Genomic DNA, 115343 nt, shown 5'->3' with positions numbered 1-115343 from the left:
TGCTGTTCCTGGCTGGAGAAACTGAAGCTATCGCCTTCGTTGAGCTGAAAATAGCGCTCGCCCACCCACAACTCGAAACTGCCCGACAACAGATAACCGGCTTCTTCGCCTTCGTGGCTGTAGCTTTGCTGGCTATACGTGCCCGGCGGGAAGCGCGAGTGGAGCATTTCCAGCTGACGGTTGGGCGGCGGGGTCAGCAACTGGTCGACGATACCGTCCTCGTAATGCACGCTCAGGCGACTGTTCTTGCGCACCACCACACCGTCGTCTTCGGGATTGGTGTTGGCTTCGCTGGCGAAGAACCACTGGATGGTCACCCCGAGGCTGCGGGCGATATTGAACAGCGCCGGGATCGACGGATAGGCGAGGTTGCGTTCCAGTTGGCTGATGTAGCCGGCGGTCAGCTCGCTCAAGTTAGCCAGTTCCGTCAGGGTCATGCCCCGACGTTTGCGCAGGCTGCGAATGCGTGTACCGAGAAAGTGTTGTTCGGCGGTACCGGTTGCGGACTGTGTCGTGCTGTTGTTGCTCATGGTGATTTCCGAACCGGGAAGGGGATTGAGCTAATTTGCACAAACCCTGTGGGAGCGAGGCCTGCTCGCGAAAGCGGTGTGTCAATCAACGTTGATGTTGAAGCTGCCGGCCCTTTCGCGAGCAGGCTCGCTCCCACAGGTTTGGTTTTAGCCGTCAAAGTCCCGGAGTATAAACAGCCTTAAAGCTCCCACGCGACTTTCAATCCTTCGTATATCGCTTCTTCAGCGGTGCGCGGTGCCAGGCAATCGCCGATGCGCCGAAACTCCACCAGCCCTTGCAACTCGGCGCCCAACGTGTCCACCGGCTGATGCCCCTGGCACAACACCAGCGTATCAATGTTTTCCAGGAGCATCGGCTCGCCACTGGCGCAGTGTTGCAGGTAGACGGTGTTGTCGTCGCAGCCGTACAAACGCGCATAAGGGGTGATGGGAATACCGAGTTTGTGCAATTCGCCGGCCAGTTGATCGCGCACGTACAGCGGCAGGTTTTCCCCGCAATGGGTGCCGTTGACCGCCAGTTGCACCTGATGCCCGGCGCGGGTCAGGCGCTCGGCTATACCGGGGCCGATCCAGTCGCATCGCCAGTCCACTACCACCACGGAGCGGCCGATTTGCACCTCGTCGCGCAGCACCTGCCAGGCATCCACCACCTGCAGTTCGCCGCCGCGTTCGAAGTGCGGCCAGTACGGCTCAGCACCGGTGGCGACAATCACCATGTCCGGTTTTTCCTGCTCCACCAAAGCGCGGTCGACCCGGGTGTTGCGCACCACGCGCACCCCGGCCAACTCCATTTCCCGCTGCAGGTTGGTGCTGGCACCGCCGAACTCGCTGCGCCGTGGCAGCAATTGCGCGAGCAATACCTGACCGCCGAGTTGCGAACTGGCTTCGTACAGCGTTACGTCATGGCCGCGTTGCGCCGCCACAGCAGCCGCTTTCATCCCGGCGGGACCACCGCCGGCAATCATGATGCGTTTGCGGTTTGTCGCCGGTTGCCGCTGGCCAAAGATCAGCTCACGACCGGTTTCCGGGTGCTGGATGCAGGAAATCGGCAAGCCCTTGTGGAAGTGCCCAATGCACGCCTGATTGCACGCAATGCACGCTCGCACGTCTTCGACGTGGCCGGTGTCGGTCTTGTTGGGCATTTGCGGATCGCAGATCAGCGCCCGGGTCATGCCACACACATCGGCTTGCCCACGGGCGATGATCAGCTCGGCTTCCTGGGGCTGGTTGATGCGACCGGTGACGAACAATGGAATGTTCAGGCTGGCCTTGAACGTCCCGGCCTCCTTGGCCAGGTAAGCCGCTTCAATCGCCATCGGCGGCACGATGTGCACCGCGCCACCCAGCGACGCCGAGGTGCCGGCGACGATGTGCACGTAATCCAGTTGCGCTTGCAGCGACTGCACGGCGGCGAGTGATTCGTCTTCAGTCAGGCCTTCAGGGTCACGTTCGTCTGCCGATATGCGCAGGCCGATGATGAACTGCTCATCGGTCGCGGCACGGATGGCGGCGATGATTTCACGTAAAAAGCGCAGGCGCTGTTCCAGTTCACCATTGTAGCCATCGGTACGGCGATTGACCCGCGGGTTGATGAATTGCGCCGGCAGATAGCCGTGGCTGGCAACCACCTCGACGCCATCGATCCCGGCCTGATGCAGGCGCCGGGCGGCAGCGGCATAGCCGGCGACAATCTCGTCGATCATCGTCTGATCCAGCTCTCGTGGCATCACCCTGAAACGCTCATTGGGCACCGCCGAGGCGGAGTAGGCCACGGCCAGCAAACCATCGCTGGACTCCATGATTTCCCGCCCCGGATGGAACACTTGCGACAGCACCAGGGTGCCGTGGGCATGGCAGGTTTGCGCCAGTTTGCGATAGCCCTCGATGCAGGCGTCGTCGGTGGCCATCAGTACATGAGAGGTGTACCGCGCGCTATCATGCACGCCTGCCACTTGCAACACGATCAGCCCGGCACCGCCTTCGGCACGCGCACGGTGATAGGCGATCAACTGCTCGTTGACCAGATTATCAGTGGGCATCGAGGTGTCGTGACCGCTGGACATAATGCGGTTTTTCAGGTGCTTGCCTCGTATCTGCAAGGGTTCGAACAGGTGGGCAAAGGCAGGTGTCGAGTTCGACATGGTGCAGGTACTCCAGGCAGGCTGACGCCGAAAGTTCGGGTCGTTGTTATTATTTCCTTATATAAATTTACCTTCAGTAAAAAAACAACTGATATTTTTACTACCGCGCGCACTAGTGACGGTTGACCATGACGAACATCTGGAAAAACGCTGACTGGAGACAGACCACACTCTTGCTGTACAGTCGTTCAGCTCGCAAGTACAACGCGGGCCCCTTGATTGAATCCAGGAGCGTGTCGTCATGAATCAGGAAGCCCGTTTTTCTCGCATGGAACCGGAGTTGCGCAAGGCCAATCTGATCGAGGCGACGTTGGTGTGTCTCAAGCGCCATGGCTTCCAGGGCGCTTCAATCCGCAAAATTTCCGCTGAGGCAGGTGTGTCGGTCGGCTTGATCAGCCATCACTATTCCGGCAAGGACGAACTGGTGGCCGAGGCCTACATGGCGATCACCGGGCGCGTCATGACCCTGCTGCGCGAGGCCATGGAACAGGCGGCGCCCAATGCCCGCGAACGGTTGTCGGCGTTCTTCCGTGGTTCGTTTTCCGCCGAATTGCTCGACCCGCAGTTGATCGATGCCTGGCTGGCATTCTGGGGCGCAGTGAAAACTGCCGAGGCGATCAACCAGGCTCACGATCAGTCCTATGGCGAGTACCGCGGCATCTTGCGCAAAGTGCTGATGGAACTGGCGCTGGAAGAGGGCTGGGAGAATTTCGACGCCGATCTCGCCGCCATCAGCCTGAGCGCCTTGCTTGACGGTTTGTGGCTGGAGTTGGGCCTCAACCCCGGCACCTTCACCCCGGAGCAGGGCATGCAGATCTGCGAGGCCTGGGTCGACGGTTTGCAGGCCGGCGGTCGGCAGCGTTTTTGTGTGCAGACGAGCAGCTGTTGATCACTCGTTCAACAGTGGATACTCTCTGGCGCAGATGCAACCAAACATTCTAATAAGAAACACGCCTTCGGGCCTGTGCAGGACACAAAGCAATGACTCCTCGGGTACTGATCGTCGACGACGATCCGCTGATTCGCGAACTCTTGCAGGCCTATCTTTCCCAGGAAGGCTACGAGGTACATTGCGCCGCCACGGCGGAACTGGCCGAAACCTTCCTCGCCAGTCAGACCGTGGACCTGGTCATGCTCGATATCCGTTTGCCCGGCAAGGATGGCTTGACCCTGACCCGGGAGCTGCGGGTGCGTTCAGAAGTGGGGATCATCCTGATCACCGGGCGCAATGACGAAATCGACCGCATCGTCGGTCTCGAATGCGGCGCCGATGACTACGTGATCAAACCCCTCAATCCACGGGAACTGGTGTCCCGGGCGAAAAACCTGATTCGCCGGGTTCGGCATGCGCAATCACCGCAGCCCGAGGCGGCTGTGTCCAAACCGGTCAAACAGTTCGCCGATTGGGCGCTGGATACCGATCGTCGGCGCCTGATCGATCCGGCCGGCAGTGAAACCCTGCTGACCCACGGCGAATACCAGTTACTCAGCGTGTTCCTGCGCAACAGCGGCCACACCCTGAGCCGCGACCAGTTGATGGATCAGATTCGCAACCGCGAATGGGTGCCTAACGACCGCTCCATCGATGTGCTGGTTGGCCGCTTGCGCCGCAAGTTGCACGACGATCCCGCCGAACCGCAGTTGATCATCACCATCCACGGCGCCGGTTACCTGTTCACTGCCAGCCTGGCGGCGTGACGGTTGTGAGGCGATTGCTTTGGCTGATGCTGGCGCTGGTGGCCAGCAGTACCCTGGCGACCGAAAAGGTCCGTTATTGCGATTACCCGGTATACCCGCCGATTTCCTGGAGCGACGGCAAACAGGTTCGGGGTCTGGCGCCGAGCGTGGTGAAAAAGCTGTTCAGTCAATTGGGCTACGAGGTCGAGATCGTGGTGCTGGGCAACTGGCAGCGCTGCCTGCTGGATGCCGCTGAAGGCAGGGTCGACGTGGTGCTGGCCTACAGCAACGCGCAACGGGAACAGAGCATGCTGTTTTCCACGGTGCCGGTGCTGCGCGAAGAAGTGGCCTTGTTCATCAATCGCCAGCACCCGGTGAAATTCGAACGGCTGCGAGATCTGGCCAAATACCGTGGCGGCTTGCTGTTCGGTGAAAGCTACGGCGTGGAGTTCGATAGCATGGTCGCGCAAAACAACAACATCGAATGGGTCTCCGACAACCGCCAGAACTTCGGCAAGCTGATTCGCGGGCGCATCGATTTCATTACCCAAGAGCGTCGCACCGGTCAGCTATATGTCGCCAACCTGCCCGGCGCTCAAGACATCGTTGCCTTGCCCGATGTATTGAGCGTGGACTACCTGCGGGTGGCCGTTTCGCGTCTTTCGCCGCTGGCAAGGCATATGCCGAAAATCAATGCGCAGCTGCAGCGCATGGTCGATGCCGGTGATATCGAGCGTCTGCTCAATGAAAGCGAAGTCACCTACCGCGACATGATTAACCTGCCGGCGAACACACAATGATCCGCGCCCGCACCGGTGGACTATTGCGGCGTCTGCTGCTGTTCATTCTGTTGTTCAGCCTGTGCTTCACCGTGCTGGCTAGCAGCGTGCAGCTGTACATCGAATACCGCCGGGAAATGCGCGAGATCGACTCGCGCATGGAGTTGATTCGCACCGGTTATCTGGCGAGCCTGGAGCGCAGTCTGTGGGATCTGAACCAGGAGCAGTTGAACGTGCAATTGCGCGGCCTGGTGGGTTTTTCCGACGTGGCGCGGGTGCACCTGACCAGCCCGGACTACGACTTGCTACAAGGCAACCCCAACCCGGTGGGGCCGTTGCGCATCGAGCGTTTTGCTCTGCGATATCTACCGCCATCCGGCCCGTTGCGCCAGCTCGGTGAACTGGAAGTCAGCACTGATCTGGGCGCGGTGTATGAGCGCCTGTACGCCACCGGGTTGACCAGTTTGTTGTGGATGGGCGTATTTCTCTGCGGTTTGGCGGTGGCGCTGTCCGGCTTGTTCTATCGATTGGTCACCCGCCACCTGCGAGTCATGGCCGAATTTGCCCGGCGCATCGCCGCCGGTAAATGGCATGAGCCGTTGCGCCTGGACAAGCGGCGAAACGCTCAAGAAGATGAAGTCGACACCGTGGCCAACGCCCTGGATGACATGCGCCGGGCGATCCTCATTGATATCGACCGCCGGGAAACCGACCGCCTGGCCTTGCAAGACAATCGCGATGAATTGCTGCGCAGGGTCGAGCGGCGCACCGCCAGCTTGATGCGCGCCAAGGACGAAGCCGAAGCGGCCAACCAGGCCAAGTCGCGGTTTCTGGCGACCATGAGTCACGAGCTGCGCACGCCGCTCAACGGCATTCTTGGCATGGCCGAGTTGCTGCGCGGCGCCAGCCTGAATCAGCAGGACAGCAAACGCCTGGATGCCTTGCACAAGGCCGGTGAGGGCTTGCTGGCCATCCTTAATGAAGTGTTGTATTTCGCCAAGTTGGAGGAGGGCGCGAGCCTGCCAGAGACGGTGGATTTCTCGATTCGCCAATTGCTCGACGAAGTGCTGACCTTGGTGGAACCCAAGGCGCTGGACAACGACACGATTCTCACTTGCCGGGTCGATCAGCGGGTGGCCGAACAACACCACGGCGCGGAACAATTTTTGCGGCAGGTCTTGAGCAACCTGTTGGCCAATGCGATCAAGTTCACCGAAGGCGGCAAGGTCGGCGTGGAAGTGGCGTTGCTCGCTCAGGCTGAAGGGCAGAGAGGGCAGCACTTGCGGGTGAGTGTCACCGATGACGGCATCGGCATTGCCCCGGCGATGCAGGCGAAGATTTTCGAGCGCTTCACCCAGGCCAGCGAGGAAGTGGCGCAGCGCTTTGGCGGCACCGGGTTGGGGTTGGCGATCTGTAAACATCTGGTGGAGCACATGGGCGGTTGCATCGGTGTCAGCAGCGAAGTCGGACGCGGTAGTTGTTTCTGGTTCGAACTGCCCCTGCAGCCGGCCAGCGATGTCATCAACGTAGCGCCGCTTCCCGAGGTGGGCCCGGCACTGGACATTTTGGTGGTCGAGGATGTGGCGCTTAACCGTGAAGTGGCCGAGGGGCTGCTGCTACGGGATGGACATCAGGTGTGGCTGGCCATCGATGCTCAACAGGCGTTGTTGCAGTGTGCGACGCGGACATTCGATCTGATTCTGCTGGATGTGCATCTGCCGGGGATGAGCGGCGTCGAGCTGTGCTCACAGATCCGTAGCACCGACGGGCCGAATTGCCAGACCCGCATTTTCGCCCTGACCGCCAGCGTACAACCGGCGTTGGTACGCGGTTACCTGGACGCCGGCATGGACGGCATTCTGGCCAAACCGCTGAAGCTGGACAGCCTGCGCCAGGTGCTGGCGGGGCAGACGATTGTCAAAAAACCCTTGGTGGCTGGCGGGACGATGGATTGGGCGTTGCTGCAAACCCATCGCACCTTGCTCGGTGAGCAAAAGGTGCAGGGCCTGCTGGCGTTGCTGCACGACTCGATCCTTCAGCACCGGGAAGCGCTGGACGAAGCAATCGAGGCCGACGATTGCACAGAGGTTGCGCAACTGGCGCATGGCCTGGCCGGCAGCAGCGATTCATTGGGTTTTCGTGGATTGGCCGAGGTATTGCGAAGGCTGGAAACAGCGGCGCTGGGCAACGACGAACCGGCGATCCGTGAGCTGGCGCCGACCGTTCAAGCGCAAATACAACGGGCGCAGCAAACCCTGGAAGATCTGTTGCAGCACAGATGAACAAGCCGCTCTTACAATATTGTTACGATTTTCTACAACTTAGATCGCTGCGTACAACGCGACCTTACATGGCGTTCCAATAATCGACGCAGCCGCTGCAGCGCGGCCTTCGAAGCTTATTGGAGATAATAATAATGAATTGCCGTAAAGCTGATCCTTCCCCGCGCCATGATCTCCTGTCATGCGCCGCACACCTCACTGACTGCTGAGGTGCCGACATGAACGAAAGCACTGATCGCAAAGGCATCCAACTGACCCGAGCCCTGAAAAGCCGGCACATTTTCATGCTGTCTCTGGGCGGCGTGATCGGCACCGGGCTGTTCATGGGCTCCGGGGTGATCATCAACCAGGGCGGTCCGGTGGGGGCGATTCTGGCGTACCTCGTCGCCGGTTTCCTGATGTACCTGGTGATGGTCTGCCTGGGCGAACTGTCGGTGCACATGCCGGTATCCGGTTCGTTCCAGACCCACGCCACCCAATACATCGGCCCGGCCACCGGGTTCATGATCGGCTGGGTGTACTGGATGAGCTGGGCCACCACGGTCGGCCTGGAATTCACCGCAGCCGGGATGCTGATGACCCGCTGGTTCCCGCAGGTGCCGATCTGGTATTGGTCGGCGCTGTTCGTGGTGGTGCTGTTCGGCCTCAACGCCCTGGCGACCCGCGCCTTCGGCGAGGCGGAATACTGGTTTTCCGGGATCAAGGTCGCGGCGATTCTCGGGTTCATCGTGGTCGGCGTGCTGGTGATCTTCGGCGCGATCCCGCTGAGCAGTGGCGCACCCGCGCCGATGATGAGCAACCTGATCGGCGACTCGTTGTTCCCTCACGGCCTGTCGGCGGTGTTCGCGGTGATGATGACCGTGGTCTACGCCTTCCAGGGCTGCGAGATCATGGGCGTGGCCGCTGGCGAAACTGACCAGCCGGAAAAAAGCATCCCGCGCGCCGTGCGCAACGTGGTGTTCCGGGTGCTGATTTTCTATGTGCTGGCGATTATCGTGCTGTCGGCCATCGTGCCGTGGCAGCAGGCGGGGCTGATGGAAAGTCCATTCGTGCAGGTGTTTGACATGGTCGGCATTCCGTACGCCGCTGACTTGATGAACTTTGTGATCCTCACGGCGATTTTGTCGGTGGGCAACTCCGGCCTTTATGCGTCGACCCGCATCCTCTGGGCCATGTCGAAAACCGGCATGGCGCCCAAAGGCCTGTCGGTGCTGAGCAAACGCGGCGTGCCGTTGCGCGCCCTGAGCATCACTTTGTGTTTTGCCCTGGTGTCGCTGATGACCAGTTTCGTAGCGGCGGACACGCTGTTCATGGTGCTGATGGCGGTGAGTGGCATGTCTGGCACCGTGACCTGGATTGTCATCGCCCTGGCGCAATACAAGTTCCGCAAAGCCTATTTGCGCGATGGCGGCAAACTCAGTGACCTGAAATACCGCGCCCCGTGGTTCCCGGTGCTGCCATTGATGTGCATCACGCTGTGCTGCTCGTTGTTCGTGTTCCTGGCACTGGACGAAACCCAGCGCCCGTCGCTGTATTGGGGCTTTGGTTTTATTGCGCTGTGTTATGGCGCGTATTTCGTGTTCCACCGCAAACGCGAGGCGGTGCTGGTGCCGAGCTTGCCGTAAGCCCCAGAAAAAAATCCAAACCCTGTGGGAGCGAGCTTGCTCGCGATAGCGGTAGATCAGTCAGCAGAGATGTTGATTGTGATGACGCCATCGCGAGCAAGCTCGCTCCCACAGTTGTTTTGCGGTGGAGCATTCGTCTATGCATACCGCAAATCCCGTAGTAGCGGGGCTTGCTCGCGAAGGCGTCCCCGAGATCACAGCGTTGTAGGCAGTTGTTCGAAGTTGTAACAGCGCCACCGCTCCATGATCGCTTGTCGAGAGATAACCAATATAAAACAACAACTTAACAATTTTTAAAGCCTGTTACAGCGCATTTCATCTCCGATTGCCGTCTTACTGAACACTCGTTTAGTATGGCCTCAAGTCGCATCACCTCACGCCAAACACAATAATTCGAGGACTCGCATGACTACTCATGATTCTCTGCTCAGTCAGGTCGAAGCAGGCGTTGCCTGGATCACCCTCAATCGCACTGCTCAGCGCAATGCGCTGGACATCCCGACGCTGAAAAGCCTGCATGCCTTGCTCGACACTTACAACGCCGATCCTGCGGTCCGCGTGGTGGTGCTGACCGGCAACGGGCGCAGTTTCTGTGCGGGGGCCGACCTCGATGAATGGGCCGCCGCCGAAGCCCGTGGCGCGCTGGAAAGCTACGGCTGGACCGAAACCGCCCATGCCTTGATGACCCGCCTGTACAGCCTGGAAAAACCGACAATCGCCGCCATCAACGGCACGGCCGTCGGCGCGGGGATGGACCTGACCCTGTGCTGCGACCTGCGCATCGCCGGGGAATCGGCGCGTTTCAAGGCCGGCTACACCAGCATGGCCTACTCGCCGGACGCCGGCGCCAGTTGGCACCTGCCGCGGCTGATCGGCGCCGAGCAGGCCAAGCGCCTGCTGTTCCTCGACGAATTGTGGGGGGCCGACCGCGCCTTCGCCGCCGGTCTGGTCAGCGAAATTTGCGCCGACGATCAACTGCAGACAGCTGCCAGTGAACTCGCCGCACGCTTGGCCGCAGGGCCGACCTTTGCCTTTGCCCAGACCAAAAAACTCATGCGCGAAGGCGCCGACCGTAGCTTGCCCGAGCAACTGCAAGCGGAACTGGCCGCCGGCCTGTTGTGCGGTCGCAGCGAAGACGGCAACGAAGCCCTGCGCGCGGCCATGGAAAAACGCCCGGCACGCTTTATCGGTCGTTGAGCCTCGGTACACCTCTATCAGCACACGAACAACAGGTAGCACCATGAACTTCCAACTGACCCAAGAACAAGAAATGTTGGTGGACGCGGTACGCAGTTTCGTCGCCAAGGAACTGCTGCCCTATGAAGATGAAGTCGATCGCGCCGACGAAGTCTCCCCGGAGTTGGCGGCGCAGATTCGCGGCAAGGCGATCGCCGCCGGTTTCTATGCCTTCAACATGCCGGAAGAGGTCGGCGGTGGCGGTTTGGATTACCTGTCCCAGGCGCTGATCGAGCGTGAACTTTCCAAGGTGTCCTGGGCGCTGCATGTCTTCGTTGCGCGGCCATCGAAAATTCTCATGGCCTGCACCGGCGATCAGATCGACGACTACCTGTTGCCGTGCATCCAGGGCGAGAAGATCGACTGCTTCGCTTTGACCGAACCGGGCGCCGGTTCCGATGCCAATGCGATCCAGACCCGTGCCGTGCGTGACGGTGACGACTTTGTTCTCAACGGCAGCAAACACTTCATCAGCCACGCCGGCCACGCTGACTTCGCCATTGTCTTCGCTGTCACCGACACCTACGAACACAACGGCCGCAAGCGCAACGCCGTGACCTCGTTTCTGGTCGACCGCGACACCCCGGGCATGACCATTCGCCGTGGCCCCAAGTGCGTGAGCAACCGTGGTTATCACACCTTCGAAATGTTCTTCGACGACTGCCGTGTCCCGGCCTCCAAAGTTTTGGGCGAAGTCGGCAAAGGCTGGGAAGTGGCCAACGCCTGGCTGACTGCCGGCCGGGTGATGGTCGCCGCCAACTGCGTCGGTCAGGCGCAACGAGCGCTGGACGTGTCGCTGCAATGGGCGGCGGATCGCAAGCAATTCGGCCAGCCGATCGGCACCTATCAAGGGGTGTCGTTCAAATTGGCGGATATGGCCACGCAGATCCGCGCAGCGGAACTGCTGACCCTGCATACCGCCTGGAAAATGGACCAGGGCACCATGACCGATGGCGACGCCGGCATGGCCAAGCTGTTTGCCAGCGAAGTGCTGGGGCGCGCAGCCGATGAGGCGGTGCAGATTTTTGGCGGCATGGGCCTGATGGACGAAGGTCCGGTGGAACGCATCTGGCGCAACGCGCGGATCGAACGGATCTGGGAAGGCACCTCGGAAATCCAGCGCCACATCATTTCCCGCGAGCTGCTGCGGCCACTGCTGCGCTGATCGCCCCGGAGAATTCCCATGTCGCAAACGATTCGTGACAACCTCAAACGCATGCTCGCCCCGCGGCACGTGGCGTTTGTCGGTGGCCGCAGCATGGCCCGCGCGCTCAAGCGCTGTGCCGACGGCGGTTACCCAGGGCAAATGTGGCTGGTCAATCCGCAGCACGACAGCCTCGAAGGCGTACCGTGCTTGCGCAACATTGCGGACTTGCCGTGCGGCCCGGACGCGGTGTTCATCGCGACCAACCGTGAGCTGACCCTGACCTGCGTCGCCGAACTCGCCGCCGTCGGTACGGGTGGCGCGATCTGCTACGCCTCGGGGTTTGCCGAGACCGGTGCCGAAGGCCAGGCCCTGCAACAGCAACTGCTCGAAGCCGCTGGCGACATGGCGTTGCTCGGCCCCAACTGCTACGGCCTGCTCGACTACCTGCACAGCTCCGCGCTGTGGCCGGTGGCCCACGGCGGCAAAGCGGTGGAGAAGGGCGTGGCCGTGCTGACCCAGAGCGGCAACTTCGCCTACAACCTGTCCATGAGTGACCGCTCGCTGCCGGTGGCCTACATGGCCTCGGTCGGCAATCAGGCGCAACTGGGCGTGGCCGAATTGATGGATGTGTTGCTTGATGAGCCACGGGTCACCGCCATCGGCCTGCATATGGAAGGCTTGAAAAACGTACCGGGTTTCGCCCGCGCCGCGCACAAGGCACTGGAGAAGGGCATTCCGATCATTGCTCTGAAAACCGGCGTGTCGCAGATCGGCGCCGAACTGGCCCTGAGTCACACCAGTTCGTTGTCCGGTTCCGATGCGCTGTACGACGCTTTGTTCGCAAGGCTCGGAGTGATTCGCGTCAGTGGTCCGGTGAGTTTTGTCGAAACCCTGAAAGCCGCGGCCTGCGGCAACCTGCCAGCGGGCAACAGCCTGATCGCGCTGGCCTGTTCCGGTGGCGACGCGGGGTTGATTGCCGATTACTCCGAACGCAATGAACTGAGCCTGCCAAAACTCGACGAAGGACAAGTCGGCGAGCTGGCCCAGGTACTGCCGAGCTACGCCAACCTGGTCAACCCGCTGGACTTCACCACAGCGATCTGGGGCGACGGCGAAGCCTTGAACCGCATGCTCGACAGCGCTCTGCGCACTGAAGCGGATGCGGCGATGCTGGTGCTCGATTACCCGGCGCAATTTACCGGCGAGCGCAAGGAATGTGACCTGTTGCTGGATCTGTACTGCGAGGCGCTGGTGCGTCACGGCAAGACCGGTTTTGTCACCTCGGCCTTCCCCGAGTTACTGCCAGCTCATGCCCGCGAGCGTTTGCACGGGCAAGGTGTGGCGGCGTTGCAGGGTGTCGAAGACGGTTTGGCGGCCTGGGGCCGTATCGCCGGTTATCAGCGCAATCGTCAGGCGTTGTTGGCATTGGGCGAATCGGCTCTGGTGCCACTCTGTCCGCAGGCGCTGGAAGGCGAAGGGCAGTTGCTCAATGAATGGGATTCCAAGCAGGCCCTGCGCGAGTTTGGCCTGCCGACGCCCAACGGTGTACTGAGTACGCCAGACAAAGCACTGAAGGACGCCGAAGCGTTGGGCTATCCATTGGTGCTCAAAGCGGTCAGCGCGCAGTTGCCGCACAAGACCGAGGCCGGTGCCGTGGCACTGAACCTCAAGCATGGCGCCGCGTTAAGCGTTGCCCTGGAAAAAATGCGCGCCAGCATCGCCGCTTACGCGCCTGGCGTGCCTTTCGATCAGGTGCTGCTGGAACCGATGGCCAAGCCGCCGCTGGCGGAGCTGATTGTCGGCATCAAGCGCGAAAACGATTTCGGCCTGGCTTTGGTGATTGGCGCCGGCGGCATTCTGGTGGAGTTGCTCAAGGACAGTCGCAGCCTGTTGCTGCCGACCACCGACGGGGCGATTCGCCAGGCCTTGCTGAGCCTGCGCAGCGCCGCATTGTTGCGAGGTTTTCGTGGTCGCGAAGCGGCGGATCTGGACACCTTGGTGGCGGCGATCGGTGCGGTAGCCGAATACGCCTGCGAGAACGCCGGACAATTGCTGGAACTTGATGTGAACCCATTGTTGGTCGGCGCCGATGGCACGACTGCGGTCGACGCGTTGATTCGCCTCGGCCATGCGTGAGGACCTGAACATGCAAAGCAAAACCTTGACGGGTGGCCAGGCGCTGGTGCGTCTGCTGGCCAACTACGGCGTCGACACCGTGTTCGGCATTCCCGGCGTACACACCCTGGAGCTGTATCGCGGCTTGCCCGGCAGCGGCATTCGCCACGTATTGACTCGCCATGAGCAGGGCGCCAGTTTCATGGCCGACGGCTATGCGCGGGTGAGCGGCAAACCCGGCGTGTGCTTCATCATTACCGGCCCCGGCGTGACCAACGCCGCCACCGGCATTGGCCAGGCCTACGCAGATTCGATTCCGATGCTGGTGATTTCCAGCGTCAACCACAGCGCCAGCCTCGGCAAGGGCTGGGGTTGCCTGCACGAAACGCAGGATCAGCGTGCGATGACCGCGCCAATCACCGCGTTCTCGGCGGTGGCGTTGACCGCCGAAGACTTGCCGGAACTGATCGCCCGCGCTTATGCAGTGTTCGACAGTGAGCGTCCGCGCCCGGTGCACATTTCGGTGCCGCTGGATGTGCTGTCGGCACCGGTTGCCCGCGACTGGAGCAACGACGTAGTGCGTCGTCCGGGTCGCGGCACGCCAGCCGCGACTGTGCTGGACGAAGCGGTAGCCAAGCTGCATGGCGCGAAACGGCCGATGATCATCGCGGGCGGCGGCGCATTGAATGCCGCATCGCAGTTGCAAGAACTCAGCATCCGCCTGGCCGCGCCGCTGTTCACCAGTGTCGCCGGTAAAGGCCTGCTGCCACCGGACGCACCGCTCAATGCCGGTTCGTCGCTGTGCGTGGAACCGGGCTGGAACCTGATCGCCGAGGCCGATGTCGTGCTGGCGGTCGGCACCGAAATGGCCGACACCGATTTCTGGCGCGAACGCCTGCCACTCAACGCCGAACTGCTGCGAGTGGACATCGATCCGCGCAAATTCAACGACTTCTATCCATGCGCGGTGGCGTTGCACGGTGATTCGCAACAGACGCTGGCGGCGCTGCTGGAACGCCTGTCGCCGGACGTGCGTGATGCCAGCGCGGCGATTGCCTCGGTAGCGGCGCTGCGTGAGGCTGTGAAAAACGGTCACGGGCCGTTGCAGTCGGTCCATCAGGCGATTCTGCAGCGCATTGCTGCCGAACTGCCGGCCAACGCTTTCATCAGCACCGACATGACCCAGCTGGCCTACACCGGCAACTACGCCTTCGATTCACTGGCGCCACGCAGTTGGTTGCACCCGACCGGTTACGGCACCTTGGGTTACGGCTTGCCCGCCGGCATCGGCGCCAAGTTTGGCGCGCCGCAACGTCCGGGGTTGGTGCTGGTGGGTGATGGCGGTTTCCTCTACACCGCGCAGGAACTGGCGACGGCGGTCGAGGAGCTGGACAGCCCGCTGGTAGTGTTGTTGTGGAATAACGACGCCTTGGGGCAGATCCGCGACGACATGCTCGGCCTGGACATCGAACCGATCGGCGTGCTGCCGCGCAACCCGGATTTCGCCGCTCTCGGTCGCGCTTTCGGTTGCACCGTGAACCAGCCGCAAAGCCTGGCCGAGTTGCAAACTGATCTGCGCCACGGTTTCAAACGCAACGGTGTGACCCTGATCGAATTCAAGCATGCCTGTGCGAACTGATTTTCACCTTTGTTTAGCGGGGCTTTTTTAAAGGGGCTTCTTTTAAGGGAACAGAACCATGCGCTTTTCCGATCTGACTCAACGTGTCGCCGGTGACGGCGCCGCCGCCTGGGATATTCATTACCGCGCACTGGCAATGCGCGAGCAGGGCGAAGACATCTTGCTGCTGTCGGTGGGCGACCCGGACTTCGATACGCCGCCGCCCATCGTGCAGGGTGCCATCGACAGTTTGTTGTCCGGCAATACTCACTACGCCGAGGTGCGCGGCAAGCGCGCCTTGCGTGAAGCCATCGCCAAACGCTACGGGCAACGCAGTGGGCAACAGGTGACGGCGGATGAGGTAACGGTGCTGGCCGGCGCGCAGTGCGCACTGTTCAGTGTGGCCCAGTGCGTGCTCAATCCGGGTGATGAAGTGATCGTCGCCGAACCGATGTACGTCACCTACGCAGCGGTGTTCGGTGCCTGCGGCGCCGTAGTGGTGCCAGTGCCGGTGCGTTCGGAAAACGGTTTTCGCGTGCTGCCCGAAGACGTCGCCAGCCGTATCACCCCGCGTACCCGCGCCCTGGCGCTGAACAGCCCGCACAACCCATCGGGGGCGAGCCTGCCGCGCAGCACCTGGCAGGCCGTGGCCGAATTGTGCATCGCCCACGACCTGTGGCTGATTTCCGATGAGGTTTACAGCGAGCTGCTGTTTGAAGGCGAACACGTCAGTCCGGCGAGTTTGCCGGGCATGGCCGAACGCACCGCGACGCTCAACAGCCTGTCGAAATCCCACGCCATGACCGGCTGGCGCGTCGGCTGGGTGATGGCGCCATCCTCGTTGTCCGCGCATCTGGAAAACCTGGCGCTGTGCATGCTCTACGGCTCGCCCGATTTCATCCAGGACGCCGCCGTGGTGGCGCTGGAAAGCCAGCTGCCGGAACTGGACGCCATGCGCGAAGCCTATCGCCAACGCCGCGATCTGGTCTGCGAAAGCCTGGGCGATTGCCCCGGCGTGCGCGCCTTGAAACCCGATGGCGGGATGTTCGTAATGGTCGATATCCGCGAAACCGGGCTCAGCGCCCAAGCGTTCGCTGATCGTTTGCTCGATCGCCATGGCGTCTCGGTCCTGGCCGGCGAAGCCTTTGGTCCGAGCGCGGCCGGTCACATCCGAATCGGGTTGGTGGTGGGGGCCGCGCCATTGCGTGATGCCTGCCAGCGCATCGCCCGTTGTGCTCACGAATTGATGGAGGTTCAGGTACATGCTTAATCACCAATCACTGTTCATTGATGGACGCTGGCAAACCCCGTCCGGGCAAGGCGTCGCCGAGGTGATCAACCCGGCCACCGAGGAAGTCGCCGGCAGCGTGCCGCTGGGCGATGAACGCGATGTCGACAATGCGGTGGCGGCGGCGCGCAAGGCCTTTGCATCGTGGTCGCGTACACCGTCCAGCGTGCGCGCCGGGTACATCCGTGCACTTGCCGAACAACTGCAAACCCGTGCCGACGAAATGGCGGCGGTGATCACCACCGAACTGGGCATGCCGGTGCAATGGAGCCGTTCGGTACAAGTGGACGGGCCGATCATCGGCCTGGAGCAGTACGTCGAACTCGCCGGTTTGATGGACGAAGTGCGCGAGGTCGGCAACTCGCTGGTGATCCGCGAAGCGGTAGGCGTCTGCGCGTTCATCAACCCGTGGAACTATCCGCTGCACCAACTGATCGGCAAGCTCGGCCCGGCGCTGGCCGCCGGTTGCACGGTGGTGGTCAAGCCAAGCCAGGACACCCCGCTGCATGCGTTTTTGCTGGCGCAGATGATCGAGGATATCGGCTTGCCGGCCGGTGTATTTAACCTAGTCAGCGGGCCGGGTACGAAGGTCGGCGAAGCGCTGGCCAAACACCCGGACGTGGACATGGTGTCGTTCACCGGTTCCACCGGCGCTGGTGTGCGCGTTGCGCAAGCGGCGGCGCCTTCGGTGAAACGGGTATGCCTGGAACTCGGTGGCAAGTCGGCGCTGCTGATCGCCGAGGATGCGGATCTGGACGCCGCCGTGCGCTACGGCGTGCAGGACGTGATGATCAACTCCGGGCAAACCTGCACCGCGTTGACCCGCATGCTGCTGCCCGCCAGCCGTTATGCCGAAGCGGTTGAAATTGCGTTGGAGGAAACCCTGAGCCTGCGCATGGGCGATCCGCTCGATCCGCAGAGCTTCCTTGGCCCGATGTGTTCGGCGGGGCAACGGCGCACCGTGCTCGATTACATCAAGGTCGGTCAGGAGGAAGGCGCGCGTCTGTTGTGCGGGGGCGATTCGACGCCGGGCCTGGAGCGTGGTTACTACGTCAGCCCGACGCTGTTCGCTGACGTCAATAACAGCATGCGCATCGCCCAGGAAGAGATCTTCGGCCCGGTGCTGTGCCTGATCCCCTATGCCGATGAGGCGCAGGCGATCCAGATCGCCAACGACTCGCCGTTCGGCCTATCCAGCGGCGTCTGGGCCGGCACCACCGAGCGTGCCTTGCAACTGGGGCGGCAATTGCGGGCGGGCCAGTGTTTTCTCAATGGTGCGGCGTTCAACTATCAGGCGCCGTTCGGGGGCTACAAACAATCCGGAAATGGACGTGAATGGGGGGAAGAGGGGCTCAACGAATTCGTCGAAGTGAAGGCGATCCAGGTGTGACGGTTGGCGATTTGAACGATTTACGCACCGGGCCATGGCCCGGTGCCTTGCGTGGTTTTGAAGGGTTATTTCATTAGCTTTCGATCAGGGGCAATGCAATGAGCGATAACAAAAACAAGATTACTCAAGCGAACCAAGAATCAAGTTTCCCGCGTCGAGATTTTCTTATAGGGAGCTTGAAGTACAGCGCAACCGCCGCAGCGGTGGCCGGGGCGTTCTCCATGGGCCTGCCATTGGGTGCCTTCGCCGAGGATGCAACACCAAAACCCGGTGGTGTGTTGCGCCTTGGCTTGGCCGGTGGAAGCACCACCGACTCGAAAGACCCCGGCTCCTGGGTCGATACCTTCACCTTTGTCGGTTTCTCGGCGATTTATAACACCCTGACCGAAATTGCTGTCGACGGCACGGCGATCCCCGAACTGGCCGAAAGCTGGACGTCGACCCCGGACGCACGAGTCTGGACCTTCAAATTGCGCCAGGGCGTGACCTTCCACAAAGGCAAGACCCTGACCGCCGACGACGTGGTCGCCTCGATCCAGCATCACCTCGGGGATAAATCCAGTTCGGCGGCCAAAACCGTGTTGGGCGATGTAGCCAAGGTCAGCGCCAACGGCAGCGACAGCGTGGTGTTCGAACTGCATTCGGGCAACGCTGACTTCACCTATGTGGTCGCTGATTACCATCTGGTGATCATGCCGAGCAAGGACGGGGTGCCAGACTGGCAGGCCGGTGTCGGCACCGGCGGTTATCGCCTCAAGGACTTCGAACCGGGCGTGCGCATGACCCTGGAGCGCAGCCCGGATTACTGGAAACCGGGCCGCGCGCACTTCGCCAGCGCCGAACTGATCGGGATCGCCGATGGCGCCGCGCGAATCAACGCGTTGGTCACCGGGCAAGTGGACGTGATCAACAAGGTCGACCTGAAAACCGTGGCGCTGCTCAAACGCAACCCGAACCTGGTCATCGAAGAAACCAAGGGCGCGCAGCACTACACCTTCCCGATGCTCACCGACAGCCAGGTGTTCCAGAACAACGACGTGCGCATGGCGATGAAGCACGCGATCAACCGCGAAACCCTGCTCGCTTCGGTACTGTACGGTTACGGTCTGGTGGGCAACGATCACCCGATCCAGCCGGGCAGCCGCTTCATCAACACTGCGCTGGAGCAACGCAGCTACGATCCGGACAAGTCGCGTTTCTACCTGAAAAAGGCCGGCCTGGATTCGCTCAAGGTACGCCTGCAAGCCTCCGATGCGGCGTATACCGGCGCGGTGGACGCCTCGGTGCTGTTCAAGGAGCAGGCACGTGCGGCGGGGATCGACATCGATGTGGTGCGCGAACCCTCCGATGGTTATTTCTCCAATGTCTGGATGAAACAACCCTTCACTACCTCGTTCTGGTACAGCAGCCTGACCGCGGACCGCATGTTCAGCATTGGTTACGCCAAGGGCGCGGCCTGGAACGAAACCCACTGGGACAACCCGCGTTTCAACCAATTGCTCAACGCCGCACGGGGCGAGATGAACGACCCGCTACGCCGCGAAATGTACAACGAAATGCAGGCGCTGTGCCGGGATGACGGCGGGGCGATCGTGCCACTGTTCGCCAGCTCCGTGGCGGCCCGTTCCAACCGCGTCAGCCACGGTGGGCAGACTGCGCCGTATGGTGAGCTGGATGGACTGCGCGTGATCGAGCGTTGGTGGCAGGCGTAAAGCCGGGATAGTCAGAACAGTAGAGATACGTGGTCTTCACTAACGTGCCCATTTCGAGGAGCTGTGCGGTGAATAGTATTTTAAAGCTGCTGTTGCAGCGTTTGGCATTGGGGCTGTTATCGCTCTTCGCGGTATCAGTGATCATTTTTCTCGCGGTCGGCATGCTGCCGGGCGACATCGCCCAGGCCATGCTCGGCCAGTCCGCCACTGCGGAAACCGTGGCGGCGTTCCGCGCGCAACTGGGCCTGGACCTGCCGCCGCTGACCCGTTTCGGGCACTGGATCTGGAACCTGCTGCAAGGTGACCTCGGCGCGTCGCTGGCCAACCAGCGACCAATCGCCGAACTGGTCGGCACACGCCTGGGCAACACTTTCAGCCTGGCGTTGCTGGCGGCGCTGGCGTCGGTGCCGCTGGCCTTGGTGCTGGGGATGCTCGCGGCGTTGTATCGCAACAGCTGGTTCGACCGTTTGCTCAATACCTCGGCCCTGAGTGCGGTGTCGTTCCCCGAGTTCTTTGTCGCCTACCTCCTGATCCTGGTGTTCGCGGTGAAGCTCAACTGGTTTCCGAGCATTTCCAACCTGTCGCCGGACGCCTCCCTTGGCACGGTACTGGAACGTTCAGTACTGCCGGTCGCCACCCTGAGCCTGGTGGTGATCGCGCAGATGATGCGTATGACTCGCGCCTCTCTGATCAACCTGCTGGCCAGCCCGTACATCGAAATGGCCCGGCTTAAGGGCATCAGCCAGTCGCGGATCATCTTCCGTCATGCCTTGCCCAATGCCCTGGCACCGATTGTCAATGTGGTGGCGCTGAACCTGGCGTACCTGGTGGTCGGTGTGGTGGTGGTCGAAGTGGTGTTTGTTTATCCCGGACTCGGCCAGTTGTTGGTGGACTCGGTGGCCAAGCGCGATATCCCGGTGGTGCAGGCCTGCAGCCTGATCTTCGCCGCGACGTACATCCTGCTCAATACCAGCGCCGATGTACTGTCCATCGCCAGCAATCCACGCCTGATGCATCCGAAGGGTAAGCCATGAGCCTGTTCAAACAATTAGTGCAAGCGCCGCTGAGCGCGAAATTCGGCCTGTTGGTAATCGTGGTCTACATCCTGGTGGCTTTGCTTGCGCCGGTATTGGCGCCGTTCGGCGAAACCCAGGTGGTGGGCGAGGGCTTCGCGCCGTGGGGCGGCCAGTTCCTGTTGGGCACCGATAACCTGGGACGAGACATGCTCAGTCGCCTGGTCTACGGCGCACGCAACACCTTGGGCATTGCCTTCCTGACCACGGTGCTGGCATTCCTGCTCGGCGGCCTGAGCGGGCTGATCGCGGCAATCAAGGGCGGGTGGGTCGATCAGGGTTTGTCGCGGGTGGTGGATATCCTGATGGCCATTCCGCAACTGATTTTTGCCTTGCTGATCCTCAGCGTGGTCGGCACCACGGCGACTTCGCTGGTGTTGGTGATTTCGCTGTTGGATGCGACCCGGGTGTTTCGTCTCTCGAGGGCGGTGGCGATGAACGTGGTGGTGCAGGACTTCGTCGAAGCCGCGCGCCTGCGGGGTGAAGGCCTGTGGTGGCTGGTCACCCGCGAAGTGCTGCCAAACGCAGCGGCGCCGTTGATTGCCGAATTCGGCCTGCGTTTCTGCTTCGTGTTCCTGTTCATCAGCGCGCTGTCGTTCCTCGGCCTGGGCATTCAACCGCCCACCGCTGACTGGGGCAGCATGGTGCGCGACAACGCCGTGTTGATCACCTTTGGCGACATCAGCCCGTTGCTGCCCGCCCTGGCCGTGGCGTTGATCACGGTGAGCGTCAATTGCGTCGTCGACTGGATGCTGCACAAATCCAGCGGCCTCAAGGTATGCTGAACATGACGACATCCAAACCCTTGCTGGAAATCCGCGACCTGCACATCGAAGGCCATTACGAAGACGCCTGGCATCCGCTGATCAAGGGCATCGACCTGACCCTGCAACGGGGCGAGGTGCTGGGGCTGATCGGTGAGTCAGGCGCGGGCAAATCGACCCTCGGCCTTTCAGCCTTGGGCTACACCCGCGACGGCTGCCGGATCACTGGCGGTTCGGTGCACTTCGACGGTATCGACCTGCTGAACGCCAAACCCGAAGCCCTGCGCAAATTACGCGGCTTGCGCATTGCCTACGTTGCGCAGAGCGCGGCGGCCTCGTTCAACCCGGCCCATCGGCTGATTGATCAGCACGTGGAAACCGCGGTGAAAAACGGCGGCATGAGCCGTGCCCGGGCCATGAGTGAAGCGGTGGAGCTGTATCGGGTGCTGTGCCTGCCCAATCCCGAGCAGATTGGCCAGCGTTACCCGCATCAGGTGTCGGGTGGCCAGTTGCAGCGGGTCATGACCGCGATGGCCATGGCCTGTCACCCGGACCTGATTATCTTCGACGAACCGACCACCGCGCTGGACGTCACTACCCAGATCGAAGTGCTGGCGGCGATCCGAGACGCGATCGCGACCTACGGCAGCGCGGCGATCTACATCAGCCACGACCTGGCCGTGGTGGCGCAGATGGCCGACCGCATCATGGTACTGCGCCACGGCAAACTGGTGGAGGAGGCCGAAACCCGCAAGATGCTCCGCGACCCGCAGGAGGACTACACCAAGTCATTGTGGGCGGTGCGCAGTTTTCGCACCGAACCCAAGGCTTGCCCGCAGCAGGAAAAACCCTTGCTGCAATTGCGCGCCTGTTCCGCAAGCTACGGTCATCAACCGGTGCTGCACGATGTTTCGTTGAAGCTCTACCGTGGCCAGACATTGGCGGTGATCGGTGAGTCCGGCAGCGGCAAAAGCTCCACGGCGCGCTTGATTACCGGCCTGCTAACGCCGACGGCCGGCCAGGTGCTGTATGACGGCGAGCCACTGCCGGCGGACTTTCGTCAGCGCAGCAAGGAGCAACTGCGGCGCATCCAGATGATCTACCAGATCCCCGATACGGCGCTCAATCCACGCCAGCGCATCGTCGACATCATCGGCCGCCCGCTGACGTTCTATCTGGGGCTCAAGGGCAAGGCCATGCGGGCACGTGTCGCCGAGCTGCTGGAGATGATCGAACTGGACCCGGCGACTTTCATGGAGCGTCAACCCCGTGAACTGTCCGGCGGCCAGAAACAACGGGTGTGCATCGCCCGGGCGCTCGCGGCCGATCCGCGCCTGATCATTTGCGACGAAGTCACTTCGGCACTGGATCAACTGGTGGCCGAAGGCGTGCTCAAGTTGCTCAACCGTATTCAGCAGCAACTGGGCGTCACCTACCTGTTCATCACCCACGATGTCGCCACCGTGCGCGCGATTGCCGATGAGGTGCTGGTGATGCAACGGGGCAGGGTGGTGGACCACGGTTCGCGCAGTGCGATCTTCACCCCGCCGCACCAGGACTACACCGGGCTGCTGTTCTCATCGGAACCGCAAATGGACCCCGACTGGCTCGACCGCTTGCTGGCCAGTCGCGCCGCCACGAATACAAACCCTACGCTGGAAAAAGTCTAAGGAATCGCCATGAAAGTACTGATCGTCCACGCTCATCCCGAGCCAAAATCCTTCACAGCGGCCCTGCGTGATCAGGCTGTCGCCACCCTTGAAGCCCAGGGCCATGAGGTGCAGGTCAGTGACCTGTACAAGATGAACTGGAACCCGGTGGCCAGCGCCGACGACTTCTCGTCGCGGGAAAATCCCGAGTACCTGGTGTATGCGCTTGAGCAACGTTTGGGCGTGAAAAGCCAATCGTTGGCGGCGGATATCCACGCTGAACTGGACAAACTGTTGTGGGCCGACCTGTTGATCCTCAACTTCCCGATTTTCTGGTTCTCCACCCCGGCCATGCTCAAGGGCTGGATCGACCGGGTGCTGGTGTCCGGCATCTGCTACGGCGGCAAGCGCTTCTACGATCAGGGTGGCCTGAGCGGCAAGAAGGCACTGGTCACCGTCACCTTGGGCGGTCGCGACCACATGTTCGGCGACGACGCGATTCACGGTCCGCTGGAGGACATGCTGCGGCCGATCCTGCGCGGCACCTTGGCGTACGTCGGGTTTGATGTGCTGGAACCTTTTGTCGCCTGGCATGTGCCGTACATCAGCGACGAGGCGCGCAAAGAGTTCCTGGTGGACTATGCCAAGCGCCTGGAGCATCTGAATGACGATCAACCCTTGGTGTTTCCGAAGTTGTCGCAGTTCGATGAAAAGCTCTATCCACTACAAAAAACGGCCGTTGACGATGCCTGATCAACACCACAACCCTTGTGGGAGCGGGCTTGCCTGCGAAAGCGTCGGCACTATCAGTCAACCCGATACGCAAAAACGCCACGACTGTCGTAAAAACGACCTGTTTACGCTGAACGCGAACCCTGAGAATTTTTCTGTTGAACGAGTGTTCAGCTTGGTCTATGTTCGTTTCACATCTCTCTCCCGGTTGGTTGCGGGCTTGCGTTTCTTCACTTCGAACGAGGCACTGGCATGCGGTTTTCACCCTTTGTTGAGCGAATCTCAGGGCAAGGAGTTGCTGCCTGGGATATTCATTACGCCGCGTTTGAAGCACGACGCCGTGGCGAGGATGTAATCATTCTTAGCGTCGGTGATCCGGATTTCCCCACGCCCGACTTCATCACCGATGCCGCCATCCAGGCCCTGCGTGAAGGTGACACTCACTACACCGAAATCGCCGGTCGCATGGCCTTGCGCGAAGCCATCGCCGCGCGCTACGGCAAGCTGTTCGATCGCGCGTTGCAAGCGTCAAACGTCATCGTCGTGGCCGGGGCGCAAAACGCGCTGTTTGCAGCTTCGATGTGCCTGCTCACTGCCGGCGACGAGGTCATCGCCCTCGATCCGATGTACGTGACCTACGAAGCAACGCTCAAGGCCTCCGGCGCCACGCTGGTGCGGGTGGCCTGCTCGGCGGATGATGATTTTCGCGTCGATGCCGCCATGCTGGCCAAGGCAATCACCCCGAAGACCAGGGCGATGTTCTTCTCCAACCCGAACAATCCCACTGGCGTGGTGATGAACCGCGAAGAGCTGCAAGCTATCGCCGACCTTGCCATAGCCAATGACCTGTGGGTCGTGGTCGACGAAGTCTATGAAAGCCTGACGTTCGAGCGTAACCATCTGAGCCTGGCGGCGTTGCCCGGCATGGCCGAGCGTTGCGTGGTGATTGGCAGTCTGTCGAAATCCCATGCCATGACCGGCTGGCGCATTGGCTGGATCGTTGCCGATCAGGCATTGGTCGCGCATGCCGAAACCCTGGTGTTGAGCATGTTGTACGGTTTGCCGGGGTTTGCCATGGAGGCCGCGCTCAAGGCCGTGCAGGCCCATGAAGAAGTGACTCACGGCATGCGCGATATCTATCGTCGTCGGCGTGATCTGGTGGTGGCAGGTCTTTCGGATTGCCCGGGGATTTCAGTGCTCAAACCCGATGCCGGCATGTTTGTGCTGGTGGATGTACGCGGCACCGGCCTGACCTCGCTGGAGTTCGCCTGGCGGCTGTTGCGCGAGGCGCGCGTCTCGGTGCTGGACGCGGCCGCCTTCGGCGAACCCGCACAAGGTTTTGTGCGTCTGTCGTTCACCCTCGGTGAAGAGCGGCTGGCCGAGGCCTGTCAGCGTATCCGCGATTTCGTCCTGGTGCTCAACGGCGAAGCGCCGCGGCCCGTCATTGCACGCGTGACCCGTGAAGCTGTGGCGGCGCCCGTTGCGGCCCGAACCATGATCGAGGTCGAGCAACTGCATAAACGCTTTGGCAATATCGAGGTGCTCAAGGGCGTGTCCCTGACCGCCCGCGAAGGGGAGGTGATCTCGCTGATCGGTGCCAGCGGCTCGGGTAAAAGTACCTTGCTGCGTTGCATCAACATGCTCGAAGTGCCGGATCAGGGCCGCATTCTAGTGGACGGCGAAAGCATCCACGTCAACCAGACCCGCCCCGGTCTACCGCTGGTATCTGACGCCAAGCAACTGGTTCGTATCCGTTCGAGCCTGGGCATGGTGTTCCAGAACTTCAACCTCTGGCCCCATCGCACGGTGCTGGAAAACCTTATCGAAGCGCCGACCCAGGTCCTGCGTGAAAGCCGTGCCGAAGCCACTGAACGGGCCGAAGCCTTGCTCGAACGTGTCGGGCTTGCAGCCAAGCGTAACGAGTACCCGGCGTTTCTTTCCGGGGGACAACAACAACGGGTGGCCATCGCCCGTGCCTTGGCCATGCGACCCAAAGTCATGCTGTTCGATGAACCCACCTCGGCACTCGACCCGGAACTGGTCGGCGAAGTGCTGCGGGTGATCCGCTCTCTCGCCGAAGAAGGCCGGACCATGATCCTGGTGACCCATGAAATGGCCTTCGCACGTGATGTCTCTTCCAAAGTCGCCTTTTTGCATCAAGGGCTAATCGAGGAAACCGGTTCGCCGGACGAAGTGTTCGTACACCCACGCAGCGAGCGTTGCCGACAATTCGTCAACGCTCATCAGACTCGCTAATAACAACAAAAGACGGGGAAAAATCATGGGAAATCGACGTTTGGCAAACTGGTTGACCGGCGTGGCGTGCGTAATGCTCGCTGGCATGAGCGCGGCGCAAGCCCAACCGATCCGCTTCGCGGTCGCGGCCGAGCCCTATCCGCCGTACACCGAGAAACAGGCCAACGGTGAGTGGAAGGGCTTTGAGGTCGACCTGATCCACAAGCTGTGCAGCGAAATGAAAGCCGAGTGCGAGATCAAGGAAGTGGCGTGGGACGGAATCATTCCGTCGCTGCTGGCGAAGAAGATCGACGTGATTTTCTCCTCGATGTCGGTGACCGAGGAGCGCGAAAAACAAATCGCGTTCAGCAAGGCGTATTACGACTCGGTGATTGCGATTGTCGGACCGAAGGATGTTTCGGTGAAAAAGTATCCGGATGATCTCAAGGGCAAGACCATCGGCGTGCAGAACTCGACAGTGAGCGCCAGCTTCCTGAAGACGTACTACGAGAAAATTGCCGACGTTAAGTATTACGACACGCAGGACTCGGCCAACGCCGACCTGATTGCCGGTCGAATCGACCTGATGATGGCGGATGGCACGGCCATGACGGCCTTCGTCAAGACTGCGGACGCAAAAGACCTGGCCTACCTCGGCGCGGTGCCTTATGACCCAATCTTCGGCAAAGGTGTGGGCGCCGGCCTGCGCAAAGATGACACCGAACTTAAGGCCAGACTCGACAAGGCCATCAAGACCTTGCTGGCGAGCAAGGACTATGACGACTTGTCCCAGAGCTACTTCGGTACCAGCGTGAAGCCGACGTTCTGACCTGGACACCGAACCTGTGGGAGCGGGTGTTGGACAGTGATTTCGCTAACTGGAGACTGAAATGCCAACGATGTTCGAGATGATCGGTTTCAGCGAACAAGGGTGGGGCGGGGCGCTGCTGAAGGGGCTCCTGATGACCCTGCAGATATCGGCCGGGGCCTTTGTGGTCGGGCTGATCGTCGGATTGGTAGTCGCCTGCCTCAAATTGGGTGCGCCCAAGCCGATTGCGGTACTGGCGCGTGGTTACACCACGTTGTTCCGCGCCGTACCAGAGTTGTTGATGATCCTGTTGCTGTTCTATGTCGGTTCCATGCTCCTCAATTCGTTGATGGAGTGGTTGGGTTACGGCGCAGTGAATGTCAGCGGGCCACTGGCGGCGATTGTGGTGCTGGGATTGGTGCAGGGCGCGTACGCGTCGGAAATTTTCCGGGCGGCGATACAGGCGATTCCTTATGGCCAGATCGAAGCCGGGAAGGCGTTCGGCCTGCACGGCTTTGGACTGTTTCGGCGTGTGACGTTGCCGATCATGGCGCCTTATGCAATGGCGGGGATGTCGAACCTGTGGATCAACCTGATCAAGGACAGTGCGTTGATCAGCGTGGTTGGCACCAACGAGTTGTTGTACACCGCCAAGCAAGCGGCGGGGTCGACACGCCAATATCTGTTGTTCTACCTCACGGCCGCGGCGCTGTACTACGCAGTGACTCTGGTGTCCAACTATCTGTCGGGACGGCTAGAGCGACGTATTCGTCGCTGGATGCCTTTGGCTGAGTGAATGAAATGATTCCAGCGTGGACAGTTGAATACGCATCGTTGTTGATTCGAGGGTTGCAGACAACCATCGAAATTCTGTTGATTTCCTCTGTGTTCGGTTTCGTGCTGGCGGTGCTTGTGGCGCTGGCGCGGATTTCGAAAAACAAAGTGATTGCCAAGGTCAGTCTGTTCTATACCAGCGTGACGCGCGGTACACCGTTGCTGATCCAGATCTACATTTTCTACTACGGCCTGGGCAGTCTGTTTGCGCAGTTTCCTCTGATACGGGGCAGTTTTTTCTGGTCTTATCTGCGTGACGGTTACTGGTACATCGTGTTCGCCCTGGTGATATCGGTGGGTGCGTACGTGGGCGAAGTGATTCGCGGTGGCCTGCTGGCGGTGCCCAAAGGCGAAATGGAAGCCGCTTCGGCGTTTGGCATGACTGCGCGTCAAGCTCTGTTGCGGGTGCGTTTGCCTCGGGCGCTGCGCTTGCTGTTGCCAACCTTGGCCGGGGAAACCGTGATGCTGCTCAAATCCACGGCACTGGCATCGACCATCGCAGTAATCGACTTGCTGGGCGCGGCCAACGTGGTGCGGGCCCAGACGCTGCAAGTGTATGAGCCGTTGCTGCTGGTGGCCGGCGTGTACGTCTGCCTGACATTCCTGATCGAGGCGTTGTTTGCGTTTGCCGAACGGCGGGGAACGCCAGTACGCAGGTCCGCATGATGAATAAGCCACTGGTTGACCGCTCGTTGCAAGGCATTGGCCTGTGCACTTTGGGCTACGCATTTCTGTCCTTGCAGGACGCGGGCATCAAGTGGCTGGTGGACGATTATTCGGTGTTCACGATCCTGTTCTGGCGCGCGGTTGTAGTAACGGTCGCTTGTTTGCTGGTGGGCCGCCTGCAATTGGTTCAACGGGCATGGTGCTCGCCCAGTCGGCGTTTGCTGGTGGTGCGCGGCTTGCTGTCGATCGCCGCATGGCTGATGTATTACACAGCGGCCAGGGACCTGACGCTGGCGGAAATGACCACCCTGTATTTCTCGGCACCGATCATGGTGACGGTGCTGGCGACGGTGATTCTCAAGGAGCGCGTCACCGGTTGGCAGTGGTTCACCCTGATTATCGGGTTTGTCGGCGTGGTGATTGCCTGTCGCCCCAATAACATGGCCGATCCGTTACCCATTGTTCTGACGCTGTTGGCGGCGATGTGCTGGGCGTTTACCTACATCCAGTTACGCCAGGTGGATGACCAGACCTCGGTGCTGGAACAGATGCTGATCACCAATGTGGTGTTTGTCATCTGCATGACGGTGGCGTTGCCCTGGACGTACACCCCGACACCAACTCCCGCCTGGTTAAGCATGATCGGCGCAGGGCTGATGGGCGGTATCGGGCAGTTCCTGTTGTTCGCCAGTTTCCAGCGCGCCACCGCGACCGTGCTGGCGCCGTTCGAGTACACCGGGCTGATCTGGGCGTTCCTGTTGTCGAGCCTGATCTGGGGCACGCTGATGGATGTGTCGCTGATGATCGGCGCCGGTCTGATCGCGGTCAGCGGCACCTTGGCGATGATCTTCGGTCGGCACCCGTCACAGGACGTCGTCGGCTCCGAATGCTCCGTGTCGCAGCCCCTTTATCCAGCAGCGGCAGATGTGGAGGCCGTTGGCGGGACTGAAGGTCTCGGGGTTCAGGCACCACTCGATCCAGAGGCCGTCAAGCATCGCCGATAAACCGATGGCGGCGAGGCGGGTGTCGAGGATCGTGAAACCTTCGCTGGCCGCCAGGTCATCGAGCAGCCGGCGCAGCAGGTCGAGGTAGGCACCGTAGCTTTTTTCGTGGGACTGGCTGACGTGGTCGGAGTGGCGGATCAGGCTCCAGAAAACCACCCAGGCACCCAGCAGTTTCGGGTCCATGACCCGCGGTGAAAAAGAACCGACCAGGAATGCATCCATCTTTTGTGCCGGTGTCCCGGCCTGGTGGATTTCGTGGAGCAGGGCAGTGGTGAGTTCACTGGCGAGCTTGTGGTAGGTGTCGGCGATCAGCGCATCGATGCTACCGAAATGGTGATTGAGCAGGCCAACGGACACTCCGGCCTCGGTAGCGATGCGCCGCACGGAAATCCCGGCGTGGCCATCGCGGACCAGACAGCGCAAGGTCGCGGCAACCAGCAGTTCGCGGCGTTCGTCGGGATCGGCGCGGCGGTTTTTCGGGGCGATGGTAGTCACAAAAAATTCCTTGAAGTAGCTGCTCGTTGGCGAGCTTAGTTGAACAGGCGTTCAATCTCCAGTATCGGCAGCGACGATGTTTAACAGTCATGACGGGAGGGCAAACACATGGTCCAGGATGTTTCGTTCGACGTACTCAACAATAACGGCGACGCGGTGCAGGTCGGTGCCTGGCGTTTCGTGGGCGACGGCCATGGGCCGACGGTGCATTTGCAGGCCGGGGTGCATGCTGACGAAATCGCCGGGATGCTGGTCTTGCATCTGTTGATGCAACGTCTTCACGCGGCTGAAGCACAGGGCCGGTTCAAGGGCAGTGTGACCGTGGTGCCACAGGCCAATCCCTTGGGCATCGGGCAGTTTTTCCAAGGGCGGATCCTCGGGCGATATCACGATGCGACCGGACAGAACTTCAATCGCGGATTCGACCGGTCGGCGGCGATGGAACGACCTTCAACCAACGTTCATCAGTGGCAAAAAAAACTGGTGCAACTGGCGGCGTCGGCGGACTTGATGCTCGACCTGCACACTGACGATGAAGCGCTGCCATACCTCTATGTACACCGCAGTTTCTGGCCCCGTGGCCGTGAACTTGCGGCGGCGATGAAGATGGACGTGGCGATCATCTGGGACGACGGTGGCGATGGCTCCTTCGAGGAGACCATCATTGCGCCGTGGCTGCGCGATGGCACCACCGATCAGCACATGGCCGCGACCCTTGAGCTGCGGGGGCAGGGCGACGTCAGTGATCGATTCGCCGAGCAGGATGCCGAGGGGCTGTATGCCTGGCTGTGCGCAAATGGGGTCATCGACGATGCGGTGTCACCGGCTGACTGGCCCGTTGAAGCCGTGGACATGGGACACATGGAGACCATTCTTGCACCGCAACCGGGGGTGCTGATCTTTGAAAAGGAACTGGGCGATGTCGTCGAAGAAGGACAGTGTTTTGCGCGAATCTTGCGTCGACCGGGTGATCCGAGCTCCGAAGTGGTGCTGTTCGCCGAGCAAACCGGGCGCCTGATCACATGCTATCGGGATCGTTTGATTTCCCAGGGCATGGGGGTGGCGAAGTTCACTGGCACTCGCTTGTCGCGGAACTGGAGCGGAGGGCTGCTGGACCCGAACTAGAGCCGGCAGTTGTGGGGCGACGTTCACTACGGTGAATCATACGCCCCGATTTTTGCTCCTTTTACTGTCCGATCGAGAGGTCAGAAGGCACAATCGCACCACCCTTCATCACCACGGGGAGGGTCTCAAGAATCGAAATATCAGCAATCGGATCGCCGTCGACCGCGATCATGTCGGCGTAGCGACCCGCGCTGACGGCGCCTACATCCTCCTGCCAATTGAGCAAGTCGGCAGCGACCACAGTGGCGGACTGGATCGCCTGCATTGACGTCATTCCGAACTTCACCATGTAGGTGAATTGTTTGGCATTCGTGCCAATTGGATAAACACCCGCGTCGGTGCCATAGGCAATCTTCACCCCAGCCTTGACCGCTTTGCGAAATGCCTGACGCTGTACGTCAGTGGTCTCGGTGTTCTTGCGCAAGTAATCCTCCGGCCAGTTTTCCTTGCGACCGACCTCATCGATGTAGTCACCGTTATAGATATCCATCACCAGGTAGGTGCCTTTTTCTTTCGCCATTTTGATGCCTTCGTCATCCAGCAGCGAGGCATGTTCAACAGATTTTACGCCGGCACGGATAGCGGCCTTGATTCCTTCCGCACCATGGGCATGCACGGTGGCATAGCTTTTGTGAATCTTGGCTTCCTCCACCACCGCGCGCATTTCTTCTTCGGTCATTTCCATTTGACCCGGTTCAGTCCCTTCGGCCAGTACCGAGCCGGTGGCCATCATCTTGATAGTGTCCACGCCGTGCTGGAACAGATAGCGGGTTTTCGCTTTCGCATCATTGGCATCACGATAAACCCCGACTCGCATATCCGCCGGAATCTCCACACCTGGCGCAAATCCCGTCACTTCCCCACCACCGCCCGCAACGGTGATGTACGCGCCGACCACGTTCATTCTTGGCCCCAGCACCCGGTTGGCGTTGATCGCATCACGAAGCGCGACATCGGTAAAAGCGCGGTAGGTGCCAAGGTCATGCACGGTTGTGAAACCCGCGCGCAACGTTTGATAGGCGTGTTTCGCGCCCATCAGCGCGACATCCTGAGGCGAATGCAGGAGCGGCTCTGCCACGTTGTTGGTCATGTCCCAATCGGAGATATGCGTGTGCATATCGATCAGACCTGGCAACACGGTTTTGGTCGACCAATCGATGACTTTGCTATTGGCCGCTGGTGCACTCCAGGGCTCCACGGCAACGATGCGCTCGCCCTCCACTTTGATGCGTTGATCGGTCAACACCTTGCCTCGCTCGACATCCACCAGGCGGCCGGCGTGAATGTAGACCGTGTCGGCTTGAGCAGTTAATGCCATCGACGAGAGTGTTACGGCCAACGCAATGCACTTTACTGAAAAGTTTTTCATGTAAGACCTCTTGTTTTGAACGCAGGGACATCTCTTCAAAATAGATCCAGCGGAAACTCTGTGATTATTCTTAGTTGTTTCACGCTGTCACCGGTAAATGCATGCTCGGCATAGCGTACTCGCACGGACAGATTCTTCAGTGCACCCGTTTCAACAACGGTTTTCAGGTCGATATCTCGCTCTATCTGTTTATCTGAATGAGCGAAATAGGCGTATAGGCCCTCCGGGTCGACTTTCTCATTATCGATATCAAACCCATAGACATAACGAAGCCCAAGTGTTGTGTGCAATCCGCCAGTACTTCCGAAGTCATAGGCATAACCGAGCCCTACCGACTTTTCTCCGGGGCCATTGAAGTCCCCATATTGCGAAGAGTTCGCCAGGTAGATGGAGTCCATGTAAGTCCCATCTGAACCCATCAAATAGTCGAACGGTTGACTGCCGTGTATTTTTTGTAAGGACAACGTGTAAGTGTGTGGGCCATTGCCATAAGCGGTCGCTAACGACCAGGTCGTGACATTTATTGCACCGGCCCGGGCCTGCCCTTCATCGAGTGAGCGATAGAGATTGAAATCAAAACTCAGTGTTTGTTCTGCTTTCAGGGGGAAGATGTAATTGGCATTGACGTAGAACTGACGCCACAGATCCTCTGCGCGAGACGCATAAAAGGCAACGCTACCCTCATCGACGGGCTGGTACGTCAACCCGGCGTAGTCCACGTCGCCGGCGTCCACCCCAGCGTACCCGGCCATGAACCCCTCGTTGTGATTTGTGGTTGTATAACCTCGGGAGGAATAAAAATGCCCGATATCGATACTGACCTTGTCGATATCATCACTTAATAATTGAAAGCCCCTTGTGGTCATCGGCATCAATCTTAAGTCGGGCGTTGCGAACACAGGATTATAAGGACGCAGATCGCCATACTTTATAATCGTGCTCGACCATTTCATTTTTACCGACGCATTCAGCGTAGAGGACTCGGTTCTTTCTCCCTCACCTTCGGCGGGGAACATCCCCGTGCCCACGGTGCCACGCCCACCATCCAACTTGTAAGCAGTGTAGGCACTTGCATCAACACCGAATCCGATATCGCCTGGGGTGAAACCGGATTGGTAGTCCAACTGGAAACCCTGTCCCCACCCTCGGGAATCGGGATAATCAGACAATGAGTTTCGATTGAAATACATATTGCGCGCAATCAACTTGGCGGCTCCGCCCTCGACAAAACCTTCTTGGGTTTCGTCAGCCTGTGCTTGCAAAGAACTTGCGGACATCGAAAATATAAACAGACCCAACAGTGGACGCTTCTTCATTGGAGGCCTCTGGGTTTTTATTCTTATTGTTCTATAGACGCGCCTGTACAGCTCAGTGGTAATCAGTCTCCTGAAATCAATCCATACCGAAATGTCTAGAGTCAGCGATCATTTCTGCGGTGAGCAATAGCGTGGGAATTTGGTGAAGCATCGAATTCCATGCCGCTAGCAAAAGCAAAAAAAGAGGGGTGAGGCCGGCCCGACAAAGGCTGGCCTCGTACCGGGCTTAAACGGGTTTGAAGCAATAGGCAGCCAGTTTGTTGCCGTCCAGATCACGGGCATACGCCGCGTAGGCATCCGGTGCCCAGCTACGTGGCCCAGGGAGGCCTTCACACGTACCGCCAGCGGCCAATGCTGCGGCATGAAACGCGTCGATTGCGGCACGCGTCGGTGCCTCGAAACTGACGGTCACACCATTGCCGACGCTGGCGGGTGCGCCGTCAGCCGGTTTTAAAACGAAAAAAGAAGGTGCGTTCTCGCCCCAGATAGAACCGTTGTCTGCGAGGTCTGCGATACGTTTATGGCCAAGTTTGCCCAGCACGTTGTCGTAGAAGCTGCGGGCTTTATTCAAATCATTGGTGCCGACTGTAACGTGAGTAAAGACACTCATTTTTTAGCTCTCTTTGGTAGAAACGAGGTGGGTCGATGTTGGCGCTAAGAATGTGCCCCGTTCATCCGTAATTACAGTGATGTATCTGCATTAATCCCATGTGAAGAGTGCATAGAAAACAGGAGCTGCCGACTGCTATCCATCGAGCCAAGGTTGGCACTATCAGAGGAGCCAGGCGCAGCGACTAGCTATGCGCGCCTCGGCAGATTTGAAGGACTGCTTATGGCTGTGGATTCAACCTGTCGCCTCATTCAGCTGTGGTTCGGCATCGGTGGCGGTATCGATACACAGCGAACCTGAATCCTCCATCCGCGGTTGCCAAGTAACTGGTGAACCAAGTACTGCTGGCCGATGCTGATAATCTTCAAACGGTATTCGATAAAGCCCAATCCAGCGGCACCCTCCAAGCCCTGCTGATGGCCACTGGAGCCTGTCTGCTGGGGTGCTTACTGATCTGGATGACCGCCTCAAGCGTGACCCAGCCGATCACTCGCGTAGCCGGTATGCTCAAGGCGATTGCCAGCGGCGATGGCGACCTGACCCAGCGTTTGCAGTACAGCAAGAAAGACGAGTTGGGCGAACTGGTCAACTGGTTCAACCGCTTTCTCGACAAGCTGCAACCGACCATCACCCGGATAAAGCAAAACACCCTCGATGCCCGCGGCACCGCCCCCGGGTTAATACAGCGGTGTTGACTCTGGGGTCTCTCAATCGAGCGGGTATCCATAAACATAAATGCTCTGAGGTGCCGCGCTTCTGCTGTTCGTTTTCCCCAGCTCATTTTTCCTCTGGTGTTCTGGAGTTTGCGGCACTCAATGAGAGAAACCAGTCGGCATAGGGAGTGTTGGCAACCTTGTGCCTATTGAAATCAGGACTGCCGTCGCCCCACCAAACCGGCCCGCGCTCCCCGAGCGCCACCTTCGCCGTTTGGACGCGCGCCCTGGCCAACTTCAGCTGCCTAGGATCGCCAGAAGCTTTCGCTGCCTTTACCTCACGTCTCCCTGTCATCAGGTCTTTGACCAATTGCTGCCGCACATCCTCAGTCAGCGATGGGTTGCAGCAACGCCACAGCTGCCCTTTGACCACAAAGTAGCGACCGTCAGGAGTCGTCGGATACATGTCGGGAAGTGCTCCGGGTACCGTGGTTTGGCTCGTACTGAAGCGCTATTGGCGCCACCAGAATGGTTTCAGCTGGCAGGCTATACAACACCGACAAATGATAGGATAACTAGGGCTATCACCACTGCCCCAACGATGTAGATGATATTGTTCATGAAAACCACCTCCTTATCTGAATGGGATTTCGACACCAAGGTGCCTAATACAAACGACACTTTCGCTGGCAATTCCGTTCCGTAAACCTAATTCAGATGCTGCGCATCACACCAATGTTCCGTTGCGATATTACAAACCTTTCCTGGTCGCCTAATGTCTATTAATGGACGTTTGCTCAAGTGCGAATCCTGCAACAGATACGACCTAATGAGCAAAATAAACGCACTTACTTCATGCAAATCGGTGTTTGTGGTGTAACGTTAGAATAACAATCACGGAGAGATCTCCCATGTCCAAGCTCGCAGAGTTCCGCCAGCTCGAAAAACACCTAGCTGAACAGCTTCAAGCACTCGAAGCCCTCAAAGGTGACGCGGGCTTGAAGGCTGAAATCGAATTCGAAACAAAACTCCGTGCCTTATTGGCGAAGTACGGCTTCAGCTTAAAAGACATCGTCAACCTACTTGATCCTAAGGCGGGTCGTCGCGCACCAGCTGCTGAGTCGAAGAGCAGCACTCGCAAGCCTCGCCAGGTGAAGGTTTACAAGAATCCTGAGTCCGGCGAAGTCGTAGAAACCAAAGGCGGCAATCACAAAACACTGAAGGAATGGAAAACTCAGTATGGCTCCGACACCGTAGAGTCTTGGCTGGCCAAGTAAGTTGATTTGAGTACAAAAGGGCCCTACGAGGGCCCTTTTTGTTCGCGGGAAGAAGATGCCTTGCCTCGCAGACTGCGATCAAAATGCAGCTGATGATGAGCGGTACTCCATCGGCCATCGTGAGTTGATCGCGCAGCTGGGCTTAATCGAAGAAGCATTTTTGACGTATTGCGTATCAAAAAACCGACTTCTTTCCAACGGCACTCAATTGCCGTTTAAAAGGATGTAAACAGGTAGCTTGCGATCAAACGTGTCTCGTCAATATCTCTGGCGTCATCACTACGATAGGTCGCGTTCCTCAAACGCACAGAAAAGCCTTTAAGCCTCCCCTGAAAGGCGTAGCTCACATCCACATCGCGCTCCCATTCCTTGTCGGTGCCGACTTTCTTCAATCCATCTCCATGGATGTACGCCGTAAAAAAGCTCAAGCCGGGAATGCCCATGGCTGCGAAGTCGTAACCATATCGCAGCTGCCAGCTACGTTCGCCTGCGCTTCCGAAGTCGTGGTATTGAACGTAGTTGGGTAGGTAGGGGTTATTGATGTAAGGAAAGCCCGTAGCCCCGCCCATGACCTGATAGGTCGCCATGACGCTATGCCCATTATCCAGGGCGTAGCCGAGCGCGGCAGCGTATGCGCGGTTATCAACCTCTCCCGCTTTAGCTGCGCCAACATCACGACTTGAGAAGGCACGCAGGTCAGTGGTCAACATGCCTTTCCCGAGGCGCGTGTTGTGTATCAATCCAGCGAACTGCTGACGGTATACGTCATCAAGCTCGCCATAGAAGTACGTTGCACTCAGCTCTGGCGTCAGTTTGTATGTCCCGCCGCCATATCGATAGTTGTCGCCGATACCCGTTGCACGATAGCGACCATCCTTCACAGCAAGGGTGATGTTCTGAAGATCGGTAGAGTCGGGTGTGATCGTCTTATCGAATTGAGCCAGGTTTATGGTCAGGCGATCTATGTCGGTAGAGTTAATCTGCCAGCCTTGGAACGTCTGAGGAAGCAGTCGGCTGTTGTTGTACTGAAGCACTGGAACCTTTGGCAATGACATTCCGTAGCGCAGTGATGTCTGAGATATCTTGAGTTTGGCGCCATATCCTGCTTTTGAGTATTCATCAGCGGCCTCACCGGAAGCTCGTTTGGGGAGGAGGCCGCTACCGGAACGATCTGGACTCGAATCTAGTTTGTAACCTGCGAAGACCAATGCGTCGGCGCCAAAGCCGATGATTCCCGGTGTGTATCCCGATTCATAATTGAGCAAAAAGCCTTGAGCCCATTCTTCTTTTTTAGATACACCAGTTCCTTGACGGTAATCCCCGTTGTAGTAGAAGTTTCGAGCTTCCAAGCGAATCTTGCTGTCAGCAATAAAGCCATCGGCCATTGAGGTGTCGATGGAGAAAAATACAGGTGTGAGCAAAGCAACGTATAAGGCGCGGTTCATTTTTATTATTTTCCTGACGCAGGGAGTCGCTGCTCGGTACTAGACCGAACAGGGACTTTTTTAGAGATGTTGTGATCGATAGAGCTGAGGTTTACGGCTTGGTGGCAAGTTCCTGGGCGAGTTTGTCGCGATCCAGTTCTTTTTCCCACGCGGAGACAACCAGCGCGGCGACACCGTTACCCACCAGGTTAGTCATGGCAAGTCCGGTGCCCATGAAGCGGTGGATACCCAGAATCAATACCATGCCCGCCACCGGCACAAGCGGCACCACCATCAAGGTGCTGGTCAACATGACGAAGGCTGCACCTGACACACCGCTGGCACCCTTAGAGGTGAGCATGGCCACGATGACTAAAGTGAGTTGCTGCGAAAGTGACAGGTCGATGTTCAGCGCTTGAGCGATGAAGAGCACCGACATCGTCAGATAGATGTTGGTACCGTCGAGGTTGAAGGAATAGCCCGTGGGAATAACCAGCCCAACGACGGGTTTGGAGCAGCCCAGACGTTCCATTTTTTCCATGATCTGAGGCAGTACCACTTCCGACGAACTGGTACCTAGTACGACCAACAACTCCTCTTTGATATAAGAGATAAAGCGCAGGATGCTGAATCCACAAATTTTCGCGACTCCACCCAGCACCACAATCACGAACAACGCACACAGGATGTAGAAGCTGCCTACCAGTTTCATGAGAGGGAGGAGTGCGCCAACACCGTAAGTACCGACGGTGAAAGCGATGGCGCCGAATGCACCGATGGCGGAGAGCTTGGCGATGATGTGCACGATGCGAAAGAACACGCCGGACAGACCTTCGATCATGTCGTAAACCGGTTTGCCTTTCTCTCCCATGGCTGACAAGGCGCACCCGAAAAGCACGGAGACCAGCAATATGCAAAGCACGTTACCTTCGGCAAAGGCCTGCACAAACGTCGAGGGAATGATCCCCATCAGAAATTCGACCATGTGCATGTGCTGAGCCTTCTCGGCGAACCCGGTGACCGCCGAAGCGTCCAGCGTATTGACGTCAACATTGAAGCCCGCACCTGGATTGAACAGGTGACCGCCGATAAGGCCAATCAGCAGTGAAACAGTCGAAATGACTTCGAAGTAGAGCAGTGCTTTCCCACCGACTCGACCCACCTTTTTCAGATCGCGCATACCGGCGATGCCGGTGACGACTGTGCAGAAAACCACTGGGCCGATGATCATCTTGATCAGCTTGATGAACGCATCGCCCAGCGGCTTGAGGTCGGCAGCAAAGGTGGGCCAGAAGTGGCCGACGGCGACTCCCGCGATAATCCCGAGAAGGACTTGAAAGTACATCGCGCGATAGAAGGGTGGTTTGGTCTTCACCTTGATGGGAATGGTTACGTCTACCTGAGCAGATGCAGGGCTGGGGTTCATGGCGTTCACTCACTGAAAGTCTTATTTTTGGAGGTGCAGCAAAGGGGTTGCGCTTAGCGTCCGTATAGCTTCATCGGGTTATCGATCAGCAGTTTTCGACGCAGCAGAGGATCGGTACAGAAGTCGAACATCAGATCAACCAACTCGCCGTCGTTGGGCATGTCTTTGCTAATGTTTGGATGCGGCCAATCAGTGCCCCACAGGACGCGATCTGGAGTAATTTCAATGAGTCTCTCGGCGAACGGAACGGCATCGTTGAATGGTCGCCGGCCCACGGATACGCGTTCTGCGCCGCATACCTTGACCCATGCCAACGGGTTTTCCATCAGTTGCTGCAACGCAAGGAAGGACTGCTGCTCGATGCCGTCCTGAGCTTTGACCCTCCCCATGTGATCGATGATGAAAGGGACGGGTATCCGCGCCAATCTGTCCGCATAGGTCAGGATGTCTTGTGCATCAAGGTGCAGGACGACATGCCATCCCAAATCAGCAAGACGATCCACCGTGCTATCAAAGACGTCCAGGTCTGGTGCACCACCCAAATGAGCAACGAAGTTGAACCGCACGCCGCGAACACCTCCAGCGTCCAACTCGGAAAGTTGCTCATCGGTCTCACTACCATCGACAATCGCTACGCCTCGGTACCGTCCTTCACTACGCGCGATGGTGTCCAACATCGCGCGATTGTCGGTGCCATGACAGCTGGCCTGGACAATCACACCCCGAGTGAATCCCAAGTGGTCGTGCAATGCCCGCAATGTTTCAAACGGGGCGTCTGGTGGGGTGTAGCTACGATCTTCGGCATAAGGGAAGTTAGCCGCAGGGCCGAACACATGGCAGTGAGCATCCCAAGCGCCAACAGGCAGCGATTGCTTTGGTTTTTTAGGATTGGAGTCAGGTGCGAGGCAGGTTTTCATCTCGTGTCCTTTAGTCGTTGTTAGCGGAAGCGATAGCCGATGGTGGCCGCCTCCACGCTTTACAACAACCAGACGCAGGCTCTAGCAGTTATGCGGATTTTGCATGCATCTCTTCAGTCTATGCAGATCTCACGAACTAATGACATGGTCTGTTCTGCCAGTCGAGACAGCGGACGCTGCTCAAATGTGGCGATAAACAAATGTGTTTGGATAGATGGATCAACGATCTGCGCCGCTTTCAGGCCTTCCAGTTTTCCGTCTCTATTGGCCAAGGCCGAGCGAAACAATACGCCGTATCCCATGTCGAGATTGATAAGTTCCAATAGCGAAGGGATGCTATCGATCTCCAGGCAAACGTTCAGCTGCACCTCATGCCGAGACGCTTCACTTTCGATGAGACGGCGTATGGAGTGAGGTTCGCTGGGAGTGATTAACGGGTATTGCCCCAAGTCTTTCATCGCTACCTGGGAAGGGAGATTCGAGTGCTGGCTACCGATGAGCATCAACGGCTCTGAGTGAATGTGCTCATATTGCAGTTGTGCGCTGTGGCCGGGATTGAAGAGAAGCGCGAAATCCAGGCGACCCAGCAGCAACCACTCGCGCATCGAATGAGTCAGACCTTCCTTGATCCCTAATATGCAGTTAGGAAAACGCTCACGAAAGGCAGAGACCACTGCCACGGTGTGACGTCGGGAAATACTTGGAGGAAGCCCGACGACTACTTTGCCAGACAACGTATCGCGTTGTTCGCGCAGATCTTCACGAGCCACCTGCACCTGTCGCAAGATGCCTTTGCCATGATCGAACAAGCGTTGCCCAGAAGCGGTCAGCAAGACCCCCCGACCATTTCGCAACAGCAGATGTTCCTGCAGCTCGACCTCAAGCTGCCTGACCTGACGGCTAACGACCGACTGAGAAATGTTCAGTACAGCGGCGGCCTTGGTGAAGCTTCCGAACTCGGCCACCCTTACGAAACATTCGAGCTGTTTTAGATCCATGAGTGCGACTCTGGGAAAAGGCTATGTTACCGCTTTTCCTCTATAGCGCTTTCACGAGCGATTGGACTGCCATACAACGTGTCGATCAGGTTTAACCAGTCGAATGGCTCAAGGTTTGGGTAATCAATATCGGCATCAAGCATGGCATCGACGAGCCCTAGCTGAGCGTTGACGATGGCTTGGCTCATGTTCGGAACAACGTCTACGTCGCGAGCGGTTTTTGCCACTTCCTTCATTTCCTCTGAACGACGCCGACCGTGCTCTGCCACGCGACTGATCAAGTAGTGGGGGAGTGCACCATCCCAACCCATCTGCGGAAAACTCTGGTGCAATGACGCCAGCACCTCGTCCTCAGCATGATATTGGCGAGCGGTGCTCAAGCATTCGGTGGTGAGTGCTTCCAGGCCTTTGATCATGATGCTTCGACACATCTTTATCGCCGACGCTACGCCAATCACCTCAGCCACTACCCGCACGTTCATGCCTAGCCCGCTTAATCGTTCAGCAACCAGGGGAGCGTGTTGGCCGCCTAACAGAATGGGTGTTTTCAAGCGTTGCGGTGGAACCGGCGCCATGACTGCCGCATCGATGTAATCAACGCCATACTGTTGCATCGCTTTAGCTGCCGCGCGCTTGGTAGAGGGCGCGACCGAGTTGATGTCGATGAACAGTTGGCCAGGCCTCATCAGTGGCGCCGCGTTCAGTGCGACTTCGAGTGCGTTATCCGCTGTGACGGCTGAAATGATCCACTTGCCAAGCGTTATCGCTTGAGCCGCACTCTCGCATAGCTGAACGCCACACCGATGAGCGCGTTCCTGCAGTGCTGCTCGTTTGGTGAGGTCTTCAAGGAGTCGATCATAGGCGTAGATCTTCACGTCCAGCGCGGCAAGATCCTGGCCCAGAATGGCACCTGCTTCGCCGAATCCGATCAGAGACAAGGTAGTGCACATTATGATTTCACCGTGTTTTGCCAGACATCGCCAGGAATGAGCACGTTGCCTTCGAACAACAACCGTGCCGTGCGCACCAGCCCGCAACCGGCTAACTGACCGCCAATCAAACGCAGCTCGACCGTAAACTCCCCGGTTGGATGCTCGACAGACAGTTGCATTCGGTCACCCGTTTCCACTTGGGCCAAACTGCTCGCGACTGTCCCTTTAACCTGGCAGGCAGAGGCGACACTGACAGCGCCGAACACCCCGATCGATGTGTGACAGCGGTGAGGAATGAAGGTACGGCTGCAAATGGCGCCTCCATTGCGGGGGGCTGCTATTAGAGACATTTTCGGTACTGTGCGCTCGCGGACATCCCCCAGATTCATCAAGGGGCCCGCCTGCAGCCGGATCGATTCCAACAGCGCCTTGAGCTCGATGTTGGCGTCCAGTTGCTCGGGAGGTTCATCGCCCGTACAACCCACATCAGTGGCCCTGATCAGCACAACAGGCATTCCATTGTCGATACACGTCACTTCAATGCCATCGAAGCGGTCAATGGCATTTCCGGTAGGCAAGAGCGCTCCGCAACTGGAGCCGGCAATGTCTTCGAACTCGACAATCAGTGGAGCGCTGGTGCCAGGAACGCCATCGATGCGGGTATCACCTGCGTACTCGACGATGCGACCTGGTGTGGGGACGTTAGCCACGGCGATCTGGCCAGTATTCATCATGAAAATCCGCACGGTCGTCAGCGATTCGTCTGCGCTGATCAGCTCCCGCTCAATTGAAAAGGGGCCGACACCTGCGAGGATGTTTCCACAATTCTGGCCGTAATCCACTTGAGCGTGTTCGACTGAAACCTGAGCAAACAGATAATCGACATCAGCGTCCGGGCGATTTGAACGACTGATAATGGCGACCTTGCTGGTCAGCGAGTTTGCACCCCCGATGCCATCTATCTGGCGCGCATCGGGTGATCCCATAACGGCCAGTAATACTTGATCACGCAGCTTGCCTTCAGGCGGCAGGTCGTCGGCCAGAAAGTAAGCGCCCTTGGATGTTCCTCCACGCATCATAAGACACGGAATTCGGGTCTGGCGCATGAAAGTCATCCTTGCACGTCAGTGAGGCTGTCGTAATAAGTCAGGCCCCGATCGATGAGCTTCTGACGCATCTCGTAGATATCCAGGCCCAACTCGCCAGCAGCCAGGCGCACGCGTTTCTCCTCTTCGATTCGAGCGCGTTTTCGGCTGGTTTCAAACACGCCGGGTAACTCTTCGCGGCGAACAATGACCACGCCGTCATCGTCAGCCACTACGACGTCCCCGGGCTCGACCAACTGGCCGGCGCAGATGATGGGCACGTTGACTGAACCCAGGGTTTCCTTGACGGTCCCTTGGGCATGAACCGCCCGCGACCATACCTTGAAGCCCATGTCCCGCAGCGTTCGGGTATCGCGTACCCCAGCGTCAATGATCAGGGCGCGTACCCCTCGGGCCATCAACGATGTGGCGAGCAGGTCGCCGAAGTAGCCATCGGTGCAGGGTGACGATGTCGCGACCACGAGGATATCGTCCGGTTGGCATTGTTCGACCGCCACGTGAAACATCCAGTTGTCGCCCGGCGCGACCAACACGGTCACCGCCGTTCCGCTGATGCTCTGGTTCTGCTGAATGGGACGAATGGCAGAATCCAACAGACCTTTACGCCCTTGGGCTTCATGCACAGTAGCCACGCCAAAGCGATCCAGTTCGTCGATCAAAGCCGCGTCAGCACGCGGGATGTTGCGCACGACAATGCCGGTTTTTCCGATCAGTGTGCTCATGCCAGGTTCTCCGTCACCCGTGGGAAGATGCTTTGGTAGCCCTCGGCGTAAACGATGTTTCGGGTAGAGGCGATACCCACATTGCGCTTAGCCTGAACGCCGCGTTGCAGTGCGACGCGTGTGTAGTATTCCCAGAGATGCTCCTGGCCGGCCATGCACTGGATGGCAGCATATTTCTTGTCCCAGACTTCGGTGATATCCAGCAGGACATCTGGGCGCCATTCGCATTGCTCAGGTTGATGGGGTTCGAAACTGTAAACAGGCGGGGCCCCGACAATTTTTTCGCCAGGCTTGTACCCTTCAGCCTGGGCGATAATGCGCGCCTCCTGAGTCAGGTTCATAGCTAGCGGGTGATCGTAGTTGTAGGGGTCTTTGATCGAGTGACTGAGGACGAACTCCGGTTGCACGCGACGAAACACATCGGCCAAACGAAACAGCGTTTCTTTGTCGGCGCGCATCGGGTAGTCGCCGATGTCGAAGAATTCCACGCTCGCGCCAAGGATCTGGGCTGCGGCTTCAGCCTCGCTGCGCCGCGCGGTTTTGACCTTGTCTTCAGACATCTCGCCTTTGCGCCAGAGCTTGGCCGACTCACCTCTTTCTCCATAGGAAAGGCACACGATGTGAACGGCGTGACCTTGTTGGGCGTGCAGGGCGATGGCACCACCTGCGCGCCAGACGAAATCGGCAGAGTGGGCGCTGACGACCAGTGCAGTTTTTGTTTTATTGATCATGGGAGGGCTCTTCTTGCGGCTGTTTGATAGAGCCCACATTCGCATTTGAGGTGGGTGGTGAATAATGCGTTCGGCGATAAGAGGTATGCGTTTTACTTATCGGGATGAGTTCTGCATGCTGTCTGACCGCTTTTTCGAAAACTCGGCAGGTAGACATGCACAGTCTTGAATTGCCCAATCTGATGCAGGTTCGAGCATTCCTTCGTGTTGTCGAACACGGCAGTGTATCCAGGGCCTCCGCCGTGCTTTTCCGGGCTCAGCCCGTCGTGACTCGCGCCATCCTGGCCTTGGAGAAGCGCCTCGGCGCTGCGTTGTTTGAGCGCAACGTCAGTGGTATGCGTCTGACCGATTATGGTGAGCGCGCAGTACCTCGGGCTCGGCGGGCCATGGATGAGTTGCTCGCCGTACCGCCTTTACTCGGGCAGGCGTTGGGTCAGGCCGCCGAGCCGCTTTACTTATTTCAGACCAGGCGCCTGGAAGCGTTTGCGAAGCTCTGCGAAACCCACCATATGCAAACGACCGCCAGCATCCTGGGGGTGTCCCAACCAGCGATCAGTGCAGCTATCAAAATACTTGAGCAGGGTAGCGGCTGCAGCCTGTTTGAACGCACCCCCCACGGCTTGCTGCCGACTCGTCTATGCCTGGCAATGTTGGTGCGGGTACGCCGAGCCCTGAATGAGCTGCGTCACATCGATGCGGACATCGCTGCGTTGGGTGGCTCCCTTCAAGGCGTCGTGCACGTAGGGGCCCTGCCTCTTGGGCGCACGGGGATATTGCCTGAAGCCATAGTGCGCCTGACCCTGGAACACCCTCATGTACGAATCGTCACCAACGAAAGTCCGTTCGACTTGTTGGCCAGCGAACTGCGCGCAGGCGATGTGGATTTTGTGCTGGGCGCTCTACGCCCGTCGGCCTACGCCAGTGACCTGCATAGCGAGGCGTTGCTGCAGGAAGAAATGGTGATCCTTGTACGCCACGACCACCCTTGGTTGAAACGGACGCCAGTCTATGAAGACTTGAGTGCCGCCCGCTGGATCCTGCCTCGTGCCGGTTCCCCGGCGCGACAACTGCTGGAAGCATTTTTTTTTCACATCGGTATCGCCGCACCCAGCCCCGTGATTGAAACGGGCGACCTGGCAATTTTGCGCGGTGTGTTGCTGCGCTCAGACATGCTCGCCGCTGTTTCAGCACACCAGTTGGAGTACGAAATGCTCAGCGGTGATCTTGTTCAGCTGCCGCTTTCCCTAAGCCATACCACGCGGCCAATTGGTTTTATCTCAAGGACGGGAGCGCTTCAATCACCGGCTGCGCAGGCGTTGATGGACAAGATTCGGGAGGTGGTAGGGGAGACAGCGACGAGAATTACACAGTCGACCTGACGCAGATTGGCTGCGGCTTGGCGCCACCATTCGTCAGCAAAGTGCCTTGATCCTTATTGACAGCCAAGCTGTCTGGGCAAATACTCGCCCCAATATTCATATAGATGACTAGATAACAAGGTGAATAAAGTCGATGAATTCTCTATCCAGTGATGTCCGCCTGCCGCTTTACCAACGTTTGCGTGACCAGTTGGCTGAACAGATCGCTAACAATCGCTGGCGCCCAGGAGAGGCTATTCCCACTGAAGCCGCGCTTTCAGCGGAATACCAACTGTCCACTGGCACCGTTCGCAAAGCAGTCGACGCGTTGGTCAGTGAGGGCATTCTGGAGCGTCAGCAAGGCCGAGGAACTTTCATTCGCCGTCCTCAGTTCCAATCATCGCTGTTCCGTTTCTTCCGTTTTCAAACCGCTGCCGGTGTCCGTCAGGTACCGGAGAGTCGCATCCTGTCGATCGAGCCGGTGTCCGCGCCCTCGGCGGTAGCCCAGGCGTTGGGGCTGCCACTCGACGCGCCGGTGATTCGCATTGTTCGTGTGCGTCTGCTCGATGTTCAGCCAGTGCTCGCCGAAGAAATCTGGTTGCCCCGCAACCGCTTTCAGCCGCTGTTGGAGATCGACCTGAGTCGCAAAGGGCCGCTGTTGTATCCGATCTATGAAGAGGTCTGCGGTCAGGTCGTCGCCTCGGCCGAAGAAACGCTTACCGCTGAATCGGTGAATGACGTGCACGCGCGATTGCTGCAACTCCCGATCAACAGCCCGGTGGTGGTGATCGAGAGGCTGGCGCGTGATTACGCCGGTACGCCGCTGGAGTGGCGTCGTTCTCGCGGGCATGCCGAGCACTTCCGTTACAGCGTGGATATTCGCTAACCCGTGCCTGGGTAGCGGATCGTCAAGCGGCGAGGCGCTCGCCGCTGGTTTCATTGTCTTGTTTTTCATGACTGGCCCCGTAGCGGCGCGGTTCGCTCTCGGCTGCCTCACGTTCCACCTATAAGGATAAGAATCATGTTTAGCTGGTATCGCCAAGTCACTCCTCGGGAGCGCAAAACGTTTTGGGCCTGCTTCGGTGGATGGTCGCTCGACGCACTGGAAGTACAAATGTTCGGCCTGGCGATTCCGGCGCTGATCGCCGCATTCGCCCTGACCAAGGGTGATGCAGGGTTGATCAGCGGAGTCACGCTGGTCACCTCGGCCATCGGCGGCTGGGTAGGGGGGACGTTGTCCGACCGCTACGGCCGGGTGCGAACGCTGCAGTGGATGATTTTGTGGTTCTCCTTTTTTACCTTTCTGTCGGCGTTTGTCACCGGGTTCCATCAGTTGCTGATCGTCAAAGCACTGCAAGGCTTCGGTATCGGTGGTGAATGGGCCGCTGGCGCGGTACTGATGGCCGAGACGATCAACCCTAAATTTCGTGGCAAGGTGATGGGCTCAGTGCAAAGCGCTTGGGCCGTGGGTTGGGGCCTGGCGGTTGGGGTATTTGCGCTGATTTATTCGTTCGTGCCGCAAGACATGGCCTGGCGTGTGATGTTTCTCGTTGGTTTGCTGCCATCGTTCCTGATCATCTGGGTACGGCGTAATGTCGAGGAGCCCGACAGCTTCCAGCGCCTGCAAAAAGAAAACGCAATCCCGCAAAGTTTCTTCAAATCCCTGGCCGGCATCTTCCGCCCAGAGCTAATCCGCGTGACGCTGTTCGGTGGTCTGTTGGGCCTGGGTGCGCACGGTGGTTACCACGCGGTGATGACCTGGCTACCAACGTTCCTCAAGACTGAGCGCAATCTGTCCGTGCTCAACTCTGGCGGCTACCTGGCGGTGATCATCTTCGCCTTCTGGTGCGGGTGCGTGGTCAGCGGGTTTTTGATCGACCGTATTGGTCGTCGCAAAAACATCGTGCTGTTCGCGCTTTGCTGTGTCGTCACTGTGCAGAGTTATGTGTTCCTGCCGCTGACCAATACCCAGATGCTGTTCCTGGGGTTCCCGCTCGGCTTTTTCGCGGCCGGTATTCCCGCGAGCCTTGGCGCACTGTTCAACGAGCTGTACCCAGCGGATGTACGCGGTGCCGGTGTCGGTTTCTGCTACAACTTTGGCCGGGTGCTCTCTGCAGTATTCCCGTTTCTGGTCGGTCACATGAGCGACTCCATGTCCTTGGGTTCGGCGATTGGCATCGACGCAGGGATTGCCTACGGCGTGGCGGTGATCGCGGCACTTTGTCTGCCGGAAACCCGTGGACGCAGCCTCGAAGCTTCGAGTGCATCGGTGCCAGCAACGGTCAACGGCAACGAGAGTGCCCGGGCCTGATGCCCTTTACCTTCTATAGATGAACGCTATGACTGACACCTGTTATACGCCGATCACCGGCATCGACTCCCATGCTCATGTGTTTAGCCGTGAGCTGAATCTGGTCGGTGCACGGCGCTATACCCCTGATTACGACGCCACGCTTGAGCAGTATCTGACGCACTTGCACGCTCATGGTCTGAGTCATGGCGTATTGGTGCAACCGAGCTTTCTCGGCACCGACAATAGCTACTTGCTGGCGGCGTTGAGGCAAGCGCCAGATCAGTTGCGAGGCGTGGTTGTGCTGGAACCAGGCATCAGTCGCGCCATGTTGAATGACATGGATCACCTGGGCGTGGTCGGCGTTCGCTTGAACCTGATGGGGAAGGCGTTACCTGATTTTCGTAACAGTGCCTGGAGAGAGTTTTTCAGCCACATTGCTGATCTTGACTGGCATGTCGAGTTGCATCGGGAGGTAAAGGATCTGCCGGGACTGATCCATCAATTGACGCCGTTCGGTTTGAAGTTGGTGATTGATCACTTTGGTCGGCCGGATGCCAATTCGGGCGTCGATCAGCCCGGGTTTTGCGAGTTACTGGAGTTGGGATCGAAAGGTTCGATCTGGATGAAGGTATCGGGAATCTATCGTTTGGGAGGTACGCCGCAACAGAACATCAATTTCGCTCGAATGGCATTACCGCTGCTGGAACAAAGTTTCGGCCTTCGCCAGTTGGTGTGGGGCAGCGACTGGCCGCATACGCAGCATGAGCAAAGCATCGGTTTCAGCACCGTAGTCGATCAGTTGCAAGCCCTGGAGTGTTCGACGCAGGTTAGCTATTCGTTGCTGGTGCAAGTCCCTCGAGGGTTATTCGGTTTTGCAAAAGGCGAAAGCTGAAACTTACGCCTGCATTTGCAGATGACCATTCATCTCACCCATTTAAACGAATACATACAGAACGTTCGAAGTGCGACGTTGCAGTAAAACCTATCGTGCCTCATCGAGAAGTTCTGTGTAATAGCAGCATATTCCAATTACAAGAGAGTAGATTCCATGAACACGTCATCCAATGCCGAAGTTGAAAGCACCCAAACGATGTTTGGTTTATCGCGTGTGCCGACAGGCGTTACGGTTTCAAACTTCTCTTTCAATTCTGAGTGCAGTTTGGGCGCCAGCCCAACCGAGATCCTTTCATGACTTCCTTAGATATAGACCTCTTACTGACCGCATTGGTGAGCGTCCTGGTGCTGGTGGCGCTCATCGTGTCGCGTCTCAAAATGCACCCGCTCCTGGCCTTGCTAGTAGTTTCCGTTGGCGTTGGCTTTGCAACCAGTATGGAGCCAGAAGCCATCGTCTCCCACTTGATCACCGGCGCCGGAAAGACACTGGGAGCAGTAGGGGTCGTAATCGCGCTTGGAGCGATGCTAGGCAAAATTCTTGCTGATGCAGGCGTCACAGAGCAGGTCGCCGAGGTCATCCTCAAGCGAACATCGGATCGGATGATACCTTGGGCCATGATGATGGTTGCATTTGTAATTGGCATTCCCATGTTTTTCGAGGTGGGCTTGGTGATCATGCTGCCGCTGATATTCAGCGTGGCGCGAAAGCTGGAAAGCCAGGCTCGCTTCAAAGGTTCAGCGTATGTGTATGTCGGTGTTCCGGTGATTGCGGCACTTGCAGCCATGCACGGGATGGTACCGCCGCACCCTGGCCCCTTGACGGCCATCGCCGCGCTCAAAACCTCGGTTGGGCCCACAATGCTCTATGGCTTCCTTGCGGCTATTCCTGCAATGATTTTAGGCGGCCCGCTTTATGGCGCATTCATTTCGCCGCGCATGAGCACTCGGCCCGATCAGGTTTTGCTAGATCAGTTCACCCTAGCTGAAAAAGCCGACGATCAACCAAGCACCAGCGTATGCCTTGGCGTGCTGGCCGCCTTGCTACCGGCGATCCTGATGCTGATTCATGCCGTCGCTGAGATGGTATTACCCAAGGGCAATGCGATCCTGAAGATGGCTAGTTTCTTGGGCAATCCCCTGATAGCCATGCTCCTAGGTGTGCTGTTTGCAGGGGCAAGTCTGGTACTCGCGCGGGGCGGCGATGCGGGGCAGTTGCGCGAATCCCTGGGCAAGAGCCTCAAGCCAATCGCCTCAATCATCATGATCATCGCCGGCGGTGGTGCCTTTCAGGAGCTGCTGACCAGCGCCAAGGTGGGCGATGCCATTGTGCACCTGACTCAGCAGTCTGCGTTCCCTCCGCTGATCTTGGGTTGGTTGATCGCGATGTTGCTCTCGGTATCTACCGGTTCTGCCACTGTAGGTATCGTTGGTGCTGCTGGCTTGCTGGCGCCGCTTGCAGGTGCTGATCCCAGCCTCAACCTGCCTCTGCTTGCCTTGTCCATAGGCTGCGGCTCGCTGTTCTTCAACTATGCGAACCATGCGGGCTTCTGGATGGTGAAGGAATCCTTCGGCATGACTATGGGCGAAGCCACCAAGACCATTTCGGTGGTTCAATCCATCGTAGCCGTGGTCGGTTTGATTGTGGTGTTGATGTTGAATGCGGCTGTCACGGTGATTTGAGTCAGGATCTGTTCGCAGGTAGTAACCCTGCCCGAGCGAGTTAGCCGAGGGTGGGAGATATAGTTACGTTCCACAGGGTGTTTTACCATCGAACTTGAATGCTCAGTGTTCGCTGGCACCCGTAAACCACGCATGTTTAAGGTCTATAAAAACCCTCATACCGGCGAAGTGGTAGAAACCAAAGGCGGAAACCACAAAACGCTGAAAGAATGGAAAGCCAAATATGGCTCGGACAAAGTCGAGTCCTGGCTGACCAAGTAAGTTGATTTGAGTACAAAAGGGCCCGAGAGGGCCTTTTTTTCTGTGTGGATTTATTCAAAACCGGTCTTAACTTGCTCACTAATAAGTTGGGCCAGTATCCGCACCGGTTCGGTAAAGCTCTGTCGAGACCTGTGTACGAGCCCGATATCACGGTGGAAGGTGTGCTGTCCGAGATCGAGCGCTCGTACACCTACGGGCCATTCCTGATGGGTTGCTGTCTGCGGCACCAGCGCTACACCAACGCCATTTTCCACTAGCTTGATGATCGCCTCTAATTCATCCAGCTCGCAAACCTCCCGCAAGGTGAAATGCATCTGCCGAAGGAAGCGATCCACCTGCCTGCCCCCGAAGGATGATCGGTCGTACCGAATGAAGGGTTGGCTTGAAAGTAGTTCTGACCAATCTTCTCCCGGCACGTCGCGCGGGACGATCAGCCGGTAGGGCTCAAGCGCCAAGGTCGTCCAGCGCAGGTCACTTTGAAGGGAGAAGGGCGGGCGAATGATGACGGCCATGTCGATTTCGCCCGCGTCTACGAGGTTCACCATCTCCATTGAAAGCCCCGGGATGACACGTGTGCGGCACTGCGGACACTGTTGGTGAAACTTCGCCAGCGCATCGGGCAAATAGGAACGCTGCACGGATGCGATCGCACCGATGTTGACCAGTACGCTGGGAGGCTCGCCCAGCGTAGTGGAGCCAAGATTGTCGTAAAGCCTGAGCAGCTCCTGCGCCTGCAGAAGTATCTGATGACCCATCTTGTTGAGATGGGCTGAGCGTCCTTTCCTGTCGAAAATTTCAAAACCGAGCTCGGTTTCCAGGCGCTGGATTTGCGCGCTCACGGCGGCCTGAGTCAGGCCGATCTTGTTGCCGGCAGCGGCGAATGTGCCTTCCCGCGCCACAGCAATGAGTGTCTTCAGTTCTTTGATCATTCACAAATATTAATTGTGTTTCTAAGAAATATATATTGATTTTTATGTTTGGTTTTCCGTCCTACGATGTTTCCCATCCCCGGCAACGGCTAAATCCAGAGAGCCAATGACGGTGGAAATGTTCGCCAACCAACAAAAAATATTTGGAGTTCTGATGAGCCTCTCGCCATTCCACCTCGCGATCCCTGTTTACAACCTGGCTGCAGCGCGCACCTTTTACGGTGAGGTCTTTGGTCTTGAAGAAGGGCGCTCCAGCACGCAATGGGTCGATTTCGATTTTTATGGTCACCAACTTGTGATTCACGAACATCCAAAAACCGCTTCGCAGGAAAGCGTCCATAGCAACCCGGTCGACGGACACGATGTTCCTGTTCCGCACTTCGGCATCATTTTAGGTTGGGAACAGTGGGAGGCACTGGCCGAGCGTCTGAAGTCGTCTGGTACCGAATTCGTGATTGAACCGTACATTCGATTCAAAGGCCAAGTGGGCGAGCAAGCCACCATGTTTCTCTTTGATCCGTGCGGCAACGCTCTTGAGTTCAAGGCTTTCAAGGATATGAGCCAGCTCTTCGCCAAATAACAACACCCATGGCACAACAGCGTTGTGCCATTTGGTCTCAAGTGAGCTGGAAGCTCATGACTCTAGCAACTGCGAATAGACGCAGACCTTTCATTCCAACAAGAAGGCTAGACATGAAACGTATTCCCTTGGTGTGGCAAATCGTTGCCGGGCTGTTGCTTGGCGTGCTTGTCGGTTGGTACTTCAATACGCATCCGCTCTATCAGACATGGGTGAGCGCGGAGATCCTCAAACCGCTCGGTGACATCTTTATCAAGATGATGAAGATGGTGGTTGTACCGATCGTGTTCTGTTGCATGATTCTGGGCATTGCAGGCGGTGGCGATAACAAGTCGTTTGGCCGTATGGGGATAAAGTCGCTGGGCTACTTTTTTGCTATTACGGCCTTGGCCATTGTCATCGGCTTGTGTTTCGCCAACGTTTTCGAGCCTGGTGCGGGCACCGACATTTCCGGAATTTCGCACGGTACTGCAGCGATCACTCTGGAGCCGTCTAAAGGCGCATTGGTCATCTTGCAGAACATCGTCCCTGACAACGTGCTGGTTGCTATGTCAGAAGCGAAATTGCTGTCCGTGCTGTTTTTCGCCGTCCTGTTAGGCATGGCATTAAACGCTCTGCCGAAGGACAAAAGCGCACCTTTCATCGCTGTGGTTCAGAGCCTTTCCGATGCGATGTTCAAGGTCGTCTCAATCGTCATGGCTTACGCGCCGATCGGTGTGTTTGGGATGATCGGGGCGACCGTGGCGACGTTTGGTTTCGCCTCATTGTTGCCGTTGCTCAAGTTAATCGGGGTGGTTTATCTGGCGCTGATTGTTTTCGCGTTGGTGATACTCGGCGGTATTTGCTACTTGATTGGCGAAAACATTTTCAAGTTGATCCGCTACTTTCGCAATGAGTTGATTCTGGCGTTTTCGAGTGCCGCGTCAGCCGCCGTCATGCCGCAGTTGATGACGCGATTGGAGAGCTACGGTGTACCGCGTCGGATCGTCAGTTTTGTGGTGCCGGTGGGTTATGCGTTCAACCTGGATGGCGCATCGATTTTTCTCGGTGTGGCGACAATCTTCGTAGCGCAGCTCTATGGCATCGACCTGTCGCTTTCCCAGCAGATTCTGCTGGTGGTCACAATGGTGTTGACCTCCAAAGGTGCTGCCGGGGTACCTGGATTTGCCATCATTATTCTTTCTGCAACGTTGGCGTCTGCCGGTCTTCCATTGGAAGGGGTAGCGCTTATTGCAGGGATCTTTAGGATTATTGATAGCGGCACAACCACGCTGAACGTGCTGGGTAATGCGATCGCACCATTGGTTATCGCCAAATGGGAAAAGGCGAACCTTGAGCCTTTAAGAGTCGAGCGCGTAGCACAGAAAGCATAACTACTCATGAGGAGCCATCGGCGATCAAAAGCCTGTGGCTCTTCTTGTTTTCATCGTTCAACAAATAAATTTTTATGTCTTTTCTCTTTGCCGGGTTCTGAGCTGTGCAGTTAGATTTTTTCTTAACTGCATCAATTCGGATTTCCGCGTTTTGCTGCCGATTTCTAATAAAAAATAAGGTGCTTTATGCGCAAAGAATCCCTTCCCGATTCACATCGTAAGTTTGCTTTGTTGTGTGCGGTTTTACTTGCCAGCTTCCTGACCGTGGGAAATGCTCAGGCCACTTCAGGCAATATTGTTAAATCGCATCTGTTGACCCATTCTGCGGTGGCAGTACCTGATCGTTATGCGGCTGAAACAGCTAGAGCCATCTTTGCCAAAGGTGGCAATGCCATCGATGCGGCGGTGGCTATTGCATTCACTTTAGCCGTTACCTATCCGGAAGCTGGCAACATTGGCGGTGGTGGGTTCATGACGATCTATCACGAGGGTAAGCCTTATTTCCTTGATTACCGCGAGCGGGCACCGCTCAAGGCGACTAAGGACATGTTCGTCGCCGGCAATGGACGAGTGATCCCTGCTGATAGCACCCAAAGCAGCGTGCTTGGCAACAAGGCCGTGGGCGTACCAGGTACGGTCGCCGGCCTGTGGGAAGCCCATCAGCGTCTTGGCAAGCTCAGCTGGCAGGCGCTGGTCGAGCCGGCAATCCGCTATGCAGATGCGGGCTTTCGAGTTGATGAAATGCTAGCCGGTTTGGCAGCAACGGAAAACCAACAGCGATTCGCTGGAAAAACCAATTTCTCACAACATTTTGGTACGTTGCAGTCGGGCATGATTTTCAAGCAGCCTGAACTGGCAGCGGTATTGAAACGAATCGCGAAGCACGGCACTGCAGGTTTTTATTCCGGCAAAACAGCCGAACTGATCGTTGCTGATATGACGGAACATGGCGGACTTATCAGCGAAGCCGACCTGCGGAACTACAAGGCAATTTGGCGAGAGCCGATACAGGCAAACTGGAATGGTTTCCAGGTGGTGACCGCGCCACCGCCCAGTTCCGGTGGTATCGCGCTGGTTCAGTTATTGAAGATGAAAGAAGCGCGCAACGCGGATTTTAGTGGCGTGCCGCTGAACTCGCCAGAGTACATTCATCTGGTCGCAGAAATCGAAAAGCGAGTGTTTGCCGACCGAGCGCAGTACCTGGGCGATCCCGACTTCTACAAGGTTCCGGTAAGACAGTTGCTGGATGAGAATTACCTACTGCGGCGTGCGGCGGAAGTGAGTGTTTCGGCCCCCTCAGACACCAGCAAAGTAGCCGCAGGTTTGAAGATTACCTTCCCGGAAAAACCGGAAACGACGCATTTTTCAATTGTCGACAAATGGGGGAACGCGGTATCCAACACCTACACATTGAATGGCTTCTTCGGGTCTGGAGTGGTTGCCGGTAAAACCGGAATACTGCTCAACGATGAGATGGATGACTTCTCTGCGCTTGCCGGAGTGCCAAATCAGTTGGGGGTTGTCGGTAATGACACCAACGCGATTGAGCCCGGAAAGAGACCACTTTCATCGATGTCTCCGACCATTTTTCTGAAGGACGGGAAGGTCGCGTTGGTCATCGGCACGCCGGGTGGCCCTAGAATTTTTACATCGATCTTTCAAGTGGTGAGCAATATCTATGACTTCAAATTGCCGCTAAAGGATGCTGTTAGCGCGATGCGCTTTCATCATCAATTGTTGCCGGCAAATACCATTTTTTGGGAGCCTTACTCTCCGATCACGGGGCAGTTAGCCAAGGATCTAGACGCCAAGGGCTACAACCTAGTCAACCAGGGTTTCAATGGTGATATTCAGGCGATCAAGGTGAATGGCGGTATCCCGGAACCGGTGACAGACCCGAGGGGCAGGGGAGTAACGATGCTGGTCAAATAATTCGTCATTCCTAACAAATGACTCGATCTGAGCAACGGTTTCCGTTTCCATCGTCGGGCACTGAGGTGAGACTTGGCAATTTGAGGGATAGCAGAATTCTAGATCGGGAAAACTCCTCTAGACGACCGGTCTAGTTTTCTGTAGGCTTCCTATCCTATGAAGAAACCTATCCAAGACATGCGGCAGCACATCATCGATGTAGCGAAGTCGCTGATGACCAACAAGGGCTACACCGCCGTGGGGTTGTCGGAAGTGCTGACAACCGCTGGCGTACCCAAAGGGTCGTTCTATCACTACTTCCGTTCGAAAGAGGAATTCGGCCAGGCGCTGCTTGAAGAGTACTTTCAGGAGTACATCGGGCGCGTCGATGTCGTGATGGCCGCAGAAGGAACCGGAGCCGAGCGGCTGCTGGGCTATCTGCACTACTGGGCAAAGACGCAAGCGTTCGATCACCCCGAGGAGAAATGCCTTGTGGTGAAACTGGGTGCTGAAGTCTGCGACTTGTCGGAAGACATGCGTGCGGTGCTGGAGGAGGGCACCGCGCTAATCATCCAGCGCATCACGCGCTGTGTCGAGCAGGGCATGGCAGATCGTTCCATTTCGCCGACCCTGAACGCGGCGATATTGGCCGAATCGCTGTATCAGCTATGGCTTGGCGCCTCGCTACTGGTCAAGGTCAAGCAGACCACAGCCCCTTTTGAAACCGCACTGATCACGAGTAAACGCCTGCTTGCATAGGGGCGTTTTTTTTAACCGGTAAGCTAGACGACCGGTCTAATAGTAGAGGTATTTAGAATGCTTGATGGCAGACGTAACACTGACCTTTTTTCGCCCGTGCAGATGGGCGCCATTGAGATGGCAAACCGTATTGTCATGGCCCCTGTTACACGCAGCCGCATGGGAGATGACGGCGTACCCAATGAGCTTCATGCCACTTACTACGCCCAGCGTGCCGGCGCAGGCCTGATCATCGCCGAGGCCACGAACATTTCTGCTCAGGGCCGCGGCTATGCGATGACGCCTGGTATCTGGTCGGAAGAACAGGTGGCAGGCTGGAAAAAAGTCACTGACGCGGTACACGCGGCAGGCGGCAAGATCGTCAGTCAGCTATGGCACGTAGGCCGCTTCTCCAGCGTCGAGTTACAGCTAAACGGCGAGGCGCCGGTAGCTCCCTCGGCAATCAAGGCCGAAGGTACCACCTACACCAACAATGGCATGGTCGAAGTGTCCATGCCTCGGGCGCTTGAGACTTCAGAGATCCCGGGGATCATCGAGCAGTACAGGCATGCGGCAGAAAATGCAAAGCGAGCCGGTTTTGATGGTGTGGAAGTCCATTCTGCCAACAGCTATCTGCTCGACCAGTTCCTGCGTGATTCCACCAACCAGCGGACTGACCAGTACGGCGGCACCATCGAGAACCGGACACGACTGACACTTGAAGTCACCGAAGCCGTGGTAGCGATTTGGGGCAGTGACCGGGTCGGTATCCGCCTTTCACCAGTAACCCCTGATGCAGGTAACACGCCTCCAGACAGCAACGTCATGGCGACCTACGGTCACCTCATTCAGCAGCTGAACAGAATCAACTTGGCCTATCTGCATTTCGTTGAAGGCGCCACGGCCACGTCTCGTACCGTTCCCGAGGGTGTGGATCTGGACGCGCTGAGTGCGCAGTTCGAAGGGCCGTACATTGGCAACAACAACTATGACCTGGATATGGCGCTGGAGCGCCGGGCGCAAGGGCGGATTGATGCCGTGGCGTTTGGTCGTTTGTTCATTGCCAATCCAGACCTTGTAGAGCGCCTGCGTCATGGTGCCGAACTGACCATCGCGCCTCGTGAGAGTTACTACGGCGGAGGCGCCAAGGGCTACACCGATTGGCCAACGGCCAACTCCAACTAATGAGAGGTTCCCCTTGCGTCAGCTCGGCGCGGGGAGGCTCCGTCGCGAAAGCATTTCGCCGCACAAGAGGTACTCAAGTATGAATTATCTGAAAAACAAAGTAGCAATCGTCACTGGCGCGTCTTCCGGTATTGGTGCTGCCACCACCCGCGCATTGGCCGCACAGGGCGTCCGCGTCGTGGCAGCAGCACTTGATCAGGAAGGGCTTGAATCGTTCGTTGCCGAGCTGCGTGTGGCAGGGAGCGACGTGGTCGCGTTCACTACCGATGTCACCCATCTGGATCAAACCAAAGCTCTCGCGAAGTTTGCACAAGAGACCTACGGCGCCGTGGACATTCTGGTCAACAACGCTGGCCTGATGCTCTTTTCCAACTGGGTCGATCTGGCCGTGCAGGATTGGGAAAAGATGATCGATGTGAACATCAAGGGCTACCTCAACGCTACTGCTGCGGTACTGCCATTCATGCTGGAACAGAAGTCCGGGCAGATTCTCAACATGGACTCTGTCGCAGGTCACCAGGTTGGGCCGGCGGCGGGTGTTTACAGCGCTACAAAGTTTTTCGTCCAGGCCATGACCGAGTCTATGCGAAAGGAGTTGGGCGTGCAGCATGGCATCCGCGTCAACACCGTCAGTCCCGGCGTCATCAATACCGGCTGGGCGGACAAGGTCAGCGATCCTGAAGGGCGCAAGGCTGCCCAAGAGCTGAACCGGATTGCCATTGCGCCTGACGATATTGCCCGCGCAGTGATTTACGCGCTCAACCAACTGGAAAACGTCACCGTCAACGATTTGATCATCTCGCCGACACGCCAAGATTGGTGATCGCTGACAGGCCTTGCCTGTGCCCATCCAGACCTGATGGGCAATCGGAAATTTTTCACTCAGGAGTCCACCATGAGCAATCCAACTTACGTCCAGGAATACAACGCGATCGTCGACGTGCTTAGCCAATACAACGAAGGCGGTGCCAAGGCTGACAGCGCTTTGATGAAGCCTGCGTTCAACAAGCAAGCGACCATGTTTGGGGTCGACGGCGACAAGCTCGTCGGCGGCGGGATCCAGAATCTGTAGGACGTCATCGACAACTCTTTCCGTCCATCTCCCGAAACCAAAGCCGCGATCGTTCGCATCGACATTGTGGGCACTGCCGCCAGTGCGCGCGTTGATACCGAGAATGTTTCGGGGTTTCGATTCACTGACTTCTTCAACCTGCTGAAGGTAGAAGGCAAGTGGACGATCTTCAGCAAGATTTACCACACCCATCCGAGCGCTTGAGCATTTGAGAGCCTCTGGCGAGGTGGGTTGTACCTCGCCCTTATTAAAAGGAGAGAACCATGTCAAAGAACATCAAGGCAGTACCAACCTCCGAGTACAACGCTGTCATCGCTACTGCCAATCAGTACGTTGAAGGTCTGCGTGTGGGCAGTTCAGAAGGCGTTGCTCAGGCGTTCCATAAAGACGCCGTGATGTACGGTTTCACAAATGGTGAGCTGCTTGGCGGCCCGATCAAGAATCTTTTTGATTTCGTTCAGAAGAATGGCAGCGCCCCAGAGATTACCACTCGCCTCGACATACTGGCCATCACCCCCACAACAGCCGTGGTGCGTGTCGATATGGAAAATGATGCGATCGGTGCCGACTACAACGACTACCTGACCCTGATCAAAATCGACGGCATATGGAAGGTCATCGCCAAGGTTTATCACCAGTTCGAAGGTTGATCGTTCACCGATCCCGATTGAGTCAATACCGGGGTCGGAGCTCGTTCATCGTCAAATGGAGAAGCAATCATGAGTACAATTTTCATCATTGGCGCCGCTGGCAAAGTAGGTCGGCGATTGGTTAAGCAACTCGTTGGACGAGGTCACGAAGTGATCGCACTGCATCGGAACCCGGAGCAGGGAAGTGAGCTTGCGGCTCTGGGCGCGACGCCCGTTAAGGGCAATTTGCTTGAGCTTGATCCCGGGCAAATGGCGCGACTTATGTCGGGCGGTGATGCCGTGGTCTTCACGGCAGGGGCAGGCGGCGCAGGTATGGATCTAACCAATGCGATTGATGGGCGGGGATTGGAGTTGGCAGTGGCCGCAACTATTCAGGCAGGTGTCCGGCGTTTCATTCTGGTCTCGGCCTTCCCCGATGCGCTGCGTGGTAGCCCTGTATCCGAAGGTTTCGAAAATTACATTGCCGTGAAAAAACGAGCGGATGCTCACTTGGTGGGGACGGGTTTGGATTGGGTGATTGTGCGCCCAGGAACGCTTCTGGATGACACAGGCACTGGCAAAATCCGTGCTGACGTCGCTATTCCTTACGGTGAAGTTTCAAGAGATGACGTAGCAGCGACACTTGCCGAGTTGATCGATCAGCCCAAGGTGAGCCGGGTCATTATCGAACTCACTCAGGGTGACACGCCAGTCTCCGACGCGGTTCGCAGGCTTGGTCATGAGCGTTGCTTACAATGAAGTTGGTTTTGGTTGGCGCTACGGGGTTGGTTGGACGCGAGGTTCTGAAACAGGCGCTCGACGATCCACGAATCAGCCTTGTGGTTGCGCCGACTCGTCGTGCGCTTGCAGCACATCCCAAGTTACATGCACCTCTAACCGACCTCGACAATCTACCGGAAACTGTCGATTGGTGGCGAGCGGATGCCGTGATCTGCACCTTGGGCACGACGATGCGGCGCGCTGGATCGAGAGACGCTTTTCGGCTTGTTGATTACGAGTACCCGTTGGATGTAGCGCGCCTTGCCAGAATGAATGGCACCTCAGCATACGTTCTCAATTCGGCCACCGGAGCGAACCCAAACTCGAGCTTTTTCTACAACCGGGTAAAGGGCGAGTTGGAGACATCTCTTACAGGGCTTGGTTTTAATTCACTCACCTATGTGAGGCCCGGCGTCATCAGTGGGACGCGCGACGAACTGCGGTTGGGTGAGCGAGCACTGGTAGTCGTACTGGGCTTGGTGGGGAGATTGTTACCTGTTCGCTGGCAACTTAACCCCGCGTCGAGAATCGCTCAGGTGTTGCTCGAATCAGCCCTTGAGCGCAGACCGGGTGTTCACATCATCACCTCCGAGCGCTGCATTTGAGCCGGAGTTAGCTGTTTTCACAAATAGATCATTTGAAGGGAGTTACACGATGCCGATGGTTGAGTTTTCCGCTGTCTTGGACAGCAATACAGGACATGCCTGGAGCGTGTTGAAGAAATTTGGCGAGATCCAAAAATGGCACCCCTCGATTGTGGAAAGCAGCATTGAGGGCAATCAGCCTGATGGATTGGTTGGCTGTATTCGCAAACTCACGTTGGCCGATGGCGCAATTGTCAGGGAGCGCCTGTTATCGGTCGATGATCGCAATACAACGCTGTCCTACCGCTTCGAGGAGGCCCCATTACCGCTGGACAACTATGTGGCCACCGTGAAATTGGCCTCTCTTACTGGACAGTCCAAGACGTTCATCAATTGGTCTGCAAGCTTTGACCTGCAAGATTTGAATACAGCAGACCACTACCAGGAACTCATACGAGGACTGATCGTGGATGGCCACAATAGTCTTCAGTTGTTTCTAATCCGGCATTAAAGAATTCAAGGAATTGACACGCCCAGTCTTGGCTAGGCAAGCATTCTATACTTGAGTGCAAAAGGGCTCTTGGAGGCTGATGATATTCAGCTACGTTGATTGACTGCAGCCATCGCTCCCTTGGCGAGACGGAATTCGTTGCGATGGTCGCCGATCACGCCAGGGCGTATCAAGGCTAAGGCTGCGCTAAGGCCCGACGCTCGCGCGAGATCAAATGTTGGAACAGGAGGCGACCGAACTTACCGGCACCGCAGAGCGCCTGAGTTCCAAAATTTTACGCTCATGCACAGCTCCCCATTCCCGCATGGCACTCACCAAAGGCGCGAGAGAGCTACCTAATTCTGTCAGCGAATACTCCACCTTTGGCGGCACCTCGCGATAGATTTCGCGATGAATTATCCCATCAACCTCCAGCTCTCTCAGCTGGAGTGTCAGCATCCTCTGAGTGATATCTGGTATTAGGCGTCGCAGTTCGTTGAAGCGCTTCGTTCCGGACATCAGGTGAAACAGTATGAGCGATTTCCATTTTCCACCTATGACATCGACAGTAAACGCGACGGGACAAGCAAAGGCCTCAATTTCATCCTGAGGATTACATTTTTTCACTGTTATCACCATGGTATAAAAAGTGTGCCTACAGCACATAATTGTGCGTACTTACACGTAAGTGCTGTGTAAGTTAGCATTATTCCATATTAACCACTATGGAATCCGCTTGATGAGCTTGCTGCTTTCGCCCCATGAAATTAAAGGCCTTAAACTGAAAAACCGCGTCGTTATGTCCCCTATGTGCATGCACATGGCAGCGGATGATGGCTTTGTCACTGAATGGCACCGCGTTCATTATGGAGCTCGTGCTCTGGGTCAGGCGGCGCTGATTTTTCCCGAAACGTTGGCTATTCAGGCTGACGGTCGTATCGGTGCCGGTGACCTTGGTATCTGGAGTGATGAACACGTTGTCGGCTTAAAATCTCTGACTGAACTGCTTCACAGCTTTGGTGCAAAAGCTGGTGCCCAAATCGGTCATGCAGGGCGCAATGCCGATCTGCCCAACCTTATTCATATCGCACCTTCGGCGATTCCGTTTACGGATACCAGCCCTGTGCCTCGCGCACTCTTGGCTGATGAAATTCCGGGTTTTGTAAAGCTCTATGGCGATGCCGCACGACGCGCCAGTGAAGCGGGCTTTGATGTGCTTGAGATCCATGCCGCACATGGTTATTTGCTGAGTGAGTTCCTCTCTCCACTCGCCAATACCCGCGACGACGAATACGGTGGTGATGCCCAGCGTCGCTATCGCTTCCTGCGCGAAGTGCTGGAGGAGGTCAAAACGCATTGGGGCGATCGCCCTTTGTTTGTTCGGATCTCCAGCTCTGATTACGCCGAAGGTGGAAATACGCCTGAGTCATTCCTTGAATACGGTCGCTGGATGAAAGAGCAGGGCGTCGATCTGATCGACTGCAGCTCCGGCGGGATCAAGATGATCAAGGTTCAGACCTATCCAGGTTACCAAGTACCGGCCGCTGAGTTGCTGCGTAAGGAGCTGCATATTGCGACGGGTGCGGTGGGTGTAATCCAGAGTGGTCGTCAAGCCGAAGAAATCCTGCAGAACGGCCGAGCTGACTTGGTATTTGTCGGGCGGCAAATGCTGCGTGATCCATTTTGGGTGCGCACTGCAGCAGATGACTTGAAAGAAATCATTGAGATTCCTGCTGCCTACACACGTTACGGTTCTGTATGGCTTGATACCAAAGCGTGAATTAGTCCACTTCCTAAGCGGGCGGCTGGAAGGTGCTAGTCCTCAACCCAATCCAACGAAGCAGGAGTAAAACCATGAGCAAACCTACTTACGTACACGAATACCAAGCCATCACCGAGGTGCTGAACAAGTACATTGAGGGCTGCAAGCAAGCAAAGAGCAGCATCATGAAGTCTGCTTTCAATGAGCAAGCGACGATGTTTAGCGTCGATGGCGACGGTAAGCTGGCTGGCGGCGCAATTGCAATCCTGTTCAAGGGCATCGACGAGGGTTTTCGCCCATCTCCAGATGCACCGGCAGCTATCGTCCGCATTGAGATTGTCGGTACAGCGGCTAGCGCTCGCATCGACGCCAACGACATGTCAGGCATTTCCTTCACCGATTTTTTCCATTTGTTGAAAGTCGATGGCCAGTGGACGGTCGTCAGCAAGATCTTTCACACCCACGTCGCGTCTTGAACCTCTGTCGTCCTTGAGTCTGCGGTAGTTGAGGCTTCCCAGAACTCAGACATAAAAATGGAAACGTCATGAAAACCCTTACCTCTGCTCTCGCTCCTACCGTCGTTGCCCTTGCGCCTGGTACTGCCTCCGCCACCACATACCCGGGAGTTGAGCACAACACGGCGAAACTCTTGCAATCGCTTGAAGGTGGCCAGACGCTCGACTCCATGACGCCGGTCGATGCCCGTGCCGCGCTGGCGGGTGCCCAAGCTGCCCCCCAAGTGGCCTTGCCGGCAGCTGATGTCAGCGAGATGACGATACGCGTCAACGGCAGCGATCTGAAGCTGACCATCGTGCGCCCGGCCGGCAGCAAAGAGAAAAACCTGCCTGCGTTCATGTACTTTCATGGCGGCGGCTGGGTGTTGGGGGACTTCCCGACCCACGAACGGCTGGTGCGTGACCTGGTGGTAGGCTCGGGTGCGGTGGCGGTCTTCGTCAACTACAGCCTCTCGCCAGAGGCGGCATATGGCGTCGCCACCGAGCAAGCCTATGCCGCGACAAAATGGGTCGCCGAACACGGCGAAGATATCAAGGTAGACGGCACTCGCCTCGCCGTAGCTGGCAACAGCGCAGGCGGGAACATTGCCGCCGTAGTTGCCCTGATGGCCAACGAGAAGGGTGAACCCGCACTGCGCTCGCAAGTGTTGCTGTGCCCAGTGACAGATTCCAACTTTGACACGCCGTCGTACAAGGAGTTTGCCAACGGCTATTTCCTGACGAAGGACATGATGGCGTGGTTCTGGGACAATTACGCACCCGACGCCGAGGCACGCAAACAGATTTACGCTTCTCCACTGCAGGCAACGAGGGAGCAGTTGAAGGGCCTGCCGCCGACGCTGATCCAAACGGCCGAATTCGATGTCCTGCGCGATGAAGCTGAAGCGTACGGCCGCAAGCTCGACGCTGAAGGCGTACCCGTGAAGACGGTTCGCTACAACGGCATGATTCACGATTTCGGGCTGTCGAACGCTTTCAGCCATCTGCCGGCGCCGCGCACCGCGATCGAGCAGGCATCTCAAGAGCTCAAGAACAATCTGAGCGAGTAACTTCAAAGAAAAACCCCACAGGTCACGGTGAAACTGTGGAAGTTATTACTGCAAATACAGCGTTCATTTCATTGCGAAGCTACAGTCGCACCAAAGTTGTTCGGAATACCCGCTGTGCTTTTTTTGCAGTTGAGCATAAATAAATAATCGCAAACCTTATTAAATTAAGAGTAAATAAATGAAAATTACTTCTATCAAGAGTTTGTTTTTTGTGGCCCTAATTTCGAGTTTGGGCGCGATTGCTCAAGCAGATAACACTCAAGCAGATAACCTGTCCAGTGACCAACAAGTCAGTAGTAAAGCAGTGAGCAAACCTACATACGTAGAAGAATACCAAGCTATTACTGAGGTGCTTAACAAGTATATTGAGGGTTGCAAGCAGGCCAAGAGCAGTATCATGAAGCCCGCTTTCAACGAACATGCGACGATGTACAGCGTCGGCGCCGATGGCAAGCTGGCAGGCGGCGCGATTCCAATCCTGTTCGATGGGATCGACAAGGGTTTCCGTCCATCTCCTGACGCACAGGCCGCTATAGTCCGCATCGAGATCGTCGGTACCGCGGCTAGCGCTCGCATCGACGTTAACGACATGTCCGGCATCTCTTTCACTGACTTCTTCCATCTGCTGAAAGTCGAAGGTAAGTGGACTGTGGTTAGCAAGATTTTCCAAACACATGTAGCGCCTTAATTACTTGAGCCGTCCGGCGGCTTTGTGCTCGACTATCTAGGGCTTCTGCGCTGAAACCCTTCGATCACAGCCATCGACTTTAGTTAGTGGAGTCGGTATTCAACCGCCGGATGACTCAGTCCCTTCTTGATCTTACGAAATTTTGATTACTACTTTACCAAAGGCGCCTCTGGCCAAGTGCTCATACGCTTGGCGTGCTTGATCAAATGGATACACGTGGTCGATTACCGGGCGAATCTTGTGCTCATTCAAGAATTCGTTCATGCGATCAAATGAGGAGCGAGGAGCAACGGCGATGCCACGAATCGTTGTTTGCCGGAAGATCAAAGGCATCAGGTTGAGTGCAGAGGTTTGGCCGGTCAGGAAGCCGATCTGTGCGATACGTCCTCCTGCCTTTGTCGCTGCAACCGATTGATTGATGCCATCCCCGCCTGCCACATCCAGCAGGAGATCGACCCCCTTGCCGTCAGTGAGCTTTAGTACTTCCTCTGCCCACTCAGGGCTAGTGCGATAATTTACACCCGCAACAGCACCCAGTTTTTTCACTGCTTGCAGATTGTCATCTCGACTGGAAGTGACGATAACTTTGGCGCCAAGTGCCGTTGCAATTTGTGCAGCGAAAACAGAAACACCCCCTGAGCCCTGAACCAAAACGGTTTGGCCTGCCTCGATCTGGCCGAAATCAACGAGCGCATACCATGCCGTCAGAGCAGCAATTGGAAGGGTCGCAGCTTCCTCATCTGACATGTTGTCGGGAGCACGTACCGCGCTGTCTTCATGGATAATCATGTACTCCGCCAGCCCGCCCGGCAATGGCGAGCCAAAGCAGTAGTTAGGCTCGTCTGGCCCTGGCATGCCATCCAACCAACGTGAGTAAAGGTGTGAGTTAACTCGATCTCCGATAGAGAAGCGGCTGACGCCATCACCGACTGCTACGACAGTACCTGCCGCGTCGCTTATAGGGATTAGCGGCTTAGGCACCATATGAGGCTCATAGATGCCGTCAACGATAGCCTTATCCCGGAAGTTGAGCGATACAGCCCCCACTTTTACCAGCAGTTCTCCAGCGTTGGGCACGGGTGTCTCAGCTTCCCCCTGCAGAGCGGGCTAGGCTCATCCACCGCTGACTTTCCAATGTTTGACATCATCAGCGAACATCATTTGCTTCATCTCATGAGCAATCCCGTATGCCAGGGACTCGTGTGCAGCGATGACTTTTTCTTCTGCTGAAAGGCAATGAAAAATATCGAGCTTGGTCTCTGCGTCAGCAGTTTCGAGTGTGAAAATTTGCACGTAACGCGCGAGGTCGTTATCGAGGCTCGACAGGTATTCACGTAGGCGCTGATGGTCGACTGATTTTTGGCTGAAGTACCAATTCATCGGGTGAATCAGGAAGCGTGAGTGGGGCGAGGTGATTCGGCGGCCTGCCGCCAAAAACATAATAATGCCCATTGACTCGATGTTGCCCGCATTGATCGCGCACAGCGGTACCGGCAATGACTTCAGGAACGTGTAGAGGGTGAAGCCAAAGTTGGTGCTGCCCCCGCTTGTAGAAAGATTAAGGAGCAAGGAGGTGGCGCCTTGATCGATGGCTTCCAGACAACAGTCCCGAAAGCGCTCAGTCGTTCCCTGATCGATCTGGCAATGGAAATGCACGATGTGTTCAGTCATCAATTGACCTCCTGAGTGTGATGCGTGGAGGGCTTCTACGAGTTATTAAGTCTAGTAAATATCGAACATTTGGTACGAAAGCTGGCGTAAGGCTCCATCGATGAACGGTCACACGCCGTCAGTCGCATGCGCGTATTTTCAATGGAACCAATTACTCGAATCCACTCGTCGCGAGCCCCATATTTCCATTCAAACTTTCTGTTTTGTGCGTCCTCCGAATTAGACGAGCCCATGCTCGTGCTAACGATGTAGAGGTGAACAAAAATGGCCAATACAGGAAACAAAAATCCAGGCAATTTTTCTAATGACCGTGACAAGGCTTCTGAAGCCGGTAAGAAAGGTGGAGAAGGCTCTGGCGGAAATTTTGCCAACGATCCCCAACGCGCGTCTGAAGCAGGCCAAAAAGGTGGTCAAGCTTCCGGCGGACAACAATCCCGCGATAGCGATCGCATGTCCGGAGGCGGGCAGGGTACGAATCGCGGAGGCGAATTTACCGACGATAAAGAAAACATGTCCAAACCAGGCCAAAAAGGCGGCCAGGCTTCAGGTGGACAACAACCCAACAAGGCTGATCAATCGTCCAGCGGCGGAAAAGGAAGCGGGCGCGACAGCAATCTTTCCGATGACAACGATAAGTCCTCTGAAATGGGACGCAAGGATGGTGGGGTGAGCGGAGGTGGAGGGCGCAAACCCTGATGCCGTCTGACACCATCAAGCCCCGAGTCTTTCGGGGCTTGATTTCGATATTGCCGGCCAATACTAAGATCCGAGCCTTGGCTCACAAACTCAGCAACGAATATGTTTGGGGGTGAGCAATATCGAAGAGGCGAGTGCCGATCACCAGAATTTTAAGAATCGCTTCTACTGCTTTCGAAGGGATTGGCCCCAAGACGATCGAAATTTGAACGCAAGAGGCGGCATAAGTGATCCTATGAACAGGCATCTGCCTTGTTCACGAAACGACCTCTTAAGATGTCGAGGTTATCCAAATGCACCTGATCGAGATTTTTTTTCCGCTCAACACGAACGATGGCACGCCTCAGCCCGTCGAGCTTTTTCGCCATGTACGGGAGCAGTTGGCCGAACAGTTCGGAGGAGTGACGGCTTTCACTCGCAATCCGGCGAAAGGTATTTCACTGCAGAAAGATAACGAAAGAGCAGAGGATGACATCATCGTTTATGAGGTCATGGTTGAAGCTGTTGATCGGCTTTGGTGGCAAAGCTTTAAGCGCGATCTAGAAGGGCGTTTTCAACAGGAAGAAATTCTGATCCGTGCGACCGCCATTAGTCTCATTCGCTAGCCGAAATCGGTAGAGTCACGTGATGAGCCTTGATGTCGCATCAAAAAAGCTCGCGTGACGCGGGAGCTTTTGGACTTCAAACGGATAGCTTTTCGGGTACGATGCGGCTGGGCTAACCTTTGATTCGACGGGCGGTCAGCAGAATCCACCCTAACCCTTGTTGCTTCGACAAACCTTTTTTCACCGCAATGCGCGCCTTAGGGTTTGGCACCCCAATGAAACATGTCATTGTTTACTCGGCGCGCATCACTCTTCGTTTCGGATATGTACATTAGCTTTGTTGATACTTTATCTCCGAACAGTATCGTAATCGTAGGGTTTGGTTCCATAGAAAGAATGGATTTCTGTTGCCCAAGACTCGTCGGCCATATTAGGCCAATTGTCCTTGTCAAAACCTGGTGCATTTTCCAAGCGTTCTTTCTCTACGTTTAGTACGAAGCGCTTATTTACTGTATCGAGTGTCAATGCATTCCAAGGTACCGCAAACAGTTTTTCTCCCATGCTAAGAAAGCCACCAAAAGATAGAACAGCATAACTCACTCTTCCGCTGCGAACATCCAGCATGATTTCTTTAATATCTCCCAAGTCTTCTTCATTATGGTTATAAACATCATTTCCAATGAGTGTGTCTGCCCCCATCAGGTCGGGGCCAGGCCCCTGTTCCTCGGAGCCGGTATCTCGTAGGAGGTTGGTTTTGTACATGCCATAGGTATCGCGATCTTCGTAGTTCATTACTATCTCCTATCAGCAATCGCCAATCAATCAGGAAATGCACCCACCGCCTTGATGGCTGTATTAGTGGGAGTCACCAGCTTTCGAAAAAGTTGAATTTTTTTCTTGAATGGCGACGAATGGTAAATGGGAAGAAAAAAAGTTAACAAGCTTTTAATTAGTGTGCTATTCATATTTTGTGCTTTGTTTTTATTATGGGTATTGATTAGAGTGATATCGTAGACACATAGATGAAGCAATTCCCCATTATGGCAACTATGTCTCCGGCTTGAATATAACTTCATAAATATAAATATTAAGTTTTTGGTCGCTGCTGTGACCAAACTTATTTGATTGATAGTGGATAAAGGGAAGTCTAGCCAAATCCAGAGCCGGACATTGGCAGGCGAATGTCTGCTTCTGGCGGATTACTGCCTTTCGTGAAGGGCTGAAAACGACCCATTGCAGCCATTCGCAAACGCTCAGACTCGCACTCCCAATCCGCGGAACGTATGACTTGAGCCGCCTGTCAGGCGCGGACCTGGTCGAATAGCTTTTGCAGAAATACATCGCCCGCCACAGAGTCTGAAAGCAAGTAATGTCCAGACCAATTGTCCCAGCCGGCCGCAAGGTTGAACTCAGCACACTGGAAATTTTGATGAATTTGTTCACTGACGCCTATGACGGGTGAACCCACCCGTTTGAGCCCTCGGAGTTTGATCAGCTCTTCAGCTATCGATAGCCAACAAGCGTCTGACAACTCGTTGAAATCAAGTGACAGATGACCATTAGCTGCCTTATGGAGAGTTGGATTCATTCGTTGCCGTCCAAGGTGTGACGCGAAGGGAATGCACTAGCGCGTTTGAAAACTGACTAAGAATACACATCAGTTCTCGCTTGCTGCATGAGCTACTGTTTCACCATTAGGGTGTCCACGGACCGCTTCTGGCCGTTTTTTGCCTGTCGAGAAGGACGGCAATCGACCCTGGCTGTGTAAAAAAGTAGTCACTGTTTTGAAGTCTGCGTCGCTACGTAAAATCTGCCAGTGATTGGTTAACGAACGGACCTGAAATTTGCGTAGGAACGCGATTTTTGTTCTGGTTCTGACCGTCAAACCTGCTCTAAAACGTTTTTACACAGCCTCGACCCAAAGCGGCCGTCTGACTCGTGACTTCTGAGCAAGGAATGCCTTGAGCGCTGATGACGATAGAGTGATGGCGTCAACGGCGTTTAACGCCCCCTGGATAATTATTGCCCCCAGATATGGAACCACAGTTGTGCAAAGGGGGTTGAAGGCATGAGCAAATGTTACCCGTTTGTGAGCCGTTTTTGCGGCGCCCAAAAGCGAGATCAATGGGGTAGCGACCACTTGAACCATGGTGACGCCGGTGGCGAGAACAAATAGAGCCCCTAGAACTGCGACGAACAAGCCGGCGTGCGTCACCGGTATGAAGAGTAGGCAAATCGTTCAGCGGGTAGAAAAGGTGTCACAGTTTTGCGACTAGCTATCGCCTGGACCAATGAGCAAGAACCTCTTAGTCGTGACGTAAGATTATTTCGCTGGCAGGTATCTGCCACTGTCACTTACATTACCAGTTCATATGGTTGCCTCCCAAGTTCTGTAAATAATACATCGACGTATTCATCCACAATTCCGTTCTCACTCAGCGCGTGATGGAGCCTTTCGACATAATCGGCATTGCTTCCCAATGGTCCCTCTGCACTGGCAATGCAGCCGGCGATGGCTGCTACTGTCGCGTCTGCCTCAAAAAACGGGTGAGTGGGCTCCGCTATAAAGACCAGAGCCGTGGCTTCAGAACCATCCTTTAGGGAGATCGTGGTCCAGATCGGCCGATAGACTCCAGTGGCCATCTCGCGAACCCACAATAGAATTAGTTCCTCTTCCGCTACCTGTTCGGTCAGCCGGAAGGCGATTCCTTCAGTACAGCCGCCGGATTTCAAAGCTAGCATTTGTAGTGGTCAACTAATCCCGGACACGACGTTAAGTTTTTCCTCGGCCCGAGCTGGCGCCAGCCCACCGTTGAATTGGTGAGGCCGAATCCGGTTGTACCGATGCATCAAAAAATGGCTGATGTCGCGCTGTGCTTCCTGCGCAGTTCTGTAGCCTAAGGTCGGTATCCATTCAGTTTTCAAACTCCGGAACACTCGCTCCATCGGTGCATTGTCCCAGCAATTTCCCCGGCGACTCATGCTCTGGCGTATGCGGTATCGCCACAACCGCTGGCGAAACAACCGGCTTGCATATTGGGACCCTTGATCCGAGTGGAACAGCAGATCCGAAGGCCTGCCACGCTGCTCGTAGGCCATATCCAGGGCTCGGATCACGAGTTCGGCGTCCGGTTTTTCCGACAGTGCCCAGCCCACTATCCGGCGCGTGCAGAGATCCAGAACGACAGCCAAGTAATGCCACTTTCCTTGTGCCCAAATATAGGTGATGTCACCGCACCAGACCTGATTGGGGGCTGGCACATCAAACTCACGGTTCAAGGTATTCGGGATATCAAGTCTTTCTACTGTCGCTCGTTTATAGGCATGTGAGCCGGGTTGTTTACTGACTAAATCAAGCTCACGCATCAAACTGCGCACTTTGAATCGACCGAGTTGCTCACCATCTTCACGCATCAGTGACAGGATGCTGCGACTGCCCGCAGCGCTGCGACTTTGCGAGAACAGCTCACTGACCCGGCTACGCAACCGAAGCCGTTCAACATCGGGAGTGCGGCGCCGCAGGCGCTGGGCGTAGTAGCACGAGCGGGTGACTTCAAACACCTTACACAGCCAATCAACCGGCTCATGGGCACTCAACTGATCAATCAGCGCAAACGCTCGTGATCTTCCGACATCAAGAGCGCGGTAGCCTTTTTTAGTATGGATTTTTCTCGCTCAAGCCGAGCGATCCGGGCTTCCAGTTCCTGAATTTTCTGCTGCTCTGGGGTCAGCGCCTTGCTCTGCGGAGTGACGCCTTGGTGCTCTTTCTGAACCTGGTCAACCCAGCGGCGCAGCGCTGACTCACCAATGCCGAGTGAGCGGCTGGCTTCGATGTAGCTGTAGTTTTGCTTGAGCACGAGGTCAGCAGCCTCGCGTTTGAATTCAGCAGTAAAGGAGCGGCGTTGTTTGGTCATCTGACACCTCGATCTGGCGAGTATTCTCGCCTAAATGGGTGACCATAGATTTCATTAGACCACTACACGCGCAACCTAACATCAGTCGCGAGGCTCACTCGCTTTATCCCAGCTACTGCGGGCTGGAAACACCCCTGAATGATGCTGAACACCTATGTCTGTGCTACTTCGCACGCGTCTAGCGGTAAAGCCCGTGAGCAAGGGGCAGCGAAAGCTTCGAAAAGCGGCGGTTGATCAAGGCGCAGAACTGTCTGTGGCACGTCCTCAACGTCTGAGAGTTAATAACAGGCGTTAGAAGTGATTATGGGAGGAAAGGGGAATGGATACGACGGACATTCACAACGCATCGGCGTCCAGGTGACCTCAAACGGCATACATGCCTGAACCAAGCTGTGTCGGGTGGATCGTCTTCCAGTTTGGCTTAATAAGCTCGAGGTCAGGTGATACGCAAGCGTTGTCCTTAAAGGCCCACACTGAGTCCCAGCATAGATGGCCTAGATATTGGACTCACCGTTACGAGATTTTGGAAAAAAGAAATGCATTCTTGAGTGGAAAAGCACATACGCTACCGAGCGCCGCTTCGCATTGGACGCGCATGCGGCAAAGCCGCCCGTTCGCTGAACCGAGTCGCTGTCAGTTGCTACGCCGGCAGAGGTCCGAACGCGCGGTATGAATCGACTAGGGCATCGAAAAGCGAGATATCCGAGCGACTTCTAGCAAAGAGCTGTGCACCGACAATAGCTGCGAAAATTGCACGTGCTCTAGATTCACTCTCACTTGATTCGCACACCTTCGCAGCCAATAGAAGCTTGCTTAGCCATGCAATGTTGACATCAGCAAAGGTCTGAATTTCTTTAGTCATTTCAATGGGTAAAGTATCGGTTTCAGCGCCCATGAAACTGCCCAGGCAGAGACGATTGTCGGCCTCAAGCGATCTTCGGAAGATTTCAGGAAAGCGACGCAGAGCGTCAATCGGAGATGGGCTTTCTGATTCGATCATCTCGAGTGCGAGCGCACCGTCCTCCCAATATCGTTTGGCAACGGCAATACCCAGATCGGCTTTGCTTGGAAAATGGTAGTAAATACTCGCCGCTTTGATACCAACATCTTGCGCAAGGTCGCGGAAATTCAAACCATTGTAGCCCTGCGATTGGGCAATTTTCTTGGCCGCCAACAAAATGGCTTCCTTGGAGTTGACGCTCATCTTGGTGCCTTTCGTCTTGGGACGATCTCTTAAATAGGGAAAGCTAATTTACAGCAAACGCCTACCGTGTGACAGGTAGATTGTCAGTGAGAGCAGTGAGTTCAATGCGACTAGGGTGCTCAGGCAGAAGCCGTTCCATCATGGTTCAGCAAGCGGCATCGCCAGCCGACACTAGCGAGATCACTACGGTCACCGAGAAAGCCAGGGGGGGGCGATCTCGGTGCGCCGGAGTTTCCATTGAGAAGCTGTTACTGGGTTGGCGAATCCAGCTCAGGAATGCCGCTGTTGCGATCGGCGTAGGCCGCTTGGAAGCTTGGACGTTTTGTCCAGCGCTGCCAGTACGCATCTAAGAACTCAAAACGCTCGTCCAGTGGAGTGGCATTGACCGGGAATTTCGAGAAGGCGATAGCGGTTGCCAGGGTAATGTCCGAGAAGGTCGGGGCATCGCCGCCGAGCAGCCATTCGCGGCCGTCTGACAGATGACGATTGACCAGTGCGGCGTGAGCCAAAGCTTCCTTACGGCAGTGTTCGCCCCAAGCCTCATTCTTGGTCAGTTCTAGCTTGAAGCCGAGGCCGGTGTGCAACACGTGGAACGCTGTAACGATGCGGTACAGGATGTGCACCCACACCCGGTTATCCCACATGTTATCCAGACCCTGTTCCAGTGCGGTCTCTCCCATGATCTTGCGACCGGGATACTCTTGGTCAAGATAACGAACGATGGCAGCCGTTTCGGAAATGTAGCTACCGTCAGCCAGTTGAAGGGTGGGAGTTTCGCCCCACGGGTTCATATTCAAATGACGCCAGCCACGCTGTTCTCCTACAGGGGACATGTCATAGATGGTCTCGGCAAATTGGTCAGCGATGCCCTTTTCGTGCATGAACAGACGCAGACGCTGTGGGTTCGGAAAGGCCGAAGGCGAAGTGAAAAGCTGAAGTTTAGTAGTCATGGTCGATCCTACAGGTTGGTGGTTTGACTACCTAACTAACGTTAGGTAGTCAAACCTTAGCTGGGGCTTCGACGCACGTCAACATCTATCTAACATTTGTTAGGTAAATCTTTTTGGGTGCCGTCGCGGTTGATACGATATCTCAGCGTCTGCATAGCTGAAGGCGGGGGTAGAATGACGCCGGACGGTCGAGCGAATGCAAATGACTGGTCAGGTCGAATGCAAACGGGTGTTCAAGTGGAGTGCAATTCGCAATTGCTGTCGACTAACTGTCGTCTGAGCCCAAAACCAGCCGTGCCACCTTGACGATACCCAAGCTCAATGAGTCGAGATTGCCCCGCAAAAACTTTCACTGACAGTTCCCGACTGTACTCACCGGCCATCATCCGTTTCACGCTTTTGACGATGTTGGAGACCAGTGATCCGTCGTTGGTAAATTGCTCCGCACAGTATTGAACGGAGACACCTGCTTGGCGGCAGCGCACTTCGTAGCTGGCGCTGACGTCTGGATCCTGGAAGCGGCCCCAGCGACTGACGTCATAGACGAGAACCGTTGAGTAGTCGGCACGACCGCTCTCCACGTCGAAGAACAGTTGCTTCAGAGCATCCCGCCCCTCCAGGCGAAGACCGCTTTTACCCAAGTCCGTATAGAGCTTGACGATCTCGAGAGTGTGGGTGGCGGCAAAAATGCGGATAACGTCGAGCTGATTTTCAGTCGAATACTGCTGATGTTCAGTGGACATGCGGACATACGCGGCTGCCAAGGTCGTGTTTGATTCATTGTGAGCATCACCCGCGCCAGTGAGCGTGTGCATCGCCAACATCCTCAACCTGATCCAGCGGACGGTAAGGCGAAATCAAAGTCGTGATCAGTCACTGCGTTTTTCGGAATAGCTCTAAAGAAGGTAGAAGACGGGGGAGAGAAAAATGTTCACGAAAACGGGCAACTCTTTTCTGGCTCAAAAACAGTACGCAGCTGGAATGGCCAGAGCTCTTCATATGGAGCTTGGTGGAACGCATCAGGCGACAAAAACACTGATGCGATGGACGAACGCGAACGAGAGGACAGTTAAGAATTGGATGGCCGGAAGCAATGGCCCGCGAGGCGAGCATTTGGTGGCACTAGTCAAGCGCTCTGACCTTGCCTTGGCTGCGTTTCTTGGAATGGCACGGAGGCTACTTGCGCTGACTGCATCAGAGCTCCCGTTGTTCAGGCAGAGGCTTCAGATGGCTATAGAGGGGATTGATTCGTGTTGCGTCGAACGGTTGAATCCACAGCCGATTGCTGCCTTTGTTTCTATCCCACCACAAAATCGAAAACGCCGCTCATTGAGCGGCGTTTTCGAATGCGTTTTATTTGTTAACCCAGGGCCCACATGCTTTCGCGTTTCATACCTCATCGATCCTTGCTACCGCACTGATTGCCAGCGATGAGGGGTTCAAATGTTAGCCGCTCGTCGAAGATCGATGATTTATCCAAGGTATGGGCTGAAGTATGGGCTGCAGGGTTTTGTCAAAAGCCAGAAACGAAAAAGCCCTGAATAATCAGGGCTTTAGCGTGTAAATATGGCGGAGGCGATGGGATTCGAACTCATGGACCTGTTACAGTCGACGGTTTTCAAGACCGTTGCCTTAAACCACTCGGCCACACCTCCGTTTGCGTTGCGGGCGCCATAATACCTGAATGAAACACACTGTCAAACTCTCTGCATAGCTTGTTACAGAGCGTCTGTTATGATCTTTGCGACTGAACGTTTCAAACCAACAGGAGTGTCGCCATGCGCGAACAGGATTACGCAGTTAATAACAGCGTGCAGGCTGAGCAGCTAGAGGTTAGCCGCGTCCTGCGCAACACTTACGGCTTACTCGCTCTCACCCTCGCATTCAGCGGCGTGATGGCGTTTGTCGCTCAGCAGATGCGTGTCGGCTATCCGAACGTTTTCGTGGTGCTGATCGGTTTCTACGGCCTTTTCTTCCTCACCAACAAACTCCGTGATTCGGCCTGGGGCCTGGTGTCGGCATTTGCCCTGACCGGTTTCATGGGTTTCCTGCTCGGCCCGATCCTCAACCGTTACCTGGGCATGCAGGGCGGCGCCGAGGTGGTCAGTTCCGCGTTTGCGATGACTGCGCTGGTATTCGGCGGTCTGTCGGCCTACGTGCTGATTACCCGCAAGGACATGAGCTTCCTGGGTGGTTTCATCACCGCAGGCTTCTTCGTGCTGCTGGGTGCGACGCTGGCGAGCCTGTTCTTCCAGATCAGCGGTCTGCAACTGGCGATCAGCGCAGGTTTCGTGCTGTTCTCCTCGGTCTGCATTTTGTTCCAGACCAGCGCCATCATTCACGGCGGCGAGCGCAACTACATCATGGCGACCATTAGCCTGTATGTATCGATCTACAACCTGTTCATCAGCTTGTTGCAGCTGTTCGGCATCATGAGCCGCGATGACTAATCGTCAGCCTTGAGGAAAAAACCCGCTTCGGCGGGTTTTTTCTTGCCTGCGATTTGAGTAAAGGGTCACGCCATCGGTGGCAAGCGGCGCTTGACCGGGGTTTTCTTGACGATTGCAGTGTTGGTTTCGGCGTGGCTGTTGAGGCGGTCGAGCAGGGTGTCCAGTTGTTCCATCGAGCGCACATGCAGGCGGGCGATGAAACAGTCGTCGCCGGTGACTTTGTCGCACTCGGTAAATTCGGGAATGGCCTGGATCTGCCGTTCCACTTCCTGCAACTGGCCCGGCAGCGGGCGAATGCGGACGATGGCTTGTAGTTGATAGCCAAAGCATTTGGGGTCGATCTCGACGGTGTAACCCTTGAGTACGCCACGCTCTTCGAGGCGACGTAAACGCTCGGCGACGCTGGGCGAAGACAGGCCGCTGATTTGCGCCAGAGCCTTGAGGGAGCGGCGTGAGTCTTCCATCAATGCCGTGATCAGCACTTGGTCGATATCGTCGGTCATGGCGAAATCCCTATTAGGCAATTAATTCAAACCGCCTTGATAAAAAAGGCAGAAACCGAGTTTAGCCTGCTTTTTGCGCTGGAGAAGCCCCTCGGCGGATTGGCATACTTTGGGCTCAAACACAGGAGTCTGATGATGGACAAAACAATACGTCACGGGTCATTTGAAATGACCGCCGCCATGCTGATTTCCGGGACCATCGGCTGGTTCGTGCTGGTGTCCGGGCAACCGGTGCTGGACGTAGTGTTCTGGCGTTGCGTGTTCGGCGCCGGCACGTTGTTGCTGATCTGCGCGGCATTCGGCTTCCTGCGCCCCGGCATTCTGACCCGCACCACGTTCTTGCTGGCTGTGCTCAGCGGTGTGGCGATTGTCGGCAACTGGGTGCTGTTGTTTGCTTCTTACTCCCGCGCCTCGATTGCCATTGGCACTGCGGTATACAACGTTCAACCGTTCATGCTGGTGGGGTTGGCCGCGTTGTTCCTCAACGAGAAAATCACCCTGCAGAAACTGTTCTGGCTGGGCATTTCGTTTCTTGGGATGCTGGCGATTGTCAGTGCACATGGCGGGCAGGGCGAGAGCGGCAATGATTACCTGATAGGCATCGCTCTGGCGCTGGGGGCGGCATTTCTTTACGCGATTGCCGCGTTGATCATCAAACGCCTGACCGGCACACCGCCGCATCTGATCGCGCTGATTCAGGTCCTCACCGGCGTGCTGTTACTCGCGCCATTCGCGCACTTTTCGGCACTGCCGCAAGCGCCGAGCGCATGGGCCAGTCTGGTAACCCTGGGCATTGTCCACACCGGCGTGATGTACGTGCTGCTCTACGGCGCCATTCAAAAACTGCCGACGGCGCTGACCGGTGCGTTGTCCTTCATCTACCCGATTGCGGCGATTTTCGTTGACTGGTTTGCCTTCGGCCATCGCCTGGAGCCGCTGCAATGGATCGGTGTTGCCGCGATTCTGTTGGCCGCTGCCGGCATGCAACAGGGTTGGAGCCTTAAGTTTCGTCGGACGGTGACGACGCCGTAAGCCGTCAAGAAACGTCAGATGTTCCAGCGCGGTGCCGTCTTGGCCAAGCGCTGGCGCATCTCGTCGATGTTGGCGGCTAATTGCCGGACCAATAACCGGTAGCCGTCCAGCGGACTGTAAACCGGCGCGGTCAGGCTTGAATCCGACGGCAGTTCGACGGGTCGATTCAGCCGCTGGGATGCACCGGATTTCAGCGCCCGGGCCATACCGATCAGTTGCACCCGAATCAACCGATGTTCGGCTTTCAAGGCCGATTGCAGATGGGCCATGGCATCGGGGTCACTGGCGTCAGGTCGGGTGTTGCCGAGGATTTCCAGGGTGCTGACACACATCCGCAGATGGCGCTGAATGGCATCGAGTTCGGTCATGGAGATCCGTACTTCCTTGGACACCGACGGCATCAACGAGCGCAGTTGCACCATCACCGTGTTCAGGCGGCTCACCAGTTTATGGTGTTCGTCATCGGTGACCGATTGGCCATTGATGATGCGTCCGTAGATCGTCGCGCAGTCGCGCAAGGCATCGGCCAGGTTGTAGCGCCAGGAGTAAACCGCGTAGAGCGGCAGGGCGAAAGAAAACGCCAGGGCCAGGGCGATGCCGATCAGGATGTCCACCCCACGCCACAACCCGTCGGTGATCGGATTGTCGCCATGCCCCGCGACGATAAACACGGTAATCGCCGACAGCAGCGCGGTGTAACCGCCCTTGCCGATGGCGTGGTACGAGAAGAATCCGCAGACCACCGCCATCGCAAAGTAGGTCAGCCAGGGCATCCCCAGCCAGGCCTGTTGCGCCACCAGCAGCAAGCCGACACCGGCACCGATCAAGGTACCGATGGCGCGTTCGGCGGCTTTTTTGCCGATGTTGCCGTGGTGCTGCAAACCGCCGATCACCACCAGCATCGTCACCGACGCCCACTCACCGTGGGGCAAGTGGATACCGGTGGTCAGCAGGATCGTTGCCAGCAACCCCAGCGACACGCGCACCGCGTGGATCACCCTGGCATGGCGATAGCGCCGGTACGGGTCCAGCAACGGACGCAGCAGTCGGCGCATTAGCGGTGGCAGTCGGCTGTCTCTGAATGTACTCAGGCTCGGTCTCCTCAGAAGATGTAATCGGTGGTCAGGAAACTTGAACGGCGTCCGCTGATGATCTCGCTGATGAGTTCTTTGTTGGTTTCCTGGAACTTGGTCGCCACCAGTGTCCGGATCGAAAACACCCGCAGCGCATCATGCACCGACAGCGTGCCTTCGGCGGAGTTCTTGCGGCCGTTGAACGGGAAGGTGTCCGGGCCGCGCTGACACTGGGCGTTGAGGTTGATCCGGCCGACCTGGTTGGCGAAGGTGTCTACCAGCCGGCCGACCGCCACCGGGTTGGTGCCGAAGATACTCAGCTGCTGGCCGAAGTCCGATTCCAGGACGTAATCGATCACCGTATCCAGATGCCGGTAAGGCACGATCGGCACGACCGGGCCGAACTGTTCTTCCTGATAGACGCGCATCTGCGGCGTCACCGGGTACAGCACGGCGGGGTAGAAGAATGATGCGCGGGATTCACCGCCATTGGGGTTCACCACGGTGGCGCCTTTGCCGACGGCATCCGCCACCAGCGAGTGCAGGTAATCGACCTTGCTTGCTTCTGGCAACGGCGTCAGCGCCACGCCGCTGTCCCATGGCATGCCGGGTTTGAGGCTGGCGAGTTTGGCGTTGAATTTCTCGATGAACGCCTCGACCACGTCTTCATGGACGAAAAGGATTTTCAACGCGGTGCAGCGCTGACCATTGAACGATAGCGAGCCGGTGAGTGCTTCGCTGACCGCGTTGTCCAGATCCACCTCAGGCAGCACGATGCCGGGGTTCTTCGCATCCAGGCCCAACGCCGCGCGCAAGCGGTGCGGTTTTGGATGGAGTTTTTTCAGGTCGCTGGCGGCTTTGTTGGTGCCGATAAACGCGAAGATGTCGATCTTGCCGCTGGCCATCAGCGCGCTGACGGTCTCGCGGCCGCTGCCGTAGATCACGTTGATCACCCCGGCCGGGAAGCTGTCGCGGAACGCTTCCAGCAACGGACGAATCAGCAGCACACCCAGCTTGGCCGGTTTGAACACCACGGTGTTGCCCATGATCAGCGCCGGAATCAGCGTGGTGAAGGTTTCGTTCAGCGGGTAGTTGTAAGGTCCCATGCACAACGCCACACCCATCGGTACGCGGCGGATCTGGCCGAGGGTGTCCTGTTCCAGTTCGAAACGGCTGGAGCGGCGGTCGAGTTCCTTGAGCGCGTTGATGGTGTCGACGATGTAATCGCAGGTGCGGTCGAACTCTTTCTCCGAGTCCTTGAGGTTCTTGCCGATTTCCCACATCAGCAACTTGACCACGGCTTCGCGCTGTTCACGCATGCGTCCGAGGAAGGCTTCGACGTGCTGGATGCGTTCGGCCACCCGCATCGTCGGCCACAGACCCTGGCCCCGGTCATAGGCGCGGACGGCGGCGTCGAGGGCGGTCAATGCAGTGTCGGCGTCGAGCAGCGGCGTGCTACCGAGGATCACTTGTTCGTCGCCATTTTCGCCGGTCAGGTACACCGGGCTGCGGACTTGGGCGAGGGGCCCGGACCAGGTTTTCAGCTCGCCGTCGACCAGGTACTCACGTTGCTCGGTCTGGCCGTTCAGGCGATATTTTTCCGGGATGTCGGTGGCGTCGGGAAACAGGTTGCCAAGGATGTGTGCTGTGGTCATGTCGCTACCCCGTCTGGATTGGGTGATGCGGATAAGGTCTGTTATCGCTACGCACTGCTATCAGGTCAAGGCCTGATCACAGCGCGGCTGTCGAAAGTGGTGGCGAGAGGCTGCCGATTACAGGCAGCGCGCTCGATCAGCATAGCTGAATCGTTTTATCAGATGGCAACACGGATTGTCATGACCTAAAGCACACGCTGTCTTGATCGGTTGAAGGAGGGATGAAAGTAGGGGTTTTTGACCTGAAAACACACAACGGCCGATGCTGCGGTTAAACTTCGCGCTCTTTCTAAAGGAGTTCATATGAGTTACTACCAGCCGGGCATTCTCGCCACCCCAGTTCCGCCTCAAGCTCGTCATATGTTCTTCGCACTCGAATCCGCCGCTGCCTTGCCGGCCGCGCTGGAGAATCTTAAGGGACTGGTGGACGGGAAGTCGGCAGTGGTCGGTTTCGGTGAATCCCTGGTCAAGGCCCTCAAGGGGCAAATCGAAGGCCTGCGCGCCTTTCCAGCGTTGACCGGTGTCGGCGTCGACAACCCGTCGACCCAGCACGCGCTCTGGTGCTGGTTGCACGGTGTCGACCGTGGCGAATTGCTCAACCGCAGCAACGCCATCGAAGCCGCTCTGGCCCCGGCCCTGCGCCTGGTGCAGATGAACGAAACCTTCCGCCACCTCACCGGCCATGACCTGACCGGTTACGAAGACGGCACCGAAAACCCTCACGACGAAGCCGCCGTGGCCGCTGCGCTGGTGGGTGACGGCGCTGACGGAATGGTCGGCGGCAGCTTCGCCGCGATCCAGCAGTGGCAGCACGACCTGAAAGGCTTTCACGCGATGCCTTCCCATGCGAAGGACAACATCATGGGCCGCCGCTTGAGCGACAACGAAGAACTCGACGACGCGCCGATTTCCGCCCACGTCAAACGCACCGCCCAGGAAAGCTTTGCCCCCGAGGCCTTCGTGGTCCGCCGTTCCATGCCGTGGATCGAAGGCGATCGCGCCGGTCTGATGTTCCTGGCCTTTGGTTTCTCCCTCGACGCCTTCGAAGCCCAACTGCGCCGCATGAGCGGTCTGGAAGACGGCATCACCGACGGTTTGTACCGCATCAGCCGGCCGATCACAGGCGGCTACTACTGGTGCCCGCCGCTCAAGGACGGTCATCTGGACCTGCGCGCACTGCGCATCGGCTAAACATCAAGGAGTGAGTATGAACGTGGTGCGCTGGGGCATGATCGGGTGTGGCAGCGTCGCTGAACGCAAGAGCGGACCGGCCTTCTACAAGGCACCCGGCTCGGCGCTGGTGGCGGTGATGGGCCGGCGTCTGGAAGCGGTGACGGATTATGCCGCGCGCCACGGCATCGCTCGGGTCTACACCGACGTGGAAGCGTTGATCAATGATCCCGAGGTCGACGCGGTATACATCGCCACGCCGCCTGACAGTCATCACGCTTACGCCTTGAAGGTGGCCGCCGCCGGCAAACATTGCTGCGTCGAAAAACCCATGTCGTTGAATGCCGGGCAAAGCCGTGAGATGCAAAAGGTCTTTGCCGATGCCGGGCTGCACCTGTTTGTTTCCTACTACCGACGCTCGCTGCCGCGCTTCCAGCAAGTGCGGCAATGGCTGGAGGAAGGGCGGATCGGCGAGGTCCGGCACTTGACCTGGACGCTCACGAAAGCGCCGTCGGCGGCGGATCAGGAGGGCGCCGATAACTGGCGAACTGATCCGGCCATTGCCGGCGGTGGTTATTTCGCTGACCTGGCCAGTCATGGCTTCGACCTGTTCCAGTACCTGCTGGGTGACATCGTCGAAGTCGCCGGATTTACCGCGCACCAGGCCGGTTTGTATGCCGCCGAGGATGCCGTCAGCGCCAGTTGGCGGTTTGCTGGCGGTGCTTTGGGCATGGGCTGCTGGAACTTTGTGGCGGATCGTCGCGAGGACCGGGTCGAACTGATCGGTAGCAAAGGCCGGATCAGCTTTTCCGTATTCGATGAGCATCCGGTTCAGCTTGAAGCCGACGAAAACCTCAGCCTGCACATCGAAAACCACCCGCACATCCAGTGGCATCACGTGCTGGGCATGAACGCGCACATTCGGGGTGAAGCGCAGCATCCAGCGGTGGCCGAAGAGGCATTGAAAACCGATTGGGTGATGGACCAGATCCTCAAGCGTTGACGTGGTTCTGTAGATACCGTCTTGAACCTCACCGGGCAAGCGCAAGTTTCGGGTCATAGGGTTGGCCCGACTTGAGCACGCCGTAAACAAAGTGCGCAAAGCCGTGCGCATCGCTTTGAGTCAGCTGCAATGAACCCGGTGGCGATTGGCAATTCCCAGAGCAAACAGCAGCTGCGGTTGAACTGGCCGGACGGCCGCGAGCAGTTGCTGGATCACGCTGAGTTGCGCCGCCAATGTCCGTGCTCGCAATGCCGGGCGTTTCGCCTGCAAGGTCTGACGGTGAAAGTCGATCCTCGCATTCGAGTGACCGAACTGAACGCCCAGGGCTACGGCCTTCAACTGATTTTCAGTGACGGCCACGAACGCGGCATCTACCCCTGGCCCTACCTGGCACAACTCGTTCCCGAAAACGACTGAAATCCCTGTGGGAGCGAGCCTGCTCGCGAATGCGGACTGACATTCAGCACAGATGTCGACTGACACACCGTATTCGCGAGCAGGCTCGCTCCCACAGGGGAAACCACAAGGTCTGGGAAGTGAGCTGACTGGTGGTCCTTGCCAGAAAAAAGCCAAAAGAGTACATATGTACTCCATGACGACTTTAACTCCCCGCCGTACCGCCATCCTGACTTTTATCCGCGATCGAATTGCGGAACACGGTCAGTCCCCGAGCCTCGCTGAAATCAGCGAGGCGTTCGGTTTCGCCTCCCGTAGCGTGGCGCGCAAGCATGTGCTGGCGCTGACCGAGGCCGGTTTTATCGAGGTCAATGCGCATCAGGCCCGGGGCATTCGTTTGCTCGGGCAACCGGCGCGGCCCGAGTTGCTGGACATTCCGGTACTCGGCCGGGTGGCGGCGGGTGCGCCGATCGGTGCCGATGCCGAGGTTCACAGCCGCTTGCTGCTCGACCCGTCGATCTTCTCGCGGGTGCCGGATTACATGCTGCGGGTCCAGGGTGACTCGATGATCGAGGACGGTATTCTCGACGGCGATCTGGTGGGCGTGCACCGCAATCCCGAGGCGTTCAACGGCCAGATCGTCGTCGCGCGACTCGACGGGGAAGTCACCATCAAACGTTTCGAACGGGTCGGCGAGGTTGTCCGATTGCTGCCACGCAATCCGGCCTATAAGCCGATCATCGTCGAAGCCAATCAGGACCTGGCCATCGAAGGGGTGTTCTGCGGTCTGGTGAGGCAAGGGTGATGGGCGCCGTCGTTGCGCTGGATACGCTGTTCAATGGCGGCCAGGTCTGGAAGGGCCGGCCTGCGCCACCGGCTGTCAGCCCGCAACCCACCGGGCATGCCGCGCTGGATGCGGCGTTGCCTACGGGGGGGTGGCCGGAAGCGGCGCTGACCGAAATCCTGTTGGCCGGGCAGGGCGTCGGTGAGCTGCAACTGGTGTGGCCGGCGCTGGCGCGGTTGTCCGCCGCGGGCGAGCGCATCGTGCTGGTGGCGCCGCCTTACGTGCCATACCCCCAGGCGTGGCAGAACGCCGGGGTCGATCTGCGTCAGTTGTCGATCATCCAGGCCAGCGAGCGCGATGCCTTGTGGGCAGCGGAACAATGCCTGCGTTCGGGCAGTTGCGGTGCAGTGCTGTGTTGGCCGCATAAGGCCGATGACCGGGCGTTGCGGCGCTTGCAGGTGGCGGCGGAAACGGGCTCGACCCTGGCGTTTGCCTACCGCTCGATCAATGAGGCAATCAACCCTTCGCCCGCGGCGCTACGCATCGCCATCGATGCCAAACCTGCGCAATTGCGCGTGCTCAAGTGCCGGGGCGGGTTGGCGCGTTCGGCGCCGATTGCCTTCCCTGTGGGACATTGAGGTTGCCATGCGCTGGGTGTGCATTCTCTTCCCGCAATTGGCGCTGGACGCGGTACTGCGTCAGCGCTCCGATCCCGATGAGCCGCTGGCGCTGCTGACCGGCCCGGCCCAGCGTCGGGTGTTGCAAGCGGTCAACGCTTCGGCCCGGGCGTTGGGCTTGCGTCCGGGCCAGTCGATGACCGCCGCCCAGGCCTTGAGCAAAGGGTTTGTCACGGCTGAATACGACGCTGCCGAGATCGAGCACTGGCAGCAGTTTCTGGCCGCCTGGGCTTATCGATTCAGTTCACAAGTCAGCGTGCATTACCCGCGTGCGGTGGTGTTTGAAATCGAGTCCAGCCTGGGGTTGTTCGGCGCCTGGCCGCAATTCGAGGCGCGATTGCGGGCCGAGCTCGGCGAGCTGGGGTTTCGCCATCGGATTGTTGCCGCGCCCAACCCGGTGGCCGCACGGGTACTGGCCAGCGCTTATGACGGTCTGGTGGTGCGCGACGATCAAGCCTTGCAGCATCATCTAGGGCAGTTGCCCATCGACCGGATCGGGCTGGAAACCAGCGTTGCCACCGCGTTGTCGCGCATGGGGTTGCGCACCTTGAGTCAGGTTCAGGCGTTACCTCGCCATAGCCTGGCCCGGCGTTTCGAGGCCCAGGTGCTCAAGCATCTGGACGCCTTGCTCGGGTTACGGCCGCTGGCGCTGGCGTTCTACTTGCCGCCGGACCGGTTCGATGTGCGCATCGAGCTCAACTTCGACGTGCAGTCCCATCAGGCGCTGCTGTTTCCGTTACGCCGGCTGACCGGCGACCTGTCGGCGTTTCTTTGCGGTCGGGACAGCGGCGTGCAGCGTTTCGACCTGCATCTGGAACACGCCGGGTTGCCGGACACCGTCATCAAGGTCGGCCTGCTCAGCGCCGAACGTGATCCGGCGATGCTCTTTGAACTGGCCCGGGGCCGGTTGGAGCACGTCCAGGTCGAGGCCCCGGTGCGCGGTTTTCGCCTGCGCGCCGAAGACTTGCCGGCCTTCGTTCCCCAGTATCAGGAGCTGTTCGACGCTCGCCCGCAGCAGTCCTTGCCGTGGGAGCAACTGCGCGAACGCTTGCGCGCGCGGTTGGGGGATGACGCGGTGCAGGGTTTGCGGTTCCAGGCCGATCACCGACCGGAATGCGCGTGGCAGGCCAGTGCCGACAGTCAGCGCTGTGCGGGGCTGCCTGCGGTGCAACGTCCGGGTTGGCTGCTGACGGAACCGCTGGCGGTGCACGAAGGTTCGGCGCGCATCCTGATGGGGCCGGAACGCATCGAGTCCGGTTGGTGGGACGGCGCCGATGTGCGCCGTGATTACTTCCTGATCGAAACCCGTTCCGGCCAGCAGGGCTGGGCCTATCGAGCGGTCGGTGAGGGCGGCCCGTTGTGGCTGCAAGGCTGGTTCGCATGAGTGTCGACTATGCCGAGCTGCACTGCCTGTCGAACTTCAGTTTCCAGCGCGGTGCTTCCAGTGCCCTCGAACTCTTTCAGCGGGCGAAAAAGCAGGGCTATCAGGCCTTGGCGATCACCGATGAATGCACCCTGGCCGGTATCGTCCGCGCCTGGCAAGCGGCCAAATCCGTGGAGCTGCCGCTGATTATCGGCAGCGAAGTGCGCATCGAGAACGGTCCGAAACTGGTGTTGCTGGTAGAAAACCTTGAGGGTTACCAGACCCTGTGCCGACTGATTACCCGAGCGCGGCGCCGCACGCAGAAAGGCCAGTATCAAGTGCTGCGGGAAGACTTCAGCGAGCCCTTGCCGGGGTTGTTGGCGTTGTGGGTACCGGACGCGGTCGATGACTTCGAACAGGGCCACTGGCTGAAACAGACCTTCGTCGATTGCCTGTGGCTGGCCGTCCAGCTGCATCGCGGCCAGGACGATACCCGGCGTCTGGGCGCATTGCTGGCTCTGGCGAGGGAACTGCGAATCCCGGCAGTGGCCAGCGGTGATGTGCACATGCACGCTCGTGGGCGACGCGCCTTGCAGGACACCATGACCGCGATCCGTCATCACGTGCCGGTGGCGGAGGCCGGGTTGCGTCTTCATCCCAATGGCGAGCGGCATCTGCGCAGTCTTGATGCGCTGCAATCGATCTACCCGCAAACACTGCTCGACGAAACGTTGAACATCGCCCGGCGCTGCTCCTTCGACCTCGGTCAGTTGCGTTATCAATATCCCCGGGAGTTGGTCCCTGAAGGCCAGACAGCCACGTCCTGGCTGCGTCATTTGACCGAGGAGGGCATCGCGTGGCGCTGGCCAAAAGGCCCGCAGGCCCAGGTGCTGACGCAGATCGACAAGGAACTGGAGCTGATCGCCGAGCTGGGCTACGAAAGCTATTTCCTGACGGTTCACGACATTGTGCGATTCGCCCGTGAGCAAAAAATCCTGTGTCAGGGCCGTGGTTCGGCGGCCAACTCCGCAGTGTGCTTTGCCTTGGGCATCACGGAAATCGATCCGGATCGCACCACGCTGTTGTTCGAGCGCTTTCTCTCCAAAGAGCGCAACGAACCGCCGGACATCGACGTCGATTTCGAGCATGAGCGTCGCGAAGAAGTCCTGCAGTACGTGTTCCAGCGTTATGGCCGGACCCGCGCGGCGTTGACGGCGGTGGTCAGCACGTATCACGCGGCCGGCGCGGTGCGTGATGTGGCCAAGGCCCTGGGTTTGCCGCCGGATCAGATCAACGCCCTGGCCGATTGCTGTGGCCACTGGAGTGATGAAACACCGCCCGTGGAGCGCCTGCTTGAAGGCGGGTTCGATCCCGAGAGCCCGGTGCTGCGCCGGGTGCTCAGCCTGACGGGGCAGTTGATCGGTTTTCCCCGACACCTGTCCCAGCACCCCGGCGGTTTCGTGATTTCCGAGCAGCCTCTGGACAGCCTGGTCCCGGTGGAAAACGCCGCCATGGCCGAGCGCACCATCATCCAGTGGGACAAGGACGACCTCGATGCCGTCGGGTTGCTCAAAGTGGATATCCTGGCGTTGGGCATGCTCAGTGCGATCCGCCGCTGTTTCGATCTGTTGCGCCGTCATCGCCATCGGGACCTGAGCCTGGCGACGATCCCGTCCGAAGACTCGCAGACCTACGACATGATTGGTCGTGCGGACACCATCGGCGTGTTTCAGATCGAGTCCCGGGCGCAGATGTCGATGTTGCCGAGGCTCAAACCCCGGACCTTCTATGACTTGGTGATCGAGGTGGCGATCGTCCGTCCGGGGCCGATTCAGGGCGGGATGGTGCATCCGTACCTGCGACGCCGAAACAAGGAAGAACCGGAGATCTATCCGTCCCCGGCACTGGAAACCGTGCTCAAGCGCACCCTGGGCGTGCCGCTGTTCCAGGAACAGGTGATGCAGATTGCGATCGTCGCCGCCGATTACAGCCCCGGCGAGGCCGATCAGTTGCGCCGCTCCATGGCTGCCTGGAAACGCCACGGCGGGCTGGAGCCGCACAAGGATCGTCTGGCCGCCGGGATGAAGAAAAACGGCTACACGGCCGAGTTTGCCGCGCAGATTTTCGAGCAGATCAAAGGCTTCGGCAGTTATGGTTTTCCCGAGTCCCACGCCGCCAGTTTCGCCTTGCTGACCTACGCCAGTTGCTGGTTGAAATGCCACGAGCCGGCGGCCTTCGCCTGTGCGCTGATCAACAGCTGGCCCATGGGTTTCTACAGCCCGGACCAGATTCTGCAGGACGCGCGTCGGCATCATTTGCAGATTCGCCCGGTGGACGTGCGCGCCAGTGACTGGGATTGCAGCCTCGAACCGATCACCGATGCCCAACCGGCGATTCGCATGGGATTGCGGATGATCAAAGGCTTTCGCGAGGACGATGCCCGGCGCATCGAAACCGCACGGTCGAAGGGGGCGTTTATCGACGTTGCCGACCTCGGCGAACGGGCGCGACTCGACGCCCGCGCCCAGGAACAACTGGCCGATGCCGGTGCGCTGCGTGGTCTGGCCGGTGACCGTCATCGGGCACGCTGGGAAGTGGCGGGGGTGCAGAAACAGCTCGGCTTGTTTGCCGGTCTGCCGAGTCAGGAGGAGGGCGCGGTATCGTTGCCCAAACCCACCGTCGGCGAGGATCTGCTGGCCGATTACAACAGTGTCGGCACCACGCTCGGTCCGCATCCGCTGGCGTTGTTGCGGGGTGAATTGAAAGCCCGGCGCTGCCGCAGTTCGAAGGAACTACTGGAGGTCGAGCATGGACGACCGGTCAGCGTCGCCGGGCTGGTGACCGGCCGACAACGCCCGGGCACCGCCAGTGGTGTGACCTTTGTCACCCTTGAAGATGAGTTCGGCAACGTCAACGTCATTGTCTGGCGCGACCTGGCCGACCGGCAGCGCCAGGTGTTGGTGGGCTCGCAATTGCTCAAGGTCGACGGGCGCTGGGAAAAGGAAGGCGAGGTCCGACACCTGATTGCCGGACGGTTGAGCGACCTGAGCCCATTGCTCGACGGCATCAGCGTGCGCAGCCGGGATTTCCGTTGACCTGTGGCGAGGGGGCTTGCCCCTCGCCACAAGGAGTCGCTCTGCAAGGGTCAATGACCTGACGCCAAAATAATTTAATACTGTCTTCGATAGTGGCACTTTGGCATAATGCCGGCCGCCGACGTCCCACACGTCGATTGTCGATTTGATTCCCCCTCGCTTTTTCGCCGCTGCAACCCGCAGTGGCTGGCTATTGCCGTGTCGGGATAAACCGTTTTTCAAAAGGAATGCGCAGTGAGAATGATCTCTCGGATGTTGGTATCGGCGGCAGCGGTTGCCGTCTTGGGCGCGATGGCTGGGTGTGCGACCGAAAGCTCGCGTGCCTTGCCGGTAGAAAAGGTCGAAAGCGCCAGCCTCGCTTATGCCGGCGTTCGCGTACCCATGGCGGTCGGCAAGTTCGACAACCGTTCGAGCTACATGCGCGGGATCTTTTCCGACGGTGTAGATCGTCTTGGCGGTCAGGCCAAGACCATCCTGATTACTCACTTGCAGCAAACCAACCGCTTCAGCGTGCTGGATCGCGACAACATGGACGAGATCCAGCAGGAGGCCGCGATCAAGGGCCAGTCTCAGCGCCTCAAGGGGGCTGACTTTGTGGTCACCGGTGATGTCACCGAATTCGGCCGCAAAGAGACTGGCGATCACCAGTTGTTCGGCATTCTCGGTCGCGCCAAGACCCAGGTGGCCTACGCCAAGGTCAATTTGAACATCGTCAACATCAGCACCTCGGAAGTCGTTTATTCGACTCAGGGCGCGGGCGAATACGCCTTGTCCAACCGTGAAGTCATCGGCTTTGGCGGCACCGCTGCCTACGATTCGACCCTCAATGGCAAAGTGCTCGACCTGGCCATGCGCGAGGCGATCAATCGTCTGGTGGACGGCATGAATGCCGGTGCATGGAAACCGGGCAACTGATCAAGGTCGATGACAAGGAGCGGTACAAGCATGTTCAAGAGTTATGCGAAATGGGCGCTGATGGCGTCGACCGTGCTGGTCAGTGGCCTGTTGGCCGGCTGCAACAGCGGCCCGAAAACCCTTTACCAGTGGGAAAGCTACCAGCCGGAAGTCTACGAGTACTTCAAGGGTGAAGAGCCCAAGGAAGCTCAGGCCGAAGCCCTGGAGCGCGACTTGCAGAAAATCAGGTCCACCGGCAAGACGCCGCCGCCTGGCTACCACGCTCATTTGGGGCTGTTGTACCTGAGCATGGGCAAGGACGATCAGATGGTGCAGCAATTCAGAACCGAGAAGACGTTGTTCCCCGAGTCGACGCCGTACATGGACTTTCTGCTTAAAAACGCCAAGACCGGAGACACCCAATGATCGCGCGCTCATTGAAACTGATGGCCGGGCTACTGGCGCTGGCGGTACTCGGCGGTTGCGTCAGTCCCAAGACCGTGGACTATTCGGCATACAAGCAAAGTCGTCCGAAAACCATTCTGGTGCTGCCGCCGCTGAACAACTCGCCGGACGTCAAGGCGTCCTACAGCCTGTTGTCGCAGGTCACGTACCCGTTGGCTGAAGCCGGTTACTACGTGCTGCCGATTGCCCTGGTCGATGAGACGTTCCGCCAGAATGGCTTGACCACACCAGCGGATATCCATCAGGCACCGGCCAACAAACTGCAAGAAATCTTCGGTGCCGATGCTGCGCTGTACATCACTGTGACGGACTACGGCACTCGCTACATGATCATCAGCAGCGAAACCGTGGTTACGGCCAGCGCGAAACTGGTGGACCTCAAGAGCGGCACCACCCTGTGGACCGGCTCGGCCCGGGCTTCGAGCGAGGAGGGCGGTAACAACGGTGGCGGTGGTTTGATTGGCATGCTGATTACGGCTGCAGTGAAGCAAGTGATCAACAATTCCACCGATGCCGGTCACCCGATTGCCGGGGTGACCAGTGCAAGGCTGTTGTCAGCCGGGCAACCGGCGGGGTTGTTATACGGGCCGCGTTCGCCGAAATACGGCACTGACTGAAACCCGTCAGTTCAAGCAAGCTCCCGTGGCAACGGAGCTTGCTTGCGTTGGCCGGTCTGCGCTCGGCAAGAGGCCGGCCAACACACCTTCAGCGAATCACCTGGCTCTTTTTAACCGGACCGAAACACACAATCCGCTCTTGTTAATCTGATCCGAAAAACTCAATCGCAGGTGTGCCCCCATACGATCAGCGATCGCTTTGACGATAGCTAATCCCAGCCCGGAGCCTGCTTCATTGGTCCCCAGACTGCGGTAAAACGGATCGAACACCAGCAATTGTTCTTCTGCGCTGATACCCGGACCTGAGTCCTTGACTTCAAGGATCACCGTTTCGCCCGTCAACTCGACCGCCAGGTCAACTCGTCCGCCAACGGGGGTATAACGGATCGCGTTGTCCACCAGATTCCTGACCAGGATCAAGAGATCCATCTCGTTACCAACGACCTGCACGTCTTCGAAGCTTTCGACTCCGATATCGATGTGTCGGTGCTCTGCCAGCGGCAGTAAGTCCTCAAGTACCCATCGATAGATTTCATGGACTGAAACGGATGTCTGTGAACGATCCGAGCTCGATTGTGCTGCTGCCAGGGCCAGCAGTTGATCGATTAATTTTCTGCTGCGTTCAATTCCCCCGGTCAATGGCAACAAACGCTCATGGGCCGCTGCCGACATTTCTATGGCCGACAGTCGCTCGGCTTGTAGTGACAGGGCTGTCATCGGGGAACGCAGTTCGTGGGCTGCGTCGGCAATGAAGCGACGCTGGGCTTCCATGGATTGCGCGACGCGCGTCAACAATCGATTGATTGCCACGACGAAAGGTCGGATCTCGGTTGGCAGGTGGTTATCGTCGATAGGGTGCAGCGCCTGCTCGTCGCGCTGATCGATTTCGTCCGAAAGGGTTGCTATGGGACGAAACAGTTTGCGCACCAGATCACTTACCACCAGCAACAGCACCGGAAACAGAATGAGAAACGGCAACAGGCTGCGCCAGGCACTCTTTCTTGCCTCTTTTTCACGCACGTCTGCTTCTTGGGCGACAACGATGCGTTCGCCGCTGGCTGTTGTTCTCACCAGCACGCGAAAATTTTCGCCTGCGACGCTCAAAGTCGAGAAGCCATCGGCCAGTCCGGTCGGGAAGGGCAGCGGCGTTGTTGCGTCATCACTGCCATTCGCTTTAGTGCTATCGGCCAGGTATTGGACGATAACCCTGGACTCTTCGTCGTCGCCGGCTACCTGCTCCACCACAGGGTAGTGCAAGGTCATCTTTTGCCGATCAAAAAGGATGGCCACTTGACGCAGGGTCTCGTCCTGCATTTCGTGCGTCTCGTTGATCGCAGAGAAAAAAGCGAAAAAACCTGCCAGTACCGCCACGATTAGGATGGCCAGCGACAGCGTTACAGACAAACGTACCTGCACCGAGTCATTCAAGCGCTCTTTGAAACCATCCATCCCATACCCCTGACATTCTTGATGATGTGGTTTCCCAGTTTTCGCCGCAGCGCATGAATCAGAAACTCCACCGCGTTGCTTTCCACCTCATTGCCCCAGCCGTAAATTCGCTCTTCGAGTTCGCTGCGGGAGAGAATGGCACCCGGCCGGATCAACAGGGCCTGTAGCAGCGCGAACTCACGACTGGAAAGCTGAACATCGGGGGTTTCGGCGGTGCTGGCTTGTTTGGAGAGAAGATCCAGCGACACCACGCCGTTGTCCAGCCGTGACTGGGCGCTGCCGCCTTTACGGCGCAACACCGCGCGGATACGAGCTAGCAGCTCCGCCATGGCGAAGGGTTTAAGCAAGAAATCGTCAGCACCGCCGTCGAGGCCGCGCAGGCGGTCATCGAGACCATCTCTCGCGGTGATGACCAGCAGCGGTACCGGGTTGTTGCGGCCGCGTATGCCATCGAGCACATCGAGCCCGTCTTTGCCGGGCAATCCGAGATCCAGCAACACCAGGTCATAGACATGGGTTTCCAGTGCCGCAAGGGCGATGAGTCCGTTTTTGACCCAATCGGTGGCGTAGCTTGCATCGTTCAGCGCGCCCTGGATGGCGTCACCAATCATCGAGTCATCTTCGACCAGCAAGATTCGCATGTACGGCTCCGAAAAAAAGCGCGACGGTCATGACCGTCGCGCCTGTATTGAAGCACCTGAGCCGGCGTTTGTCCGCCAGCGGATGAGTGCATGTGCGACGGTTGGTCACTGTTTGCCTTTCATCGAATCGAAAGCTTTCAGCAGATCATCCATTGTTGCCTTGCAATCGCCCTGCTTTGGTGTGCTGGCACGCAGGGCATCGAGTGCCCGGTCAATGGCTTTGTCCAGCACATGCCAGTCACTGGCGGCACGGGGTTTGATGCCGGCTTCGGCAGAGTCCCAAGACGTTTCCAGATCCTTGATGCGGGTTTTCGCGCCGGGCAGGTCGCCTTTATCGACGAGCGCGGCGACATCCGCTGCGATGGCACGGAACTGGGACAAATCACCCAGTTTTGAACCGGTCTGTGCAGATGCGCTTACCGAAGTGGCCGGTGTGCCTGCACCGGGTTTGTCGGCAGGTTTCGAGCAGCCAGCGGCGACGCTGAGCAAAAAGATCGACGAAACGAAGGCAATGTGGCGAAGGACATTTTGAAGTGGGCGCATGACAATCCTTGATTGGCTTTTGAAGGGTTACTGAGTGACGGTTTTACGGTTGACTACGTTGAATTGAGCAACCGCGACCAAAAGCATAATGACGCACAGGAAAATGGCGCTCGTCCACGCGGCTCCCATGCCGAGGCCACCATAGGTTTTAGCCTGGGTCAGCAAATCGCCGAGAGAGGCACCAAACGGACGGGTCAGGATGTAGGCCAGCCAAAAGGTCAGCACCACATTGCCGCCTAAGCGCCAAGCCACCAGCGTTGTGGCGATAAGCGCACCGAAAATCACCACGCCAAGGGTGAAGCCCAGGCCCAGCGCTTCAGTGGCCAGGTCGCCCGCTGCAGTCCCGAGGGCAAAGGTACAAAGCACGGTCGCCCAGTAGAAAAGCTCCCGTCGCGGGGTAACGATTTCGCGGATCGACAGGTTGTGCTCCACCCCGTACCAGACCAGGAAGTTGATCGCCAGCAGAACAGCGAAGACCGCCGTGCTGGTGTACAAGCTGATGTCGAGCATGTCGGTCATGATGTCGGTGATCTGTGTCCCGACAATGCTGACCAACACCACGGTTAACCAGTAGATCCAGGGTGAATAGGCTTTGGTACGCAGTTGAAAAAACAACGCTAGCGCCAGCAAGACGGCCATACCGATGCTCGTCCAACCAGCGCCAAAACCAGCATCCACGGCCAGAAAGTCCGCGCCGGTTTCACCCACAGTTGTCGATAGAATCTTGATAACCCAGAATGACAGCGTCACCTCGGGCACTTTGTTGAGCCATCCGGCTTTTTCGAGATTCATGTGCTGGTAGCCTCTCCTGATCTGCGCTGAACTTGCGTAGAGGGAGAAGATACGTCGCTAAACTTAGCTGAGACTGAGGGGCGGTGATGCGAATGCCACAATTCCCTGGGGCAAGCCGCCTGCCACGGTGAGTGTGAGGCTGTTCTATTTGGTGTCAGGCCAAAACCGCTGCCCACCCCCCGGCGCCTCCGTCCACGCCTGCAACGACCGTGTCGGCAAATCGAAATAATCCCGCGTGCGCGCATACCCATGCCCACCCATCCGGCCAATTGCATCGAGCCCGAGCTGATCGATATACAGGGTTTTCGGGTCGATCAATTCATCCCGCACATGCGCCATCAGTACTTCGCCAAAGATGATCTCCCGGGACTGTCCGATGGACAGCGCCATCATCCGTCGACATTCCAACGCCACCGGGGCTTCGCCGATCCTTGGGCATTTGACCGTGGTGCCGGGAATGGCCGTGAGGCCGGCGGCCGTCAGCTCGTCGAAACCAGGGGCGAACGGCACGGCGCAGACGTTCATGGCTTCCACCAGAGCATCGCTGACGATGTTGACGGTGAATTCCTGGTTGAGCTGGATATTGCGCGTGGTGTCCTTGGGGCTTTGGTCGCCGTAGTTTTCCACGCCCAACGCGAGGATCGGCGGGTCGGCCGAGAGGGCGTTGAAGAAGCTGAAGGGCGCGGCGTTGATCCGGCCTTCGCCGTCGATGGTGGTGACCAGGGCAATCGGCCGTGGCACCACGCTGCCAATCAGAATCTTGTATTTGTCTCGCGGGCTCAATTGGCTGAAGTCGAAGCTTTGCATGGGCAGAATTCTCTAAAGAAGGGGATCAATCGCGCTCAGCGGCGCGTGCGCGCTGTAGTCGTCAGCGAACGGGATGGCCGGTTTGAACAGGCCTTTCCAGTCCGGTTGGCCAAAGGCCCGGTCGCTGTGGCTGCGCATCAGTTTTTCGAATTGTTGTTGGGCCTGGCGTTGCAGGGCGGGGTAGTCGACGCCTTGAACCTGACCGTCCTGCATGATGCAGCGGCCGTTGATGTAGCTGGCGATGCAGTCGTCACCGCGCCCGGCCAAGACCAGGTTTTTCAGTGGATCGAACAGCGGTCTCAGGTGCAGACCGCGAAGGTTGAACACCGTGATGTCGGCCTTGGCGCCGGTAAGTCCGCAGCCCCAACTCGGCATTCTCGACGTCGCCGCCACACTGAAAACCGGCTACCACCCGCTCAAGCACCTGATCGAGGTGTAGCCACGCTGAAACCGTGTAGCAGCTGCCGAACTGCGCGAGGCTGCGTTCGGCTGCGGAGCAGTCGTGAAATCAAACACCTCGGTGTGTCAGGACAATCTCGGATGCAGGGTTTACGACTGCTTCGCAGCCGAACGCAGCCTCGCAGGCTCGACAGCTGCTACAAAGCCCTCAGGGCAAACCCACAAAAATCTGCAAATCAAGAATCAGCTAACCTCTATGAAACCATTGGCGACTGCGATGCTCGAAACAAACGGGCACGCACCGTCCTCATGCCGTTGCGATCCCTTAAGCCAGTCATCTACAGGGATACAGAGTCAGTCGATGCAGTTTCTAGACGATAGCCATGGGTGTGCAGGCTGGAACGGTGAAATGGCCGGGCGCATCCGCGCGTTCGACTGGAGCCTCACTGAGCTTGGGAACATGGACACCTGGCCCAGAAGCCTGTGCAGCGCGGTGCTGTTGATGCTTGCGTCCCCACTGCCGATGGTGATGCTGTGGGGACGACCGGGTTACATGATCTATAACGATGCGTACTCGAAGTTTGCCGGTGGCCGCCATCCTTACCTGCTGGGCTCCCCGGTGGAACTGGGCTGGCCGGAAGTCGCCGAATTCAATCGGCATGTGGTCGACACCTGCCTGGCCGGCGGCACGCTGTCCTATCGCAACAAAGAGCTTGTGCTTTTGAGGGACGGCATACCCGAAGACGTCTGGCTGGACCTCTATTACAGCCCCGTGGCGGATGATGACGGGAAACCGGCCGGGGTCATGGCGATGGTGGTCGAGACCACCGAGCATGTGATTTCCGAACGCCGCCGTCAGGCCGCCGAGGACGCCTATCACGCCGACAACGAACGGGTGCGCCTGGCGCTCAATGCCGGGGCTTTGCTCGGCTCGTTCGTCTGGGACATCAAGGGCAATGCGCTCTCCGGTGACGAGCGTTTCGCCCGCACCTTTTCCTACCCGCCGGAGCAAAACCTGGCCGATCTGCCAACGGACATCGCCGAAGCACGGATCCATCCCGATGACCGCAGCTGGGTGCAGGAGCAGATCAATCAATCAGTGGAAACCGGCGAACCCTTTAACGCCGAGTATCGGGTCCTGCGCCCGGATGGCAGTTATCTGTGGGTGCAGGCGAGTGGTGGCTGCGAGTTCAATGAGCAGGGCGAACCGTTCCGTTTCCCCGGGGTGTTGATCGATATCCACGAACGCAAGACCGCCGAAGAATCCTTGCTCAAGTTCACCCGCAACCTGGAGCAACGCGTTGCCGACGAAGTCGAAGCGCGGCTGGCCGCTGAAGAACAACTGCGTCAATCGCAGAAACTCGAAGCCATCGGCGGCCTCACCGGTGGCGTGGCCCATGACTTCAACAACCTGTTGCAGGTGATCGCCGGCAACCTGCACTTGTTGGCGCGGCAGGAGCCGGACAACGCCAACGTGCAGCGCCGGGTCAGCGCTTCGATTGCCGCGGTCGAACGTGGCGCCAAGCTGTCTTCGCAATTGCTCGCGTTCGCCCGTCGTCAGCCCTTGTCGCCAGCGGTCTGCGATCTGCGGCAGGTCTTCGATGGGCTCGGGGAATTGTTACAGCGAGCGCTGGGGGAAACCATCCAGATCAATGTCAGCGCGGCCGAAGCCCTTTGGCACATCTACGTGGACCGCAATCAACTGGAAAACGCCATCCTCAATTTGGCGATCAATGCCCGTGATGCCATGAACGGCGAGGGAACCATTGACCTGAGCGCCGAGAACATTGCCCTTGATAGCAAGTTTTGTGCAGGCAGGGGCATCGTCGCCGGCAACTATGTCTGTGTAGCGGTGGCTGACAAGGGGGTCGGCATGTCGCCGCAGGTACTCGCACAGGCGTTCGAACCGTTTTTTACCACCAAGGCCGATGGTCAAGGCACGGGTCTGGGCCTGAGCATGGTGTTCGGTTTCGTCAAGCAGAGTGGCGGGCACATCGAGATTTCCAGCGTGGTCGGGCAGGGCACTCGTGTGCAGCTGTATTTCCCTCGCAGCCTGCGCCCGATGCTCAACGAAACGACACGCCATGACCCGCACCAGCGAGGCGGACACGAAACCATTCTGGTGGTCGAGGACAACGAGGCGGTGCGCAGCTCCGCAGTGGAGTTACTGAGCGAAGAAGGTTATCAAGTGCTGACGGCGGCCAACGGTGACGTCGCGATGCAGATGTTGCTGGATGGTGCCGTGGTAGACCTGATTTTCACCGACGTGGTCATGCCCGGCCTGATCAAAAGCTCGGACCTGGCCGCCTGGGCCAAGGTGCAGACGCCGGCGGTGGCCGTGCTGTTCACCTCGGGCCACACCCGTGACATTATTTCGCGCAATCACCAGCTCAGCCCGGATACCTATTTGCTGAGCAAACCCTATGGCCCCGAGGCGCTGACCCAAATGGTTCGCACCGTCCTCAATGGCTGACCTGATTGATCGTTCCCACGCTCCGCGTGGGAATGCAGCCCGGGACGCTCCGCGTCCCTTTCGCGAGCTGGAACGCGGAGCGTCCCAAGAGGCATTCCCACGCGGAGCGTGGGAACGATCATGCGTCAGTACTCTTTCCGCTATCTAACCAAGGCTGGTCCATGACTTCCAATCCTCCCTCCAGCATGGTCAGGGTGCGCGGCGCCCGGGAACACAATCTCAAAAACGTCGATGTCGACATCCCCCGGGATGCCCTGGTGGTGTTCACTGGCGTGTCCGGTTCGGGGAAGTCGTCGCTGGCGTTCTCGACCCTCTACGCCGAAGCGCAACGCCGCTATTTTGAATCCGTGGCGCCTTATGCGCGGCGCCTGATCGATCAGGTCGGGGTGCCGGACGTCGACTCCATCGAAGGCTTGCCGCCGGCGGTGGCCTTGCAACAACAACGAGGTACGCCGAGCACGCGCTCTTCGGTGGGCAGTGTGACGACGTTGTCGAGCCTGATCCGCATGCTGTATTCCCGGGCCGGCAGTTATCCGCCGGGACAGCCAATGCTCTATGCGGAAGACTTTTCGCCCAACACGCCCCAGGGCGCGTGTCCCGAGTGTCATGGATTGGGGCGGGTGTATGAAGTCACCGAAGCGTTGATGGTCCCGGACCCGAGCCTGACCATTCGCCAGCGCGCGGTCGCCTCCTGGCCCACCGCCTGGCAGGGACAGAACCTTCGCGACATCCTGGTGACGATGGGTTACGACGTCGACAAACCCTGGCGCGATCTGCCGAAAAAACTGCGCGACTGGATTCTCTTCACCGAAGAAACACCCACGGTGCCGGTGTATGCCGGGCTCACCCCCGAAGAAACCAGAGTCGCGCTCAAACGCAAAATGGAACCGAGTTACCAGGGCACGTTCACCGGCGCCAGGCGCTACATCCTGCACACCTTCAGCCATTCCCAAAGCGCGCTGATGAAGAAGCGCGTCTCGCAATTCATGCTCGGCAGCCCGTGCCCGTTGTGCGACGGCAAACGGCTCAAGCGCGAGGCGTTGTCGGTGACCTTTGCCGGTTACGACATCGGCGAACTGTCGCAGATGCCGTTGTTGCAAGTGGCCGAAGTCTTGAAACCAGTGGCCGCTCACAGCTACCTCGAACAGGCCGAGGCGGCGGGCGAAGTATTGACGCACGACCAGACCCGCGAAGCCCGCGAGCAACGAGTGGCCCACGGCGCCAGTGCTCACGCCAACGCGCCGGATGTACGCCACACACCGAACCTGTCAGTGGAGAAACGCCTGGCCGCGCAGCGGATCGCTCAGGATTTGTTGGAACGGGTCAGCACGTTGACCGATCTGGGGCTCGGTTATCTGGCGCTGGATCGCAGCACGCCGACGCTGTCGTCCGGCGAGTTGCAGCGTCTGCGCCTGGCGACGCAATTGGGCTCGCAGCTGTTCGGCGTGATCTACGTGCTGGATGAACCGTCGGCCGGATTGCACCCGGCGGATGGCGAAGCATTGTTCGAAGCGCTGCAACGCCTGAAGGCTGCCGGCAACACCTTGTTCGTGGTCGAACATGACCTGGAAACCATGCGTCGCGCCGACTGGCTGATCGACGTTGGCCCAGCGGCCGGCGAGCATGGCGGCCAAGTCCTGTACAGCGGACCACCGCCAGGGTTGGCGCAGGTGACGAATTCGCAGACGCGCGCTTATCTGTTCGCCGAGCAGGTCACTCAGCCCCAAGCCAGCCGCAAGGCGACCGATTGGCTGCGGCTGGAAGGCATCACTCGCAATAACCTGAAGAACCTCAGCGTCGAGTTTCCGCTGGGCTGTTTTACCGCGGTGACCGGCGTCTCCGGTTCCGGTAAATCGAGCCTGGTCAGTCAGGCGCTGCTGGAACTGGTGGGCGCGCATCTCGGGCGCGCGGCAAGTGACAGCGAGACGCAAGAGTTGAGCCTGGAGGATGACGCACCGCAAATGAGCGGCGGTCAAGTCACGGCGGGGCTGGAATCGATCAAGCGCCTGGTGCAAGTTGATCAGAAACCCATTGGCCGCACACCGCGCTCGAACCTGGCGACTTACACCGGGCTGTTCGACAACGTGCGCAAACTGTACGCCGCCACCCCCGAGGCACAGGCCGAGGGGTACGACGCAGGCCAGTTTTCATTCAACGTCGCCAAGGGCCGTTGCCCGACGTGCGAAGGTGAAGGCTTTGTCAGCGTCGAATTGCTGTTCATGCCCAGCGTCTATGCACCGTGCTCAACCTGCCACGGCGCGCGCTACAACCCCGAGACGCTGGCGATCATCTGGCAAGGCTTGAATATCGCCCAGGTGCTGCAGCTGACGGTGGACGAGGCGGTCACGGTGTTTGCCGAGCAACCGGGCATTCGCCGCTCACTGGAGGTGCTGCGCGATATCGGCCTGGGTTACCTGCGCCTCGGCCAGCCGGCGACCGAGCTGTCGGGCGGCGAAGCCCAGCGGATCAAACTGGCCACCGAGCTGCAACGCAATCAGCGGGGGGCAACGTTGTATGTGCTCGACGAGCCCACCACCGGATTGCACCCAAGGGATGTCGATCGCTTGCTCGAACAGTTGAATACGCTGGTGACGGCGGGGCATACGGTGATCGTCGTCGAACATGAAATGCGCGTGGTGGCGCAGAGTGACTGGGTGATCGACATCGGCCCAGGGGCGGGGGATCAGGGCGGGAAGATTGTCGTCAGTGGGACGCCGCAGAAAGTCGCCAAGAGCAAAAAGAGCCGGACGGCACCCTTTTTGGCCAGAGTCCTTGGCACTGCTTGAGTTCGTGGTGTTCTTGCGGGCCTCATCGCGGGCAAGCCCGCTCCCACAGGATTTGTGAACAACTCAGTTCCTGTGGGAGCGGGCTTGCCCGCGATGGCAATCTATCAGGCGCCGTCTAAAGTGCGCCGCACCTTGCCCAGCAGTTCATTGATCTGGAACGGCTTGATCAGCATCTCCATGCCATCGCCGAGGAACACCTGACGGTTGATTGCGGTTTCGGCATAACCGGTCATGAACAGGATCGGCAGCTTTTTGCGCCAGCTCCGTGCCACATCGGCCAGCTCGCGGCCGCTCATGCGCGGCAGTCCGACGTCCGTCAGCAGCAGGTCTATGGACTCATCGTTTTGCAGGCGCTCGAGGGCACCTTCGATGTCGCCCACCTGCGTGCAACGGTAACCGGCATCTACCAACACTTCGGCCACGAACATGCGCACCGACGGTGTGTCCTCGACGATCAACACATGTTCGCCGGCACCCTGATGATCGCCGGTGGCTGGCTCGGCTTCGCCGGCCGTGGGGTCAGAGCTGGCCGGCAGCATGTCCACGGGCCGGGTATCGAGTGGCTGTTGGCGCGCGAAGGCGAGCAGGCGATGGGTCAGGGACGCGGCACTCATGGCGGAGTTCAAGGCGGCTTCGGCGTAAAACTGAACCTTGTCGGTGCGTGAGGCGGCGATCCGTTTCTGAATCAGTTCCAGGCTGGTGATGATGCCGGTCAGCAAGTTATTGAAGTCGTGGGCGATGCCCCCGGTCAGCTTGCCCAGTGCATCCATTTTCTGCACTTGCAGCAGTTGAGCTTCGGTTCGCGCTCGCTCGGCGACTTCTTTGGCCAACTGGGTGGTGGCGTCGTCCAGCCGGGCCAGGTGCGAGCGTTCGCGGTGCCGGTGTTCAGTGACATCCTCGACAAACACCAGGCTCAGTTCCGGTGTGCGGTACGGCGAAATCTGCCACTCGGTTTCGCGAGTCTCGCCGTGGACCCGCATGCTCAGCGTGCCTTTCCAGCGCTCGCCATAGGCCAGGCGCAGGCGCAGTTCCTCGATGACGACGTCCTGATCCTCGGCAAAGCACTCGCGCAGGGTATCCGGGTTGAGGTTGTCCTGAATCAGCTGCGCGAAGGCATGGTTGCATTCATGCACCTTCAACTCGGCATCCAGCACCGCGATGGGCGCTGACACATTGACAAAGATCTCCCGAAACCGCGCCTCGCTTTCGCGCAGGGCATTTTCGGTATCACGCACCCGCAGCAAGGTGCGCAAGGTCGCGAGCAGTACATCCGGATCCACCGGGTGGATCAGGTAGGCATCGGCACCCGCATCCAGGCCGGTAATGATGTCGCCGGTCTGGATCGAGGCCGCCGAGACGTGAATCACCGGCAGCAGGGCGGTGGCGGGTTCGGCGCGCAGTTTGCGCACGATGTCGAAGCCGCTCATGTCCGGCAGATTGACGTCGAGGATCAGCGCGTCGATCGCCACGCTGTCGATCAGCTCCAGGCCCTCGGTGCCGGTGCCGGCTTCGAGCACTTCATAGCCGTGGTGTTCCAGGCGCCGGCTCAGGGCGGAGCGCGTGGCGATGTTGTCGTCGACGATCAGCAAACGGATGTCACGCTTCATCGACAGGCTCCAGAGCAATGACCAACAGCTGTACATGATCAACAAGTGTCCGTTCACTTGAGCATAGTCAAAGGGGCGGCGATCCATTCGATGGAACGTTGCTAGCCGGGCGGTTTCGAATCTTCAAGGCTCGACTGTTTCAGCCGCGCACATGTGATGAACGAGGTACTTATGCAAGATGACAGTGATCTTGAGGAAGAGGCGAAAACCGCTGAACCGGAAAGCGCAGACAAAGCGGTCGACCAGAAGCAACTCAACACCGATAACGACAATGAGTTCAGCCCCGGTTTCAAGCCGAATCCCGATCGGCCAAAACCCGGAGATGACACCGATGCCGACATCGACACCGATGGCGGCTAGTCAATTCGTGAAAAGGCCGCATCAATCGATGCGGCCTTTTTGTGGGCGTTATTTACTGGGGTGAGCAGCCTGGAGTTTTTTCGCCATATCCAGATGCTTCTCCAACGCCGGCAGCATTTTTTGCGCGAAACCTTTGAGCTCCGTGGCGCCTTTGGTTCTGTCGTCCGTCACGGTGTCGGCTTCTTTCTTGAACAGCTCAATGGTGTCTTCATGGGCCTTCACCTGATTGTTGGCGTAAGCCGCATCGAAGGATTCATCGCGTAAGTCGAGGATTTTCTCTTTCGCCTGTTTGACCAGCGTCGTGCTGTCCGGCACCTTGATGTCATGCTTTTTCGCCAGCGCCGCCAGTTCATCGTTGGCCTTGGAGTGGTCGGTGATCATCATGTTGGCGAATGCCTTGATGTCCGCCGATGAGCTTTTTTCCAGGGCCAGTCGGCTCGTTTCGACTTCCGCGATACCGCCCGCGGCCGCGCTGTCGACGAAGTCATTGGAAGTGGCAGCGAACGCCGCGCCCATGCTGGTGCTCAAGGCAACGGCCAACGTGAGGTGGCGCAGGGTAAATCCGTCCATTGGTTATTCTCCACACAGGTTTTCATGGGCGATCGATTGATCGTTAACGTGTGGATGCCGACGAGTGGACAAAGGTTTTATTGCGTTTGCGCCATGGCGACGAACGGGCACCGCTGGTCTGATAGGCGGTCGACAGAACCGGCTAACCAAGGCCATTCTGATAGTTGGTGAACGCTATTGATCGCGTTTGCCTCCGATCAACAAACGGAGGTGTTCCATGCCGGTGCCACACGACCTTTATCAGGATCTCAAACTTTCAAAGGAAGATATCCAGCAAAAACGCACCAAGGATCCATTACTGGATTCACTGATCAACAAGTATTCGCAGGCGGACGCCGAGGTCGTAAAGGCCGAAACCGCCAAATCGGATGCGCCCAGCGATGACGCATTGAAGAAACTCAAGGAGAAGCGCGTGCAGGTTAAGCAAAAGATCGTTGATCGGCTCCAGACGCCGTCCTGACGCGCCTTGTCTGGTCACCGACGATCGGTGACTGAAAAATTGGAACGGCGATAAATACCGGCACCTCGAATGAATAGAGTCCGAATTTACGGCTCCATGCGAGGTGCCTCATGAATCCAAAATTCCCCAGCGAAGAGCAGGGTGGCTACGACCCCATCCCGACACATCCCGAACCCCTGAGTCCAGGACGCACCACCCTCCATCCCGAAGACGAGCCGGGCATCGACGAACTGCCCGACAATGAAGGCGCGCGCCCGCTGGACGAGGATGACTCCACCGCCATGGACCCGGAAAGGGTGCTTGAGGAAACGGATAATGCGGTGCGCGATGGCGAGGTGGATCCGCGCTAAACCACGATCTTTTGATCTTTACTGCAGCGCGGTGCTCAACGGCAATCGCGCCATGTTTTTGGCCTTCAACGACCCGAAGTACAACCAATCGCCATACTCGCGAACGGTAGTGATCGGCGAGTAGTTGTCGCGGCTACCGTCCTGCAAGTTGGCGATGACTTTACCGTCCAGATCCAGCCCCAGCGCAAAGGCGCGTTTCTCCACCGGTTTAGGCAGGACAGTCATGGCTCGCACGATCATCTTGCGCACGAAGGGATGGGGCGCGGTGGCATCGAGCAGTGCGTTACGCGGTGCATAAAGTGCCACCCAGAAGCGGTCGCGACCATTGAACGCGAGGTTGTCCGGCAAGCCTGGCAGATTATCGATGAATAGATCATGGGTACCGGCTTTGGGCCCGCTCAGCCAGTAACGACTGATGCGATAGGCGCCCGTTTCGTTGACCAACACAAAGGCATCGTCCGGGCCCAGGGTCACGCCGTTGGCGAATTCCAGCTTATCCAGCAGGACCGCGGTTTTGCCGGTCTGGAAGTCATAACGCAGCAAGCGGCCATCGCCGCCGTGCTCGATGATCGCTTCGCCGTCACTGCCGTAGCCAAAGCGGCTGGAGGCATCACTGAAATAGGCGTAGTGCCCGGATTTGTCGATCGCCACATCGTCGGTGAAGCCGAAGGGCACGCCGTTGGCCGCCGTGGTCAATGGAATCAACCGGCCCTGGGCATCCAGTGACAGCAAGCCCTTGACCCCGTCGGCAATCACCAGCAGACCATTGGGATGGCGGGCCAGGCCCAAGGGTCTACCGCCCGTATCGGCCAGAACCTTGGTGACCTTGCCGTCGAGGCTGGTACGGATCAATCGGCCGTCATGCAAACCCGTGATGAGGACGTCTTCCTCCAGCAGCAACGCTTCCGGTCCGTCGATATCAGCGGCGCCGACGCGCTCCACGCCTTTGAGGCGCTGATTGTCGGCGTAGATGCCGCTGGTGAGGGAAGGCGCCGGTGGCGGTGTCCAGGCCACCGGTTGAACCTTGGTCGGCATCAGCAGCAGGAAGGCGCCGATGGCAACGATCACCAGCAACGCCACATGACGAAACTTGACGGTTCGACTCATGCGCTGACTCCTGCCGGGGCCAATTGTTTTTGCGCCATCTCGCGCAATGCCAGCATTGACGCTGCCGACTCACGATCGATGCGCCGCTTGAGCAGCAGTCGATTGGCAATGCGCATCACCAGGCCGCTGAACCGATACTCCAGGGTGCGGACGAAGCGTGTGCCGTCGCCCAAGGCCGCGCACTCGTAAGTCACCACTAAAGACAACCCGTGATCGTCATGGGCCCAGGCACTCCAGCGGCGTCCTGGCAGGTATTCGTTAACTTCCCAGTGCAAGTGGCCCTCACGCCCTCCCGCCTTGATGTCTTCCTCAAACCGCCCCCCGGCTTGCGCCGGACCGCTCTGGCCATCGACCTTGAGGGACGAAGGATGCCACTCCGGCCAACGGGTCACGGTGCTGGCGTAGGCGAGCACGTCAATCGGGTCTCCAGCAATGTCGATCTGATGCTGCATGCAGGTCATGGGCATTCTCGTCGGGTGCAGGTCGATCGGCTCCGGTTCCCAATAGAGGGTGCCGAACAGGTAGTCCATCAGCGGAAAAACGATATTGAAATTGCGTTCCTGCATCAGCTCACGACGGTGATGCAGTTCATGCAGGCGGCGCATCTGGCGGATCCACGGCAACCGTGTGACGGGATTCTCGGGTGGCAGGTGCTCGCAGGCATGGAACACTTCATAGGTCAGGTAGCCGAGGACCAGACAGCCGCCGAACAACCCGGCGACGTTGGCATCGAACTGCTCAAGCAGCCACCAGACGGGCAGGGTGATGACGACCGTGTGCAACACGATCAGCCAGGCTGGAAACAGAATCACCCGCCAGTCCCGGGCAGTGTCGTAGGTCATGTGGCCGGGGGCGAAAAAGCTGTGATGGTCGCCGGCATGGCGGGCATAGAACATCCGCGCGAAGTTCTTTTTGTGATGCCCCAAGTGCCGATGGACCAAGTACACGCCGAAGTTGAAAAACAACAACGTCAACGGCACTGCCAGCCATTCCAGTGGATGAACCTGATGCACGGTGCTCCAGAATCCGCCGATGGCCAGTAACCCGAAGAGCAGCACAAAAGCGCCGTGCAGCCATGGGTTGTAGAGCGGATGAATAGCAGCGCGGTAGCGGGTGCGGAAAGCTTCGGTGGTCTGCCTCACTGCAATCACCTGTAATTATTGTTATCTCCAGCAGATTAGACGATCCCGGCGTTTTGGCTGGCCAAACCTTGAGGACGCAACCGCTATGCTCCGGTGCAAGCCGGATTCAGGTCAGCGGGTTCCAGCGTTGCGACCAGTCATCGTCGGATTTGATCACTTCGCGCAGCAGGTCGAAGGCTTGTTGCAGGGTCGCCGAGTCGCGGTCGCGGGAGTAAACCAGATAGGTCGGGTAGCTGAATTCCGGGGCTTTGGGCACTTGCTCCAGCACACCGCTTTCCAGATAGCTCTGGACCACCCGGGTGCGGAAGTAGCCGCTGCCGCCGTTTTCCAGAATGTACTGCAAACCCAGTGGGCCGAGGTTGAAGCTCAACGCAGCTTTGGCTTTTTCCGGCAGGGCCGCATCGTGCTGACGGCGGAAGTCCGGGCCCCAGTCGATGTACACGTAGGGATCGGGTCTTGCGGCCAGGCGGATGAGGACCAGTTTTTCTTCCAGCACCTGCTCGACTTGCAGGCGTGGCCAATACTCGGGCTGGTAAACCAGCGCCGCATCCAGAACCCCCAGTTCCAGCTGGCGCAACAGGTTTTCACCGTCACGGATTTCCATGCGCAGGGCGTGGCTGGGGATCTTCTCGCGCAGTGCGCCGGCCCAGCTGAGCATCAGCGGGTTGCACAGACTGACCTCGCCACCGATGTGCAACACGTCGCGGTATCCCTCGGGCAACGGTAAGTCCCGTCGCGCCGCTTCCCAGGTTTCGACCAGTTGATTGGCGTAGACCACGAAGGCTTCACCGTTAGGCGTCAGGCGCGCACCGGCGCGATTGCGCACGAACAGCGTGCTGCCCAGTTGACTCTCGAGTTTCTGCACACGCGCAGTGATCGCGGTCTGGGTGACGTGAAGTTTTTCAGCCGCTGCGGCAAGGCTGCCGTGGCGGACGATTTCCAGAAAGGTGCGGGCGAGATCGATGTCCATGGGGCGGCCGGTACAGGAGGTGCAGGCATTGTAAACGGATACCGCCGGATCAGTTCATGTAGCAGCTGGCGAAGCCTGCGTTCGGCTGCGTAGCAGTCGTAAAATCGGCACATGCGGTGTGTCAGGAAGACCGTGCAGCAGGATTCACGACTGCTGAGCAGCCGAACGCAGCCTTCGGCAGCTGCTACAGGGATCGAGGAGCTGCCGCAGGCTGCGATCTTTTAGCGGCTCATTTCAAAACGCAAAACACGAACAACCAAACGCTCCCCAGAAACCGGCGAAATCACTGACCGGTGCGGACGACAGTCTCGCTCTCTCGTGACTATGCGCATGCACCGCGCAAGCCCCGACGCATTGATGAACTTGTGCCGTCAGCGGCGCCAGGGGTTTCCAATGGCCCGGTACTTTGGCAACGGGCGACCACTCAGGCACCACCGGAACTGGAGGCGGCCCGAGTTTTTCAAATTCGACGCTGCCGTAGACGATCTTGCCGTCGACGATGGTCAGGACCGATTCGATCCATTTGACGGCTTCATCCTCGATGTGGAAATAGTCCGCCGACAGCGCAATCAAGTCCGCCAATTGTCCGACCTTGATCTGTCCTTTTTTGCCTTGCTCGGAGGAAAACCAGGCGCTGCCGTGGGTGAAGAGTTCCAGCGCGGTATCGCGGCTCAAGCCTTGCGGGTACAGCGCCAGACCTCCGACGGTGCGACCGCTGACCAGCCAGTACAGCGAAGTCCAGGGGTTGTAGCTGGACACGCGCGTGGCATCGGTGCCGGCACCGACCGGAATGCCTTCGGCCAGCATACGAGCAATGGGCGGCGTGGCTTCGGCAGCCTTGGCACCGTAACGGTCGACGAAGTATTCGCCCTGGAATGCCATGCGGTCCTGGATCGCGATGCCACCGCCGAGGGCTTTGACCCGTTCGATGTTCTGCGGGGTGATGGTTTCGGCGTGGTCGAAAAACCACGGCAAACCGTCGAACGGAATGTCGCGATTGACCTTCTCGAACACGTCGAGCATGCGGCTGATGGATTCGTTGTACGTGGCGTGCAGACGGAACGGCCAGCGCTGCTCCACCAGATGGCGGACCACAGGTTCCAGTTCCTGTTCCATGGTTTGCGGCAGGTCTGGGCGGGGTTCGAGGAAGTCTTCGAAATCGGCCGCCGAGAACACCAGCATTTCCCCGGCACCGTTGTGTCGAAGAAAATCGTCGCCCTGACCGTAGTGGGAGGTGCTGGTCCAGTTTTTGAAGTCGGTCAGCTCTTCCTTGGGTTTTTGCGTGAACAGGTTGTAGGCGATACGCACCGTGAGTTGTTGGTCTTTGGCCAGTTGTTGGATGACTTGATAGTCGTCCGGATAATTCTGATAACCGCCGCCGGCATCGATGGCGCTGGTGACGCCGAGGCGATTGAGTTCGCGCATGAACTGACGGGTCGAGTTGACCTGGTATTCCAGCGGCAGTTTCGGCCCTTTGGCCAGGGTCGAGTAGAGAATCATCGCGTTGGGGCGGGCGATCAGCATGCCGGTCGGGTCGCCATTGCTATCGCGCTGGATTTCACCACCCGGCGGGTTCGGCGTGTCACGGGTATACCCGACTACCTTCAACGCGGCTCGGTTGAGCAGTGCACGATCATAGAGGTGCAGGACGAATACCGGGGTGTCTGGCGCGGCCTTGTTCAGTTCATCAATCGTCGGCAGGCGTTTTTCGGCGAACTGGAATTCGTTCCAGCCACCGACCACCCGCACCCATTGCGGCGTGGGTGTGCGATCGGCTTGATCCTTGAGCATGCGCAGCGCATCGACCAGTGAAGGGACGCCTTCCCAGCGCAGTTCGAGGTTGTAGTTGAGGCCACCACGAATCAGGTGCAGGTGCGAGTCGTTGAGACCGGGAATCACCGTGCGACCGTGCAGGTCGATAATCTGTGTGCCAGGGCCTTGCAGGGCCATGGCCTGGGCATCGCTGCCGACCACCACGAAGCGTCCATCCTTGATCGCGACGGCGCTGGCCTGGGGTTTTTTACGATCGACGGTGTGCAGGCGTCCGTTATACAGGATGAGGTCAGCGGGGGCGTCGGGCATGGTTTTACTCTCTGCGATTAGCGGGCTGATCCAGGCGCCGACGGCGCCTGCCGAAAGGCCTTGCAGTACACGACGGCGGTTGAATCCGTCGTGGTCGTCAGGTGGGCTCATGGGCAGTGCTCCGCACAAAGGCTCTTCATAAAAAAGCGAAGGCAAACAGCCGATGTCTGACGCATGCGGCCAGAAGGAATATAGACGGCAAATCCACAGGTAGCCGTTTTCCGATGGCGAAAAACGACGAATCCCGCCTCGAAGGGCGGGATTCGTTTGCAGCCAGACGTGCTCCCGAAGACCGGGAGCCGCTGTCTTAGCTCGGGAACAACTCGGACAGTTTCATGGCCAGCATCATGTCGCCTTCAGCGCGCAGTTTGCCGCCCATGAACGCTTGCATACCGTCAGTCGAACCGTCGACGATGCCTTCCAGGGTTTCGCCGTCCATGACCAGAGTCACCTGGGCGTCCGGGTTTTCGCCTTCCTGGAGCTCGCAGGTGCTGTCCTTGACGATCAGCGAGAAGTTCTTGGTGTCGTCGATGCGGAAACCGAATACCAGGTCCAGACCGGCAGCAGCGGCTGGGTTGAACTTGGCTTTCATTGCTTGTACGGCATCAGCTACGGAGGTCATGGTTCGATCCTTTCTTGGGTAATTAGAGCTGGGTGAATACAGCCAGGGTCACAATAGTCCGGACTCAGCGAAACGTGATGAGTTCCGGGGTCTTCAACAGTTGCAGGTGCGCATGACTGTTGAAAGAAGACAGAGCCACCTCACGACCGCGAAACTTCAGCAGGTTGAGCGAGGTGTTGACGATTTGCCAGTTCAGTTCAAACGCCTGCCTGGCAGGCATTTGCGTAATGAGATGGAGCAGGGCCGTGATGGTGCCGCCGGAGGTGAACACGGCGATTTTCTGGGTGTTGTCGGCGCTTTCGAGGATTCGCTGCAAACCGGCTTGTACCCGTTCGACAAACCCCAGCCAGCTTTCCAGGCCCGGTGTGTCATAGGTGCCGGCGAGCCAGCGTTCGATAATCAGGGCGAAGATTCGCTGGAACTCACCGCGGTTTTGCGCGGCATTGCGCAGGATGTGCAGCGCTTCGGGTTCGTCCGGTAACATGGCCGGCAGCAGCGCGCGGATCACCGCGTCGGCGTCAAACTCATTGAAAGCGGAATCGATTTCCAGGACGGGAACCGGCAGGCCTGCCGCAGCGAACTGTTCCAGTGCGCTATTGGCCGTGTGCTGCTGGCGGCGCAGATCGCCCGAGAGGCAGCGATCGAAGCTGATACCCAGCTCGGCGAGGTGCTGGCCGAGGACTTCTGCCTGGCGAACACCGGTCGGCGACAGGACGTCATAGTCGTCTGCACCAAAGGAGGCCTGGCCATGTCGAATCAAATAGATACTGCCCACGTCCGCTTCATCCCGCTACGTTGAAGGTTCGGCGAGGTTATGAGGATGACGGTGAGCTGTCAATGAAAAAACATACGCTTGTTTGAAATGCCCGTTACAGGCTGGTTGCCAAAGGTTTCACGGCTGGCCGCCGACGCGGCGCATGGGTATGCTGGAGGTATCCCGCGCGCGTTTATGCAGCGCATCGTATTAAAGGAGTCCCTGTGGAGTTTTTTGCCGAGTACGCAGTTTTTCTGGCTAAAACCGTGACACTGGTGATCGCCATCCTGGTGGTCCTGGCCAGTTTCGCGGCGTTGCGCAGCAAAGGTCGACGCAAGTCGACCGGCCAGTTGCAAGTCAGCAAACTCAATGATTTCTACAAAGGGCTGCGCGAACGCCTGGAGCAAACCTTGCTCGACAAGGACCAGCTCAAGGCCTTGCGCAAGGTCGAAGCTAAAACCGAGAAAAAGCAAAAGAAGAAAACCGAGGCCAAACCACGGGTGTTCGTGCTGGATTTCGATGGCGACATCAAGGCATCGGCGACTGAAAGCCTGCGCCATGAAATCACCGCGCTGCTGACCCTCGCCACGCCCAAGGATGAAGTAGTGCTGCGTCTGGAAAGCGGCGGTGGCATGGTTCACAGCTACGGCCTGGCGTCCTCGCAACTGGCGCGTATTCGTGATGCCGGTGTGCCGTTGACCGTGTGCATCGACAAGGTCGCGGCCAGCGGCGGCTACATGATGGCGTGCATCGGCGAGAAGATCATCAGCGCGCCGTTCGCGATCCTCGGCTCGATTGGCGTCGTGGCGCAGTTGCCTAACGTCAACCGCCTGCTGAAAAAGCACGACATCGACTTCGAAGTGCTGACCGCGGGCGAATACAAGCGCACCCTGACGGTGTTTGGCGAAAACACCGAGAAGGGCCGCGAGAAGTTCCAGGAAGACCTGGACATCACTCACCAGTTGTTCAAGAACTTCGTTTCGCGCTATCGCCCGCAACTGGCCATCGACGAAGTGGCCACCGGTGAAATCTGGCTCGGCGTCGCGGCGCTGGACAAGCAACTGGTGGACGAACTCAAGACCAGCGATGAATACCTCGCCGAGCGCGCCAAGAAGTCCGAGCTGTACCACTTGCACTACGCCGAACGCAAAAGCCTGCAGGAGCGCATCGGCATGGCGGCCAGCGGCTCGGTCGATCGTGTGCTGCTGAGCTGGTGGAGCCGGTTGACTCAGCAACGCTTCTGGTAAGCACCCTCGCGTAATCGTTTACGCCGGACACAAAAAAGCCCTGAACCGGATTTCCGATTCAGGGCTTTTTGTTTACGCGTACTTAGCGGCGACGGAACAGCGGCAGCGGTTCGTCGGTAGCAGCCTGATAGGTCACCGAGAAGTCCTTGAGACCTTCCAGGGCTTCGTACGGGTCTTTATCGGCGCGGATCGCAAAGGCGTCGAAACCGCAGCGGTGCAGGTAGAACAGCTGGTCGCGCAGTATATCGCCAATCGCCCGCAATTCGCCTTTGAAACCATAACGGTCACGCAGCAGGCGGGCGTTGGAGTAGTTGCGGCCGTCGGTGAAGGCCGGGAAATTCAGGGCGATCACCTGGAAATTTTCCACGTCGTCACCAATCTCTTCGGCTTCTTCATCGGCATCCAGCCATACGCCCAGGCCGCCATCGCGGGCCTTGAGCATACGGCTGTGTTCGCGCCAAAGCTGCAACGGGACGATGTAGTCGTCGCAGTTGCTGATCTCGTCGATGTTGAAGTCCTTGGGCAGCAAGTGCCAGGTTTCGTCGACGACTTCGTTGTTCTTAATTATTCGCTGCATAGACGCGCTCCTTGAAGAGGTCGATGCCAATGCGCTGATAGGTGTCGATGAAACGCTCGTCTTCGGTACGTTGTTCGATGTACACGTCGATCAGCTTTTCAATTACATCAGGCATGGCTTCCTGGGCGAAGGACGGGCCGAGAATTTTACCGAGGCTGGCGTCGCGACTTCCGCTGCCACCCAGGGAAACCTGGTAGAACTCTTCGCCTTTCTTGTCCACCCCGAGGATGCCGATGTGGCCGACGTGGTGGTGACCACAGGCGTTCATGCAGCCGGAGATGTTCAGGTCCAGTTCGCCGATGTCGAACAGGTAATCCAGGTCTTCGAAGCGACGCTGGATCGATTCGGCGATCGGGATCGACTTGGCGTTGGCCAGGGAGCAGAAGTCGCCGCCCGGGCAGCAGATGATGTCGGTCAGCAAGCCGATGTTCGGCGTGGCGAAACCTTGCTCGCGCAACTCGCCCCACATCGCGAACAGTTGGGACTGCTCAACGTCGGCCAGAATGATGTTCTGCTCGTGGGAGGTGCGCAGTTGACCGAAGCTGTAACGATCGGCCAGGTCGGCAACGGCATCGAGCTGCTTGTCGGTGATGTCGCCCGGTGCAACACCGGTCGGCTTCAGGGACAGGGTCACGGCCACATAACCCGGCTTTTTGTGGGCCAGGGTATTGCGGCTGCGCCAGCGCGCGAAGCCCGGGTGTTCTTTGTCGAGTTCGGCCAATGCCAGGGTCTGGTTGTCCAGAGCCTTGTACTCCGGATCAACGAAGTGTTTGGCGACGCGATGCACTTCGGCTTCGGTCAGCGTGGTCTGGCCACCGCGAAGGTGTTCCATCTCTGCGTCGACTTTTTGTGCGAAGACTTCAGGTGTCAGGGCCTTGACCAGAATCTTGATCCGCGCCTTGTACTTGTTGTCGCGACGACCGTAGCGGTTGTACACCCGCAAGATGGCGTCGAGGTAGCTCAACAGGTCTTGCCACGGCAGGAATTCATTGATGAACGCGCCCACCACAGGGGTACGGCCGAGACCGCCACCCACCAGCACACGGAAGCCCAGCTCGCCAGCGGCGTTGTGCACCGGCTCAAGGCCGATGTCATGGACTTCGATGGCCGCACGGTCGGAAGTCGAACCGTTGATGGCGATCTTGAACTTGCGCGGCAAGTAAGCGAATTCAGGGTGGAACGTGGTCCATTGGCGGACGATCTCGCACCACGGGCGCGGATCGATCAGCTCGTCGGCAGCGACACCGGCGAACTGGTCGGTGGTGACGTTGCGCAAGCAGTTGCCGCTGGTCTGGATCGCGTGCATTTGCACGGTCGCCAGTTCGGCAAGGATGTCCGGGATGTCTTCCAGCGCCGGCCAGTTGAACTGTACGTTCTGCCGGGTGCTGATGTGGGCATAGCCCTTGTCGAAATCACGGGCAATTCTGGCCATCATTCGCGTCTGGCGCGAAGTCAGTTGGCCGTAAGGCACCGCCACCCGCAACATCGGCGCGAAGCGCTGGATGTAAAGGCCATTTTGCAGGCGCAGGGGGCGGAATTCTTCTTCGCTCAGCTCGCCTGCCAGATAGCGTCGGGTCTGATCACGGAACTGCTTGACGCGGTCCTCGATGATCCGCTGATCGTACTCGTCGTATACGTACATATAAGTCCTGTTCTCAGGCTTGGGCCGGTCGGATCCAGCTGCGTTTTTGGCTTGCTGAAGTCTCGATACTGCCTCGGCAATTCTGCGCGCACGGCCGCGCACTCCCAACGGAGCCGGGGCAAGATACCAGTTTGCAGTTATGCGCAAAAGTGATGTTTGAGTATATGTAAAGAACCAAAACGACTAATGAAGGCCAATGAGGCAAAACCCACATTTGTGGTGCGGGCAATCATCGTCTTAACTGTGCTCGAGTCTTTATGCAATCACCGATAAAACCGACAAGAGGCGATGCAATGAGCAACCCTACCAAAACGTCAAAACCCGATAGCACGGTCGATGCTTGGGCCATTCTGTTCCTGATCATCCTGGTCGTGGGCACAGCGGTATTTTGGGTCAGCCATCAATAACCGACCCCGTCCGGGCCCGATTCCGACGATTGTCGGACAATAACCGGAATAAACGCCGTTTTCCGGGACTTCGCTGGCTATAATGCGCGGCGAATTGCCGGGGGGCTCGGACGATCAATGTTGAAGTTTTTCTACTCATTCCTGCTGATGTGCGGCGCGGTTTACGGCCCCGTTTCGCGCGCGGAATCGGTATTGTTCCTGAGCCCCGGAAAGACTGACGAG

104 protein-coding genes, 1 tRNA gene and 8 pseudogenes (2 of these 113 only partly in view) are annotated in these 115343 nt (G+C 57.9%); 67 read left to right on the top strand and 46 right to left on the bottom strand.

All coding sequences use genetic code 11. The features are described 5' to 3' along the window. Both JFU47_RS06310 and JFU47_RS06305 read right to left on the bottom strand, forming a co-directional pair. A protein-coding gene (locus JFU47_RS06310) for a cupin domain-containing protein (protein WP_201181888.1) crosses the window boundary here: on the bottom strand, positions 1–530 show its 5' portion. 67 nt of this gene lie to the left of the window's left edge; the window shows 530 of its 597 coding nt (coding positions 1–530); the start codon lies at positions 528–530; its stop codon lies off the left edge, out of view. Positions 531–709: 179 nt separating this feature from the next. Next, positions 710–2671, bottom strand: a complete 1962-nt coding sequence (locus JFU47_RS06305; protein ID WP_201181886.1) for an oxidoreductase — start codon at positions 2669–2671, stop codon at positions 710–712. Positions 2672–2912: 241 nt separating this feature from the next. Between JFU47_RS06305 and JFU47_RS06300 the strand changes: the two genes are divergently transcribed. From JFU47_RS06300 to JFU47_RS33055, 21 genes are all read left to right on the top strand, one after another. Further along, the gene (locus JFU47_RS06300; RefSeq protein WP_201181884.1) at positions 2913–3560 is read left to right on the top strand and encodes a TetR family transcriptional regulator C-terminal domain-containing protein; all 648 of its coding nucleotides are present in this window, start codon (positions 2913–2915) and stop codon (positions 3558–3560) included. Between the two features lie 92 nt (positions 3561–3652). Continuing rightward, the gene (locus JFU47_RS06295; RefSeq protein WP_201181882.1) at positions 3653–4369 is read left to right on the top strand and encodes a response regulator; all 717 of its coding nucleotides are present in this window, start codon (positions 3653–3655) and stop codon (positions 4367–4369) included. Between the two features lie 26 nt (positions 4370–4395). Beyond that, positions 4396–5148: a substrate-binding periplasmic protein gene (locus tag JFU47_RS06290; protein ID WP_201182289.1), complete on the top strand. Its 753-nt coding sequence runs from the start codon at positions 4396–4398 to the stop codon at positions 5146–5148. Next, entirely contained in the window at positions 5145–7409 is a 2265-nt protein-coding gene (locus JFU47_RS06285) for an ATP-binding protein (RefSeq protein ID WP_201181880.1), read from the top strand. Before JFU47_RS06290 ends, JFU47_RS06285 begins: the two co-directional genes overlap by 4 nt. Positions 7410–7627: 218 nt before the next feature. Then, positions 7628–9034, top strand: a complete 1407-nt coding sequence (locus JFU47_RS06280) for an amino acid permease (protein WP_201181878.1) — start codon at positions 7628–7630, stop codon at positions 9032–9034. 405 nt (positions 9035–9439) lie between these two features. Continuing rightward, entirely contained in the window at positions 9440–10231 is a 792-nt protein-coding gene (locus JFU47_RS06275) for an enoyl-CoA hydratase/isomerase family protein (RefSeq protein WP_201181876.1), read from the top strand. A gap of 43 nt (positions 10232–10274) precedes the next feature. Continuing rightward, positions 10275–11435, top strand: coding sequence for an acyl-CoA dehydrogenase family protein (locus tag JFU47_RS06270; RefSeq protein WP_201181874.1), 1161 nt, complete (start codon positions 10275–10277; stop codon positions 11433–11435). Positions 11436–11453: 18 nt separating this feature from the next. Continuing rightward, positions 11454–13553: an acetate--CoA ligase family protein gene (locus JFU47_RS06265; protein ID WP_201181872.1), complete on the top strand. Its 2100-nt coding sequence runs from the start codon at positions 11454–11456 to the stop codon at positions 13551–13553. 10 nt (positions 13554–13563) lie between these two features. Next, on the top strand, positions 13564–15171 hold the full coding sequence (locus JFU47_RS06260) for a 5-guanidino-2-oxopentanoate decarboxylase (RefSeq protein WP_201181870.1): 1608 nt from the start codon (positions 13564–13566) through the stop codon (positions 15169–15171). Positions 15172–15229: 58 nt separating this feature from the next. Then, positions 15230–16420, top strand: a complete 1191-nt coding sequence (locus JFU47_RS06255) for a pyridoxal phosphate-dependent aminotransferase (protein ID WP_201181868.1) — start codon at positions 15230–15232, stop codon at positions 16418–16420. Continuing rightward, entirely contained in the window at positions 16413–17828 is a 1416-nt protein-coding gene (locus tag JFU47_RS06250) for an aldehyde dehydrogenase family protein (protein WP_201181866.1), read from the top strand. The genes JFU47_RS06255 and JFU47_RS06250 overlap by 8 nt, the downstream gene beginning before the upstream one ends. 98 nt (positions 17829–17926) lie before the next feature. Next, on the top strand, positions 17927–19540 hold the full coding sequence (locus JFU47_RS06245; protein WP_201181864.1) for an ABC transporter substrate-binding protein: 1614 nt from the start codon (positions 17927–17929) through the stop codon (positions 19538–19540). Between the two features lie 68 nt (positions 19541–19608). Then, positions 19609–20574 (top strand): ABC transporter permease subunit, encoded by a 966-nt coding sequence (locus JFU47_RS06240; RefSeq protein ID WP_201181862.1) that lies wholly within the window; start codon positions 19609–19611, stop codon positions 20572–20574. Continuing rightward, positions 20571–21398, top strand: a complete 828-nt coding sequence (locus tag JFU47_RS06235) for an ABC transporter permease (protein ID WP_201181860.1) — start codon at positions 20571–20573, stop codon at positions 21396–21398. Before JFU47_RS06240 ends, JFU47_RS06235 begins: the two co-directional genes overlap by 4 nt. Before the next feature lie 2 nt (positions 21399–21400). Then, positions 21401–23047: an ABC transporter ATP-binding protein gene (locus JFU47_RS06230; RefSeq protein ID WP_201181858.1), complete on the top strand. Its 1647-nt coding sequence runs from the start codon at positions 21401–21403 to the stop codon at positions 23045–23047. 9 nt (positions 23048–23056) lie between these two features. Next, the gene (locus JFU47_RS06225) at positions 23057–23779 is read left to right on the top strand and encodes an NAD(P)H-dependent oxidoreductase (protein ID WP_201181856.1); all 723 of its coding nucleotides are present in this window, start codon (positions 23057–23059) and stop codon (positions 23777–23779) included. 231 nt (positions 23780–24010) lie between these two features. Beyond that, entirely contained in the window at positions 24011–26014 is a 2004-nt protein-coding gene (locus JFU47_RS33280; RefSeq protein WP_201181854.1) for an aminotransferase class I/II-fold pyridoxal phosphate-dependent enzyme, read from the top strand. A 25-nt stretch (positions 26015–26039) separates the two neighbouring features. After that, positions 26040–26822, top strand: coding sequence for a transporter substrate-binding domain-containing protein (locus tag JFU47_RS06215; RefSeq protein ID WP_201181852.1), 783 nt, complete (start codon positions 26040–26042; stop codon positions 26820–26822). A gap of 61 nt (positions 26823–26883) precedes the next feature. Then, positions 26884–27597, top strand: coding sequence for an ABC transporter permease (locus tag JFU47_RS06210; RefSeq protein ID WP_201181850.1), 714 nt, complete (start codon positions 26884–26886; stop codon positions 27595–27597). A gap of 5 nt (positions 27598–27602) precedes the next feature. Next, on the top strand, positions 27603–28301 hold the full coding sequence (locus tag JFU47_RS06205) for an ABC transporter permease subunit (RefSeq protein ID WP_201181848.1): 699 nt from the start codon (positions 27603–27605) through the stop codon (positions 28299–28301). Continuing rightward, a complete protein-coding gene (locus JFU47_RS33055) occupies positions 28301–29305 on the top strand; it encodes a DMT family transporter (RefSeq protein ID WP_242485082.1) in 1005 nt (334 codons plus the stop codon). The genes JFU47_RS06205 and JFU47_RS33055 overlap by 1 nt, the downstream gene beginning before the upstream one ends. Here JFU47_RS33055 and JFU47_RS06200 read toward each other — a convergent pair. Next, positions 29261–29800 (bottom strand): annotated as a pseudogene (locus JFU47_RS06200) (TetR/AcrR family transcriptional regulator); the annotation flags it as partial. The gene JFU47_RS33055 and the pseudogene JFU47_RS06200 sit on opposite strands and share 45 nt — an antisense overlap. Positions 29801–29908: 108 nt before the next feature. Here JFU47_RS06200 and JFU47_RS06195 point away from each other — a divergent pair. Further along, on the top strand, positions 29909–30925 hold the full coding sequence (locus JFU47_RS06195) for a succinylglutamate desuccinylase/aspartoacylase domain-containing protein (protein ID WP_201181845.1): 1017 nt from the start codon (positions 29909–29911) through the stop codon (positions 30923–30925). Between the two features lie 61 nt (positions 30926–30986). On the opposite strand, the gene JFU47_RS06190 is transcribed toward JFU47_RS06195, so the two are convergent. The 3 genes from JFU47_RS06190 to JFU47_RS06180 form a co-directional block, all read right to left on the bottom strand. Continuing rightward, positions 30987–32294, bottom strand: a complete 1308-nt coding sequence (locus JFU47_RS06190) for a Xaa-Pro dipeptidase (protein WP_242485081.1) — start codon at positions 32292–32294, stop codon at positions 30987–30989. A 35-nt stretch (positions 32295–32329) separates the two neighbouring features. After that, on the bottom strand, positions 32330–33610 hold the full coding sequence (locus tag JFU47_RS06185) for an OprD family outer membrane porin (protein WP_201181843.1): 1281 nt from the start codon (positions 33608–33610) through the stop codon (positions 32330–32332). 226 nt (positions 33611–33836) lie between these two features. After that, complete coding sequence (locus JFU47_RS06180; protein WP_201181841.1) at positions 33837–34220, bottom strand: VOC family protein; 384 nt, start codon at positions 34218–34220, stop codon at positions 33837–33839. A gap of 326 nt (positions 34221–34546) precedes the next feature. Between JFU47_RS06180 and JFU47_RS06175 the strand changes: the two are divergent. Further along, a pseudogene (locus tag JFU47_RS06175) lies at positions 34547–34891 on the top strand (HAMP domain-containing protein); the annotation flags it as partial. Positions 34892–34997: 106 nt separating this feature from the next. On the opposite strand, the gene JFU47_RS06170 reads toward JFU47_RS06175, so the two are convergent. Next, positions 34998–35339, bottom strand: coding sequence for a hypothetical protein (locus tag JFU47_RS06170; protein WP_201181839.1), 342 nt, complete (start codon positions 35337–35339; stop codon positions 34998–35000). Between the two features lie 445 nt (positions 35340–35784). Between JFU47_RS06170 and JFU47_RS06165 the strand changes: the two genes are divergently transcribed. Further along, positions 35785–36150, top strand: coding sequence for a histone-like nucleoid-structuring protein, MvaT/MvaU family (locus JFU47_RS06165; RefSeq protein ID WP_201181837.1), 366 nt, complete (start codon positions 35785–35787; stop codon positions 36148–36150). Between the two features lie 215 nt (positions 36151–36365). Here the strand turns inward: JFU47_RS06165 and JFU47_RS06160 are convergent, their stop codons facing one another. The 8 genes from JFU47_RS06160 to galB all read right to left on the bottom strand — a co-directional run bounded on the left by JFU47_RS06160 (position 36366) and on the right by galB (position 44406). Beyond that, positions 36366–37595 carry an OprD family porin gene (locus JFU47_RS06160; protein ID WP_201181835.1) on the bottom strand — a complete coding sequence of 410 codons (1230 nt, stop codon included), beginning with the start codon at positions 37593–37595 and terminating at the stop codon, positions 36366–36368. A gap of 91 nt (positions 37596–37686) precedes the next feature. Next, positions 37687–39000, bottom strand: coding sequence for a dicarboxylate/amino acid:cation symporter (locus JFU47_RS06155; RefSeq protein ID WP_201182282.1), 1314 nt, complete (start codon positions 38998–39000; stop codon positions 37687–37689). Positions 39001–39053: 53 nt separating this feature from the next. Then, positions 39054–39917 carry an amidohydrolase family protein gene (locus JFU47_RS06150; protein WP_201181834.1) on the bottom strand — a complete coding sequence of 288 codons (864 nt, stop codon included), beginning with the start codon at positions 39915–39917 and terminating at the stop codon, positions 39054–39056. 113 nt (positions 39918–40030) lie between these two features. Next, entirely contained in the window at positions 40031–40915 is an 885-nt protein-coding gene (locus tag JFU47_RS06145; protein ID WP_201181833.1) for a LysR family transcriptional regulator, read from the bottom strand. Positions 40916–40941: 26 nt separating this feature from the next. Further along, positions 40942–41853 carry an NAD(P)-dependent oxidoreductase gene (locus tag JFU47_RS06140; RefSeq protein WP_242485080.1) on the bottom strand — a complete coding sequence of 304 codons (912 nt, stop codon included), beginning with the start codon at positions 41851–41853 and terminating at the stop codon, positions 40942–40944. 11 nt (positions 41854–41864) lie between these two features. Further along, positions 41865–42953 carry a 4-oxalomesaconate tautomerase gene (locus JFU47_RS06135; RefSeq protein WP_201181832.1) on the bottom strand — a complete coding sequence of 363 codons (1089 nt, stop codon included), beginning with the start codon at positions 42951–42953 and terminating at the stop codon, positions 41865–41867. A gap of 5 nt (positions 42954–42958) precedes the next feature. Further along, a complete protein-coding gene (locus JFU47_RS06130; RefSeq protein WP_201181831.1) occupies positions 42959–43675 on the bottom strand; it encodes a 4-carboxy-4-hydroxy-2-oxoadipate aldolase/oxaloacetate decarboxylase in 717 nt (238 codons plus the stop codon). Next, the gene (gene galB, locus JFU47_RS06125) at positions 43672–44406 is read right to left on the bottom strand and encodes a 4-oxalmesaconate hydratase (RefSeq protein WP_201181830.1); all 735 of its coding nucleotides are present in this window, start codon (positions 44404–44406) and stop codon (positions 43672–43674) included. The genes JFU47_RS06130 and galB overlap by 4 nt, the downstream gene beginning before the upstream one ends. Before the next feature lie 155 nt (positions 44407–44561). On the opposite strand from galB, the gene JFU47_RS06120 reads away from it, so the two are divergent. The 6 genes and pseudogenes from JFU47_RS06120 to JFU47_RS06095 all read left to right on the top strand — a co-directional run. Further along, complete coding sequence (locus JFU47_RS06120) at positions 44562–45785, top strand: LysR family transcriptional regulator (protein WP_201181829.1); 1224 nt, start codon at positions 44562–44564, stop codon at positions 45783–45785. 133 nt (positions 45786–45918) lie between these two features. Next, positions 45919–46650 carry a GntR family transcriptional regulator gene (locus JFU47_RS06115; protein WP_201181828.1) on the top strand — a complete coding sequence of 244 codons (732 nt, stop codon included), beginning with the start codon at positions 45919–45921 and terminating at the stop codon, positions 46648–46650. Positions 46651–46785: 135 nt separating this feature from the next. Then, on the top strand, positions 46786–48075 hold the full coding sequence (locus tag JFU47_RS06110) for an MFS transporter (RefSeq protein WP_201181826.1): 1290 nt from the start codon (positions 46786–46788) through the stop codon (positions 48073–48075). Positions 48076–48103: 28 nt separating this feature from the next. Beyond that, positions 48104–48949, top strand: a complete 846-nt coding sequence (locus JFU47_RS06105) for an amidohydrolase family protein (RefSeq protein ID WP_201181824.1) — start codon at positions 48104–48106, stop codon at positions 48947–48949. 296 nt (positions 48950–49245) lie between these two features. Then, entirely contained in the window at positions 49246–50631 is a 1386-nt protein-coding gene (locus JFU47_RS06100; RefSeq protein ID WP_201181823.1) for a GntP family permease, read from the top strand. 114 nt (positions 50632–50745) lie between these two features. Further along, positions 50746–50892, top strand: a pseudogene (locus JFU47_RS06095) (histone-like nucleoid-structuring protein, MvaT/MvaU family); the annotation flags it as partial. Positions 50893–50942: 50 nt separating this feature from the next. Here JFU47_RS06095 and JFU47_RS06090 read toward each other — a convergent pair. Further along, positions 50943–51821 (bottom strand): LysR substrate-binding domain-containing protein, encoded by an 879-nt coding sequence (locus tag JFU47_RS06090; protein ID WP_201181821.1) that lies wholly within the window; start codon positions 51819–51821, stop codon positions 50943–50945. A gap of 154 nt (positions 51822–51975) precedes the next feature. On the opposite strand from JFU47_RS06090, the gene JFU47_RS06085 reads away from it, so the two are divergent. The 11 genes and pseudogenes from JFU47_RS06085 to JFU47_RS06035 all read left to right on the top strand — a co-directional run bounded on the left by JFU47_RS06085 (position 51976) and on the right by JFU47_RS06035 (position 61184). Next, the gene (locus JFU47_RS06085) at positions 51976–52401 is read left to right on the top strand and encodes a VOC family protein (RefSeq protein ID WP_201182278.1); all 426 of its coding nucleotides are present in this window, start codon (positions 51976–51978) and stop codon (positions 52399–52401) included. 113 nt (positions 52402–52514) lie between these two features. Beyond that, a complete protein-coding gene (locus JFU47_RS06080; protein WP_201181818.1) occupies positions 52515–53774 on the top strand; it encodes a cation:dicarboxylate symporter family transporter in 1260 nt (419 codons plus the stop codon). A gap of 186 nt (positions 53775–53960) precedes the next feature. Continuing rightward, positions 53961–55706, top strand: a complete 1746-nt coding sequence (gene ggt / locus JFU47_RS06075; RefSeq protein ID WP_201181817.1) for a gamma-glutamyltransferase — start codon at positions 53961–53963, stop codon at positions 55704–55706. Positions 55707–55862: 156 nt separating this feature from the next. Continuing rightward, entirely contained in the window at positions 55863–56444 is a 582-nt protein-coding gene (locus JFU47_RS06070; RefSeq protein WP_201181815.1) for a TetR/AcrR family transcriptional regulator, read from the top strand. A gap of 57 nt (positions 56445–56501) precedes the next feature. Next, entirely contained in the window at positions 56502–57608 is a 1107-nt protein-coding gene (locus JFU47_RS06065; protein WP_201181812.1) for an alkene reductase, read from the top strand. Positions 57609–57687: 79 nt separating this feature from the next. Then, a complete protein-coding gene (locus tag JFU47_RS06060) occupies positions 57688–58431 on the top strand; it encodes an SDR family oxidoreductase (RefSeq protein ID WP_201182276.1) in 744 nt (247 codons plus the stop codon). A 72-nt stretch (positions 58432–58503) separates the two neighbouring features. Beyond that, positions 58504–58884, top strand: a pseudogene (locus JFU47_RS06055) (nuclear transport factor 2 family protein). A 59-nt stretch (positions 58885–58943) separates the two neighbouring features. After that, a complete protein-coding gene (locus JFU47_RS06050; protein WP_201181810.1) occupies positions 58944–59330 on the top strand; it encodes a nuclear transport factor 2 family protein in 387 nt (128 codons plus the stop codon). A 69-nt stretch (positions 59331–59399) separates the two neighbouring features. Further along, positions 59400–60068, top strand: a complete 669-nt coding sequence (locus tag JFU47_RS06045) for an NAD(P)-binding oxidoreductase (protein ID WP_201181807.1) — start codon at positions 59400–59402, stop codon at positions 60066–60068. Beyond that, entirely contained in the window at positions 60065–60694 is a 630-nt protein-coding gene (locus JFU47_RS06040; protein ID WP_201181805.1) for an NAD-dependent epimerase/dehydratase family protein, read from the top strand. Before JFU47_RS06045 ends, JFU47_RS06040 begins: the two co-directional genes overlap by 4 nt. Before the next feature lie 49 nt (positions 60695–60743). Continuing rightward, positions 60744–61184, top strand: a complete 441-nt coding sequence (locus tag JFU47_RS06035) for an SRPBCC family protein (RefSeq protein ID WP_201181803.1) — start codon at positions 60744–60746, stop codon at positions 61182–61184. Positions 61185–61394: 210 nt separating this feature from the next. Here the strand turns inward: JFU47_RS06035 and JFU47_RS06030 are convergent, their stop codons facing one another. After that, positions 61395–61790 (bottom strand): winged helix-turn-helix transcriptional regulator, encoded by a 396-nt coding sequence (locus JFU47_RS06030; protein ID WP_201181801.1) that lies wholly within the window; start codon positions 61788–61790, stop codon positions 61395–61397. A gap of 112 nt (positions 61791–61902) precedes the next feature. On the opposite strand from JFU47_RS06030, the gene namA reads away from it, so the two are divergent. The 4 genes from namA to JFU47_RS06010 all read left to right on the top strand — a co-directional run bounded on the left by namA (position 61903) and on the right by JFU47_RS06010 (position 65177). Further along, positions 61903–62943, top strand: a complete 1041-nt coding sequence (namA, locus tag JFU47_RS06025; protein ID WP_201181799.1) for an NADPH dehydrogenase NamA — start codon at positions 61903–61905, stop codon at positions 62941–62943. Positions 62944–63017: 74 nt separating this feature from the next. After that, positions 63018–63401, top strand: coding sequence for a nuclear transport factor 2 family protein (locus JFU47_RS06020; protein WP_201181797.1), 384 nt, complete (start codon positions 63018–63020; stop codon positions 63399–63401). A 68-nt stretch (positions 63402–63469) separates the two neighbouring features. After that, positions 63470–64489: an alpha/beta hydrolase gene (locus JFU47_RS06015; protein WP_201181795.1), complete on the top strand. Its 1020-nt coding sequence runs from the start codon at positions 63470–63472 to the stop codon at positions 64487–64489. Between the two features lie 304 nt (positions 64490–64793). Next, the gene (locus JFU47_RS06010) at positions 64794–65177 is read left to right on the top strand and encodes a nuclear transport factor 2 family protein (RefSeq protein ID WP_201182275.1); all 384 of its coding nucleotides are present in this window, start codon (positions 64794–64796) and stop codon (positions 65175–65177) included. Positions 65178–65309: 132 nt separating this feature from the next. Here the strand turns inward: JFU47_RS06010 and JFU47_RS06005 are convergent, their stop codons facing one another. Together JFU47_RS06005 and JFU47_RS06000 are read right to left on the bottom strand one after the other, a co-directional pair. Further along, the gene (locus JFU47_RS06005; protein ID WP_201182273.1) at positions 65310–66278 is read right to left on the bottom strand and encodes a zinc-dependent alcohol dehydrogenase family protein; all 969 of its coding nucleotides are present in this window, start codon (positions 66276–66278) and stop codon (positions 65310–65312) included. A gap of 12 nt (positions 66279–66290) precedes the next feature. After that, a complete protein-coding gene (locus tag JFU47_RS06000) occupies positions 66291–66848 on the bottom strand; it encodes an ATP-dependent Clp protease proteolytic subunit (RefSeq protein WP_046817303.1) in 558 nt (185 codons plus the stop codon). 264 nt (positions 66849–67112) lie between these two features. Here JFU47_RS06000 and JFU47_RS33510 point away from each other — a divergent pair. Both JFU47_RS33510 and JFU47_RS05990 read left to right on the top strand, forming a co-directional pair. After that, positions 67113–67274: pseudogene (locus JFU47_RS33510) on the top strand (general stress protein); the annotation flags it as partial. A 563-nt stretch (positions 67275–67837) separates the two neighbouring features. Further along, positions 67838–68149: a hypothetical protein gene (locus JFU47_RS05990; RefSeq protein ID WP_201181791.1), complete on the top strand. Its 312-nt coding sequence runs from the start codon at positions 67838–67840 to the stop codon at positions 68147–68149. Between the two features lie 288 nt (positions 68150–68437). Here the strand turns inward: JFU47_RS05990 and JFU47_RS05985 are convergent, their stop codons facing one another. From JFU47_RS05985 to JFU47_RS05950, 8 genes and pseudogenes are all read right to left on the bottom strand, one after another. Beyond that, positions 68438–68881: a PRC-barrel domain-containing protein gene (locus tag JFU47_RS05985; RefSeq protein WP_201181788.1), complete on the bottom strand. Its 444-nt coding sequence runs from the start codon at positions 68879–68881 to the stop codon at positions 68438–68440. A gap of 508 nt (positions 68882–69389) precedes the next feature. Beyond that, complete coding sequence (locus JFU47_RS05980) at positions 69390–69677, bottom strand: hypothetical protein (RefSeq protein WP_201181786.1); 288 nt, start codon at positions 69675–69677, stop codon at positions 69390–69392. 767 nt (positions 69678–70444) lie between these two features. Then, on the bottom strand, positions 70445–70831 hold the full coding sequence (locus tag JFU47_RS05975) for a gamma-glutamylcyclotransferase (protein ID WP_201181784.1): 387 nt from the start codon (positions 70829–70831) through the stop codon (positions 70445–70447). A 9-nt stretch (positions 70832–70840) separates the two neighbouring features. After that, positions 70841–72003 (bottom strand): IS3 family transposase gene (locus JFU47_RS05970; protein ID WP_201181195.1). Its coding sequence is split into 2 segments (ribosomal slippage): positions 70841–71748 and positions 71748–72003, totalling 1164 coding nucleotides; the frame shifts between segments, so codons are not numbered across the junction. 640 nt (positions 72004–72643) lie between these two features. Beyond that, the gene (locus JFU47_RS05965) at positions 72644–73207 is read right to left on the bottom strand and encodes a TetR/AcrR family transcriptional regulator (protein WP_201181782.1); all 564 of its coding nucleotides are present in this window, start codon (positions 73205–73207) and stop codon (positions 72644–72646) included. 248 nt (positions 73208–73455) lie between these two features. Further along, a complete protein-coding gene (locus tag JFU47_RS05960) occupies positions 73456–74157 on the bottom strand; it encodes a glutathione S-transferase family protein (RefSeq protein WP_201181780.1) in 702 nt (233 codons plus the stop codon). 257 nt (positions 74158–74414) lie between these two features. Continuing rightward, positions 74415–74972 (bottom strand): annotated as a pseudogene (locus JFU47_RS05955) (recombinase family protein); the annotation flags it as partial. 752 nt (positions 74973–75724) lie between these two features. Then, positions 75725–75812 (bottom strand) — tRNA-Ser (locus tag JFU47_RS05950). Between the two features lie 123 nt (positions 75813–75935). Between JFU47_RS05950 and JFU47_RS05945 the strand changes: the two genes are divergently transcribed. Beyond that, positions 75936–76607 carry a Bax inhibitor-1/YccA family protein gene (locus JFU47_RS05945; RefSeq protein ID WP_008155030.1) on the top strand — a complete coding sequence of 224 codons (672 nt, stop codon included), beginning with the start codon at positions 75936–75938 and terminating at the stop codon, positions 76605–76607. 65 nt (positions 76608–76672) lie between these two features. Here the strand turns inward: JFU47_RS05945 and JFU47_RS05940 are convergent, their stop codons facing one another. After that, a complete protein-coding gene (locus JFU47_RS05940; RefSeq protein WP_201181778.1) occupies positions 76673–77110 on the bottom strand; it encodes an Lrp/AsnC family transcriptional regulator in 438 nt (145 codons plus the stop codon). A gap of 135 nt (positions 77111–77245) precedes the next feature. Here JFU47_RS05940 and JFU47_RS05935 point away from each other — a divergent pair, with 135 nt between their 5' ends. Next, positions 77246–78142: a DMT family transporter gene (locus JFU47_RS05935; RefSeq protein ID WP_140684012.1), complete on the top strand. Its 897-nt coding sequence runs from the start codon at positions 77246–77248 to the stop codon at positions 78140–78142. Between the two features lie 14 nt (positions 78143–78156). On the opposite strand, the gene JFU47_RS05930 is transcribed toward JFU47_RS05935, so the two are convergent. Both JFU47_RS05930 and JFU47_RS05925 read right to left on the bottom strand, forming a co-directional pair. Further along, positions 78157–79197: an FUSC family protein gene (locus JFU47_RS05930; RefSeq protein ID WP_193560162.1), complete on the bottom strand. Its 1041-nt coding sequence runs from the start codon at positions 79195–79197 to the stop codon at positions 78157–78159. 47 nt (positions 79198–79244) lie between these two features. Continuing rightward, a complete protein-coding gene (locus JFU47_RS05925; protein ID WP_201181776.1) occupies positions 79245–80870 on the bottom strand; it encodes an NADP-dependent glyceraldehyde-3-phosphate dehydrogenase in 1626 nt (541 codons plus the stop codon). A gap of 303 nt (positions 80871–81173) precedes the next feature. On the opposite strand from JFU47_RS05925, the gene JFU47_RS05920 reads away from it, so the two are divergent. From JFU47_RS05920 to JFU47_RS05875, 10 genes are all read left to right on the top strand, one after another. Then, entirely contained in the window at positions 81174–82061 is an 888-nt protein-coding gene (locus JFU47_RS05920) for a Dyp-type peroxidase (RefSeq protein ID WP_201181774.1), read from the top strand. 16 nt (positions 82062–82077) lie between these two features. Further along, on the top strand, positions 82078–83043 hold the full coding sequence (locus JFU47_RS05915) for a Gfo/Idh/MocA family protein (RefSeq protein ID WP_201181772.1): 966 nt from the start codon (positions 82078–82080) through the stop codon (positions 83041–83043). A gap of 129 nt (positions 83044–83172) precedes the next feature. Next, positions 83173–83460, top strand: coding sequence for a DUF971 domain-containing protein (locus JFU47_RS05910; RefSeq protein ID WP_201181770.1), 288 nt, complete (start codon positions 83173–83175; stop codon positions 83458–83460). A gap of 166 nt (positions 83461–83626) precedes the next feature. Beyond that, on the top strand, positions 83627–84244 hold the full coding sequence (lexA, locus tag JFU47_RS05905) for a transcriptional repressor LexA (RefSeq protein WP_140684019.1): 618 nt from the start codon (positions 83627–83629) through the stop codon (positions 84242–84244). After that, entirely contained in the window at positions 84244–84861 is a 618-nt protein-coding gene (gene imuA / locus JFU47_RS05900) for a translesion DNA synthesis-associated protein ImuA (protein WP_008155007.1), read from the top strand. The genes lexA and imuA overlap by 1 nt, the downstream gene beginning before the upstream one ends. Before the next feature lie 7 nt (positions 84862–84868). Continuing rightward, entirely contained in the window at positions 84869–86284 is a 1416-nt protein-coding gene (locus JFU47_RS05895; protein ID WP_201181768.1) for a Y-family DNA polymerase, read from the top strand. Next, entirely contained in the window at positions 86260–89358 is a 3099-nt protein-coding gene (locus JFU47_RS05890; protein ID WP_201181766.1) for an error-prone DNA polymerase, read from the top strand. The genes JFU47_RS05895 and JFU47_RS05890 overlap by 25 nt, the downstream gene beginning before the upstream one ends. A 240-nt stretch (positions 89359–89598) precedes the next feature. Next, positions 89599–90273 carry a CsgG/HfaB family protein gene (locus JFU47_RS05885; protein WP_161990863.1) on the top strand — a complete coding sequence of 225 codons (675 nt, stop codon included), beginning with the start codon at positions 89599–89601 and terminating at the stop codon, positions 90271–90273. Between the two features lie 60 nt (positions 90274–90333). Next, positions 90334–90678, top strand: a complete 345-nt coding sequence (locus JFU47_RS05880) for a DUF4810 domain-containing protein (protein WP_371925536.1) — start codon at positions 90334–90336, stop codon at positions 90676–90678. Then, on the top strand, positions 90675–91334 hold the full coding sequence (locus JFU47_RS05875; RefSeq protein ID WP_140684029.1) for a DUF799 domain-containing protein: 660 nt from the start codon (positions 90675–90677) through the stop codon (positions 91332–91334). Before JFU47_RS05880 ends, JFU47_RS05875 begins: the two co-directional genes overlap by 4 nt. A 96-nt stretch (positions 91335–91430) precedes the next feature. Here JFU47_RS05875 and JFU47_RS05870 read toward each other — a convergent pair whose 3' ends face one another. From JFU47_RS05870 to JFU47_RS05845, 6 genes and pseudogenes are all read right to left on the bottom strand, one after another. Continuing rightward, entirely contained in the window at positions 91431–92783 is a 1353-nt protein-coding gene (locus tag JFU47_RS05870; RefSeq protein WP_201181764.1) for an ATP-binding protein, read from the bottom strand. Then, positions 92759–93424 carry a response regulator gene (locus JFU47_RS05865; protein ID WP_123368120.1) on the bottom strand — a complete coding sequence of 222 codons (666 nt, stop codon included), beginning with the start codon at positions 93422–93424 and terminating at the stop codon, positions 92759–92761. The genes JFU47_RS05870 and JFU47_RS05865 overlap by 25 nt, the downstream gene beginning before the upstream one ends. Before the next feature lie 105 nt (positions 93425–93529). Then, positions 93530–93967 carry a hypothetical protein gene (locus JFU47_RS05860; protein ID WP_140684033.1) on the bottom strand — a complete coding sequence of 146 codons (438 nt, stop codon included), beginning with the start codon at positions 93965–93967 and terminating at the stop codon, positions 93530–93532. Between the two features lie 27 nt (positions 93968–93994). Next, positions 93995–94759 carry a COG4705 family protein gene (locus tag JFU47_RS05855; protein ID WP_140684035.1) on the bottom strand — a complete coding sequence of 255 codons (765 nt, stop codon included), beginning with the start codon at positions 94757–94759 and terminating at the stop codon, positions 93995–93997. Between the two features lie 144 nt (positions 94760–94903). Then, positions 94904–95566: a flavin reductase family protein gene (locus tag JFU47_RS05850; RefSeq protein WP_140684037.1), complete on the bottom strand. Its 663-nt coding sequence runs from the start codon at positions 95564–95566 to the stop codon at positions 94904–94906. A 12-nt stretch (positions 95567–95578) separates the two neighbouring features. Next, positions 95579–95914, bottom strand: a pseudogene (locus JFU47_RS05845) (N-ethylammeline chlorohydrolase); the annotation flags it as partial. Between the two features lie 16 nt (positions 95915–95930). Here JFU47_RS05845 and JFU47_RS33505 point away from each other — a divergent pair. The 3 genes and pseudogenes from JFU47_RS33505 to uvrA form a co-directional block, all read left to right on the top strand. After that, a pseudogene (locus JFU47_RS33505) lies at positions 95931–96005 on the top strand (GntR family transcriptional regulator); the annotation flags it as partial. A 321-nt stretch (positions 96006–96326) separates the two neighbouring features. Continuing rightward, the gene (locus JFU47_RS05840) at positions 96327–98438 is read left to right on the top strand and encodes a hybrid sensor histidine kinase/response regulator (protein ID WP_201181762.1); all 2112 of its coding nucleotides are present in this window, start codon (positions 96327–96329) and stop codon (positions 98436–98438) included. Positions 98439–98599: 161 nt separating this feature from the next. Next, on the top strand, positions 98600–101224 hold the full coding sequence (uvrA, locus tag JFU47_RS05835; RefSeq protein ID WP_201181760.1) for an excinuclease ABC subunit UvrA: 2625 nt from the start codon (positions 98600–98602) through the stop codon (positions 101222–101224). A gap of 104 nt (positions 101225–101328) precedes the next feature. Here uvrA and JFU47_RS05830 read toward each other — a convergent pair whose 3' ends face one another. Beyond that, positions 101329–102831, bottom strand: coding sequence for a response regulator (locus JFU47_RS05830; protein WP_201181758.1), 1503 nt, complete (start codon positions 102829–102831; stop codon positions 101329–101331). 171 nt (positions 102832–103002) lie between these two features. Here JFU47_RS05830 and JFU47_RS05825 point away from each other — a divergent pair, with 171 nt between their 5' ends. After that, complete coding sequence (locus tag JFU47_RS05825; protein WP_201181756.1) at positions 103003–103191, top strand: hypothetical protein; 189 nt, start codon at positions 103003–103005, stop codon at positions 103189–103191. A 48-nt stretch (positions 103192–103239) separates the two neighbouring features. Here the strand turns inward: JFU47_RS05825 and JFU47_RS05820 are convergent, their stop codons facing one another. After that, a complete protein-coding gene (locus JFU47_RS05820; protein ID WP_201181754.1) occupies positions 103240–103761 on the bottom strand; it encodes a DUF4142 domain-containing protein in 522 nt (173 codons plus the stop codon). Between the two features lie 217 nt (positions 103762–103978). Between JFU47_RS05820 and JFU47_RS05815 the strand changes: the two genes are divergently transcribed. Then, the gene (locus JFU47_RS05815) at positions 103979–104221 is read left to right on the top strand and encodes a DUF465 domain-containing protein (RefSeq protein ID WP_076030754.1); all 243 of its coding nucleotides are present in this window, start codon (positions 103979–103981) and stop codon (positions 104219–104221) included. 110 nt (positions 104222–104331) lie between these two features. Further along, the gene (locus JFU47_RS05810; protein WP_201181752.1) at positions 104332–104571 is read left to right on the top strand and encodes a hypothetical protein; all 240 of its coding nucleotides are present in this window, start codon (positions 104332–104334) and stop codon (positions 104569–104571) included. 18 nt (positions 104572–104589) lie between these two features. Here JFU47_RS05810 and JFU47_RS05805 read toward each other — a convergent pair whose 3' ends face one another. From JFU47_RS05805 to JFU47_RS05780, 6 genes are all read right to left on the bottom strand, one after another. After that, positions 104590–105678 carry an SMP-30/gluconolactonase/LRE family protein gene (locus JFU47_RS05805; protein WP_201181750.1) on the bottom strand — a complete coding sequence of 363 codons (1089 nt, stop codon included), beginning with the start codon at positions 105676–105678 and terminating at the stop codon, positions 104590–104592. Next, positions 105675–106820, bottom strand: coding sequence for an SRPBCC family protein (locus JFU47_RS05800; protein ID WP_201181748.1), 1146 nt, complete (start codon positions 106818–106820; stop codon positions 105675–105677). Before JFU47_RS05800 ends, JFU47_RS05805 begins: the two co-directional genes overlap by 4 nt. Positions 106821–106926: 106 nt before the next feature. Further along, on the bottom strand, positions 106927–107790 hold the full coding sequence (locus JFU47_RS05795) for a LysR family transcriptional regulator (RefSeq protein ID WP_008154980.1): 864 nt from the start codon (positions 107788–107790) through the stop codon (positions 106927–106929). Between the two features lie 234 nt (positions 107791–108024). Then, positions 108025–109872: an amidohydrolase gene (locus JFU47_RS05790; protein WP_201182271.1), complete on the bottom strand. Its 1848-nt coding sequence runs from the start codon at positions 109870–109872 to the stop codon at positions 108025–108027. A gap of 307 nt (positions 109873–110179) precedes the next feature. After that, entirely contained in the window at positions 110180–110494 is a 315-nt protein-coding gene (locus tag JFU47_RS05785; protein WP_008015934.1) for an SCP2 sterol-binding domain-containing protein, read from the bottom strand. Between the two features lie 64 nt (positions 110495–110558). Further along, positions 110559–111269 carry a histidine phosphatase family protein gene (locus JFU47_RS05780; protein WP_140684067.1) on the bottom strand — a complete coding sequence of 237 codons (711 nt, stop codon included), beginning with the start codon at positions 111267–111269 and terminating at the stop codon, positions 110559–110561. A gap of 203 nt (positions 111270–111472) precedes the next feature. Between JFU47_RS05780 and sohB the strand changes: the two genes are divergently transcribed. Next, the gene (sohB, locus tag JFU47_RS05775) at positions 111473–112495 is read left to right on the top strand and encodes a protease SohB (RefSeq protein WP_140682692.1); all 1023 of its coding nucleotides are present in this window, start codon (positions 111473–111475) and stop codon (positions 112493–112495) included. An 82-nt stretch (positions 112496–112577) separates the two neighbouring features. Here the strand turns inward: sohB and JFU47_RS05770 are convergent, their stop codons facing one another. Further along, entirely contained in the window at positions 112578–113072 is a 495-nt protein-coding gene (locus tag JFU47_RS05770) for a DUF934 domain-containing protein (protein WP_140682689.1), read from the bottom strand. Continuing rightward, the gene (locus JFU47_RS05765) at positions 113056–114714 is read right to left on the bottom strand and encodes a nitrite/sulfite reductase (protein WP_201181746.1); all 1659 of its coding nucleotides are present in this window, start codon (positions 114712–114714) and stop codon (positions 113056–113058) included. Before JFU47_RS05765 ends, JFU47_RS05770 begins: the two co-directional genes overlap by 17 nt. A 524-nt stretch (positions 114715–115238) precedes the next feature. On the opposite strand from JFU47_RS05765, the gene JFU47_RS05760 reads away from it, so the two are divergent. Next, positions 115239–115343, top strand: partial view of an ABC transporter substrate-binding protein gene (locus JFU47_RS05760; protein WP_140682683.1) — the start only. It continues 969 nt past the right edge of the window; only the first 105 of its 1074 coding nucleotides appear in the window; its start codon is at positions 115239–115241; its stop codon lies off the right edge, out of view.

This window comes from Pseudomonas sp. TH39(2020), from assembly GCF_016650715.1.
In the GTDB taxonomy this organism is placed as follows: domain Bacteria; phylum Pseudomonadota; class Gammaproteobacteria; order Pseudomonadales; family Pseudomonadaceae; genus Aquipseudomonas; species Aquipseudomonas mandelii_C.
This window is presented reverse-complemented; position numbering and strand designations above follow the sequence as displayed.

Bases quoted from the DNA above. Each gene is read 5' to 3' on its own strand.
- JFU47_RS06305 (WP_201181886.1), bottom strand. From the start codon at position 2,671: ATGTCGAACTCGACACCTGCCTTTGCCCACCTGTTCGAACCCTTGCAG.
- JFU47_RS06300 (WP_201181884.1), top strand. From the start codon at position 2,913: ATGAATCAGGAAGCCCGTTTTTCTCGCATGGAACCGGAGTTGCGCAAG.
- JFU47_RS06295 (WP_201181882.1), top strand. From the start codon at position 3,653: ATGACTCCTCGGGTACTGATCGTCGACGACGATCCGCTGATTCGCGAA.
- JFU47_RS06290 (WP_201182289.1), top strand. From the start codon at position 4,396: ATGCTGGCGCTGGTGGCCAGCAGTACCCTGGCGACCGAAAAGGTCCGT.
- JFU47_RS06285 (WP_201181880.1), top strand. From the start codon at position 5,145: ATGATCCGCGCCCGCACCGGTGGACTATTGCGGCGTCTGCTGCTGTTC.
- JFU47_RS06280 (WP_201181878.1), top strand. From the start codon at position 7,628: ATGAACGAAAGCACTGATCGCAAAGGCATCCAACTGACCCGAGCCCTG.
- JFU47_RS06275 (WP_201181876.1), top strand. From the start codon at position 9,440: ATGACTACTCATGATTCTCTGCTCAGTCAGGTCGAAGCAGGCGTTGCC.
- JFU47_RS06270 (WP_201181874.1), top strand. From the start codon at position 10,275: ATGAACTTCCAACTGACCCAAGAACAAGAAATGTTGGTGGACGCGGTA.
- JFU47_RS06265 (WP_201181872.1), top strand. From the start codon at position 11,454: ATGTCGCAAACGATTCGTGACAACCTCAAACGCATGCTCGCCCCGCGG.
- JFU47_RS06260 (WP_201181870.1), top strand. From the start codon at position 13,564: ATGCAAAGCAAAACCTTGACGGGTGGCCAGGCGCTGGTGCGTCTGCTG.
- JFU47_RS06255 (WP_201181868.1), top strand. From the start codon at position 15,230: ATGCGCTTTTCCGATCTGACTCAACGTGTCGCCGGTGACGGCGCCGCC.
- JFU47_RS06250 (WP_201181866.1), top strand. From the start codon at position 16,413: ATGCTTAATCACCAATCACTGTTCATTGATGGACGCTGGCAAACCCCG.
- JFU47_RS06245 (WP_201181864.1), top strand. From the start codon at position 17,927: ATGAGCGATAACAAAAACAAGATTACTCAAGCGAACCAAGAATCAAGT.
- JFU47_RS06235 (WP_201181860.1), top strand. From the start codon at position 20,571: ATGAGCCTGTTCAAACAATTAGTGCAAGCGCCGCTGAGCGCGAAATTC.
- JFU47_RS06230 (WP_201181858.1), top strand. From the start codon at position 21,401: ATGACGACATCCAAACCCTTGCTGGAAATCCGCGACCTGCACATCGAA.
- JFU47_RS06225 (WP_201181856.1), top strand. From the start codon at position 23,057: ATGAAAGTACTGATCGTCCACGCTCATCCCGAGCCAAAATCCTTCACA.
- JFU47_RS33280 (WP_201181854.1), top strand. From the start codon at position 24,011: ATGCGGTTTTCACCCTTTGTTGAGCGAATCTCAGGGCAAGGAGTTGCT.
- JFU47_RS06215 (WP_201181852.1), top strand. From the start codon at position 26,040: ATGGGAAATCGACGTTTGGCAAACTGGTTGACCGGCGTGGCGTGCGTA.
- JFU47_RS06210 (WP_201181850.1), top strand. From the start codon at position 26,884: ATGCCAACGATGTTCGAGATGATCGGTTTCAGCGAACAAGGGTGGGGC.
- JFU47_RS06205 (WP_201181848.1), top strand. From the start codon at position 27,603: ATGATTCCAGCGTGGACAGTTGAATACGCATCGTTGTTGATTCGAGGG.
- JFU47_RS33055 (WP_242485082.1), top strand. From the start codon at position 28,301: ATGAATAAGCCACTGGTTGACCGCTCGTTGCAAGGCATTGGCCTGTGC.
- JFU47_RS06195 (WP_201181845.1), top strand. From the start codon at position 29,909: ATGGTCCAGGATGTTTCGTTCGACGTACTCAACAATAACGGCGACGCG.
- JFU47_RS06190 (WP_242485081.1), bottom strand. From the start codon at position 32,294: ATGAAAAACTTTTCAGTAAAGTGCATTGCGTTGGCCGTAACACTCTCG.
- JFU47_RS06185 (WP_201181843.1), bottom strand. From the start codon at position 33,610: ATGAAGAAGCGTCCACTGTTGGGTCTGTTTATATTTTCGATGTCCGCA.
- JFU47_RS06180 (WP_201181841.1), bottom strand. From the start codon at position 34,220: ATGAGTGTCTTTACTCACGTTACAGTCGGCACCAATGATTTGAATAAA.
- JFU47_RS06170 (WP_201181839.1), bottom strand. From the start codon at position 35,339: ATGTATCCGACGACTCCTGACGGTCGCTACTTTGTGGTCAAAGGGCAG.
- JFU47_RS06165 (WP_201181837.1), top strand. From the start codon at position 35,785: ATGTCCAAGCTCGCAGAGTTCCGCCAGCTCGAAAAACACCTAGCTGAA.
- JFU47_RS06160 (WP_201181835.1), bottom strand. From the start codon at position 37,595: ATGAACCGCGCCTTATACGTTGCTTTGCTCACACCTGTATTTTTCTCC.
- JFU47_RS06155 (WP_201182282.1), bottom strand. From the start codon at position 39,000: ATGAACCCCAGCCCTGCATCTGCTCAGGTAGACGTAACCATTCCCATC.
- JFU47_RS06150 (WP_201181834.1), bottom strand. From the start codon at position 39,917: ATGAAAACCTGCCTCGCACCTGACTCCAATCCTAAAAAACCAAAGCAA.
- JFU47_RS06145 (WP_201181833.1), bottom strand. From the start codon at position 40,915: ATGGATCTAAAACAGCTCGAATGTTTCGTAAGGGTGGCCGAGTTCGGA.
- JFU47_RS06135 (WP_201181832.1), bottom strand. From the start codon at position 42,953: ATGCGCCAGACCCGAATTCCGTGTCTTATGATGCGTGGAGGAACATCC.
- JFU47_RS06130 (WP_201181831.1), bottom strand. From the start codon at position 43,675: ATGAGCACACTGATCGGAAAAACCGGCATTGTCGTGCGCAACATCCCG.
- galB (WP_201181830.1), bottom strand. From the start codon at position 44,406: ATGATCAATAAAACAAAAACTGCACTGGTCGTCAGCGCCCACTCTGCC.
- JFU47_RS06120 (WP_201181829.1), top strand. From the start codon at position 44,562: ATGCACAGTCTTGAATTGCCCAATCTGATGCAGGTTCGAGCATTCCTT.
- JFU47_RS06115 (WP_201181828.1), top strand. From the start codon at position 45,919: ATGAATTCTCTATCCAGTGATGTCCGCCTGCCGCTTTACCAACGTTTG.
- JFU47_RS06110 (WP_201181826.1), top strand. From the start codon at position 46,786: ATGTTTAGCTGGTATCGCCAAGTCACTCCTCGGGAGCGCAAAACGTTT.
- JFU47_RS06105 (WP_201181824.1), top strand. From the start codon at position 48,104: ATGACTGACACCTGTTATACGCCGATCACCGGCATCGACTCCCATGCT.
- JFU47_RS06100 (WP_201181823.1), top strand. From the start codon at position 49,246: ATGACTTCCTTAGATATAGACCTCTTACTGACCGCATTGGTGAGCGTC.
- JFU47_RS06090 (WP_201181821.1), bottom strand. From the start codon at position 51,821: ATGATCAAAGAACTGAAGACACTCATTGCTGTGGCGCGGGAAGGCACA.
- JFU47_RS06085 (WP_201182278.1), top strand. From the start codon at position 51,976: ATGAGCCTCTCGCCATTCCACCTCGCGATCCCTGTTTACAACCTGGCT.
- JFU47_RS06080 (WP_201181818.1), top strand. From the start codon at position 52,515: ATGAAACGTATTCCCTTGGTGTGGCAAATCGTTGCCGGGCTGTTGCTT.
- ggt (WP_201181817.1), top strand. From the start codon at position 53,961: ATGCGCAAAGAATCCCTTCCCGATTCACATCGTAAGTTTGCTTTGTTG.
- JFU47_RS06070 (WP_201181815.1), top strand. From the start codon at position 55,863: ATGAAGAAACCTATCCAAGACATGCGGCAGCACATCATCGATGTAGCG.
- JFU47_RS06065 (WP_201181812.1), top strand. From the start codon at position 56,502: ATGCTTGATGGCAGACGTAACACTGACCTTTTTTCGCCCGTGCAGATG.
- JFU47_RS06060 (WP_201182276.1), top strand. From the start codon at position 57,688: ATGAATTATCTGAAAAACAAAGTAGCAATCGTCACTGGCGCGTCTTCC.
- JFU47_RS06050 (WP_201181810.1), top strand. From the start codon at position 58,944: ATGTCAAAGAACATCAAGGCAGTACCAACCTCCGAGTACAACGCTGTC.
- JFU47_RS06045 (WP_201181807.1), top strand. From the start codon at position 59,400: ATGAGTACAATTTTCATCATTGGCGCCGCTGGCAAAGTAGGTCGGCGA.
- JFU47_RS06040 (WP_201181805.1), top strand. From the start codon at position 60,065: ATGAAGTTGGTTTTGGTTGGCGCTACGGGGTTGGTTGGACGCGAGGTT.
- JFU47_RS06035 (WP_201181803.1), top strand. From the start codon at position 60,744: ATGCCGATGGTTGAGTTTTCCGCTGTCTTGGACAGCAATACAGGACAT.
- namA (WP_201181799.1), top strand. From the start codon at position 61,903: ATGAGCTTGCTGCTTTCGCCCCATGAAATTAAAGGCCTTAAACTGAAA.
- JFU47_RS06020 (WP_201181797.1), top strand. From the start codon at position 63,018: ATGAGCAAACCTACTTACGTACACGAATACCAAGCCATCACCGAGGTG.
- JFU47_RS06015 (WP_201181795.1), top strand. From the start codon at position 63,470: ATGAAAACCCTTACCTCTGCTCTCGCTCCTACCGTCGTTGCCCTTGCG.
- JFU47_RS06000 (WP_046817303.1), bottom strand. From the start codon at position 66,848: ATGACTGAACACATCGTGCATTTCCATTGCCAGATCGATCAGGGAACG.
- JFU47_RS05990 (WP_201181791.1), top strand. From the start codon at position 67,838: ATGCACCTGATCGAGATTTTTTTTCCGCTCAACACGAACGATGGCACG.
- JFU47_RS05985 (WP_201181788.1), bottom strand. From the start codon at position 68,881: ATGAACTACGAAGATCGCGATACCTATGGCATGTACAAAACCAACCTC.
- JFU47_RS05980 (WP_201181786.1), bottom strand. From the start codon at position 69,677: ATGAATCCAACTCTCCATAAGGCAGCTAATGGTCATCTGTCACTTGAT.
- JFU47_RS05975 (WP_201181784.1), bottom strand. From the start codon at position 70,831: ATGCTAGCTTTGAAATCCGGCGGCTGTACTGAAGGAATCGCCTTCCGG.
- JFU47_RS05965 (WP_201181782.1), bottom strand. From the start codon at position 73,207: ATGAGCGTCAACTCCAAGGAAGCCATTTTGTTGGCGGCCAAGAAAATT.
- JFU47_RS05960 (WP_201181780.1), bottom strand. From the start codon at position 74,157: ATGACTACTAAACTTCAGCTTTTCACTTCGCCTTCGGCCTTTCCGAAC.
- JFU47_RS05945 (WP_008155030.1), top strand. From the start codon at position 75,936: ATGCGCGAACAGGATTACGCAGTTAATAACAGCGTGCAGGCTGAGCAG.
- JFU47_RS05940 (WP_201181778.1), bottom strand. From the start codon at position 77,110: ATGACCGACGATATCGACCAAGTGCTGATCACGGCATTGATGGAAGAC.
- JFU47_RS05935 (WP_140684012.1), top strand. From the start codon at position 77,246: ATGGACAAAACAATACGTCACGGGTCATTTGAAATGACCGCCGCCATG.
- JFU47_RS05930 (WP_193560162.1), bottom strand. From the start codon at position 79,197: ATGCGCCGACTGCTGCGTCCGTTGCTGGACCCGTACCGGCGCTATCGC.
- JFU47_RS05925 (WP_201181776.1), bottom strand. From the start codon at position 80,870: ATGACCACAGCACACATCCTTGGCAACCTGTTTCCCGACGCCACCGAC.
- JFU47_RS05920 (WP_201181774.1), top strand. From the start codon at position 81,174: ATGAGTTACTACCAGCCGGGCATTCTCGCCACCCCAGTTCCGCCTCAA.
- JFU47_RS05915 (WP_201181772.1), top strand. From the start codon at position 82,078: ATGAACGTGGTGCGCTGGGGCATGATCGGGTGTGGCAGCGTCGCTGAA.
- JFU47_RS05910 (WP_201181770.1), top strand. From the start codon at position 83,173: ATGAACCCGGTGGCGATTGGCAATTCCCAGAGCAAACAGCAGCTGCGG.
- lexA (WP_140684019.1), top strand. From the start codon at position 83,627: ATGTACTCCATGACGACTTTAACTCCCCGCCGTACCGCCATCCTGACT.
- imuA (WP_008155007.1), top strand. From the start codon at position 84,244: ATGGGCGCCGTCGTTGCGCTGGATACGCTGTTCAATGGCGGCCAGGTC.
- JFU47_RS05895 (WP_201181768.1), top strand. From the start codon at position 84,869: ATGCGCTGGGTGTGCATTCTCTTCCCGCAATTGGCGCTGGACGCGGTA.
- JFU47_RS05885 (WP_161990863.1), top strand. From the start codon at position 89,599: ATGATCTCTCGGATGTTGGTATCGGCGGCAGCGGTTGCCGTCTTGGGC.
- JFU47_RS05880 (WP_371925536.1), top strand. From the start codon at position 90,334: ATGGCGTCGACCGTGCTGGTCAGTGGCCTGTTGGCCGGCTGCAACAGC.
- JFU47_RS05875 (WP_140684029.1), top strand. From the start codon at position 90,675: ATGATCGCGCGCTCATTGAAACTGATGGCCGGGCTACTGGCGCTGGCG.
- JFU47_RS05870 (WP_201181764.1), bottom strand. From the start codon at position 92,783: ATGGATGGTTTCAAAGAGCGCTTGAATGACTCGGTGCAGGTACGTTTG.
- JFU47_RS05865 (WP_123368120.1), bottom strand. From the start codon at position 93,424: ATGCGAATCTTGCTGGTCGAAGATGACTCGATGATTGGTGACGCCATC.
- JFU47_RS05860 (WP_140684033.1), bottom strand. From the start codon at position 93,967: ATGCGCCCACTTCAAAATGTCCTTCGCCACATTGCCTTCGTTTCGTCG.
- JFU47_RS05855 (WP_140684035.1), bottom strand. From the start codon at position 94,759: ATGAATCTCGAAAAAGCCGGATGGCTCAACAAAGTGCCCGAGGTGACG.
- JFU47_RS05850 (WP_140684037.1), bottom strand. From the start codon at position 95,566: ATGCAAAGCTTCGACTTCAGCCAATTGAGCCCGCGAGACAAATACAAG.
- JFU47_RS05840 (WP_201181762.1), top strand. From the start codon at position 96,327: ATGCAGTTTCTAGACGATAGCCATGGGTGTGCAGGCTGGAACGGTGAA.
- uvrA (WP_201181760.1), top strand. From the start codon at position 98,600: ATGACTTCCAATCCTCCCTCCAGCATGGTCAGGGTGCGCGGCGCCCGG.
- JFU47_RS05830 (WP_201181758.1), bottom strand. From the start codon at position 102,831: ATGAAGCGTGACATCCGTTTGCTGATCGTCGACGACAACATCGCCACG.
- JFU47_RS05825 (WP_201181756.1), top strand. From the start codon at position 103,003: ATGCAAGATGACAGTGATCTTGAGGAAGAGGCGAAAACCGCTGAACCG.
- JFU47_RS05820 (WP_201181754.1), bottom strand. From the start codon at position 103,761: ATGGACGGATTTACCCTGCGCCACCTCACGTTGGCCGTTGCCTTGAGC.
- JFU47_RS05815 (WP_076030754.1), top strand. From the start codon at position 103,979: ATGCCGGTGCCACACGACCTTTATCAGGATCTCAAACTTTCAAAGGAA.
- JFU47_RS05810 (WP_201181752.1), top strand. From the start codon at position 104,332: ATGAATCCAAAATTCCCCAGCGAAGAGCAGGGTGGCTACGACCCCATC.
- JFU47_RS05805 (WP_201181750.1), bottom strand. From the start codon at position 105,678: ATGAGTCGAACCGTCAAGTTTCGTCATGTGGCGTTGCTGGTGATCGTT.
- JFU47_RS05795 (WP_008154980.1), bottom strand. From the start codon at position 107,790: ATGGACATCGATCTCGCCCGCACCTTTCTGGAAATCGTCCGCCACGGC.
- JFU47_RS05790 (WP_201182271.1), bottom strand. From the start codon at position 109,872: ATGCCCGACGCCCCCGCTGACCTCATCCTGTATAACGGACGCCTGCAC.
- JFU47_RS05785 (WP_008015934.1), bottom strand. From the start codon at position 110,494: ATGACCTCCGTAGCTGATGCCGTACAAGCAATGAAAGCCAAGTTCAAC.
- JFU47_RS05770 (WP_140682689.1), bottom strand. From the start codon at position 113,072: ATGCAGCGAATAATTAAGAACAACGAAGTCGTCGACGAAACCTGGCAC.
- JFU47_RS05765 (WP_201181746.1), bottom strand. From the start codon at position 114,714: ATGTACGTATACGACGAGTACGATCAGCGGATCATCGAGGACCGCGTC.